Annotated in this window: 69 protein-coding genes, 5 tRNA genes and 1 pseudogene (1 of these 75 only partly in view); 20 read left to right on the forward strand and 55 right to left on the reverse strand. The window is 68.9% G+C overall.

What is annotated here, in order from left to right:
• From clpX to AU194_RS26280, 5 genes are all read right to left on the reverse strand, one after another.
• Positions 1 to 1,225: the 5' portion of an ATP-dependent Clp protease ATP-binding subunit ClpX gene (clpX, locus tag AU194_RS26260; protein WP_059092207.1), read on the reverse strand. 56 nt of this gene lie to the left of the window's left edge; only the first 1,225 of its 1,281 coding nucleotides appear in the window; its start codon is at positions 1,223 to 1,225; its stop codon lies beyond the left edge, outside the window.
• A 277-nt stretch (positions 1,226 to 1,502) separates the two neighbouring features.
• On the reverse strand, positions 1,503 to 2,150 hold the full coding sequence (locus tag AU194_RS26265) for an ATP-dependent Clp protease proteolytic subunit (protein ID WP_059092208.1): 648 nt from the start codon (positions 2,148 to 2,150) through the stop codon (positions 1,503 to 1,505).
• Positions 2,150 to 2,791, reverse strand: a complete 642-nt coding sequence (locus tag AU194_RS26270; protein ID WP_082698855.1) for an ATP-dependent Clp protease proteolytic subunit — start codon at positions 2,789 to 2,791, stop codon at positions 2,150 to 2,152. The genes AU194_RS26265 and AU194_RS26270 overlap by 1 nt, the downstream gene beginning before the upstream one ends.
• A gap of 54 nt (positions 2,792 to 2,845) precedes the next feature.
• A complete protein-coding gene (gene tig, locus AU194_RS26275; protein ID WP_059092210.1) occupies positions 2,846 to 4,249 on the reverse strand; it encodes a trigger factor in 1,404 nt (467 codons plus the stop codon).
• Positions 4,250 to 4,296: 47 nt separating this feature from the next.
• A tRNA-Pro gene (locus AU194_RS26280) sits at positions 4,297 to 4,370 on the reverse strand.
• A 137-nt stretch (positions 4,371 to 4,507) separates the two neighbouring features.
• On the opposite strand from AU194_RS26280, the gene AU194_RS26285 reads away from it, so the two are divergent.
• Positions 4,508 to 4,581: transfer RNA gene (locus tag AU194_RS26285), tRNA-Gly, on the forward strand.
• Positions 4,582 to 4,654: 73 nt separating this feature from the next.
• Here AU194_RS26285 and AU194_RS26290 read toward each other — a convergent pair.
• Positions 4,655 to 6,022: a hypothetical protein gene (locus AU194_RS26290; RefSeq protein ID WP_059092211.1), complete on the reverse strand. Its 1,368-nt coding sequence runs from the start codon at positions 6,020 to 6,022 to the stop codon at positions 4,655 to 4,657.
• Between the two features lie 442 nt (positions 6,023 to 6,464).
• Between AU194_RS26290 and AU194_RS26295 the strand changes: the two genes are divergently transcribed.
• Entirely contained in the window at positions 6,465 to 8,804 is a 2,340-nt protein-coding gene (locus AU194_RS26295) for a glycosyl hydrolase family 28-related protein (RefSeq protein WP_304438560.1), read from the forward strand.
• Here the strand turns inward: AU194_RS26295 and AU194_RS26300 are convergent.
• The 4 genes from AU194_RS26300 to AU194_RS26315 all read right to left on the reverse strand — a co-directional run bounded on the left by AU194_RS26300 (position 8,794) and on the right by AU194_RS26315 (position 13,296).
• A complete protein-coding gene (locus AU194_RS26300) occupies positions 8,794 to 10,185 on the reverse strand; it encodes an NAD(P)/FAD-dependent oxidoreductase (RefSeq protein WP_059092213.1) in 1,392 nt (463 codons plus the stop codon). The genes AU194_RS26295 and AU194_RS26300 overlap by 11 nt on opposite strands.
• A gap of 4 nt (positions 10,186 to 10,189) precedes the next feature.
• Entirely contained in the window at positions 10,190 to 10,855 is a 666-nt protein-coding gene (locus tag AU194_RS26305; RefSeq protein ID WP_059092214.1) for an undecaprenyl diphosphate synthase family protein, read from the reverse strand.
• Positions 10,856 to 10,922: 67 nt separating this feature from the next.
• Complete coding sequence (locus tag AU194_RS26310; RefSeq protein WP_059092215.1) at positions 10,923 to 12,431, reverse strand: sugar transferase; 1,509 nt, start codon at positions 12,429 to 12,431, stop codon at positions 10,923 to 10,925.
• Between the two features lie 157 nt (positions 12,432 to 12,588).
• Entirely contained in the window at positions 12,589 to 13,296 is a 708-nt protein-coding gene (locus tag AU194_RS26315; protein ID WP_231743584.1) for a GAF domain-containing protein, read from the reverse strand.
• 76 nt (positions 13,297 to 13,372) lie between these two features.
• Here AU194_RS26315 and AU194_RS26320 point away from each other — a divergent pair, with 76 nt between their 5' ends.
• Positions 13,373 to 14,524 carry a glycosyltransferase family 1 protein gene (locus AU194_RS26320; RefSeq protein ID WP_059092216.1) on the forward strand — a complete coding sequence of 384 codons (1,152 nt, stop codon included), beginning with the start codon at positions 13,373 to 13,375 and terminating at the stop codon, positions 14,522 to 14,524.
• Positions 14,521 to 16,101: a glycosyl hydrolase family 28-related protein gene (locus AU194_RS26325; protein ID WP_059092217.1), complete on the forward strand. Its 1,581-nt coding sequence runs from the start codon at positions 14,521 to 14,523 to the stop codon at positions 16,099 to 16,101. The genes AU194_RS26320 and AU194_RS26325 overlap by 4 nt, the downstream gene beginning before the upstream one ends.
• Here the strand turns inward: AU194_RS26325 and AU194_RS26330 are convergent.
• The 4 genes from AU194_RS26330 to AU194_RS32760 are packed head-to-tail and all read right to left on the reverse strand — an operon-like array spanning position 16,055 to position 20,259.
• On the reverse strand, positions 16,055 to 17,347 hold the full coding sequence (locus AU194_RS26330) for an O-antigen polymerase (RefSeq protein ID WP_059092218.1): 1,293 nt from the start codon (positions 17,345 to 17,347) through the stop codon (positions 16,055 to 16,057). The two genes, AU194_RS26325 and AU194_RS26330, sit on opposite strands and share 47 nt — an antisense overlap.
• A gap of 2 nt (positions 17,348 to 17,349) precedes the next feature.
• Complete coding sequence (locus AU194_RS26335; RefSeq protein ID WP_059092219.1) at positions 17,350 to 18,507, reverse strand: hypothetical protein; 1,158 nt, start codon at positions 18,505 to 18,507, stop codon at positions 17,350 to 17,352.
• On the reverse strand, positions 18,497 to 19,615 hold the full coding sequence (locus tag AU194_RS26340; protein ID WP_059092220.1) for a glycosyltransferase: 1,119 nt from the start codon (positions 19,613 to 19,615) through the stop codon (positions 18,497 to 18,499). Before AU194_RS26340 ends, AU194_RS26335 begins: the two co-directional genes overlap by 11 nt.
• Entirely contained in the window at positions 19,612 to 20,259 is a 648-nt protein-coding gene (locus tag AU194_RS32760) for a hypothetical protein (protein WP_231743585.1), read from the reverse strand. Before AU194_RS32760 ends, AU194_RS26340 begins: the two co-directional genes overlap by 4 nt.
• A gap of 57 nt (positions 20,260 to 20,316) precedes the next feature.
• On the opposite strand from AU194_RS32760, the gene AU194_RS32765 reads away from it, so the two are divergent.
• Both AU194_RS32765 and AU194_RS26350 read left to right on the forward strand, forming a co-directional pair.
• On the forward strand, positions 20,317 to 20,745 hold the full coding sequence (locus tag AU194_RS32765; protein WP_231743586.1) for a hypothetical protein: 429 nt from the start codon (positions 20,317 to 20,319) through the stop codon (positions 20,743 to 20,745).
• A gap of 272 nt (positions 20,746 to 21,017) precedes the next feature.
• On the forward strand, positions 21,018 to 22,967 hold the full coding sequence (locus tag AU194_RS26350) for a cellulose biosynthesis cyclic di-GMP-binding regulatory protein BcsB (protein ID WP_059092222.1): 1,950 nt from the start codon (positions 21,018 to 21,020) through the stop codon (positions 22,965 to 22,967).
• A 12-nt stretch (positions 22,968 to 22,979) separates the two neighbouring features.
• Here AU194_RS26350 and AU194_RS26355 read toward each other — a convergent pair whose 3' ends face one another.
• On the reverse strand, positions 22,980 to 24,449 hold the full coding sequence (locus AU194_RS26355) for an HNH endonuclease signature motif containing protein (protein WP_059092223.1): 1,470 nt from the start codon (positions 24,447 to 24,449) through the stop codon (positions 22,980 to 22,982).
• 35 nt (positions 24,450 to 24,484) lie between these two features.
• Entirely contained in the window at positions 24,485 to 26,641 is a 2,157-nt protein-coding gene (locus AU194_RS26360; protein ID WP_059092224.1) for a molybdopterin-dependent oxidoreductase, read from the reverse strand.
• Between the two features lie 104 nt (positions 26,642 to 26,745).
• Here AU194_RS26360 and AU194_RS26365 point away from each other — a divergent pair, with 104 nt between their 5' ends.
• Positions 26,746 to 27,525, forward strand: a complete 780-nt coding sequence (locus AU194_RS26365; protein ID WP_059092225.1) for a hypothetical protein — start codon at positions 26,746 to 26,748, stop codon at positions 27,523 to 27,525.
• Between the two features lie 7 nt (positions 27,526 to 27,532).
• Here the strand turns inward: AU194_RS26365 and AU194_RS26370 are convergent, their stop codons facing one another.
• The 7 genes from AU194_RS26370 to AU194_RS26400 form a co-directional block, all read right to left on the reverse strand.
• Positions 27,533 to 29,212 carry a sodium:proton antiporter gene (locus tag AU194_RS26370; RefSeq protein ID WP_059092226.1) on the reverse strand — a complete coding sequence of 560 codons (1,680 nt, stop codon included), beginning with the start codon at positions 29,210 to 29,212 and terminating at the stop codon, positions 27,533 to 27,535.
• A gap of 42 nt (positions 29,213 to 29,254) precedes the next feature.
• Entirely contained in the window at positions 29,255 to 30,061 is an 807-nt protein-coding gene (locus AU194_RS26375; protein ID WP_059092227.1) for an Fpg/Nei family DNA glycosylase, read from the reverse strand.
• A gap of 3 nt (positions 30,062 to 30,064) precedes the next feature.
• A complete protein-coding gene (locus tag AU194_RS26380; protein ID WP_059092273.1) occupies positions 30,065 to 30,538 on the reverse strand; it encodes a ribose-5-phosphate isomerase in 474 nt (157 codons plus the stop codon).
• 18 nt (positions 30,539 to 30,556) lie between these two features.
• Positions 30,557 to 31,510 (reverse strand): isopenicillin N synthase family oxygenase, encoded by a 954-nt coding sequence (locus AU194_RS26385; protein WP_059092228.1) that lies wholly within the window; start codon positions 31,508 to 31,510, stop codon positions 30,557 to 30,559.
• Positions 31,507 to 31,950, reverse strand: a complete 444-nt coding sequence (locus tag AU194_RS26390; protein WP_059092229.1) for a nucleoside deaminase — start codon at positions 31,948 to 31,950, stop codon at positions 31,507 to 31,509. Before AU194_RS26390 ends, AU194_RS26385 begins: the two co-directional genes overlap by 4 nt.
• A gap of 65 nt (positions 31,951 to 32,015) precedes the next feature.
• Positions 32,016 to 33,839, reverse strand: a complete 1,824-nt coding sequence (locus AU194_RS26395) for a long-chain fatty acid--CoA ligase (protein ID WP_059092230.1) — start codon at positions 33,837 to 33,839, stop codon at positions 32,016 to 32,018.
• Between the two features lie 89 nt (positions 33,840 to 33,928).
• Positions 33,929 to 34,537, reverse strand: a complete 609-nt coding sequence (locus AU194_RS26400; protein WP_059092231.1) for a DsbA family protein — start codon at positions 34,535 to 34,537, stop codon at positions 33,929 to 33,931.
• A gap of 162 nt (positions 34,538 to 34,699) precedes the next feature.
• Between AU194_RS26400 and AU194_RS26405 the strand changes: the two genes are divergently transcribed.
• Together AU194_RS26405 and pepN are read left to right on the forward strand one after the other, a co-directional pair.
• The gene (locus AU194_RS26405) at positions 34,700 to 35,080 is read left to right on the forward strand and encodes a DUF732 domain-containing protein (protein WP_059092232.1); all 381 of its coding nucleotides are present in this window, start codon (positions 34,700 to 34,702) and stop codon (positions 35,078 to 35,080) included.
• 9 nt (positions 35,081 to 35,089) lie between these two features.
• On the forward strand, positions 35,090 to 37,675 hold the full coding sequence (pepN, locus tag AU194_RS26410) for an aminopeptidase N (protein ID WP_059092233.1): 2,586 nt from the start codon (positions 35,090 to 35,092) through the stop codon (positions 37,673 to 37,675).
• 52 nt (positions 37,676 to 37,727) lie between these two features.
• Here pepN and AU194_RS26415 read toward each other — a convergent pair whose 3' ends face one another.
• The 4 genes from AU194_RS26415 to AU194_RS26430 form a co-directional block, all read right to left on the reverse strand.
• Positions 37,728 to 38,105, reverse strand: coding sequence for an HNH endonuclease (locus tag AU194_RS26415; protein ID WP_059092234.1), 378 nt, complete (start codon positions 38,103 to 38,105; stop codon positions 37,728 to 37,730).
• A 69-nt stretch (positions 38,106 to 38,174) separates the two neighbouring features.
• Entirely contained in the window at positions 38,175 to 38,657 is a 483-nt protein-coding gene (locus AU194_RS26420; protein WP_059092235.1) for a DUF5130 domain-containing protein, read from the reverse strand.
• Positions 38,644 to 38,913, reverse strand: coding sequence for a hypothetical protein (locus AU194_RS26425; RefSeq protein WP_059092274.1), 270 nt, complete (start codon positions 38,911 to 38,913; stop codon positions 38,644 to 38,646). Before AU194_RS26425 ends, AU194_RS26420 begins: the two co-directional genes overlap by 14 nt.
• 39 nt (positions 38,914 to 38,952) lie before the next feature.
• Entirely contained in the window at positions 38,953 to 39,606 is a 654-nt protein-coding gene (locus AU194_RS26430) for an HNH endonuclease (RefSeq protein WP_059092236.1), read from the reverse strand.
• A 142-nt stretch (positions 39,607 to 39,748) separates the two neighbouring features.
• Here AU194_RS26430 and AU194_RS26435 point away from each other — a divergent pair, with 142 nt between their 5' ends.
• The gene (locus AU194_RS26435) at positions 39,749 to 40,144 is read left to right on the forward strand and encodes a globin (protein ID WP_059092237.1); all 396 of its coding nucleotides are present in this window, start codon (positions 39,749 to 39,751) and stop codon (positions 40,142 to 40,144) included.
• Positions 40,145 to 40,169: 25 nt separating this feature from the next.
• On the forward strand, positions 40,170 to 41,738 hold the full coding sequence (locus AU194_RS26440; protein WP_059092238.1) for a glycoside hydrolase family 13 protein: 1,569 nt from the start codon (positions 40,170 to 40,172) through the stop codon (positions 41,736 to 41,738).
• On the opposite strand, the gene AU194_RS26445 is transcribed toward AU194_RS26440, so the two are convergent.
• The 9 genes from AU194_RS26445 to AU194_RS26485 all read right to left on the reverse strand — a co-directional run bounded on the left by AU194_RS26445 (position 41,735) and on the right by AU194_RS26485 (position 57,584).
• Positions 41,735 to 42,394 (reverse strand): hypothetical protein, encoded by a 660-nt coding sequence (locus AU194_RS26445; protein WP_059092239.1) that lies wholly within the window; start codon positions 42,392 to 42,394, stop codon positions 41,735 to 41,737. The two genes, AU194_RS26440 and AU194_RS26445, sit on opposite strands and share 4 nt — an antisense overlap.
• Entirely contained in the window at positions 42,391 to 42,804 is a 414-nt protein-coding gene (locus AU194_RS26450; protein ID WP_059092240.1) for a thioesterase family protein, read from the reverse strand. Before AU194_RS26450 ends, AU194_RS26445 begins: the two co-directional genes overlap by 4 nt.
• Positions 42,801 to 47,648: an NAD-glutamate dehydrogenase gene (locus AU194_RS26455; RefSeq protein ID WP_059092275.1), complete on the reverse strand. Its 4,848-nt coding sequence runs from the start codon at positions 47,646 to 47,648 to the stop codon at positions 42,801 to 42,803. Before AU194_RS26455 ends, AU194_RS26450 begins: the two co-directional genes overlap by 4 nt.
• A 60-nt stretch (positions 47,649 to 47,708) precedes the next feature.
• The gene (gene ettA, locus AU194_RS26460) at positions 47,709 to 49,382 is read right to left on the reverse strand and encodes an energy-dependent translational throttle protein EttA (protein WP_059092241.1); all 1,674 of its coding nucleotides are present in this window, start codon (positions 49,380 to 49,382) and stop codon (positions 47,709 to 47,711) included.
• 76 nt (positions 49,383 to 49,458) lie between these two features.
• On the reverse strand, positions 49,459 to 49,941 hold the full coding sequence (locus AU194_RS26465; protein WP_059092242.1) for a single-stranded DNA-binding protein: 483 nt from the start codon (positions 49,939 to 49,941) through the stop codon (positions 49,459 to 49,461).
• Positions 49,942 to 50,085: 144 nt separating this feature from the next.
• On the reverse strand, positions 50,086 to 52,083 hold the full coding sequence (locus AU194_RS26470; RefSeq protein WP_059092243.1) for a cytochrome c oxidase assembly protein: 1,998 nt from the start codon (positions 52,081 to 52,083) through the stop codon (positions 50,086 to 50,088).
• Between the two features lie 43 nt (positions 52,084 to 52,126).
• Positions 52,127 to 54,472 carry a glycerol-3-phosphate 1-O-acyltransferase gene (locus AU194_RS26475; protein ID WP_059092244.1) on the reverse strand — a complete coding sequence of 782 codons (2,346 nt, stop codon included), beginning with the start codon at positions 54,470 to 54,472 and terminating at the stop codon, positions 52,127 to 52,129.
• Positions 54,469 to 56,106 (reverse strand): HAD-IB family hydrolase/lysophospholipid acyltransferase family protein, encoded by a 1,638-nt coding sequence (locus AU194_RS26480; protein WP_059092245.1) that lies wholly within the window; start codon positions 56,104 to 56,106, stop codon positions 54,469 to 54,471. Before AU194_RS26480 ends, AU194_RS26475 begins: the two co-directional genes overlap by 4 nt.
• Entirely contained in the window at positions 56,103 to 57,584 is a 1,482-nt protein-coding gene (locus AU194_RS26485; RefSeq protein WP_059092246.1) for a wax ester/triacylglycerol synthase family O-acyltransferase, read from the reverse strand. Before AU194_RS26485 ends, AU194_RS26480 begins: the two co-directional genes overlap by 4 nt.
• A 127-nt stretch (positions 57,585 to 57,711) precedes the next feature.
• On the opposite strand from AU194_RS26485, the gene AU194_RS26490 reads away from it, so the two are divergent.
• A tRNA-Arg gene (locus tag AU194_RS26490) sits at positions 57,712 to 57,787 on the forward strand.
• Between the two features lie 3 nt (positions 57,788 to 57,790).
• Here AU194_RS26490 and AU194_RS26495 read toward each other — a convergent pair.
• The gene (locus AU194_RS26495) at positions 57,791 to 59,242 is read right to left on the reverse strand and encodes a PE-PPE domain-containing protein (protein ID WP_059092247.1); all 1,452 of its coding nucleotides are present in this window, start codon (positions 59,240 to 59,242) and stop codon (positions 57,791 to 57,793) included.
• Positions 59,243 to 59,358: 116 nt separating this feature from the next.
• Complete coding sequence (locus AU194_RS26500) at positions 59,359 to 60,240, reverse strand: universal stress protein (RefSeq protein ID WP_059092248.1); 882 nt, start codon at positions 60,238 to 60,240, stop codon at positions 59,359 to 59,361.
• A 157-nt stretch (positions 60,241 to 60,397) separates the two neighbouring features.
• Between AU194_RS26500 and AU194_RS26505 the strand changes: the two genes are divergently transcribed.
• Together AU194_RS26505 and AU194_RS26510 are read left to right on the forward strand one after the other, a co-directional pair.
• Complete coding sequence (locus AU194_RS26505; RefSeq protein ID WP_059092249.1) at positions 60,398 to 60,826, forward strand: pyridoxamine 5'-phosphate oxidase family protein; 429 nt, start codon at positions 60,398 to 60,400, stop codon at positions 60,824 to 60,826.
• A 55-nt stretch (positions 60,827 to 60,881) separates the two neighbouring features.
• On the forward strand, positions 60,882 to 61,634 hold the full coding sequence (locus AU194_RS26510) for an enoyl-CoA hydratase (RefSeq protein ID WP_059092250.1): 753 nt from the start codon (positions 60,882 to 60,884) through the stop codon (positions 61,632 to 61,634).
• Position 61,635: 1 nt separating this feature from the next.
• On the opposite strand, the gene AU194_RS26515 is transcribed toward AU194_RS26510, so the two are convergent.
• From AU194_RS26515 to AU194_RS26550, 8 genes are all read right to left on the reverse strand, one after another.
• A complete protein-coding gene (locus AU194_RS26515) occupies positions 61,636 to 62,787 on the reverse strand; it encodes a dihydrolipoamide acetyltransferase family protein (protein ID WP_059092251.1) in 1,152 nt (383 codons plus the stop codon).
• A complete protein-coding gene (locus AU194_RS26520) occupies positions 62,784 to 63,836 on the reverse strand; it encodes an alpha-ketoacid dehydrogenase subunit beta (RefSeq protein ID WP_059092252.1) in 1,053 nt (350 codons plus the stop codon). The genes AU194_RS26515 and AU194_RS26520 overlap by 4 nt, the downstream gene beginning before the upstream one ends.
• A gap of 1 nt (position 63,837) precedes the next feature.
• Positions 63,838 to 64,932 (reverse strand): pyruvate dehydrogenase (acetyl-transferring) E1 component subunit alpha, encoded by a 1,095-nt coding sequence (gene pdhA, locus AU194_RS26525; RefSeq protein WP_197417747.1) that lies wholly within the window; start codon positions 64,930 to 64,932, stop codon positions 63,838 to 63,840.
• 74 nt (positions 64,933 to 65,006) lie between these two features.
• Positions 65,007 to 65,822, reverse strand: coding sequence for a CoA ester lyase (locus tag AU194_RS26530; protein ID WP_197417748.1), 816 nt, complete (start codon positions 65,820 to 65,822; stop codon positions 65,007 to 65,009).
• A complete protein-coding gene (locus AU194_RS26535; protein ID WP_157576550.1) occupies positions 65,822 to 66,310 on the reverse strand; it encodes a MaoC family dehydratase in 489 nt (162 codons plus the stop codon). The genes AU194_RS26530 and AU194_RS26535 overlap by 1 nt, the downstream gene beginning before the upstream one ends.
• 8 nt (positions 66,311 to 66,318) lie before the next feature.
• On the reverse strand, positions 66,319 to 67,479 hold the full coding sequence (locus AU194_RS26540; RefSeq protein WP_059092255.1) for an acyl-CoA dehydrogenase family protein: 1,161 nt from the start codon (positions 67,477 to 67,479) through the stop codon (positions 66,319 to 66,321).
• Positions 67,476 to 69,464 carry an acetyl/propionyl/methylcrotonyl-CoA carboxylase subunit alpha gene (locus tag AU194_RS26545; RefSeq protein WP_059092256.1) on the reverse strand — a complete coding sequence of 663 codons (1,989 nt, stop codon included), beginning with the start codon at positions 69,462 to 69,464 and terminating at the stop codon, positions 67,476 to 67,478. The genes AU194_RS26540 and AU194_RS26545 overlap by 4 nt, the downstream gene beginning before the upstream one ends.
• Positions 69,465 to 69,466: 2 nt before the next feature.
• Positions 69,467 to 71,017: a carboxyl transferase domain-containing protein gene (locus AU194_RS26550; protein WP_059092257.1), complete on the reverse strand. Its 1,551-nt coding sequence runs from the start codon at positions 71,015 to 71,017 to the stop codon at positions 69,467 to 69,469.
• A gap of 96 nt (positions 71,018 to 71,113) precedes the next feature.
• On the opposite strand from AU194_RS26550, the gene AU194_RS26555 reads away from it, so the two are divergent.
• Entirely contained in the window at positions 71,114 to 71,737 is a 624-nt protein-coding gene (locus AU194_RS26555) for a TetR/AcrR family transcriptional regulator (RefSeq protein WP_082698857.1), read from the forward strand.
• Here the strand turns inward: AU194_RS26555 and AU194_RS32310 are convergent.
• The 3 genes from AU194_RS32310 to AU194_RS26565 all read right to left on the reverse strand — a co-directional run bounded on the left by AU194_RS32310 (position 71,734) and on the right by AU194_RS26565 (position 74,114).
• Complete coding sequence (locus AU194_RS32310) at positions 71,734 to 71,889, reverse strand: DUF6131 family protein (protein WP_011768318.1); 156 nt, start codon at positions 71,887 to 71,889, stop codon at positions 71,734 to 71,736. The two genes, AU194_RS26555 and AU194_RS32310, sit on opposite strands and share 4 nt — an antisense overlap.
• A 38-nt stretch (positions 71,890 to 71,927) precedes the next feature.
• Positions 71,928 to 72,137, reverse strand: a complete 210-nt coding sequence (locus AU194_RS26560) for a hypothetical protein (protein WP_059092258.1) — start codon at positions 72,135 to 72,137, stop codon at positions 71,928 to 71,930.
• A 99-nt stretch (positions 72,138 to 72,236) separates the two neighbouring features.
• Complete coding sequence (locus tag AU194_RS26565; protein WP_059092259.1) at positions 72,237 to 74,114, reverse strand: S9 family peptidase; 1,878 nt, start codon at positions 74,112 to 74,114, stop codon at positions 72,237 to 72,239.
• A 135-nt stretch (positions 74,115 to 74,249) separates the two neighbouring features.
• Here AU194_RS26565 and AU194_RS26570 point away from each other — a divergent pair, with 135 nt between their 5' ends.
• Positions 74,250 to 75,026 carry an MmpS family transport accessory protein gene (locus AU194_RS26570; protein ID WP_059092278.1) on the forward strand — a complete coding sequence of 259 codons (777 nt, stop codon included), beginning with the start codon at positions 74,250 to 74,252 and terminating at the stop codon, positions 75,024 to 75,026.
• Here the strand turns inward: AU194_RS26570 and AU194_RS26575 are convergent.
• Entirely contained in the window at positions 74,994 to 76,328 is a 1,335-nt protein-coding gene (locus AU194_RS26575; protein ID WP_231743587.1) for an MFS transporter, read from the reverse strand. The genes AU194_RS26570 and AU194_RS26575 overlap by 33 nt on opposite strands.
• 25 nt (positions 76,329 to 76,353) lie before the next feature.
• On the opposite strand from AU194_RS26575, the gene cmrA reads away from it, so the two are divergent.
• Positions 76,354 to 77,160, forward strand: a complete 807-nt coding sequence (gene cmrA, locus AU194_RS26580) for a mycolate reductase (protein ID WP_059092261.1) — start codon at positions 76,354 to 76,356, stop codon at positions 77,158 to 77,160.
• Between the two features lie 78 nt (positions 77,161 to 77,238).
• Here cmrA and AU194_RS26585 read toward each other — a convergent pair whose 3' ends face one another.
• Entirely contained in the window at positions 77,239 to 78,801 is a 1,563-nt protein-coding gene (locus AU194_RS26585; protein WP_059092262.1) for a helicase HerA-like domain-containing protein, read from the reverse strand.
• A 70-nt stretch (positions 78,802 to 78,871) separates the two neighbouring features.
• On the opposite strand from AU194_RS26585, the gene orn reads away from it, so the two are divergent.
• Both orn and AU194_RS26595 read left to right on the forward strand, forming a co-directional pair.
• Positions 78,872 to 79,501, forward strand: a complete 630-nt coding sequence (gene orn, locus AU194_RS26590) for an oligoribonuclease (protein ID WP_059092263.1) — start codon at positions 78,872 to 78,874, stop codon at positions 79,499 to 79,501.
• Between the two features lie 57 nt (positions 79,502 to 79,558).
• Positions 79,559 to 79,631 (forward strand) — tRNA-His (locus tag AU194_RS26595).
• Positions 79,632 to 79,673: 42 nt separating this feature from the next.
• Here the strand turns inward: AU194_RS26595 and AU194_RS26600 are convergent.
• The 3 genes from AU194_RS26600 to AU194_RS26610 all read right to left on the reverse strand — a co-directional run bounded on the left by AU194_RS26600 (position 79,674) and on the right by AU194_RS26610 (position 85,377).
• Complete coding sequence (locus tag AU194_RS26600; protein WP_059092264.1) at positions 79,674 to 80,900, reverse strand: glycosyltransferase; 1,227 nt, start codon at positions 80,898 to 80,900, stop codon at positions 79,674 to 79,676.
• 6 nt (positions 80,901 to 80,906) lie between these two features.
• Positions 80,907 to 84,065: an adenylate/guanylate cyclase domain-containing protein gene (locus tag AU194_RS26605; protein ID WP_059092265.1), complete on the reverse strand. Its 3,159-nt coding sequence runs from the start codon at positions 84,063 to 84,065 to the stop codon at positions 80,907 to 80,909.
• Positions 84,066 to 84,156: 91 nt separating this feature from the next.
• Positions 84,157 to 85,377: an Ig-like domain-containing protein gene (locus tag AU194_RS26610; RefSeq protein ID WP_059092266.1), complete on the reverse strand. Its 1,221-nt coding sequence runs from the start codon at positions 85,375 to 85,377 to the stop codon at positions 84,157 to 84,159.
• A gap of 162 nt (positions 85,378 to 85,539) precedes the next feature.
• On the opposite strand from AU194_RS26610, the gene AU194_RS26615 reads away from it, so the two are divergent.
• Positions 85,540 to 85,615 (forward strand) — tRNA-Lys (locus AU194_RS26615).
• A gap of 57 nt (positions 85,616 to 85,672) precedes the next feature.
• Here AU194_RS26615 and AU194_RS32315 read toward each other — a convergent pair.
• Positions 85,673 to 87,475: pseudogene (locus AU194_RS32315) on the reverse strand (hypothetical protein); the annotation flags it as partial.

The raw sequence follows: 87,475 nt of genomic DNA on the forward strand, positions 1-87,475 counted from the left end.
GGAGCACGTTGTCGTCGACGGTCTCCTTGGTGACGACCACCTTCGCGACGTCGTCGCGGCTCGGGATGTCGTACATCACCGGCAGCAGCACCTCCTCCATGATGGCGCGCAAACCGCGGGCGCCGGTGCCGCGGTGGATGGCCTGATCGGCTATCGCCTCGAGCGCGTCGTCGGCGAACTCCAGCTCCACCCCGTCCATCTCGAACAGCCGGGTGTACTGCTTGACCAGCGCGTTCTTGGGCTCCGACAGGATCTTGACCAGCGATTCCTTGTCGAGGTTGGTCACCGACGCCACGACGGGCAGGCGGCCGATGAACTCGGGGATCAGACCGAACTTGATCAGATCCTCCGGCATCACCTCGGCGAAGTGGTCCTGGGTGTCGATCTCGGCCTTGCTGCGCACCTCGGCGCCGAAGCCCAGGCCGCGCTTGCCGACGCGGTCGGAGACGATCTTCTCGAGACCGGCGAACGCACCCGCGACGATGAACAACACGTTGGTGGTGTCGATCTGGATGAACTCCTGGTGCGGATGCTTGCGGCCGCCCTGCGGAGGGACCGACGCCTGCGTGCCCTCGAGGATCTTCAGCAGCGCCTGCTGCACACCCTCGCCGGAGACGTCGCGGGTGATCGACGGGTTCTCGCTCTTACGGGCGATCTTGTCGACCTCGTCGATGTAGATGATGCCGGTCTCGGCGCGCTTGACGTCGTAGTCGGCAGCCTGGATCAACTTGAGCAGGATGTTCTCGACGTCCTCGCCGACGTAACCGGCCTCGGTGAGCGCGGTGGCGTCCGCGATCGCGAACGGCACGTTGAGCATCTTGGCCAGCGTCTGCGCCAGGTAGGTCTTACCGCAGCCGGTGGGGCCGAGCATCAGGATGTTCGACTTCGTCAGCTCGACGGGCTCCGAGCGCGAGTCGCGGCTCTTCTCCCCCGCCTGGATGCGCTTGTAGTGGTTGTAGACCGCGACGGCCAGGGTGCGCTTGGCGGTGTCCTGTCCGATGACGTAGCTCTCGAGGAACTCGCGGATCTCCGCGGGCTTGGGGAGCTCGTCGAGTTTCACCTCGTCGGCGTCGGCCAACTCCTCTTCGATGATCTCGTTGCAGAGATCGATGCACTCGTCACAGATGTACACGCCGGGGCCGGCGATGAGCTTCTTGACCTGCTTCTGACTCTTCCCGCAGAACGAGCACTTCAGCAGGTCACCGCCGTCTCCAATGCGCGCCATGGTGGTGAGGTCCTACTTTCCTGTTCGACGTCGGTGGGGTCGGGTTCGTTCCCGACGCTACCCGTTAACTCCCGCGCGGTGCGACCGTTAGAGACGAATCGCGCTGGTGGTATTCAGCTGTCGCGTCAACATAACGCCTTCCGCGTCCGTCTGCCGCGTGCCACGCGCCGCCGGGGTGTTGCGTGTCGCGTCCGTGACCGGCGCTGATGGCTCGCGTATGACTGAGGCCCACAATACCGCGCACGGCGTTGTGGGCCTCTGGCCGAAAACTCAGACGTCAGGACGACTGCGCCGAGAGCTTCCGGTACTCCAGCACGGTATCGATGATCCCGTAATCCTTGGCCTCGTCGGCGGTCAGGATCTTGTCGCGATCGGTGTCCTTGCGGATGGTCTCCGGATCTTTGCCGGTGTGCCGCGCGAGCGTGCTCTCCATCAGCGAACGCATCCGCTCGATCTCCTTGGCCTGGATCTCCAGATCGGAGAACTGACCCTGGATCACGCCGGACAGCGCGGGCTGGTGGATGAGGATGCGGGCGTTGGGCAGCGCGAGGCGCTTACCCGGGGTGCCCGCGGCCAGCAGCACCGCGGCGGCCGAGGCGGCCTGCCCGAGGCACACCGTCTGGATGTCGGCACGCACGTACTGCATGGTGTCGTAGATCGCCATCAGGCTGGTGAACGAGCCGCCCGGCGAGTTGATGTACATGGTGATGTCGCGGTCGGGATCGAGCGACTCGAGCACCAGCAGCTGGGCCATGATGTCGTTCGCCGACGCGTCGTCGACCTGCACGCCGAGGAAGATGATGCGTTCCTCGAAGAGCTTGTTGTACGGGTTGGACTCCTTGACGCCGAAGCTCGAGTGTTCGATGAACGACGGCAGGATGTAGCGCGCCTGCGGCTGGAGGCGGGGATCGGTCGGGTTGTTCATTAGGGGGCCACTCCGTCGTTGATGCTGGCGCTGGTGATGATGTGGTCGACGAATCCGTACTCGAGCGCTTCGGCCGCGGTGAACCAGCGGTCGCGGTCGGAGTCGGCCTCGATGCGCTCGATGGTCTGCCCGGTGAACTCGGCGTTCAGGCGGAACATCTCCTTCTTGATCGAGGCGAACTGCTCGGCCTGGATCGCGATGTCGGCCGCACCGCCGGTGATCCCGCCGAGCGGCTGGTGCATCAGGATGCGTGCGTGGGGCAGGGCGTAGCGCTTGCCCTTGGTGCCCGCGGCGAGCAGGAACTCACCCATGGACGCCGCCATCCCCATCGCGTACGTGGCGACGTCGCAGGGCGCCAGCACCATCGTGTCGTAGATCGCCATGCCGGCGCTGATCGAGCCGCCGGGCGAGTTGATGTAGAGGTGGATGTCCTTGGTGGGGTCCTCGGCCGACAGCAGCAAGATCTGGGCGCACAGGCGGTTGGCGATGTCGTCGTCCACCTGCGAACCGAGGAAGATGATGCGCTCGGCGAGCAAGCGCTCGTAGACCGAGTCCTGGAGCGTGAGGCCCGCCGCCCCGCCACGCATAACAGTCACGACTGGATACCTGCTTTCTTGTACGTCTTGGGTCGCTACCGACACTAACCAACCTGGGTGAGCGTGCACTCCCTAGAAGGCGCGCGTTCGCTCACAGCGTCACTCGTCGGCGGCCTGAGCCTCGCCGTCCTCAGCGGCCTCGTCGGCGCTCTCGGCGTCACCGGCCTCGGCCTCGGCACCGCCCGCGGGTCCGAAGAACTCGGTGGTGTCGATGTCGTTGCCCTCGGTGTCCTTGACGGTGGCCCCGTGCACGACGGCGGCGATGGTCAGGCCGCGGCGCACGTCGGCGAACATGGCGGGCAGCTGGTTCTGCTGCTGCAGGATCTGCAGCAGCTGCTGCGGCTCGAGGCCGTACTGGCGCGACATCAGGACCAGGCGCTCGGTCAGGTCGTTCTGGCCCACCTGGACCTCGAGCTTGTCGGCGAGCGCATCCATCAGCAGCTGGGTCTTGACGGCCTTCTCGGCCTCGCTGCGGGTGGTGGCGTCGAACTCCTCGCGGCTGCTGCCCTGTTCGGCGAGCTGCTCGGCGAAGCGATCCTCGTCGTGGTCGAGGCCGTGGATCGCGTTGTGCACGGTGTCGTCGATCTGCGCCTGCACGATCTTCTCGGGCAGCGGGACCTCGACCTGCTCGAGCAGCAGCTCCAGCGCCTTGTCGCGGATCTGCTCGGCCTGCTGGACGCGCTTCACCCGCCGGACCTGCTCGACGAGGCTCTCCTTGAGCTCGTCGATGGTGTCGAACTCGCTGGCGAGTTGGGCGAACTCGTCGTCGGGCTCGGGCAGTTCCCGTTCCTTGATGGACTTCACCGTGACCGTGACGACGGCTTCCTTACCGGCGTGCTCGCCGGCGGCCAGCGTGGTGGTGAACTCCTTGCTCTCCCCCTCCGACAGGCCGACGATCGCGTCGTCGAGACCCTCGATCAGCTGACCGGAGCCGACCTCGTGGGACAGTCCCTCGGTCTTGGCCTCGGGGACGTCCTGACCGTCGACGGTGGCCGACAGGTCGATGGAGACGAAGTCGCCGTCCTGGGCGGGCCGCTCGACACCGGTCAGCGTGCCGAAGCGGGCGCGCAGGTTCTGCAGTTCGGTGTCGACCTCGTCGTCGGCGACCTCGATCGGGTCGACGGTGATGGTCAGAGCGGACAGGTCGGGCAGCTCGATCTCGGGGCGGACGTCGACCTCGGCGGTGAACACCAGGTCTTCGCCGTACTCCTTCTTGGTGATCTCGATCTCGGGCTGGCCGAGCGGCTGCACGGCCTGCGTCGTGATGGCCTCGGTGTAGCGGCCGGGGACGGCGTCGCCGACGACCTGGTCGAGCATCGCCTCGCGGCCGACGCGCGCCTCGAGCAGCTTGCGTGGAGCCTTACCGGGACGGAAGCCGGGCAGGCGGATCTGCTTGGCGAGCTCCTTGAACGCGCGGTCGAAGTCTGGCTCGAGTTCCGTGAAGGGCACCTCCACGTTGATGCGCACCCGGGTGGGGCTCAACTTCTCGACGGTGCTCTTCACTGCGGTCTCTCCTCATGTCTGGGTACTGCTGTCAACGATGTGGGTTGTCGGGGTGACAGGATTTGAACCTGCGGCCTTCCGCTCCCAAAGCGGATGCGCTACCAAGCTGCGCTACACCCCGCGCCGTCGTGGTCCGCACCACGCGCGGACGCGCGGGCTGACCACGCGAGATACTACGGCGTGCGCGCCGGGCACCCGCGCGCGAGGCGGCCAATTGGATTGATCCGGTGGCCGCCGGTACGATCTGCTGCGCAGCATGCGGGCGTAGCTCAATGGTAGAGCCTCAGTCTTCCAAACTGATTACGCGGGTTCGATTCCCGTCGCCCGCTCCACTCGGCCGGCAGGCCGGACAGCAGACGACCCCCTCCCAAGCTTCGAGAGGGGGTCGACTCGGTTCAGGCGGGTCTACTCGTCGGACCCGTCCGAACCCTTGTCGCTGTTCGAGGCGTTGTCGCCGGAGCCGTTGTCCGCGGGGTTGCCGCCGGTGGTGCCGCCGTTGTCGGAACCGGCGTTGTCGCCGTCAGTGCCCTCGTTCTCCCCCGCGCCCTCGTCGCCGCCCGCGACGTCGTCCTCACCGGTGACGTCGACGCTCTCCTCGGGCTCGCTGTCGTCGCCCTTGTCGGTGTCGCCGCCGAGGTCGACGTCATCGGCTCCGTCGACGGGCTCGGAGTCGGTCGGGTCGTCGACCTCGGTTTCCTCCTCGTCGGCGGGGTCGGTCACCGGCGCGACGCTCTTCTCCGGCTCCGGGGCGGACTTCTGGAAGGACACGTCCTCCACCGGCGGCTCGTCGGTCACCTCGTCGGTGGAGATGGAGATGAGGTTGGCGTCGGCATCGGGCAGGTCGCTCACCTGCGCATCGGCCGACGCGCGGGCAAGTCCCATACCTGACCAGATGGAATTCGCGAGCTGCTCCCGCCATGTGAGGAACATGCCGATGGGTCCGGGCAGCGTCAGACCGGGAACCGGACCTGTGGACGGCCCCGCTTCTCCGGACAGCAACCCACCGGCGAAGATGCCGAAGGGCAGCGGCCCACCGCCCAACACCGCCCCGAAGTCAGGGCCGTATCCGCCATTGAGGATGCCGTCGAGAATCGTGGCTGGAGCGTTGATGATCTCGCGCAGCGGATCGCCGCCGTCGAAGGAGTCGACGATCGCCTGAACCGAGGCCACGGCGGCGGCGGCACCGTTGATGACCGGCCCGACCACCGAGAGCAACTGGAGGCCGAGCACGAGAGGGTCGGTCGCGAAAGTGATGGCCTTGACGGCGTTCGCCAGCGTCGAGGTGATGGCTACGTGGACGGGTTGCGCGAAGAACAGCAGCGGTGCCACCGGCGCGATCGCGGCACCCACCAAAAGGTTCACTGCGGTGTAGAAGTCGCCTTCGCCGAGGGCTTCGAAGGCCGCACGGATCTGGTTGGGCACCGTCTCGGTCAGCGCCGTGCCGACCGCCTCGACGGTGTCGCGGGCCGCCTCCGCAATGCTTTCCAGGTTTGCGGTCTGGTTCTCGATGATCACCTGTATGGGTGTCGAGTCCCGTTCGTACTGAGCGAAGAAGTACTCGACGAGCGCCTCGAAATTCTCCGCCGCCCGCCCGAACACGACGTCGTAGGTCGGGTTCGACATGGCGGTGAGACCGACCGGGCCGGAGAACACCGCGGGAATCCGCGTGTCGCCGAGCGTCGAGTCGACGGGCTGGATCGGTGCGAGCGCCAAAGCCCCCGCCCCGACTACGGCCACGCCGGCGGTCAGATACGACCGAACTGTTTGCTGCATGTGCACCCCTCGTGTACGAAGTGATCTTGAACATCCGCACCGTAACCTTAGAAAAAGCTGAGTCGCAGCGAATTCGCAAAATTAGGACACGTTTCAGATTCAGCCGTGTCCACTGTCTTTCAGGCTACTAAGCAGTAGTTATTCGGATCGTTCCGCGCTAGATGCAATCGTTCTTGACGATGGTGTAAATTTCGCGCTACGCTGTTCCGCTTGCGCATGCAACGACTCGCGATATCCGGGTCACAGGAAATCGGGTAGTTGGGCCGGCTCGGCTTGCATTAGCCAATGGCGCAATAGCGACGTAGTTCAAGCTGCGCAGGCCGTTTGCTCTTTCAAATACCCACTTCCGCATATACCCTGTTCCAGCCCCGCTTTTTAACGCGGGCGTAAGTCGGGGGAGTTAGCAGTGGTCACTCGGTCATGCCGCGTCGGCGGTGCAGCGTTGGCAGTCGGCATCGGGCTGCTGCTCTCCCCGGGCATCGCGGGCGCCGAACCCGCCGAGCCGGCAGGCGCGGACAATTCCGCGCAAACAGCGACCGACACCCGAGAGAACGAGCCCACCGACACCGCGGGCGAGGCGGAAGGCGACGAGGCGTCCTCGGACGGACAGAAAGCCGACGAGCCCGAGGACGAGGACGAGGACGAGTCGCACGATGAACCCGCGGATGACTCCGATGAGGACCTGGTCGACGCAGACGAGCCAGCAACAGCAGACGAGCCGGTAGCAGCAGAGGAACCCGCGCCAGCGGAGGAACCGGCGTCAGCACCGGAGCCAGCGGTCGAAGCCGAGCCCGCGGGCGAGGAGCCTGCGGCAGTGGCCGAACCGGTCGCCGAAGAACCCGAGCCCGCCCCCGCCCCGGCCGACTCCCCCGCGACGTGGGCCGTGCTCGCGTGGGCCCGCCGCCAGTTCGTCGGCACGACGCCACCCGCAACGGCGGCGACCGCCCGCCATACGACGTCGTCGTCGACACCGGCGCCGGCCACGACCGTCGACGTCAGGGACTACGGCGCCGTCGGCGACGGCATCACCGACGACTCCGCCGCCATCAAGGCCGCCGAGGCCGCGCTGACCTCCGGCCAGCGCCTCTACTTCCCCGAAGGCACCTACCGGTTCGCCCAGCAGAACCCGAGCGGCGGCGCCGCGGTGTCACTCAAGGGACTGTCCGACGTCACCGTCGAGTTCGCCCCCGGCGCCCGACTGCTGATGGACAACCTCGACGTCACCGGCCACGGCACCAGTCACGGCATCCGTGTCGAGGGTGCCGCCTCCAACGTCACGATCCGCAACGCGACGATCGAGTGGAGGACGCGCCCGTCGACCCGCAGCTTCGGCGACGGGATCTCGATCCTCGGCTGGGCGTCGGACACCGCTCCCCCGCCCGGATGGACCGGTTCGACCGGAACCGTCTCGCACGTGTCGCTCGTCGGCGTCACGGTCATCAACGCACCCCAGACCGGGGCGGTGTTCATGGGCGCGTCCGACGTCACGGTCACCGACTTCACCGCGATCGGCACCCTGGCCGACGGATTGCACTTCAACGCGAACCGCCGCGTGACCGTGGACGGACTCCTCGCACAGAACACCGGCGACGACGGTCTGGCGTTCGTCACCTACTACCACCCCACCCAGCTGTGGACGTACGGCCCGACCGACGGGCCGTTCAACCAGTCGGGCGTCGGTGAGTGGAACAACGGCGGCTCGGTCGCCTCGCACATCACCGTGACGGGTGGCTCCGCCAGCGGCGTGCGCGTGCAGGGCGGCTACGACATCACCATCACCGACGTCACCGTGACCGGTAAGGAATTCGGCGTCCAGGTCAACTCGGCGATCGCCACCGGACCCGGCGACTGGACCAGCCTCGCATCCCGGGACATCGACATCTCTCATGTCACCGTCGATGACGTCCAGACTGGAATCGTGTTGGCGACCAACAATATTGATGGCACCCAGGCATCGATGTGGTGGGATTTCACAGGCCTGACCATCAGCGATGTCACCATCCGCAACGCCCGCAACTGGTCGATCGCGGTCGAGACACCCGCCACGGCCACCAGCAGGTTCGCCGGTCTGACCCTGCGCGACATCCACGCCGAGGTCGACAACTTCGCAGGCCCGCTCGGTGGCGGCAATGGAGGCATTCTGCTTGCATCGCTGCGGGATTCGGTGATCGACGACGTGCGACTCGTGTCGGTACACGCGAGCGATATCAACGTGCTCGGCGCCGCGCAGATCCGCAACCAGTACCGCGTCGCGGACCTGCCGTCGTCGAACCTGACCATCGACGACCTGGTTCTCGAGGGTCCCGGCCGCATCCTGATCCAGGACATCGCGGGACTGGACATCGGTACCGTCGCCTCGTACGGCGCCCAGGGCAGCGCCGTCGAACTCTTCCGGGTGGCCGACGCCACGTTCGACACCATCACCGCGACACTGCCCGGCCGCGGCACCGGTGCCGGCTGGGGCGTACGGCTGCTGCAAGTCCACGACCTCGACGTGACCGACATCGTCGTCACGACCGACGACCACATCGGATCTTCCTGGTGGGCAGTCGAACTCGGCGGCGGCAACCCGACCGAGGACATCGCAGGCGAGGGAGTGCGCATCGCCAACGTCACCTACGTCAGCGACCGCGACGCCACCGGTTCGGACATCGTGGTCCAGGGCGGCCCGTACGGCCCGGTCGACTGGTACATCAACGCCACCTGGCTGCACCAGGGCGAGGCATCGCCGCAGTGGCGGTCCGACATGTGGGGCGACACCATCCCGCCCCTCACAGTCTGAGCAGACCGGACTCCTGGTAGCGGAGCTCGGTGTTCACCGACCACGGGTCGACGTCCTCGCCGTAGTACCGCGCGACGCTGCCCATCGCGCTGAGCATCGCGTGGTCCTGGTTGTCGTAGTGGTGCATCCCGTTGCGTCCCATCGGTCGCAGCGACGGATGCTCCCGCGCCAGGTATTCGCGGATGGTTGCGACGTTCTTCTCCCGGTGCGCGTCGTAGACTGGATAGGCGAATTCGGAACGTACGGACAGCAGCTGCTCGGCGGCCGACGGGTCGACGCCGAGCGCGCGCAGATCGGCAGCGACGACCCTCGCCAGGGTGTCGCCGTCGGCCCGCCACAGATCATCGGCGGCGTTGGTGAAGTACTCGAGCCCCCAGTGGGTGGTCTCCCGTCCGTCCGGCGACAGCGCGGCGGACCACCTCGCGTAGTTCTGGATTCGCCCCACCCGCAGTTCCCGGCCCGGAGTGTAGAGCCAGTTGAACGGAAAATCGTGCCGTTTCGGCACGGCCACCCCGACCGTGATCAGCGCCCGGTGCTTGAGCGCCGCGGCGGCATCCCGGATGTGTTGTGGCGGTGCGGGTTCCAAGACTTGAATGAGCGAGCGCAGCGGCATGCTGGTGAAGACTGCGTCACCGGTGGCCGTCTCGCCGCGGCGAAGTCGCACCGTCCACCCGTCGCGATCGTGGCTCACCCCGGTCACCGGCGCGTTCAGCGTCACCTCGGTGCCGGCTCCCGCGAGGGTCGCCGCGGCGGCCTCCCAGAGTTGGCCGGGTCCCATACGCGGGTACTGGAAGACATCGCGACTGGTGAATTTGGCGACCCCGCGCCACCGGAGGGGGCGGATGCGTTGATTGGCCCACTCGCTGGTCAGGTCGGCGGGATCGGCGAGCCAGGTCTTGCGGACGTAACCGTCGAAGAACAGCCGGTACCAGTGGCGGCCGAATTCGCTGACGCCCCAGTCCTCGAAGCTCTCCGAACCGGGGTTGTGGCGCCTGCTCCGCGTCAACCTGGCCACGGCGAGCTCTCCGAGACCCCGGATGCCGCTGCCTATGCCCAACTGCGTCAGCAGATCCCGGCCCACCAACGGATAACGCACGTGGTGCCCGTGCACCAACATGGCGGACCGGCGCGGGACGGCGACCCACTCCTCGGCAGGAAGCAGAGACCGCCAGAGTTCCAGCACCTCTTGGCTTTTGGTGAAGAATCGGTGACCACCGGGGTCTACGCGCCACCCGTCCCGGCACGGCGTGCGGGCCAACCCGCCGACGTGGTCGGATGCCTCGAAGACGCGCGGCGTGGCCCCACGTTGCACGAGTTCCAGCGCGGCGGTGAGCCCGGCGGGTCCGGCGCCGATGACGAGCGGAGTCCTGTTGTCGCTCATGACTTCAGCGCCCGCGGCGCTGCGGGAAGCGCCGGTAGTCCGCGACGATGTCGTCGATGTGGTGCCGTTGCAGATCGTTGAGCGGGGTGGACAGGAACACCAACTGGGCGTACTGGCACTGCTGCGGCAGGAACCCGCTCAGCAACGGCTCCGGCGTGGTCCGGATGACCAGATCGACGTCGCCGATCTCGAAGGCGGTGGCGATGTCAGCGGCGTCGCGCTGTGCCCGCCGATGGGCTGCCCGCAGTTCGTCGGCTGCGTCGTAGGCGGCGAGGACGTTGATGCGGAAGTCGCCACCGTTGAGCGAAGCCTCGACGTCGCGGACCGCGGCACGGTATTCGTCGGGCAGCAGGTCGAGATCGCCGTGGACGCGGACGCCGCAGGCCGCCGGATCGAAGTTTGCGGGCACCAGTGTCCGCAGGAAGTGGATCGACGCCGAGAAGACCGCATTCAATTCATCGTCACGACGCGCCAGATTGGCTCGGCTCAAGTTGTACACCGACACCGTCGACACACCATATTCGCGCAGTGCGACGAGTATTTCAATGACCTTTTCCGCACCGCGACGATATGCCTCGACGAGTGTGGTTCCGTTGAGATCCGCCCACCGCCGCAATCCGTCGGGAATCAACCCGACGTGCGTCGGCCCCCCCGGCGACGATAACTGCACTTATCCAGTGTAACGGAAAGGCATCGCGGAATTTGCTCGGTTACGAGAATTGGCCAGTCGAGCGGATTTACTCCTCGGTCGGGCGCAGCACCGCGAGCACGGTCAAGATCATGATCTTGAAGTCCAGCAGGAGGGTCCAGTTCTCGATGTAGTAGTTGTCGAATTCCGCACGGTCGGCGATCGAGGTCTGCCCCCGCAGACCGTGCACCTGCGCCCACCCGGTGATACCGGCCTTGACCCGGTGCCGATCGCCGTAGCGCCGCACGTGCATCTCGAAGAGTTCGACGAATTCCGGGCGCTCGGGCCGCGGACCCACGAGCGTCATATCGCCCTTGAGCACGTTGAGCAACTGAGGTAGTTCGTCCAGCGACGTCTTGCGCATGATCTTGCCGATCTTGGTGCGCCTGTCGTCACCCTCGACACCGCCTGGCGCCGCTCCATCCTTCAACTCGAATGCCGCGTCGGCCGGCGCGGCGGGCCGCATACTGCGGAACTTCAGGCAGTCGAACACCTTGCCGTCGCGCCCGACCCTCGGCTGTCTGAAGAAGATCGGCCCCGGCGAACTGAGTTTGACCAACAGGGCGAGCGTCAAGAACACCGGCGAGATGATCAGCAGTCCGAGTCCCGCCAGGAAGCGGCCCAGCGCGTGTTTGACCGCGAACTGCCAGCCCTTCGGATCGGTGGGGTCGAGCACCATCAGCGGTACGCCACCCAGGTGCTCGATGCGGGTGTGGGAATTGACGACATCCATCATCCGGGGGACCACCCGTACGCGGACGCCGAGGCTCTGCGCCGTTTGCGCACAGCGCGACAATTGTTCGCCGGAGACCGCGGACGGCGCGACGATGAGATCCTCTGCGCCGGTGAGGCGGATGGCCACCTCGATGTTGTCGACGGTGCCGAAGTAGGGCACCTCCAGCAGGTCAGCGTCGTTGGGGCGCACCTCGTCGAGGACGCCGACCGGACGCAGACCGTAGTCGGGCACCTGCGCCATCCGCGTGACGAGCTGGTTGGTGATCGGGCCGCCGCCGACGATCAACGCCGATGTGCCGAACCGGTACTTGCGCCGCAGATACCGCTGCGCGATCGATCTCATCAGCCGGACGGCAGGCACGATGACCGCCGCGCACAGCCACACCCGGATCATCACGTCGCTGGGGCGCACGTGCGGCACCACCTGCGCCCCGGTCTGCATCGCGGGCACCACCACGGTGATGATCGTGAGGGTCGCGAGCGCGGACACCGCCACCGCGGTCTCCACCGGTTCGATCTCGTCGAGGAAGCTCCTGTTGAGCTTGCGCTTGTACATCGACCTGGACCAGAGCACGACCAGCAGGATCGGGACGAACAGCCACGAGATCGCCAGGATGTGGCGGCTGTCCTCCTGATCGACCCACAGGTGGGCCAGCAGTACCGACCAAGCCGCCGCCCAGACGTCGAGCGCCACGGTGATCGTGATGTAGCCGGACTCGGCGCGCAGGCGGTCGACCCACCGCGGCGCGAGGCTGACGTCCCGACGAACCGTGGGTGACGCGACGCGTTGCCGCGCAGCCGTGACCTGGCTACTGGACGTCACCCTGCATCGCCCCCATGTCTCGTCGCATGCGTCGTTCCCCCGGACGACTTTGAAGACTCAACCATAATCGGTTTGCGGGGGCGTCGGGAGCCAATCCGTGAGGAACCTGAGAACACTTTGCCGACCAAAAGGAAAAGAACGTGGTGGACGCCCGGTTTCAGGGTCGGTGACCGCCGGAACCGAAGATCCGCTCGCTGGCGAGTTGGGCGAGATCGCTGAGAATCTGCATGTGCCCGGTACCCCAAAGGCGAGGTTTGTCGTCGAAGACGCACAGCGTCCCGATCGCGTGGTCGTCCCTGTCGATCAACGGGATGCCCAGATATGCGACGACGGTGCCGTCCCGCACGGCGGGATGGTTCCGGAAGACGGGATCGGTTCGGGCGTCCTCGAGCAGTAACGCGGCACCGTTTGCCACCGGGTATTGGCACACCGACCGCTCGAGGGGGGTCTGGCGTTCGTCGCCGTCCATCCCGACTGAACTCTTGAAGAATTGCCGGTCGACGTCGACGAGGGTCAGCGCGGCCGCGGGTGCGTCCAACGCCGCGGCGGCCGCCCGGGTGATGCGGTCGTAGGCTTCTTCAGGGTCACTGTCGAGCAGCCCGGTGGCATAGAGCGCCCGCAGCCGTGCCGGGTCCGTGATCTCGGCTTCGACAGTGGGCATCTCCGTATCGGCAAACACCCGGCACTCGTTGAGGTGGGCCATCAGCTCCTCCACCGACGCCAGTTGGGTGCGACGCAGATCGGCGACCATCTGCGACCCCACTGCACGGGCCACATAGGAGACGACGTCTTCACCCGCGTCGCGCGCACACTCCTCGAGCAGGCGGTTGAGCCAGTCGTCGAACCCTGTCAGAGAGCCGGTCATTCGACAAACGGTATCCGACGCATTCGGTGCGGCGCAGAAAAGTAGCCTGGTTGCATATGCGACGTCAGGAGGATGCGTGAAAGACGCGCGGGAAAAAGCCGATCGCCGAATCGATCTGCTCTTCGACGCCCGGCACATCCGCCAGAGCGGCATCGGAACCTACATCCGCACGCAGCTCCCCCATCTGCAGGAGGCGACCGCGCGCGAGGGACTGACGCTGGGTGTGCTCGCCGATCCCGACTCCGCACCCGCGCTCGGCCCGGACACCGAGGTGATCCACGCAGAGCCGGCGCAGGCCGCCATGTACACCCTCGCCGAACAGTCGGTGTGGCGGCATGCGTTCGACACGGCCCGGCCGCGTGCGGTGTGGCTGCCGCACTACCCCTACCCGTTGGCACGCCTCCTCCCCCGCCACCGCGGGATCTCGCTGTACGCCACCGTCCACGACACCATCCACCTGCTGCCCGAACAGATCAGCGGTCAGAGCCGCGCCCGCCGCTTCTATGCCCGCGCGATGCTCGGCGCGGACGCCCGGCTCTGCCACCGCATCTTCACGGTGTCCGAGGCGACGGCGGCCACACTACGGGACATCGAACCGAAGGCGCCGATCACCGTGACGCCGATACCGATCGACGAGGTGTGGTTGCAGCCGGCCGATCCGGACCTGTCCCCGGTCGACGGCCGCTACCTGCTGTACGTCGGAAACACCAAGGTGTACAAGAACCTTCCGCTGGTGCTCGAGGTCTTCGCCGGCCTCGCGAACACCATCCCGCACAAGCTGGTGATCGCGGGCGGCGGCGCCTCGCTGCGCACACTCGACGACCGCGTGCGCCGGCTCGCCGAGGACAACCCCGACCGGGTGCTGGTCACCGGACAGCTCGACTTCGCCGCACTGCGGGCGCTGGTCGCCAACGCGGAACTGTTGATCATGCCGTCGCTGCACGAGGGTGCCGGACTGCCGCCGCTGGAGGCCATGGCCTCACGCACCGCCGTCGTGGCGTCATCGATCCCGTCGATCCGCGAAACCTGCGGCGACGGCGCCGATTTCTTCGACCCGCACCGGCCCGACCAACTGGCGGCGCTGCTGCGCAAGTACTGCGCGGACGACGGCGCCCGTGCCGCGCTGGCCGAACGCGGCCACACCCATGTCCTGGCCCGTCAGCAGCAGATCCGCGCCACCGCCGCGGCCGACGAGATATGCGCCGAACTCGTCGGCAGCCGGACGTGACGCTGTCACGGCGCGCACTGATCGTCGGCGGTTGCGCCGCAACCGCACTCACCGTCCTGGCCGGGTGTGTCGAACGTCCGCGCACCGTCGTCGACGTCCGCGACTTCGGGGCCGCGGGCGACGGCATCGCCGACGACTCGGCCGCCATCCAGAACGCCGCGGCCGCCCTGCGTCCCGGCGGCACCCTGCGGTTCCCGACCGGCACCTACCGATTCGCCCAGCGGTGGCCACGCAACGGTGCGGCCGTCGTGATCGCCGGACTGGCCGACATCACCGTCGAATTCGGTTCCGGCGCCGAACTTCTCATGGACAATCTGCATCCGGTCAAGCGCACCGGCAGTAGCCACGGCCTGCTCATCCGGGGACCCGCCTCGCAGATCCGCCTGCAGGGCGTCAACATCCGCTGGGCCGACGGTGCGGAGCGTTCGCTCGGTGACGGCATCCGGGTCGAGGGCTATCCCGATTTCGACGGCGATCCGCCGCGGAACTGGGCCGGCGACCGCACCCCGGTCACGAAGGTGTCGCTGATCGACTGCACGGTCAGGTCGAGCCCACAGACCGGCGTGGTGATGTCAGGGGTGTCCGACATCCGCGTCGCGGGGCTGCGGGTGGCCGACAGCGGTGCCGACGGGCTGCACTTCAATGCGTGTCGAGCCGGGTCGGTCGACGGATTCAGCGCGGTGAACACCGGGGACGACGGGCTCGCGCTGGTGACCTACTTCGCGCCGGAACCCACGTTCGATCGCACCGCGCGCACGTTCTCCTACCCCGACCTCACCGACTGGTCCAACGCGGACTTCGACGTCACCGGTGTCAACGTGTTCGGGTGCCGGGCCAACGGCGTCCGACTCGCCGGTGCGAACCGGGTCAACGTGACCGGTCTCGACGTCGTCGGCGTCGAAGCCGGTTCGGCGTTCCTCGTCGACTCCGCCCAACCGGGTGCCGACGTCGGCTGGAACTACGTCGCCAGCCGCGGGATCCGCCTCGACGACGCGACCGCGACCGACTGCGATATGGGGATACATCTGCTGGCCCGCCCCGCCGCACCGGGCGACCCGCGGTTCACCGATTTCGACGTCCACGTCGGCGACGCCAAGATCGACGACTGTACGACGTGGGCGGTGCGCGCCGAATCGCTCACCGACACAAGGGTCCGCGGCCTGCGGATCGACAACTGCAGCGTCACCGCCGATTCGACGACGGGTGGCAACGGCGGAGTGGGCGTCGGCGACGCCGATGCGATCACGTTCGGCACCGTCGCAATCCGGCACGCCGAACCGGTCACCGTGTTCACCGCCGACGACGCGAGCGGACTCACCGTCGACCGCCTCGGCATTGCGATCACCCGCAGGGATCGGCCGCAGACCGCGAAAGCCGTTGTCGACGCCGAGAACTGCGACGGTGTGATCGACGAGGTGAGCATCGGTTGGGCCGCGGCGGACGCGGCGTGGACACCGGTGCGGTTGTCCGCGCCGGATGTCTGCGCGGGCGGCGCCGGTGAGGCGCCGTTGGCCATCCGGAATCTGACGGTCACTCCACCGGTCGAGCGTCCTTCGGAGGTCGTGTGCGTGCGGTGACCAGCGCGCTGCCCGCGGTGAGCAAAAACAGGAATATGACGATCCCGTAAACCAGGATCTGCACCCGCCACACCTCGAGGAAGCAGTACGCCACCACGCCCGCCGACGCGGCGATGACCGGACTGAAACTGAAGATTCGCGCGAACGCGTAGCCGGCGAATCCGTACGCCACGATCGTGTACAGCCATCCCCATGTGCCGTGTTCGGAATAGATGTCCGCGAACACCGAATTGGTGAAGAAGTTGCCCGCGAACGACACCGAGTACCCGTACACCGACGACTGTTTCCAACTGTCGTCCTTGGCCACCTTGTTGAATTGCAGGAAGGTCGGTTTCACCGCGTCGAGCGATGCCCCAGCACTGCCGGAGTTCTGCCACGCACCGGTGGCCACCGCATCCGATACGCCGATCGAGACCTGCGCGGGCACGGCGAGATAGGCCCCCGACTGGTACAGGTTCATCGCCACCGGATTCGACACCCCAGCCTCGCGGTAGTAGTTCGCGTTGCGGAAGTAGTTCAGCATCGTCAGGACGGCGAAACCGCACAACACGATCACCGCGAGTGTGACCCAGGTGCGCACCGACGACCCTCCTGCGGCCGGTCGTGCCCGGCCGCGCACCCACACCGCGAGATAGACCACGCACGACATCAGTAGCGCCAACCGCGAGGCGATCATCGCGTTGGACACCAGCAGCAGCACCCCCGCGACCATGTAGGGCCACCGGATGACCTTCTTCCGCCACAGGTACACCCCGATGGGCGCGGCCAGGATCGTGGCGTACCGCAGCGTCTGCGGTCCCGCGAACCCCGACAGGGCGTTGCTGAAGTCGTTGGCGGTCTGCTGGCTCAGCGATGCGACGATCGCCGACGGACCACCCACCTTGAGGAACGAGTATCCGACCCCGACCGCACCCGCGGCCAGGATCAGGTAGAAGTACCGGCGTTCGAACCAGGCGCTCTCGGTCGGCGCGCCGTCCGCGGCCGGGCGCGATCGTTCTGTCCCCCACCAGAATCCGACCATGGACACCAACACGATCGCGGCGTACCACAGCACCAGCAGCGCGATACCGCGTCCACTGGTCTGCGCGGGGATCGCGAATCCGGTCAACGCCTCGGCCGATGCCTGCGGCGGTCCGAGCCGCTGGCGGATGAACAGTGCCGTCCATGCCAGGAACGACATCGTCACCGGCGCCAGGATCAGGACGGCGGGACTGAACCACCCGGGCGGGCGGGCGGAGGTGCGCACGCTCAACCGTCCCTTTGCCGCGATCCGAACGACGCCGCGTACTCCGGCGCGCCCCTGACCGCCGCGTAGTGGTAGACGAGCGCGGTGATCAGTTCGGCGACGACGAAGGCGAGGAAGATCGCGGCGGTGTTCTTCCACACCAGCAGCATGCCGACACTGACGATCAGGTAGACGACGGTGCTGGCGCCGCGGATCCAGAACACGAGCACCGTGCGGCCCGCCTTGCGTAGTGCGGCGAACGGCACGGTGGACACCAGCATGAACGCTTTCCACAGGCAGGCCAACAGCATCGCGGCGACGCCGACCCCCTGCCACGCCGGACCGAAGACCAGGCTGCCGAGCCCACCGAACGCGGCGACCAGCACCGCGGCCATCCCGATGACGAACACCGCGACGAAGGCCTTGAGCTCACCCCGATGTCCGTGTGCGAGCAGCCGATAGCGGCCGTAGGCCAGGATCGGTTCGAGCGCACCGGCGACGGTCGAGATGACCCGAAAGGTGACCGAGGCCGCCGGTCCGACGAGGACCAGCAGCAGCGAGGTGATCGCCGGCTGTACGGCCCCGACCACCGCGGTCTCCGCGGTGACCCAGCCGGACCGGCGGACATCGGGCGGAAACCCCAGACGGGGCAGGGCTTTCCGTGGACGGTAGCGCACCGCGACAGCGACCATCGCGCCGATCGCCAAGACCCGGACGCAATGGGGGTTATGCTGGGCGGCGAGCCACAGCGCTATCAGGCTGGCGACGATCAACGCGCCCGCGGCGAAGCCCTCCTCCTTCCACTCGCCGGTGACCACCCCGATCGACCGGGTCATCAGCAGCCCCGTCATCACGCCGGTGGCGCTGGCCAGCAGGACCGGGGACGAGGCGACCGCGGGACCGAACACGAGCAGTCCGCACGCGGCGACGCTGAACAGCACCACCCAGGTCGGCAGGCCCAGCTCACCGTCGGCGTCGGGGGTCGCAAGCCGGCCCTCCACGATGAACGCGTTGAACAACTGCGCGATGTAGACGCCGACGGCGAGCGCCAGCGCGAGGAACCCCTGGGTCTCGATCGGCGCGATGCGCGCGTAGATGGCGATGAAGATCGCCGGGAAGACGTTGAGCGCCAGCCCGGCGCCCACCTGCACCCCGGTCTGCAGGTGCCTGCTACCGGGCACGACCCTGCGCCGTCGTCTGCGCCACCACGTCGGCGATCCTGGCCCGGAACGCCTCGGGCGAGAACTCCTCGGCGCGCCTGCGGATGGCGGCCGGATCGTAGCGGCCGGGGTCGAAGGTGGTGAAGGTCTCGGCGAAGTTGTGCACGATCTCGACGTCGTCGCGTCCGGTGACGAACGTGCCGGTCTCCCCCTCGACGACGCTGTCGAGTGCGCCGCCGACACCGAGTGCGATCACCGGCGTACCGCATGCCATCGCCTCGACGGGAGTGATGCCGAAGTCCTCCTCCCCCGGCATCACCATCGCCTTGGCGCGGCGGTACAGATCGCGGAACTCGTCGTTGGAGACGCGGCCGGTGAACGTGACGTCACCGCCCTCGGCGAGCTTGCGGCACTTGGCGGCGTCGCGGCCGTCCCCGGCGACCACCAGTTTGACCCCGGCTTGCACCGCCGCGCGGATCGCGACGTCGGGCCGTTTGTAGGCCACCAGGCGGCCGGCCAGCAGGTAGTAGTCGTCCCGGGTGGCGGCGGCGTCCGGCCGGTAGAAGTCGATGTTGACCGGCGGATGGACCACCTGGGCGTCCCGGCGCCAGTGGTCCTTGACCCGCTGGGCGACCGTGGTGCTGTTGGCGACGATCGCGGTGATCTTCGGTGCGGCCGCACGTTCGGTGGCGATCGCCAACCCGGACAACGCATTCAGCGCGAGCCGGCCGGGCAGTGACGACGCCTCCTCGCGGCGCATCTCCTTGTCCCACGCCCAGCGCGCAGGCGAGTGCACGTAGACCACGGTGGGGATGTCGCCGGCGGCGTGGACGGCCGCGGCGGCGAAGGCGTGGTGGCTGATGAGCACCGCATCGACCGCACCGAAGTCGCGGCGCTTCATCCAGCTCGGGACGAGCGGGAGCAGCGGTGCGTAGGTGCGGTGGCGTGCGGCGCGGTACGCCGACGACAGCGGACCGGTGCGGACCCGCTCGGTGAACGCCGCCTCGACCCGCGAGTCGACGATCGGGATGTGCACCGCGGCATCCGGCCATTGCCGGGCGAATTCGGTGACGACATGTTCGGATCCGGCGATCTCGGTCAACCGTTCATGGACGATCGCGACCGTCACTGTGTCCCCCGTTTCTTCCTGAGCGCGCGGCTGAGCCTGCGGTAGGTGAAGGCCGCGACGACCGGCGCCCCACCCGCTGCGGTCGCCGATCGCATCGCCACCGCCTGCGGGGCGGTGTCCCCGTCGATGCGGGCCACGACCACGACACCCGCGGCCCCCTCGACCATCTCGCGGTCCAGCGTCGAGTCGCCGACGACGCCGCCGCGCACGACCCGCGCGGAATCACCCGCGCCGAGTTCGAGGAGCGCCGCCACCTCGTCGGCCCCGGACGCCGTGGATGCGCCGACGACGAGCAGGACGCCGTCACGCGCCGACGGGCACTGCGCATACAGGGTGCGCGCCAGCCGGGTCCGCTCGTCGCCGTCGGATGCTGTGGCGTCGAGATCCACCGGCGGGATGAGGACGCCGTCGACGGTGTCGGTCAGTGTCGCCGTCATCGCGGCGCGTCCGGACCGGCGCCGGCGCACCATCAGCAGTCCGGCCGCACCCGCACCGCCGACGAGCCCGCCGAGGAACACCCCGATGAGCGATTGCCCGGAGCCGTCGTGGTTCGGTGTCGGCGGCTGCACGATCAGCAACGTGGCGGCCTCCGTCGACTGCAGCTCGACGGCCGCCCGGATACGCGCGAGTTCTTGCATCCTCATGGGGTCTGCGGATCCGCCCTGTTCCCACCTCGACAGTGCGGCGAGGATGGTGCGCAGTTGCTCGTCGACCCGCTGTTCCAGTTCATGCCCGTACAGGTCCAGCGCCACCTGCACGGTCCGGATCGCATCCTCGCGAGATTTGCTGGAATTGCTGATCGTGACGATTGCCGACTCACTGGCCTGGGCGACATTCAGCTCGGCCGGCTCGTCCATCGCCATTTTTCGGGCCACCGCCTGCGCGAAACCTTCGCCGGAGAGATAGGCGATTTCACCGCCGACGAAATTGCTCGTATTGCCTTGATTGTCGGGCGTGACCTGACTGGCGCCTGCCGCGATCGCCATCAGGTCGGCCGGATTCTGCAGACGCACAAAGGCTGTCGCAGTCGTATCGCTGCCCATCGCGCCGAACCCCAGCCCGCCGATGAGCGCACCGAGGCATGCGCCGATGAGCGCGGCGGCGATCAATTTCGTTCGCACAAGGCGTGATTCCAGCGAAGAAATCATCGCGATTGCGGGTGCTGGAACGCCCGACTCATTGACTGACAACTCCGCGGCACTCCATCCTGACCTCGATGCGACCAACATCGTAATGGCCGCATTCGGTTCGCCGGGCCAGACACGGGTGTCGGTGCAGCACAGTTAACACGGTGGTGGTGGAATGGCCCAGCGGCGCGTCAGCTTCTTGCAAGTATGGTTTGCCGGTAACGTCCGGCGCTCAGGGGTGACTGGGTAGCCCAGAGACTCGAGATGGAGCAACGGTGTCTGTTGGGTTCCTGCACCGGGCCGTCGGCCTGTTGTCGGCCGTGCTGATGGTGGCGGCGCTCGCCGCACCCGCCACGACGCACGCCGCACCGCTGAACGCGGATCCGGCGGCCGGCCCTGAGGTGACCCTGCCGTGGCGCACGCTGGGCCTGCCCAGCGACATCAACATCGTCGGCGCCAACACCAACCAGGACTTCACCGTGCCGGTACCGACCGGCTTCCAACCCGTCCGGCTGCGCGGGCAGATCCACGCACCGGTCGACTTCGGTGCGGGCTTCGTGGAGATCAGCGACGGCACCGGCCGGTCCCTGGCGACGGTGAACCTGCCCGCCGTGGCGCCGGACCAGGCCGTTGTGCCGTTCGACGTCGACATCGCGGCGGGTGCGGTGCGGGCGGCGAAGCTGGGCCTGTCGTTCACCGTGCGGGAGGCCGCGCTGCCCGTCGGCGAACGGTGCGGGCTCGGCGAACGGGTGACGCTCAGTGACCTCGCGACGGTGTTCGTCGGCGGCGAACCGGCCCCCACCACCGTCGGCACGTTCTTCCCAGCGGTGCTGCAGCGGTTGACGATCTACGCGCCGATCGACGCCGACGACGGCGAGGAGCAGGCGGTGCTCACCCTCGCGTCGGCGGTGGCGCGGATGTACCGGCCGCAGTCGCCCGCCGTCACGGTGGTCAAACAGCCGCGCGGCACGCGGCCTCCCGCCGCACCGCAGTTCACGCGTGCGGTGGTGGTCGAGAACGGCGATGCCGGCCTGAGCGTGGTCAATCCCGACTCCCCCGACGTCTTCCTGCGGCTGTCCGGTCGGGGCGATCAGCTGGCCGCGCAGGCGTCGCTGGTGGCCAATGAGGTGCAGTCACTGGTGCAGGTGCCCGATGCCCGGGTCGACAAGGCGGGTTCGGCGGGCACGCCCGAGACCGACGAGTTCAGCTTCGACGATCTGGGGATCAGCGGTGAGAGTTCGGTGCTGCGGACGGCCACGCTGACCGTGGGGGCGGACCGTGCGGAGTTGGGCGCCGGGCGCGTCGACGGCGTGCGGGTGCATCTGCTGGCCAACCACACGCCGGTGCAATCGATGGATTCGGCGTCGGTGATGGTCAGCGTGAACGGGCAGGCCGTGCACACCGTCGCGCTGGGCGACAGTGGACGCCTCGACGAGGAGTTCGAGGTGCCCGCCGAATTCCTGGGCCAGCGCATCAATCTCGAGTTCGACCTGACGTTCAGCCCGCGTCAGCTGTGCTCACCGACGATCGCGCCGGTCACTTTCCAGCTGGATCCGCGCTCGACGCTCACGGTGCGCCGAGGTGGCCAACCGCTCGGCGGATTCGCCGCGCTGCCTTCGGAATTCGGGCCCGAGTTCCTGGTGGCCCTCGACGGCAGCAATCCGAACCAGCTGCACTACGCCGCTCGCGTGGTCGCCGATATCGCACGGTTGACCGATACGCCGCTCGCGCCGCGGGTGGTGGACGTGCAGGCCGCCGCCGACGCCGGGATCGGCGCGCTGATCGTGGCGAACGCCGCGACGGTGGAACAGACCTCGATTCGGCCGCCGATCGGTGGAGAGAGCGCCGAGGTGGCGGTCGATCTGCGCGACGAGCTGCGGGCGGACATCAACCGGGGGCTCGGCTCGATTCAGGCGTTCGCCGACGAACCGCGTGACCGCACGGTGGTTCTCGTGACCACCAGCGGGGCGTGGACGCTCGTGGAACCGTTGTTCGGCTATATCGATCAGCTGCCGGACGGCTGGTCGAGTCTGACCGGTGATGTGCTCGCGGCAGGCGCGGCCGGGACGGTCACCAACCTGTCGATCGGACCCGAGGACACCCCGCAACCGCCGGTCGAGGAGAGCACGGATTGGCGGGTGTGGGCAGCGGTAGCGGCCGGGTGCATCGTTCTCGCCGCGCTCATCGTCGGCGCGGTGTTGTGGCGCAGGCGCCGGAGCAGTTGAGAGCTACGGGTCTCACGGTGGCACATTGCGCGGCGCGATGTTGGCCTGATTGCGCGCGCGCTCGGCCTTGATTCGCGCGTTGCGTTCGGCGTCGCGCGTGCGCCGTCGTTTCGGCGTTTTGAGTGTGCGCTGCGGGGAGGTCGGTGTTGTCGCCACCGTGGGCAACTCCGCGGTGCTGGTGTCCCAACCCGGCAGCAGCCACGCGCTCCCCGGTTTGGTGCGGTACTGCCGCCCGGTCGGGGCGGTCCACACGACGGTGCCGTCGGGCAGTTGAAGATCCGACCAGCCGCCGCGACCACTCCAGAATGTCTTGAGCAAATGATGTTCGCGGCACAGGCATTTCAGGTTCGACGGGTGCGTCGGACCGTCGGGATGCGCGACGGTGTGGTCGACGTCGGCGTACACCGCGGCCCGCGTGCAACCCGGGAAACGGCACATCTGATCGCGCACCCGCACGAACCGGTCCAGCGCCGTCGACGGCCGGTACCGCGGCTCGGCCTCCTGCGGTGGGGCGACAGTGGTGACTTTGGCGCCCATACGGAGCAATTCGGCCAACAGCGACGTCGGGACGATGCCACCGCCGATCATCAGCGCGACGGGGGACTTCTCCGGAGCAGGCTTACTCGTCTCCTCTTCGGTGGCGTCGATCGGTTCGCCCGCGGCAGGCGGTTCGCCCTTCGCCTGTTCGAGGGCGGCGGCGTTGGCCACGATATGGACGACCACACCGTCGGCGCGGGCGTCGCGAACAGCTTTCGGGCAGTCGGGCTTTCCGCACTGGCACGCCAAGGTCTCCGCGCCGGCACCCAGCGCACCCATCGCGTCCGCGCGCCGCTGCCCGGCGGTGCGCGGGTCGTCCTCGCACACACCGGCGACCATCTGGTCGAGACGACGCTTCAACACTGCCGCGTCGCTCGCGAGCAATCGTCCCCAGATCGACCCCAGTGCGCTGGGATCGTCCGGGCAACCGATCGAGATGTCCCGTTGCCGGGCCGCGACCCGGCTCTTGATGACCGCAGCCGGGTCGTGCCGGTCGACCACGATGTCCACGGCCTGTTCCAGACCTTCACCGGACAACCCACCCCAATGCGTCGCGGCCGCAGCGATATCCGCGTCGATCCGCGCGAGCACATCACTTCCGACGACCAACCGGGTGCGCCAGGTGATCGTCGAGACGACCCGCGAGCTGAGCTTTCCTTCGGCGTAGAGCGCGCCCACCTTCGGCAACCGGTCGCGCAAGGCCAACCCGATGCACATCTCTTTCGACGCCGCGCGCGGACCGATCCCCATGGCGGCCGACACCTCCGCCGATGCGGCCGCCCATGGGTCGCACACCCAACGGCTGCTCTCCTCCTCGGCGGCGTCGAGACGGCGCCTGGTCAGCTCGGCGATCGCGGCAAGACGTTCCGCACCCGCGACGGCCTCCGCGCGCGTACGCTCCTCGACCAGCGCCACCAGGGCGGCATCATCGAGTGTCTCGCACATGCGTTCGATTATGCCACCCGGGTATGACAACCCCCTTAGCTCGCGACGGCGTCGGTCGCCACCTTCTGCACCTCCACGAGGTTGTCGCCGTACACCCCGGCGTTGCCCAAACCGCAGTGCCGGTCGGCGGTGATCGCGTTGACCGTCGTGTTCGATCCCCCGCCCTGCCAGTGTCCGACGTTGGCCATCACCAGCCCCGGCATCAGGTCCGGCTCACAGCAGGCGGGCCCGACGAACGATCCGCGGTCGTTGAACACCCGCACCAGCTCACCATCGGTGATACCGCGCGCGGCCGCGTCGTCGGGATGGATGAACACCCGCTGACCGCCCTGCACCCGCATCTTGTCCGGCGCATTGCCGTACTGACTGTTGAGGAACGCGTGCGGTTTCGGCGAGATGATGCTCAGCGGATAATGCTGCGCCAGTTCCGGATTCGATTGAGGCGACTCGAACGGCGGCACATAGTCCGGAACCGGGTCCACGTACCCACCCGGCTGCATCCCCTCGTACATCGACCGCCACACCGGGACCACGAAGTTGCCGCCTTCGGCGAGGCTGGACTTGAACTCGCACTTACCCGACGGTGTCGGGAAGTTGCCCTCGGCGTGCGGCGCCCGGGTGTCCGGGGTGCCGACGCTCAGCCGCATCCACCCGACCTCTTCGAGCTTCTCGTACGTGATCCCCTGCAGCGCAGGCGCATCCCAGTCGTGGAAGTCGATGAGCATCTCGCGGTCGGTGCGGTTCCAGTACGCCATGGATTCCTCGTCGAACTCCATCGTCGCAGCCAACCGACGGAACAGTTCCACGTTGGGCACGCATTCCCCGGGCGGCTCGATCGCGGGCTGATTGAGCGAGATGTACAGGTGGCCCCAGGTCACCATGATGTCGAGCTGTTCGGCCTGCATGGTGGCGGGCAGCACCAGATCGGCGTACTTGGCGGTGTCGGTGATGAAGTGCTCGCTGACGACGGTGAACAGGTCGTCGCGCATCAGTCCCCGCATCGTCTTCTCCTGCGCGGGGCCCTGCGACACGGGGTTGGAGTTGTACACGAACAGTGATTTGATCGGCGGGTCGAGAGCGAGTTCTCCGGTCAGCGCCATGCCGAGGTCCAGCTCGTTGACCACCCGGGTGCCCTCCGGGATCCACTGCGGCATGCAGATCTTGTCGAAGTTCGTCGGGAACTCCCAGATCGGCATCTCCATCGTGCCACCCCCGACGTGGCGCCACGCCCCGACAAGTGCGGGCAGACACGTGATCGCCCGGATCGCTTGTCCCCCACCGCGACTTCGTTCCAGCGCCACCCCCTGACGGATGGCCGACGGCTGGCTGGTCGCGTATTCACGAGCCAGTGTGCGGACGTCGTCGGCGGGGATGCCGGTGATCTCCTCGACCCGTTCCGGCGGATAGTTCGCCGCCCGCGCCGCGAGTTCGGAGTAACCCACGGTGTAGCGCTCGACGTAATCGGTGTCGACCAGGCCCTGGGCGATGATTTCGTGGATCATGCCCATCGCCAGCGCACCGTCGGTGCCCGGGCGGATCCGGATGTGCCAATCCGCCTGGCGCGCAGTGCGGTTGCGCACCGGATCGATCACGACGATCTTGGCGCCGTTGTTCTTGCGCGCCTCCAGCAGGAACGGCCAGCCGTGGAGGTTCGTACTGGTCATGTTCATGCCCCACACGATGATGTACTTCGAATGCGCCATCGACTCGACGTCGAGACCACCCGATCCGCCCACCGTCATGTGCCACGCGGTCGACGAACCCGATTCGCAGTACGTCTTCTCCGCCACCGTCGACCCGAGCCGGTTGAAGAACGCATCCCCGGAGGTCAACCCGTTGAGCACACCCTGGTGGCCGAGGTAGGCATGCGGCATGATCGCCTGGCTGCCGTACTCGTCGATGATCGCCGTCCAGCGGGCCTTGATCTCGGCCAGCGCCTCGTCCCAGGTGATCCGCTCGAACGCACCCGAACCCTTGGGTCCCACCCGGCGCATCGGGTAGAGCAGGCGGTCGGGCTGGTAGTGGTGCTCCTGGAAGTTCTTGACCTTCACGCACAGGCCGCCGCGCGTCATCGGATGGGCCGGATCTCCGGTCACGTCAACGAGTTTGCCGTCCTCGACGTGGTAGAGCATCGCGCACGTGTCCGGGCAGTCGTGCGGGCAGGCGCCTCGGACGATGGTGAGTTCCTTCACGGTCTCCTCCTGGGCTGCAGTGGGGTGCTACCAGTAGGGACGAGGTTTGTGGCCCGGCAATTGCACGCACATTAAGGTGCTGTGACTGTCGGTACGCTGAGAACATGAACGGCGTCTTGCTCCTCCTGATCATCGTGGTCGTCGCCGCGCTCGCCCTGGCGGTCATCAGCTCGTCGAAGGCCTCCGGAAGGCGTGACGCGGAGACCCTGGCCGACGCCAAGGCCGACGCCCGGCGGGTGATCGAACGGCTGGGCGGGCAGGTACTCAACCTCTCCGGCACCGACGACGCCTCCAAGCAGGCGCTGGCCGACGCCTCGGAGCGCTACACCGCCGCCTCGTCGCAGATCGACCAGGCGACCACGGCGAAGCAGGCGCTGCTGGCGAAGGAGAGCGCGGTCGAGGGGCTGTACTACGTGCGCGCGGCCCGCGTCGCGATGGGCATGGATCCGGGTCCCGAACTCGAGGCCCTGGCCGGTCAGCGGTCCGCGGGCGCGGTCACCGAGGACCGGCGGGTGCAGTTCGAGGGCCGGGAGATCGAGGCGTCGCCCGCCCCGTCGCAACGCACCCCGAACTACTACCCCGGCGGACGCGTCGCGGGCCGTCCGGTGCCCGCCGGCTGGTACTCCGAACCGTGGTGGAAGCCCGCGCTGGTGGCCGGCGCCTGGGGTCTGGGGTCGGTGCTGCTGTTCGACGCCCTGTTCTCCGGGATGCACGGCACCGGCTACGAACAGGGTTTCGCGCAGGGCTACGACCAGGGCTTCGATCAGGGTCAGGACGGCGGGTTCGACGACGGCGGTGGCGGCTGGGACGGCGGCGGCGACGGCGGCGGGTGGGGTGACTTCGGCGGCGGGGACTTCGGCGGCGGGGACTTCGGCGGGTTCTGACCCCGCCTCAGATCCGGCTCTCCAGCCGCGCCGAGATCCCGGCCTCCTGCAGGTCGAGCCGTTCGAGCATGGCGCGCACCGCCTCGTCCTCGATCCTGCCGGCGTCGCGTTCGGCGATCAGCGCGGTGCGCTGTGCACACAGCACGTCGCGGTACAGCTTCGAGAACACCTCCGCGCGCGGGGTGTGCGAATCCGGGTCGGGCATCTCGTCGGCGTCCTGACTCTGCCGCGCGATGGTCTGCTGGATGTTGGCCAGCGTGGTCTCGTCGAGCCCCGGCGGTGGGCTCTCGGCGAACCGGCTCAACACGTCGCCCGCCGCGACGTGCACGATCTGTTCGGCCTTACGGGTCTCGGCCTCGTCCTCCCGCCGATCCGACTCGAAAGACGGTTGCAGCCAACGGATCAGCATCGGCAGCGTCCACCCCTGCAGCAGCAGTGTCCCGACGCTGACGACGAATGCGATCGCCTGGATCGTGGCCCGTTCGGGGAACGCCTCGCCGTCGACGGTCATCAGCGGGATGCCCGAGGCCGCGGCGAGTGTCACCACACCGCGCATACCGGTCCACGACACGACGACGTTCTCCTGCCACGTCAACATCCGTCGGTCGATGACTCCGGACAGCCGGCCCTTGGGGGCCCGTCTGCGCGAGCCGAGCCCACCGCGAGCGCCCTCCGGCACCGGCACGCTGAGTTTGGACTCGACCTTGCGGGACAGCACCCCACGGCCGAACATCACGAAGACGCACACCGGCCGGATCAGCAGGACGACCAGCAGCACCACCCCGGACGCGATGGCCACCTCGGCCAGGGACTCGTGCGCCTCGTTCAGGTCTTCGATGATGAACCGCAGCTGCAGCCCGATGTAGGCGAACACGAACGCCTCGAGCATGACGTCGACGGAGTTCCACACGTACCGTTCCTGCAGTCGGGTCTGATAGCCCGCGTCCAATGAACCGTGGCCGACGACGAACCCGGCCACCACCACCGCCAGCACCCCGGAGGCGTGCAGGTGTTCGGCGGAGATGAACGCGGCGAACGGCACCACCAGACCTTGGATCGTCTCCAGGCCGGGGTTGGCCAGCCTGCGGCGGATCCACAGCGTGATGAAGCCGAGCGCAGCCCCGACGAGCGGGCCCAGCAGCGCGCTGTAGCCGAACAGCAGCACCGGGTTCTCGATGAACGCGCCGCTGCCGGCCACCTGCGCCACCGCGATCGAGAACAGCGACAGTGCGGCGGCGTCGTTGACCAGGCTCTCGCCGGTGAGGATCGCCATGACCTTCTTCGGCAGACCGAGCCTGCGACCCACCGCGACGGCGGTCACCGCGTCGGGCGGCGCGACCACCGCGCCGAGGATCAGCGCGGTGCCGAACGTCAGCGACGGCACCAGCCACGACGCCAACCCGGCCACCGCGAACGTGGTGATCACGACCAACCCGACACCGAGGCCGAGGATCGGTTTGATGTTGCGCAGGAACGTCGGGAAGGAGAAGCTCAACGCCGCGGAGTACAGCAGCGGTGGCAGCACCACCGACAGCAGGATCTCCGATTCCAGCTCGACACCGTTGAAGTCCGGGGTGAACGACACCACGAAACCGACGACGACCAGGACCAGGGCGGGTTCGAGGCCGCGGCGGTGGGCGATGGCGGTGACGACGATGGCGCCGACGACGACGAGGATCAATTCCACCGGGAGATTGTCCCTGGTGCCGGCAACCTCTGCCGCGTTACCTCAGCTCTGACAGGTCGGGCACCAGAACAGGTTGCGGCCCTCGAGCACGGTCGTGCTGATGGGCGTACCACAGATTCGGCACGGTTCCAGCGCCCGCCGGTAGACGTAGGTGCGGGGTCTGCCGGTGCGGTAGGACGGTGCGCCGTGGTCGTCCTCCGGCCGGACGGTGACGATCTTCCCGCGTCGCACACCGACTTTCATCAGCTCGACGAGGTCGGTCCACATCGCGTCGAACTCACCGGGTTCGACGTTGGTGCCGAGCCGGAACGGATCCATCCGGTGGCGGTACAGCAGTTCGCTGCGGTACACGTTGCCGACCCCGGCGATCACGGTCTGATCCATCAGCAGCGCCCCGACCGGACGGCGCGACCGGTTGAGGCGTTTCCACGCAGGCGCCGGATCGGCGTCGCGCCGCAGCGGGTCGGGCCCGAGCCGGGCCAGGATGTCCGACACCTGCGACTCGTCGACCACCTCGCAGGCGGTCGGCCCCCGCAGGTCGGTGCCGAACTCCGCGCCGATCATGCGCATGCGGACCTGCCCCACTGGATCGGGCGGCGGCTGGTCGGGGTCGAGCGCGAAGTCGTCGAAGCGGCCGTACAACCCGAGGTGGACGTGGATGATGCGGCCGCCGCGGTAGTGGTGGAACAGGTGCTTACCCCACGCGCTGGCACCGGTGAACGTGCGCCCGTCGACCATCGCGGCACCCTCGGCGAAGCGGCCCTGCGGGCTGCTCACCCGCACCCGCTGCCCCTTGAACCGCTTCTGGTGCAGCCGGGCGAGCCGGTGCAGCGTATGGCCTTCGGGCATCCGTCAGCTGCCGGGAACCGCAGGCGCCTCGTGGGTCCGCTCGTACTCGGAGAGGATGTCGATACGCCGTTGGTGGCGTTCGGCTTCCGACCACGGCGTGGCCAGGAACGCGTCGACGATCGCGATCGCGTCCTCCTGGGAGTGCATGCGTCCGCCGATGCCGATCAGCTGGGCGTTGTTGTGCTCGCGGGCCAACTTGGCGGTCTCGACGCTCCACGCCAGTGCGCAGCGCGCGCCCGGCACCTTGTTCGCGGCGATCTGCTCACCGTTACCCGAGCCGCCCAGCACGATGCCGAGGCTTCCGGGGTCGGCGACGGTCTTCTCCGCCGCGGCGATGCAGAACGCCGGGTAGTCGTCGTCGGCGTCGTAGCCGAACGCACCGCAGTCCACCGGTTCGTGGCCGGTGCTGCGGAGATGGTCGATGATGACCTGCTTCAACTCGTAGCCCGCGTGATCGGCTCCCAGGTAGACGCGCATGGCGGTCATTGTGACAGGTCAGCCGACGGTGATTGCGTCGAGGCGCTCCTTGATGAAGTCCGATGAGGTGACCGGCTCCAGCCCGGCCACCTTGCCGATCGGCGGTCCGAGCGGGGTGACGACGGCGTCGTGGTCGGCCTCGTAGAAGTAGATGAGCGAGACGAGGTCCTCTTCGGGGGCGTCGGGTTGGGGCGGCAGCACCCGGTGCCTGCCCGACGGCCAGCGCCGCCCGCTCCAGTACTCGAGCAGATCGCCGATGTTGACGGTCAGCGCATCCGGGCGGTAGGGCGCGTCGGCCCAGCCGTCGGCGTCGGAGAACACCTGCAGCCCACCGGCTCCTGGCTCCCGGTCGAGGATCGTCACGGTGCCGAAGTCGGTGTGCGGACCGATGCGGAACTGCCCCGGCTCCGGTTCACCGACGACGCTGACCGGGGGGTAGTGGTTGATGTTCATGGTCCACGTCGGCCGGTTCGCGAGCCGCTCGAACGGGTTGTCCGGCAACCGAAGTGCATGGGAGAACAGGGCGAGCAGATCGTCGGCGACGCGGCGCATCTGCGCGGTGTAGGCGGTGACCAGCCCGTGCAGCGCGGGCACCTCGTCGGGCCACACGTTGGGCGCGAACCAGATCCGGTCGACCCCCGGATCACCGGTCGCGGTGTCGGCGCCCAGGCTGAAGCTCTCCTTGAGGTCCGGCGGGGTCTCGGTGCCCTCGGCGTAGGCGTTGGCCTCGGCGCCGGGCCCGATCCAGCCGTGCCCGCCGACCGGCACCGAATACCGCGCTTTGACCGGGTGCGGCAGCGCGAAGAAGGTGCGGGCCGCGGCGCGGACGTCGGCGGCCAGTCGCGGGTCCACCCCGTGGCCGGTGACGAGGATGAACCCGGCGCGCTGCAGCCCCTCGTCGCCCGCGGCGGCGACGGCGTCGGCCTCGGCTCCCCCGGCGTACCAGCGGGACAGGTCGATGGTGGCGATCATTCGGCCACCCCCTCAGCGACCCCGATGTCCTCGTTCCACAGTTCCGGGTGCTCGGCGATGAACTCCTCCATCATCTGCACGCAGCGTTCGTCGTCGACGACGGTGACGTCCACACCGTGCTCGGCGAGCCACTCGTGCCCACCGGTGAAGGTCCGGCTCTCCCCCACGATGACCGCGCCGATGTTAAACTGGCGGGCCAGCCCGCTGCAGTACCAGCACGGCGACAGCGTCGTGACCATGACCGTGGACCGGTAGTCGCGCTGACGGCCCGCGTTGCGGAACGCGTCGGTCTCGGCGTGCACCGACGGGTCGTCGTCCTGCACGCGTCGGTTGTGGCCGCGGCCCAGCAGCACGCCGTCGCGGGTGAACAACGCGGCGCCGATCGGAATACCGCCCTCGGACAATCCTTTTCGGGCCTCGGCATAGGCGACGTCGAGCATGTCCGCGACGTTGGTGAAGCGAGCTGAGTTAGGCACCGCCACAAGGTAACACCGGCGGGCCGGATCTACTTCTTGTAGAACGCGTCGAGCAGATCCTTCTGCTTCTCCTCGACCACCGACCGCTTGACCTTCAGCGACGGGGTCAGCTCGTTGTTCTCGATCGACAGGTCGTGGTCGAGGATCGCCCACTTCTTGATGGTCTCCCAGCGATTGAGCTCGGAGTTCAGCCGGTCGATGTACTCGCCGATCAGCTTGTGCACCTCGTCGGAGGCGACCAGCTCCTCGTACGACTTGCCGCCCAGACCGTTCTCCTTGGCCCAACCGGTGATGGCATCGGGGTCGAGCGTCACCAGCGCCACGCAGAAGTTGCGGGACTCCCCGAACACCAGCATGTGCCCGGCGTACGGGCACAGCGCCATGAACCTGCCTTCGATCGCCGGGGGCGCAACGTACTTGCCGCCGGAGGTCTTGAACAGTTCCTTGAGGCGTCCGGTGATGGTGAGGAAACCGTCGTCGTCGAGTTGGCCGCGGTCGCCGGTGCGCAGCCAGCCGTCCTCGGTGAGCGTCTCGGCGGTCTTGTCGGGCAGGTTGTGGTAGCCGTCCATGACGCAGTCGCCCTTGATCTGGACCTCGCCGTCGTCGCCGATGCGGACCTCGCTGCCGTCGAACACCTGCCCCACCGTGCCGAGCCGGTAGTTGTCGAGCCGGTTGATGAACGCGCCCGCCGCGGTCTCGGTGAGGCCGTAACCCTCGAGGATCAGCAGGCCCGCGGCGTGGAACCACTCGGCGATGTCGCGGTTGAGCGGTGCCGACCCGGAGATCATGAACCGGATGCGGCCGCCGAACACGTCGCGCACCTTGCTGAAGACCAGGCGGTCGAAAACACTGTGCGCCAACGCAAGTGGCGGCGGCACGGACTTGCCCTCCCGGCGCCGCCTGCTCACCTCGCGGCCCACCGCGAACGCCGCATTGAACAGTTTCTCCTTGACCCCGTGCTGCTGGGTGACGACCTTGGCGTGGGCCTTCTCGAAAATGCGCGGCGCCGCCCCCATGAAAGTCGGTTTCACCGTCCCCATGTTCTCGACGATCTTGTCGACCCGGCCGTCGATGGCGCTGGCGAAACCGCACGCGAGCTGCGCGGAGATCAGCACCTTGCCGAACGCGTGGGCCAGCGGCAGCCACAGCAGCTGCAGATCGTTCTCGTCGAGAATGCCGAAACCGGCGATGGTCTCACCCTCGTACACCCACGCGCGGTGGGCGAGTCTGACGCCCTTGGGTTTTCCGGTGGTGCCCGACGTGTAGATGAGGGTGGCGAGCTGATCGGAGGTGATCGCCGCCGAGCGGTCGCGCACCGCCGACGGCTGCTCCTCGAGGTGCTTGCGGCCGAGCTCGACTATCTCGGCGAGGCCGCTCACCCAGTCGCCATCGCCTTCGCCGTCGAACACGATGACCTTCTCCAGCTGGGGTAGGTCCTCGCGGTTGTCGCGCAGCTTCTGCAGCTGCGTCTCGTCCTCGGCGAAGACGAACCGGGAGTCCGAATCGCCGAGGATGTAGGCGGTGTCGGCGGCGTTCGTCGTCGGGTACACGGTCGTGGTGGCCCCACCGGCGCACATGATCGCCAGGTCGGCGAGGATCCATTCGTAGCGGGTGCTCGACGCGATGCCCACGCGCTGTTCGGGTTCGACACCGAGCGCCAGCAATCCGGCGGCCAGCGCCTCGACCTGGTCGGCGGCCTGCTGCCACGTCAGCGAAGTCCATTTGCCGTCGTCGAGTTTGCGAAACGCTTCGCGCTGTGCGGATTTCTCGACGCGGTCGAAGAACATCGTGGCGACGTTCGCTGCGGCGGTGCCGGGTCGCTGCTGGTGGTCGATGGGCCTGTCGATGGACATCGTTGTCTCCGGGACTCGAGCGGGTGCGACGCCGCCCCTGACGGGGCGGTCATCGATGTTTGCACACTCATACCCGGATCGGGCTCGGTTCAGTCGAACGACGGCCTCTCGGTCCGCGTGCGCTTGAGCTCCCAGAAGTGCGGATACGACGCGAAGGTCACCGACGCGTCCCACAGCTTGCCCGCTTCCTCGCCGCGCGGGATCTTCGACAGCACCGGCCCGAAGAACGCGACGCCGTTGACGTGGATGGTCGGGGTGCCGACGTCCTCGCCGACCGGGTCCATCCCCTCGTGGTGGCTCTTGCGCAGCGCGTCGTCGTATTGGTCGGACGTCGCCGCCTCGGCCAGTTCGGCCGGTAGGCCCACCTCGGCGAGGGATTCTCTGATCACCACGTCGAAGTCCTCGACACCCTGATTGTGGATGCGGGTGCCCATCGCGGTGTACAGCGGCGCCAGCACCTCCGGCCCTTTGGCCTGTTCGGCGGCGATCGCGACGCGGACCGGACCCCAGGCGCGCTTCATCGCCTCCTGGTACTCCTCGGGCAGGTCGCGGCCCTCGTTGAGCACCGCGAGGCTCATCACGTGGAACTGCACGTCGATGTCGCGCACCTTCTCGACCTCGAGGATCCAGCGGGAGGTGATCCAGCACCACGGGCACAGCGGGTCGAACCAGAAGTCGGCTCGGGACTTGTCGGTCATCAGCGATCCTTTCGGTGACGGGGCGCACTTCCGTGCTGCACAACTTCCGTTCCCGGTCGAGTGTTCCCCGAACGCGCGGTTCAATCTTGACCGAACCGTGTTGTTCCTGTGACTCGAGTAAACCAGTGTGGCAGTGGACGAACAGGAGTCCCGATGTCACCCATGTCCACAGCAGTACGAACCCGGCTGATGATCGCCGCATCCGCCACCGCCGTCGCCGGCACCCTGATGACGGCCCCACACGCCGCGGCCGACACCCGCGACGACGCCTTCCTCTCGGCGCTGCAGCGGGCGGGGGTGCGCTACGACAACCCGATCGACACCGTCGCCCTCGGTAAGCGGGTGTGCCCGATGCTCGTGGAACCGGGTAAGGATTTCGCCAAGGTCGTCGCGACCGTCCGCAACGACGGCGTACCGCCCGACCTGGCGGCGTTCTTCGCCGGGATCGCGATCCAGATGTACTGCCCGCAGATGGTCTCGTCGGTGGGTAACGGCACCTTCCTGAACTGGTTGCAGACGACGAGGTTCCCCGGCGCCCGATAAGTTGGTGGGGTGGCACTCCCCAACCTGACTCGCGAAGCGGCCGTCGAGCGCGCGGCGCTCATCACCGTCGACAACTACCGCATCGACCTGGACCTCACCGGCGGTTCCGGCGCACCCGGTGAGACGACGTTCCGGTCGACGACCACCGTCACGTTCGACGCCACACCCGGCGCCGACACCTACATCGACATCGCCGCCGAGCGGATTCGGACGGCGACGCTCAACGGCCGCGACATCGACGTGTCGGGCTACGACGAGTCGACCGGTATCCCTCTGGTGGGCCTGACCGAGCGCAACGAACTCGTCGTCGACGCCGACTGCCGGTACAGCAACACCGGCGAGGGTCTGCACCGCTTCGTCGACCCCGTCGACGACGAGGTGTACCTCTACTCGCAGTTCGAGACCGCCGACGCCAAACGGATGTTCGCCTGCTTCGACCAGCCCGACCTCAAGGCGACGTTCGACGTGACGGTCACCGCGCCCGCGCACTGGCAGGTGGTGTCCAACGGTGCGCTCGAGGGCAGCCGCGACGACGGCGGCGCCAAGACGCACAAGTTCGTGCAGACCCCGCGGATGAGCACCTACCTCGTCGCGCTGATCGCCGGACCCTACGCCCGCTGGGACGACCTCTACCGCGACGAGCACGGCGAGATCCCGCTCGGCCTGTTCTGCCGGAAGTCGTTGGCCGAGTTCATGGATGCCGAGCGGCTGTTCACCGAGACGAAGCAGGGCTTCGGCTTCTACCACGCCAACTTCGGGGTGCCGTACGCGTTCGGCAAGTACGACCAGCTGTTCGTCCCGGAGTTCAACGCGGGTGCGATGGAGAACGCCGGTGCGGTGACGTTCCTGGAGGACTACGTCTTCCGCAGCAAGGTCACCCGCGCCTCCTACGAACGCCGCGCCGAGACCGTGCTGCACGAGATGGCGCACATGTGGTTCGGCGATCTCGTCACCATGGCTTGGTGGGATGACCTGTGGCTCAACGAGTCCTTCGCGACGTTCGCCTCGGTGCTGTGCCAGGCCACCGCGACCGAGTACACCCAGGCGTGGACCACCTTCGCCAACGTCGAGAAGTCGTGGGCCTACCGGCAGGACCAGTTGCCGTCGACGCACCCGGTCGCCGCCGATATCCCCGATCTGCACGCGGTCGAGGTCAACTTCGACGGGATCACCTACGCCAAGGGCGCCAGCGTGCTCAAGCAGCTCGTCGCCTATGTGGGTGAGGAGTCGTTCCTGGCCGGGCTGCGGGACTATTTCCGCGACCACGCCTTCGGCAACGCGACGTTCGGCGATCTGCTCGGGGCGCTGGAGAAGTCCTCGGGCCGCGACCTGTCCGGCTGGGGCAGGCAGTGGCTCAAGACCACCGGACTCAACACGCTGCGCGCCGATTTCGACGTCGACGCCGACGGCAGGTTCACCCGCTTCGCGGTCGCGCAGAGCGGGGCGGCGCCCGGTGCGGGCGAGACCCGGGTGCATCGGCTGGCGGTCGGCGTGTACGACGACGACCCCACCACCGGCAAACTGGTCCGTGTGCACCGCGAGGAACTCGACGTCGAGGGCGACAGCACCGAAGTGCCTGCGCTGCACGGAGTTCCGCGCGGGAAGCTGGTGCTGGTCAACGACGACGACCTGACGTACTGCGCTTCGCGCCTGGATCCGGACTCACTGCAGACGGTGCTGACGCGGATCGCCGACATCGCCGAACCGCTGCCGCGCACGCTGGCCTGGTCGGCGGCGTGGGAGATGACCCGGGAGGCCGAGCTCAAGGCCCGCGACTTCGTCGCGCTGGTGATGAGCGGCGTGCACGCCGAGTCCGAAGTCGGTGTGGCACAACGCTTGCTGCTGCAGGCGCAGACCGCGCTGAACTCCTACGCCGATCCGCAGTGGGCGCGGGAGAACGGCTGGCCGGCGTTCGCCGACCGGCTGCTCGACCTGGCCCGCGAATCGGCACCCGGCTCGGACCACCAGTTGGCGTTCGTCAACGCGCTGTGCAACTCGGTGTTGTCGCGCAACCACGTCGCGGTGCTGTCGACGCTGCTGGACAACGAGCCCGCAGAGGTGAACCTGCCGGGGCTGGTGCTCGACACCGATCTGCGGTGGCGCATCGTCACGGCGCTGGCCGCCAGCGGCGACATCGACGCCGACGGGTCCGAGACGCCGTTCATCGACGCCGAGGCCCAGCGGGACCCGACGGCGGCAGGCCGGCGTCACGCCGCGGCGGCCTCGGCGGCGCGGCCGCAGGCGACGGTGAAGGAGACGGCGTGGCAGCAGGTCGTCGAGGACGACACGCTCGCCAACATCACGACACGGGCGATCGTCGGCGGCATCGTGCAGCCGGGGCAGGGTGCGCTGCTGGCGCCGTATACCGAGAAGTACTTCGCCGCGATCTCCGGGGTGTGGGAGCGCCGGTCCAGCGAGGTCGCGCAGACCGTGGTCGTCGGGCTGTACCCGTCGTGGGACATCAGCGACGACGGCCTGGCCGCCGCGGACCGTTTCCTGGCCGGTGACGTGCCGCCCGCCCTGCGTCGCCTGGTGCTCGAAGGCCGCGCCGGGGTCGAGCGGTCCCTGCGCGCCCGGCGGTTCGACGCGAGCTGACACTCCACCTTCCGCGAGCCGGGGCACCCCCCTGCGCACGCTCGCGTACTGGTCAGGTTTCGTGCTCCTGCAGCAGCGCTGCCCGGATCTCGACGTAACGCCCCAGGAAGCGGCGTTCGTCGAGGCGTTTGCGGCGCATCCAGCCGGTGACCTCGTCGTTGCACTTGCTGGTGTTGCACGATGCGCACGCGGGCACCACGTTCTCGAGCGTGTACCGTCCGCCGCGCGAGATCGCCATGACGCAGTCACGCTGCATGGGTCCGTCGTTGGCGCCGCAATAGGCGCAGCCGTCCCACGCGGCCTTGATCGCCGCCCACTGCGCCGCGGTCAGATCGTTGTCCGCGCGCGCCACACGCAGTCGGCGCCTGCGCGCCGCGCGGGCTCTACGGGTTCGGTTGACGGCCACCGCATGAGAATGCCGCGCGAGCATGCGCGAACTGCTGCACAGCACCCGGCGTGTCGTCTGCAGACACGCACGCTCGCGAAAAGGTCGCGGAGACTAGCGGGGTGAGACGCCCGCCGAGAGCACCCGGACGCCGCTGATGATCCCGTCGAGGAGGTTGCCCTCCTTGATCGACGCGGCCGCCGCCGAAACCCCCAACGGTGCGGCGGTCTCGATGCCGCGGCCCTTGACGTCGACGCCGTAGACGACCTCGATCGCGTGCTGGTCCGGCGAAACCGCCAGCAGCACCGCGTTGTTCGGGGTAGGCACCTGCGAGAGGATCTCCCGCGCCGTGGCCGCGGTGTCCGCGCCGAGATCGCCGATGTAGACCGCGAACCGGGCCTTGGCCGCCCGCGATCCGTACTTCAGCGCATCGTCGAGGACGACGAGATCCTTGGTCGCGAACGGGTAGTCCACCGACAGCCTGCCGGGCTCGGTGACCCCGGACACACGTCCGCTCGAGGTCAGCGCCCAGCCGTGCGGCAGTTCACGTTCGACCGCTGCGCGGTGACCGGTGACCTGAACTTCACCACTTGCCACTTGCGCCGCCTCCAATCGTCACGGGGTTCGAATGATGCTCACCGACGTTGCCGCCGTGTGCGGCGGTGTCGGCCTGGACGCTGTGGCCGGTCGCGTGCGCCTGATGCGACGGCTCCTCGGCAGCCCAGAGGATCGGCGCGTGGCGCCACGGTTCGGAGACTTTGTAGCTCGCGGGGTGCGGACCCTTGCCACGCAGCGTCAGGAGGGCCAGGACCGCGGCGACTCCCAACGGCACGAGCACGAGGACGAGTATCACGGAGGTGGTCACGGTTTCAAACCGTATCCCACGGGCCTCTCAGGCCGCGCCCTCACCCAGGTATCGCACCCACGCCGGGTCGAGTTCCTTGACCGTCGACAGCAGCCGCCAGTGCTGTCCCTTCGGCGGCAGCGGAGCCGCCCGCAGCGTCCACCCGAGTTCGGTGAGCAGATGGTCGGCCTTGCGGTGGTTACACGGCGCACACGCGGCGACGCAGTTCTCCCACGAATGGTCGCCGCCGCGGCTGCGCGGCACCACGTGGTCGACGGTGTCGGCCTTGGCGCCGCAGTACGCGCAGCGGAACCGGTCGCGGTGCATCAGCGCCGCCCGGGTCATCGGGACGCGGGCCCGGTACGGGACCCGGACGAAGGTGCGCAACCGGATGACAGTCGGCACGCAGATGCTGCGGGTCGCCGAATGGATGACCGGGCCGGCCGGATCCTCGTGCACGACGTCGGCCTTACCGCACATCAGCATGACCACCGCGCGTCGCAGCGGCAGCGCGGTCAGGGGTTCGTAGGTCGAGTTCAGCAGCAGGACGCGGCGACGACCCCACAGCGAGGCCTCGTGGGAGGGTGCCGGCGGCTCGACACCGTGCAGGACGCGGGCGCTCGCCGCGGGGCCCGAGGGGCCTGCCGCGGCCGCACGCTTTTGGCCAGCCGGTCTCGACAGGCTTCTCTTGCGTTGCGCCATACGTCCTCCGAGGAGACAGTCCACCATGGATCGGCGGTGACCGCACGGCAATTCGGTACGAGTCCGCAGGTCAGTCCGGTGAACATCCGGTGACACCACCGCGGATGCCGGGCCTGGCGCACCGGCAGGCCACAATGGAACCGTGACGCAACCAGCGCGGTCGTTCTACGACGAAGTCGGTGGCCACGAGACCTTCCGTGCGATCACGGCGCGGTTCTACGAGCTGGTTCGCGAGGACGAGATCCTGCGCCCGCTCTACCCGGAGGACGAACTCGAGGCGGCCGAGGTGCGGCTGCGCATGTTCCTCGAGCAGTACTGGGGCGGTCCGCGCACGTACTCCGACCAGCGGGGACACCCGCGGCTGCGGATGCGTCACGCACCGTTCCGGATCGGCTACATCGAACGCGACGCCTGGCTGCGGTGTATGCACACCGCGGTCGCCGACATCGACTCCGCGACGCTCGACGACGAGCACCGCAGGGAGTTGCTGGCGTATCTGGAGATGGCCGCCCAGTCGATGGTCAACTCGCCGTTCTGAGCGTCGGCGGCAACAATGGGATGCGATGACTGACCCCGGCCCCTGGTGGGCGAACGCGGTGTTCTACCAGGTCTATCCCAGGTCCTTCCGGGACAGCGACGGCGACGGCGTCGGTGACCTCGACGGCGTCACCGCAGGACTCGACCACATCGCCGAACTCGGCGTCGACGCGCTGTGGCTCAACCCCGTCACCGTCTCCCCCATGGCCGACCACGGCTACGACGTCGCCGACCCCCGCGACGTCGACCCGATGTTCGGCGGTATTGAAGCCCTCGACCGGCTGATCGCCGCCGCCCACCGGCGCGGCATCCGCGTGACGATGGACCTGGTACCCAACCACACCAGTTCGGCGCACCCGTGGTTCGCCGAGGCGCTCGCCGCGGAGCCGGGCAGCCCCCAGCGGGCGCGCTACCACTTCCGCGACGGCACCGGCCCCGACGGCGGCGCTCCGCCCAACAACTGGGTGTCCGTCTTCGGCGGTCCGGCGTGGACCCGCATCACCGAACCCGACGGCAGGCCCGGGCAGTGGTACCTGCACCTGTTCGATCCGAAGCAACCCGATCTGAACTGGGAGAACCCCGAGGTCTTCGCCGATCTGGAGAAGACGTTGCGGTTCTGGCTGGACCGCGGGGTCGACGGGTTCCGCATCGATGTGGCGCACGGGATGTCGAAACCGCCCGACCTGCCCGACATGGCGATCGCCGAGAACCGGATGCTCGCCGACATGGGCGACGACCCGCGGTTCGACCACGAGGGCGTGCACGACATCCACCGCAGCATCCGCGCGGTGCTCGACGACTACCCCGGATCGGTGGCCGTCGGCGAGGTGTGGGTGTACGACAACGTCGCGTTCGCCGCCTACCTGCGTCCCGACGAGCTGCACCTCGGGTTCAACTTCCGGTTGGTCCGTGCGGAGTTCGACGCGGTGCAGATCCGTGACGCGATCGAGAACTCGCTGGCCGCGGTCGCGCTCGAGAGCGCCACCCCGACGTGGACGCTGTCCAACCACGACGTCGAACGCGAGGTGACCCGCTACGGCGGCGGTCCGCTGGGACTGGCGCGGGCCCGCGGCATGGCCCTGGTGATGCTGGCGCTGCCCGGCGTGGTGTTCGTCTACAACGGCGAGGAGCTGGGCCTGCCCAACGTCGACCTGCCCGACGAGGTGCTGCAGGACCCGGTGTGGGAACGCTCCGGGCGCATCGAACGCGGCCGCGACGGCTGCCGGGTCCCGCTGCCGTGGCGCGGTGACACCCCACCGTTCGGGTTCTCGACGAGCGCCGACACCTGGCTGCCGATCCCCGCGGACTGGGCGCCGCTGACCGTCGAACGCCAGCGCGCCGACCCCGATTCGACGTTGCACTTCTTCCGGCGGGTGCTGCGGCTGCGCCGGGACCTGCCGGCCGTCGGGGCGGGTCCGCTCGAGGACCTGTCCGCCGACGACGGGGTGCTGACGTTCCGCAGCGGCGGTGCGGTGACGTGTGTGCTCAACGCGAGCGATCGGCCCGTCGAACTACCCGCCGGTGAGGTGTTGATCAGCAGCGCCGAACTGAGTGACGGACGGCTGCCCGCCGACGCGGCCGCCTGGCTCGCTTAGCGCAACACCACGGCCGGGTCGCCGAGCCGCCGCAGCACCGAACCGAACCGGGCGTCGACGCGCAGCCAGGTGGGCGATACGCGGATCCGCACGATCTCGTCGGCGGCCAGCGCCGCGCTGTCCTGCGGCAGGAAACCCATCGCGGTCAACGCGAACACGCAACGCATCGGCACCCCGACGCTGTCACCGCCGCCACTGACTGCGATCACCTCCTGATCCAGCAGCGAGGTCGGCGGACCATGCGCGCCGCTGTGCTGCCGCGCCAGCGCGCCACCGCGGGCGGCCAGATCGAGCATCACCCGGGCAGGAACATCGTCGAGATGGACGAACCCGGTGTCCGGCGGGACCGCACCCCGCCATGACGAATCCATCGGGTAGCCGGTGTCGACGAACCCGGATGCGTCCGCGCGCCCCAGCCCCGCCGCGAGCGCGTCGGCACCCGCACACAGATCCCTCGGACGCACCCGCCCGTCCACCACCCGGCAGGCGAGGACGTCCAGACCCGTTGCCGCATAGGCGACGACGTGACCGCCGTCGCGCTCTTTCAGCCGCACCACCGCGGCGTCGTCGAGGCGCAGAACGCGTTCGGCGAACGTGGCGAGGTCGGCGCGGTGGCCGGCATCGGTCATCCAGAGGCCGCGCTCGGGACCGCTCATCGCAGATAGCGTTTGAGGTATGCGCTCTGCTCAGCGGTGAGCCGTTCGAGGCGCTGCTCTTCGATGTGCACGGCCGCCAGCTGCGTCTCGGCGATCACCGCCGGTTTGGAGTCCGCGGGCGCACCCACCGAGCGCACCTCGTAGCCGACCGTGAAGTCCACCGCCCGAACGCGTTTGGACCACATGGTCACCTGCAGCGGCGAATCGATCAGGCGCAACTGGCCCTTGTAGGTGATGTGGACGTCGGCGATCAAGAGACCGATCTCGGTGATACGGCTCTCGAACGGCTCCCGCAGGAACGGGATCCGCGCCTCCTCGAGGATGGTGACCATCGTGGCGTGGTTGATGTGCTGGTACATGTCGATGTCGGACCACCGAACGTGCACCGGCGCCACAAAACCTACTGTCACCCGGAAGACCCCGTTCCACTCGATCGTGTCATGCTTCGGATCTGACGGGCCGCCACCGACAGCGTGGCCAGGTCGCGTTCACCGTCCTCGTAGATCTCGGTCAGCGTGCGCCGTGCGCGCGCTGACCGCGACCCGTTGGTCATCTCCCACTCCGCGATCTTCTCCTCGCCGCTCTCGTCGGGTTCCCCGACGGCGAGCACGTCGAAGCACAGCGACCGCAGCGAGCTGTAGATGTCGTCGCGAATCGCCAACCGCGCCAACGAATGCCAGCGGTCCCCGCGGGGCAGCTGCGACACCGCGGTGAGCAGGCTGTCGGTGTTGAGGTGGTCCATCAGCGCGAAGTACGTGTCGGCGACCTCCGCGGGATCGCGGTCGTCGATGTCGGCGATGTCGATGATGTCGAGGAGGCTGAACTGGTACAGCCCGGTCGCCACGGTGTACGCCAACTCTTCCGATGCGCCGTGTGAGCAGAATTCGCCGGCCTCCTTGGCCACGATCGCCTGGTCGTCGCCGCGCAGCCACTCCGACATCCGCGGGGTCAGCGCGGCCACCTTGTCGGCGAACCGGTTGATCTCCGCGCCGACGGCCAGCGGCTGCGGCCGGTGGTTGAGCAGCCAGCGCGCCGCGCGGTCGACGAGCCGACGCAGGTCGAGGGTCATCCGGTCGCTCACCGCGACGGGCAGATCGGTCGCCCGGATCTGCCGCCACACGTCACCCACCCGGAAGATCGCGTTGACCGCGACGAAGCTGCGGACCGCGTCGATGGGCCCCACCCCGGCGTCCTCGGTGATCCGGTAGGCGTAGGTGATGCCGCTGGTGTCGACGACGTCGTTGACGAGCATCGTGGTGACGATCTCGCGGCGCAGCTGATGCGAGCGGGTGTCGGCGGCGAACCGGTCGCGTAGCGTCGACGGGAAGTACCGCGGCAGCCGGGATGCGAACACCTCCTGATCGGGCAGTTCGCTGTCGAGCAGGTCGGCCTTCAGCGCGAGTTTGACGTGCGCCATCAGCGTCGCCAATTCCGGTGAGGTGAGCGCCAATCCGGCATCGAGGCGGCGGCGGATCTCCTTGCGGCTGGGCAGCGCCTCGAGTTCGCGGTTGAGCCCGCGCTGTTCGACGAAGTGGTCGATCATGCGGGCGTGCACGGGCAGCAGGCTGGCCGCGTTGGCGCGGCTGGTGCCCATCAGGTCGTTCTGGTCGCGGTTGTCCGAGAGCACCAGTTCGCCGACCTCGTCGGTCATCGACAACAGCAGGTCGGTGCGCTCCTCGGTACTGACTTTGCCCGCCGTGACCAGCGAATCGATGAGGATCTTGATGTTCACCTCGTGGTCGGAGCAATCCACCCCGGCGGAGTTGTCCAGCGCGTCGGTGTTGATCCGGCCGCCGGCCAGGTCGAACTCGATGCGTCCGCGGGAGGTGACGCCGAGGTTGCCGCCCTCCCCGATCACCTTGGCGCGCACCTGATTCGCGTTGACCCGCACGGGGTCGTTGGCGCGGTCGCCGACCTCGGCGTCGGATTCGGTCTCGGCCTTGACGTAGGTGCCGATACCGCCGTTCCACAGCAGGTCGACCGGTGCCTCGAGGATCGCCTTGATCAGGACGGGCGGCGTCACCTCCTCGACGCTGTCGTCGAGGCCGAGCGCGTCGCGCATCTGCGGGGTGACCGCGATCGACTTGTGCTCACGGCTGAAAACGCCGCCGCCCTCGCTGATGAGGTCGCGGTCGTAGTCCTCCCAGCTGGACCGGGGCAGGTCGAACAGGCGCTTGCGCTCCTCCCAGGACCGCGCGGCGTCCGGGTCGGGGTCGATGAAGATGTGCCGGTGGTCGAAGGCGGCCACCAGGCGGATGTGCTCGGACAGCAACATCCCGTTGCCGAAGACGTCACCGCTCATGTCGCCGATTCCGACGACGGTGAAGTCCTCGGCCTGGGTGTCGACGCCCATCTCGCGGAAGTGGCGTTTGACCGACTCCCACGCGCCCTTGGCGGTGATGCCCATCGCCTTGTGGTCGTAGCCGACCGAACCGCCCGAGGCGAATGCGTCGCCCAGCCAGAAGCCGTAGGACTTGGCGACCTCGTTGGCGATGTCGGAGAACGTCGCGGTGCCCTTGTCGGCGGCGACCACGAGGTAGGCGTCGTCGCCGTCGCGGCGGACCACGTCCGGTGGCGGCACCACCTCACCGCTGGCCTTGTCGACGTTGTCGGTGACGTCGAGCAGACCGCTGATGAACAGCTTGTAGCAGGCCACCCCTTCGGCGCGCTGCGCGTCGCGGTCGGCGGCCGCGTCCCCCGTCGGCACGGGGGGCTGCTTGACGACGAAGCCGCCCTTGGCGCCGACCGGCACGATCACGGCGTTCTTGACCGCCTGCGCCTTGACCAGACCCAGGATCTCGGTGCGGAAGTCCTCCCGGCGGTCCGACCACCGCAGACCGCCGCGGGCCACGAAGCCGAACCGCAGGTGCACACCCTCGACACGGGGCGAGTACACGAAGATCTCGAACTTCGGTCGCGGCAGCGGCAATTCGTCGACCATCCCGGGGTCGAGTTTGATCGCCAGCACGTCGCGGGCCCGCGCCGACTCCGCCCGCCGCACGAAGTGGTTGGTGCGCAACGTGGCCTGGATCATCGACGCGAAGGCGCGCAGCACGCGGTCGGTGTCCAGGCTCGTCAGCTCGTCGATGTCGGCGGCGACGGCCGCGGCGGCGGCCTGGGCGTCGCGTTCCTTGGCGCCCTCGGTGGGGTCGAACAGCGCCTCGAACAGGTCGACCAGCGACCGCGCGGTGTGCGGGTTGTCGTTGACCACCGATTCGATGTGGGACTGGCTGTAGGGGAACCCCGCCTGCCGGAGGTATTTCGCGTACGCGCGCAGCACCATCACCTGTTGCCAGGTCAGCCCGGCGCGCAGCACCAGTTCGTTGAACCGGTCGACCTCCATGCGGCCGTGCCAGATCGCGGTGACCGCGTCGGCGAATCTGGCCGCGGCCTCGTCGCGTTCGGCGTCGCCGCCGGGTGCGGGCATGGTGCGGTGCGGCTGGATCTTGAACTGGTAGATCCACACGTCGAGCCCGTCGGCGCGGGTCACCGTGAACGGCCGCTCCTCGAGCACCACCACACCCATCGACTGCAGCATCGGCAGCAGCCGGCTCAGCGACGCGGACCGGCCGCCCAGGTACCAGGTCAGCTGGCCGACCCGGTCGTCACCGCCCGCGGCGTAGACGAGTTTGACCGAATCGTCTTCCAGCGCCTCGATGATCGCGATGTCACCGATCGCGTCGACCGGTGTGATCGTCTGCTTGTAGTCCTCGGGGAACGCGCCCGCGTAGTGTTCGGCCACCTCCTGGGACAGACCGCCCGACGGCACCGCGTCGAGCAGCCGGTCCCCCCACGTGCGGGCGGCCTCGGTGAGCTGACGCTGGATGCGTTCCTCGTGCTCGGCGGAGACGTCGACGTCGCCGGGGCGCGTGCCCTTCGGCAGTCGGACAGTGAAATGCACGACCGCCCATGGTGATTCGCTAACGCGGGCGGAGTAGTCGATGTCCTCGCCGCCGAGCTCGCGGACCAGGATGTCCTGCATCGCGAGCCGGACCGCGGTGGTGTAGCGATCACGCGGCAGGTACACCAGGCACGCGACGAAGTGCGCGAGGTTGTCGGCGCGCAGGAACAGCAGGGTGCGCCGCCGCGACCCGAGGTCGATGACCGCCATCGCCATGTCGAGCAGTTCGTCGGCCTGCAGCGCGAACAGTTCGGGGCGCGGGATGGTCTGGATGATGTCGAGCAGCAACTGCGCTGGGTGGCTGGGATCGCGCCGCGCGATGGCCAACGCCTCGTTGACCCGGCGCTCGATCAGCGGGATGTGCAGCACGTTGGCGTTCATCGCGGCGACGGTGAACAGCCCGACGAAGCGGTGTTCGACGGCGTCGTAGCCCTCCCCGCCGGCACCCTCCTCGCGGATGACCACGATGTAGGGGTTGGCGCCGTAGCGCACGTAGCTGGGGATCGTGGCCTGTGCCAGTGTCAAGAGCTCACCCGGCTGGGTCAGCGGCGCGAGCACGTCCTTGCGCAACCGCAGCACCCCGAGCCGGCTGTCGTCGTCGACGGTCGACTCGGTCGTGCTGACCGGGCACCGCTGGCAGCCGATCAGCACGAAGTGCCCCTCGGCGAGCCAGCGCGCCAGGGCGGCGACGTCCTTGCGTTCCGGTGCGTCGAAGTGGCCGCCCGCATCGGCCTCGATGTCGTCGGCCAACGACTGCAGTGCGGCCACCATCGCGCTGCTGTCCAGGCCGACCTGGCGGGCGTCGGCGATGATGCGGGGGAGCATCCGCTCGGCGGTCTGCACGGCCGACCGGTCGGCGGCCTCGGACAACTCGATGTGGATCCACGCCTCGTCGACGCCCGCGCCGTCGGATTCCGCGGCCGGGCGGGCCTCGAGCAGCTCACCGTCGGGTCCGCGGCGGACCCGCAGCACCGGGTTCATGATCGCCCGGTAGCCGACCCCGAGCCGGTGCAGCAGCACCGTCACCGAATCGATCAGCGTCGGCGCGTGGTCGGTGACCACCTGCAGTGCGGGGCCGACGGGTTCGTCGGAACCGTCGAGGCCGTACACGGCGACCAACGTCTCGCCGGCCTGCCGGCGCTGGGCGAGCCGGTGATGAGCGCGGACCAGGTCTGAGGACTCCAACATGCCGGTCGGATCCGCCGGACCCGTCGTCGCGTCTCCCGCGCCCGACTCGCCCTGCTGCGGCCCGCGATACGTCTCGACATAAGCCCCGGCCAGCTTCTTCATGGCCAGTTCGTCGAGCGTGTCCGTCGATGGGTTGCGCATGCCGTCGGCGCCGGTTCCCGTCATGCGGATCACTCCTGACTCACACCCGCGCACCGGCCGTCGTTGGACGGTGCACGAGCGAGACTAGTCGCGAGTCAACCGGCGGTGGGTGACCCGGTGCGGACGGGCGGCGTCGGCGCCGAGCCGTTGCACCTTGTTCTCCTCGTAGGCCCCGAAGTTGCCCTCGAACCAGAACCACTTGGCCTCGTTGTCGGAGTCGCCCTCCCACGCCAGGATGTGGGTACAGGTGCGGTCCAGGAACCACCGGTCGTGGGAGATCACCACCGCACAGCCCGGGAAGCTCTCGAGTGCGTTCTCGAGCGAACTCAGCGTCTCCACATCGAGGTCGTTGGTGGGCTCGTCGAGCAGGATCAGGTTGCCGCCCTCTTTGAGGGTGAGCGCGAGGTTGAGCCGGTTGCGCTCACCACCGGAGAGCACCCCGGCCGGTTTCTGCTGATCCGGGCCCTTGAACCCGAACGCCGAAACGTATGCGCGCGAAGGGATTTCGTTCTGCCCGACCTCGATGTAGTCGAGCCCGTCCGAAACCACCTCCCACACGTTCTTCTTCGGGTCGATACCGGCGCGGTTCTGGTCGACGTAGCTGAGCTTGACCGTGTCGCCGACCTTGACGGTGCCGCTGTCGGGCTGTTCGAGCCCGACGATCGTCTTGAACAGCGTCGTCTTACCGACACCGTTGGGGCCGATCACGCCGACGATGCCGTTACGGGGCAGCGTGAAGGACAGGTCCTTGATCAGGGTGCGACCTTCGAAACCCTTGTCGAGGTGCTCGACCTCGACCACGACGTTGCCCAGCCGCGGCGGGGTCGGGATCTGGATCTCCTCGAAGTCGAGCTTGCGTGACTTCTCGGCCTCGGCGGCCATCTCCTCGTAGCGTCCGAGACGCGCCTTGTTCTTGGCCTGACGGGCCTTGGCTCCGGACCGCACCCAGGCGAGTTCCTCCTGCAGGCGCTTGTGCAGTTTGGCGTCCTTGCGCCCCTGCACCGCGATGCGCTCGGCCTTCTTCTCCAGATAGGTGGAGTAGTTGCCCTCGTAGGGGTAGGCGCGGCCGCGGTCGAGTTCGAGGATCCACTCGGCGACGTTGTCGAGGAAGTACCGATCGTGGGTGACGGCGAGGATCGCACCCTTGTAGGCGGCGAGATGCTGTTCGAGCCACAGCACGCTCTCGGCGTCGAGGTGGTTGGTGGGCTCGTCGAGCAGCAGCAGATCGGGCTTGCTCAGCAGCAGCTTGCACAGTGCGACGCGGCGGCGTTCGCCACCGGAGAGATGGGTGACGGGCTCGTCGGGCGGCGGGCAGCGCAGTGCGTCCATCGCCTGCTCGAGCTGGCTGTCGATGTCCCACGCGTCGGCGGCGTCGAGCTCTTCCTGCAGGGCGCCCATCTCTTCCATCAGCTCGTCGGAGTAGTCGGTCGCCATGAGCTCGGCGACCTCGTTGTACCGGTTGAGCTTGGCCTTGATCGCGACGCCGTCCTCGACGTTCTCGCGGACGGTCTTGGTCTCGTCGAGGTGCGGTTCCTGCATGAGGATGCCGACGCTGGCCCCGGGCGCCAGGTAGGCGTCGCCGTTGTTCGGGGTGTCCAGGCCGGCCATGATCCGCAAGACGCTCGACTTACCGGCCCCGTTCGGGCCGACGACGCCGATCTTCGCGCCAGGAAGGAAGTTCAGGTTGACGTCGTCAAGGATGACCTTGTCGCCGTGCGCCTTGCGGACCTTGCGCATCGTGTAGATGAATTCGGCCATGCCGTGGTGTTGCCTTTCCTAAAGCGTGGTCAACGTCTGTTGCCGCGGGCCCCATCCTAGGCGTGGCCGGATGCGGCTAAGCGCTCAGTGGCAGCGCCTCGGGGTCCGCGGTGTCCCCCAGCTCATCGGAGGGGACGTCGGTGTCGGCGTCCGCATCCGTCTCTGCGGCCTCCGGCGCGTCGGCGGCGCCGGGGGCCCCGGTCTGGCGCAGCGTCTCGATCCGCGCCACGCACCGGTTCAGATCCGGGCCGACCGCGGTCGCGCGCACCTCCACCGAGGAGCGCCGCACGCCTTCACGGTCGTCGTATTCGCTGGTGTACACCTGTCCAACAACGATGACGGCGTCACCCTTCCCGAGCGAGGCGCCGACCCCGGTGACCAGTTTGCCCCAGCAGCTGACGCTGACGAACAGCGAGTTGCCCGGCTCCCAGCCCCCGTCGGGGGTGCGGCGCCGCGAATTGCTCGCCATCCGGAACCGGATCACCTCCTGATCGCCGACACGCTGCCGGAACGGGTTGGTGACGATGTTGCCGACGACGGTGATGGGGGTCTCGAACATGGTGTGCCTCGTTTCCTGTCAGATCCGCACCGGCGGGAATCTCGCCGGCACCCCCATTGACCTCGCGGCCACTGACAGCGGGCACCGCCCGGCGGCGCACACCGGGTGGGTTGTGGAGAAAGTCGGCGCTGTGGATGACGCCGGTCAGGAGCCGTCGCGCCGGGACAGTTCGGCCAGCATCGCGTTGTAGGCGGCCAGGTCGGCGTCGTGGTCGCGTTCGGCGGCGCGGTCGAGACGTTTGGCGTCGCGGTCGTCGCTGCGGCGCCACTGGATGAGCAGCGCGAGCAGCACCAGCACCAGCGGGATCTCCCCCGCCGCCCACGCGATGCTGCCGCCGAGTTTCTGGTCGGCGAGCAGATCGGTGTGCCAGTCCAGGTGCAGCGACCGGTAGAAGCCCTCGGCCAGCACCGAGTTCATGCCCATCAGCACCACGCCGAAGAACGCGTGCAGCGGCAGCGAGGCGAACACGATCGCGAGCTTGCCGAGCTGCGGGATGCGCCGCGGGGTCGGGTCGACACCGATCACCACCCAGTAGAAGAGGTAGCCGCTGAGCAGGAAGTGGACGTTCATGGCCACGTGCGCGGCGTGGTTGTCCGCCGCCGCCTCGAAGATGCCGCCGAAGTACAACCCGTAGAAGCCGGCGACGAACAGCGCGAGCGCGATGACCGGGTGGGTGAGGAACCGCGACACCCGCGAGTGCAGGGCCGCCAGCAGCCACTCGCGCGGGCCCGGCGGCCGGCCTTTACCGGCGGGCGGCAGCGCGCGCAGCGCCATCGTCACCGGCGCGCCGAGCACCAGCAGGATCGGCACCAGCATCGACAGCAGCATGTGCGCGACCATGTGCACGCTGAACATCGCGGGCATGTACCGGCCGAGCCCCGAGGACGTGGTGATCAGCAGTGTCGCGCAACCCAGCAGCCATGCGGCCGTGCGACCGACCGGCCAGGCGTCGCCGCGGCGGCGCAACCGCCACAGACCCGCGAGGTACACCAGCGCCAGCACGATGGCCGCGGTGCCGAGGATCAGGTCGAACCGCCAGTCGAACAGGATGCGGGACACCGTCGGCGGACCGGCCAGGTCGTAGCCGATCTCGACCTCCACCGGGCTGGGTTGGCTGGCCGGCGGCGGTGGTGGGGTGCGCCCGAGGCCGACCGCGATCCCGAACGTCACGCCGAACAGCAGCGCCTCGAGCAGCGCCAGCCGCACCAGCGGTCCGCGCGCACCCGGGTCGGCCTGCAGGCCCGCCACCCCCTTGCGGCGCTGCAGGTAGCCCAGCACGCCGAGCAGCGTCAGCGCCACCGCCTTGGCCGCCACCAGCGCGCCGTATTCGGTGCGGAACAGGTCGGCGGGCGACATCCGCACCAGCGCGTTGATCACCCCGCTGAGCGCCATCGCGACGAAACACCACAGCGCGACCGCCGAGAACCGGCGGGCTGCGACGTCGCCGTGCGCGCCGCCGCGCAGCGCATGCACCAGCAGCATGAGCAGGCCGCCCGCCCACAGCGCCCCCGCGACGAGGTGGATGAGCAGGCTGTTGGTGGCCAGATCGTGCGCACCGCCCGACGAGGAGTGCCCGGTCAGCCCGAGCGGCATCAGGGTGAGCAGCGAGCCGGCGAACAGCACCGGCGTCCACGCCCAGCGCAGCACCGGCAGCGCGGCGAGCGTGACGACCGCGGCCAGCAGCGCCGTCCACCGCCACGCCCCCGCGACGTCGACCAGGCCGGCGACCGACCAGATCTCCATCGGGTTGAGGTGATCGCGCAGCGGTTGGCCGGAGACGTCGGAGACGGTCAGCGGGACGAGCAGGACCGCACACACCGTCCACACCGCCGACGCCGCCGTCCCCAGCCGCAGCGCGCGGTAGCCGGAGACATCGAGCACGCCGTTGGGTTGCGGCGGCACGAGGAACGCGGCGAACAGGAAGGCGCCGACGGCGGTCACCGCGGCGATCTCGCCCGCCGCGCGCACGAACGGCAGCCCGTAGGTGGTGACGGGGCCGGGGTTCGGCAGCCCGGTGGCGGTCAGCGCGTCGGCGAGCGACAGCGCTCCGATGGCGGCGGCGGTCAGGCCGGCCAGCGCGGCGACGCCCACCAGTACGGGCCATACCGCACTGGTGCGTGCCTTCGCCTCGACCGTGCTCATGTTCCCAGGGTATGGCGTGTTCGCCGTCACCCCGGTGGCCGGTTCACCCGGCCGTCGTACGCCTGCGCGCCGCCTCGCGTTCCAGGAACTGTTCCCGGGCGAACCGATCGACCTGGCCCATGTCGGCGAGGATGTCGCCGAGTTCCTCGCAGAACGCCCGGCGCCGTGCCTCGAGGTCGGGACCGGGTTCGAGCAGCTGCTGGTCGGCGGCCACCTGCCGGGCCGTCGCGAACAGCAGCGCCGACACCGACTCGTTGCTGCGCACCCGGTCCTGCGCCACGTATTGGCGGCCCAGACCCATCGCGCGCTGGATGAGGTCCTTCTCCTCGATGTCGGCGGGCGCATCGCGCAGGGCACTGGCCAGGATCTCGTACGCCTCGAAGAACGGCCGCAGCATCGCCCCTGCCATCAGCGGCCGCTTCGCGCGCAGCAGCGTCAGGATCTGCTCACCGCCCGCAGCGACATGGGACTCCCAGTCCGCGTGCCACGACATCTCCTCGGCGATGTGGTCGCGGAACGCCGCCGAGTCGGCGAAGTAGAAGTCGAACTTCAGCAGGTCGCGCAGCCGCGCCGCCTGCGTCCAGAACGCCTCGAGCGGATCGCCGTCCGTGCGGGCGGCGTGGGCCAGCGCCAGCTCCACGATCGACGTCTCGAGATACGCGTGGATGAGGGTGTTGCGGTAGAACGCGGCCTCGTGTTCGTCTTCGGCGGCGATGTACCAGACGGGTTGGCGCCCGCTGTCGACCTTCGTGACGGGGTGACCGTTGGACAGCGCGTCGACCGCGGCCTGCACCCCCTCGGGGGTGCGCAGCCGAAGCGCACTGTTGGTCAGCGGGATGTCCTTGCGCATCAGATAGTCCAGCCCGTCCTGCAGGGTGTGGTGCAGTTGGGCCAGGGTGAGCGCGACGCCGCGGGTGGTGAGCAGCAGCCCGGACACCAGCGCGGTCGCGTTGATCGGGGTCGCCTGCAGGATGCGCCAGGCCACCTCGAACGCCATCTTCTGCATCGCCAGGCGTTTGGCGTCCTCGTCGGTGGTCATGGGACCGCCCGGCTCGCCCAGGTACTGGCGCATGGACACCGCTTCGGGGAAGCGCACGTAGATCTTGCCGTAGCTACGCTCCCCCTGGGCCTTGATGTAGTTGTACAGCCAGCTGACGCCCTCGGGGGTCTTCTCGCCGCCACGGGCGTAGTCGGCGTACTCCGAGATCTCGTGCAGCTGGTCGAAACTGATCGACACCGGCTGCAGCAGGATGTCGTCACTGCGGCCTGCGAGGTACGCGTCGGCGACGTAGGCGAGCAGACCGAGCTTGGGCGGCAACATCTTTCCGGTACGAGACCGGGTGCCCTCGATCGACCAGCTGAGGTTGAACCGCTTCTCGACGACGTAGCCGACGTACTCCTTGAGCACGTACTTGTAGACCGGGTCGCCTGCGACGTTGCGGCGGATGAAGATCACACCCGAACGCCGCAGCAGCGGTCCCATGAACCCGAACGACAGGTTGATACCCGCGAACATGTGCACCGGGGGCAGCCGGTTCTCCTGCATCGCGACGGGGACGACGCCGCCGTCGAGATAGGAGCGGTGGGAGAACAGCAGCACCGCGGGGTGGTTCTCCAGATCGCGGCGGAGCCGGGCGATCTCGGTCTGGTCGTAGTCGATGTTGGGGTCGAAACCGCGTTTGACGATGAGCCGGCTGAGGTTCGGGATCAGGTCGACCGACACCCGGCTCCATCCGGTGGCCAACTCGTCGAGCATCGCGCCGGCCTGGTCGACCGTCGCGCCGGGGATCTTCTCCAGACCCGCGCGGAACCTGCTGGAGGACAGGATCTCCGGCTTCACGAGCCGAGGTGACTTGTACTCCGGTCCGAGCAGCCGGTACTCGACGCGTTCGATGGACAGCACGGCGCGGCGGTGGACGAAATGGGCGAAGTCGCGCGGATTCTCGGCGACGGTGTTCTCGTTCCACTGCTGGCGCAGTTCGGAGACCTTGGCCGGTTCACCGGCGATCACCCGCGCCCTGGTCGGGTCGCGTTTGAGGATGCGCCGCTGCAGCACCTCGGGTGGGCGGTAGGTGTCGCGGCCGGAGATGAGCGCGACGACCTTGGACCGGGTCGGCAGGCCCGCGGGCACCCAGAACACGCGCACGGGCACCACCGTGCGGTCCTCGTCAGCTTCGAGTTCCTCGACCAGTTGGGCCAGCACGCTCGCCGACGGCTCACCGTCGACGGGCAGTTGCAGCACCGCGACGTTGACGTCGGGGTTGTCGCGGCGCTGGGAGGCCAGCCACTCGTCGAGCAACTCCACCTCGGCGGGCGAGGACGCCGCGGCGAGCACCAACGCGTCGTCGGTGGTGGTGAAGCTGGCGTAGTAGTCGTCGGGCAGCTTCACTGTCGGCCTTTCCCCCCGTCTTGTGTTTGCGGCAGTACTTTTTCAGCACGCTTCTTGGCGGGTGCCTTTTTGGCAGGCTTCTTCTTCGCCGGCTTCTCGGCGACCTTGCGCGGCTCCGCCGTCTCACCGGGCGAGCGCTTGTACAGGGCGGGTACCGGCAACCTGCCCTGCGGCCACGCCTTGAGCGTGTCGAGGTAGATCTGCCGGACTTCGGCGATGCGGTGCGGCAGATCCTCCAGTGTCCAGTCGTCGGTGCTGATGGGCGGGTACACCGCGACGTCGACGGTGCCCGGGTTGAACGTGCTCGAGTCGCGGGCGGCGACGACCTCGGCGTTGCGGATGACGATGGGCACGATCGGGATCCCGGCCGACATAGCGATGCGGAACGGACCCTTCTTGAACTCCCCCACCTCGGTGGTGTCGAGACGGGTGCCCTCGGGGGCGATGAGGATCGAGATCCCCTTGCTGGTGAGCTCTTCGACCTTGCGCAGGCTCTCGACGGCGGCCTTGGAGTCGTCCCGGTCGACGAACGCGGCGTCGAGCACCTTGCCGATGGTGCCGATCAGCGGATCGTTCTCGAGTTCCTTCTTGGCGACCGTGGTGAAGTCGGTCTCGACCAGCCTGCCCGCGATGAGCGGGTCGGCCTGGTTGCGGTGGTTGAAGATGAACACCGCGGGCCGCTCGGCGGTCAGGTTCTCCCGGCCGAGCACGTTGAGGTTGATGCCCGCGGTGGCCAGCAGCAGCCGGCTCCACGTCGAGGTGAAGAAGTTGACCCCGGTGCGCCGGTTCTGGGTGAGCAGGCCGAGACCGACCGCACTGGCGGCGACCGGCACCACCGACCCGATGGCGGCCACAGTCCGCAACTGCGACAACGGATTACTGCCGCTGCGGCTGGTGAACCGCAGCACCGGCCAACCGCGTTTGGCGGCGACGGCGGCGAGCTTGCCCGCAGGGTTGGTGGGTCGCGGATTGCCGACGAGGTACATCAGCGCGACGTCCTCGTCCCCGTCGGCGTAGAAGTAGCTCTTGGAAAGGTCGACGTTGTTGCGCGTCGCGAACGCCTGCACCGCATGGGCCTTACCCGGACCCCACAGGATCGGACGGACCACTTCGCCGGTGAGGCAGCCGTCCTCGTCGGTCTCGAATTTGTTGCTCAGCACGTTGTCGATGCCGAGGAACCGTGCGACCGGTTCGACCTGCACCGTCAGCGCCGACGAGCTCAGCACGACGGTGTGGCCGCGGGCCTGGTGCGCACGCACCAGTTCACGCATCTCGGGGTAGATGCGGTCGCGCACGTGTTGGAGGAACAGGCGTTCGGAGAGTTCGTCGATGTCGCTGAGCGAGCTGCCGCGCAGCATGCGCGCACCCTTGCCGATGAGGTCCTCGAACTCCGAGCGGCCGAGCTGGTGGTTGAGCCCGGCCTGCACCATGCCGATGAATTCACCGACGCTCATCTGCCTGCGGCGCAACCGGTCTCGGGTCATGATGACGCCGGTGAAGCCGGCCACCAGGGTGCCGTCGAGATCGAAGAACGCGCCCACCTGCGGCCCCGACGGTGCGGCGAGGATCTCCGCGACCGAACCCGGCAGCCGCATGGCGCGTCGCTCGGTGTACTGACCGTCGTCGGGACTCATTGTGGCGCACTCCCATTCGGTGAGGAGGTATCGGCTTCGCGGCTGAAGGTCGCCGGACTGGACCGGCCGGGGCCACCGACGGCGAGGACCTCGTCGAACCCGGCGAGGAGGCATTCGGCGAACAAATCGGGGTCGGTGATCGACGCGCGGTCGTAGCGGGCGGTGACGGTGCAGTAACCGGACCGCGACACCAGGACCACCATCATCGCGACCCCGGGCAGCGGCCCGATTCCGTACTGGCGCAAGATCTTCGCGCCCGCGATGTAGGTGTCGCCCGCGTAGACGGGCACGTTGCTGGCCTGGACGTCGGAATTGACCACCGAGCCGGCCATCACCTCGAGCACCGAATCGGGCAGCAGGCTCGCGACGGGGGCGATGGCGCCGATCATGTCGAGCGCGCGCTCCTCGCGTTTGCGCGTCATCTGCGCGCGCACCTTCGCGATGCGCTCGCGGGGGTCCTCGACGCCGATCGGCGCGGCCAGGTTGACGCCGACGAACCGGTTGCCGCCCGCGGGATCGGCGTCGGAGCGCAGGCTGACCGGGACGGCCATCGGCAGCGTCGCGACGGGTAGCCCGAAGGCTTCGTGGTAGCGCCGCAGCGCCCCGCACAGACCGGCCAGGTAGGCGTCGTTGATGGAGCCGCCCACGGCCTTGGCGGCCTTGTGCAGATCGCCGAGCGACATGTAGATCGCTTCGCTGCGGGTCGACAGGCTGCGCCGACGCAGCAGCGGCGACGGTTCGGCGACCGACCCGACCACACGGGCGCCGGAGCGGGCGTAGTCGACGACGCCGCCGACCGAGGAGACCGGATCGCGCACGACCTTCGCGGCCGCGCTGGCGGCGTTGCCCAGCGCGCCGCGGACACCGCCGAGGATCGAGAACGGCAGCCGGTTGAGGCCTTGGCGCATCAGGTCGTTCGGCGAGAGGTCCTGCGGAATCGGCAGCGGTGGAACGTCGCTCGGCGGCGGATCGCGTTCGAGGTCGTAGACGCTCGCGAACATCTCGACCCCGCCGACACCGTCGGTGACGGCGTGGCTGAAGTGCAGCATGGTCGCGGCGCGTCCGCCCTCGAGCCCCTCGACCAGCGTCGCGGTCCACAGTGGACGGGAGATGTCCAACGGTGACTGCAGGGCGATCTCGGCGAGGTCGATCAACTGGCGCATGCTGCCGGGCTCGGGGATACGGACCCGGCGGACGTGGAAGTCGAGGTTGAAGTCGGGGTCGACGACCCAGCGCGGCGCGGCGGTCGGCAGCGTCGGCGTCACGACCTTCTGCCGCAGCCGCAGCACCTTGCGGGAGGCGTGTTCGAAACGGGTCCGTAACCGGTCCCAATCCGGGGTGGTGTCGAGGATCTCGATCGTCAGGATGCCCGAACGGGTGCGCGGGTTGGCCTCACCGCGGTGCAGGATCTGGTCGAACGGGCTCAGTTCCTCCGGCAACCCCGCGGCATCCAATTCGGGCACGTCGCTTGTTGCCACCCCTGTGTCCTCCCGTCGACGGTGATCGCTGCCACCACGCTAGTCTCCGGCGACGGAGCCGGGGTGGCCTTTGCATCCTGTCGGGCCGGGGTGCCCGGGGTGCCGGGGATATACACTCACCGACGCTGCCTCCGTAGCTCAGCGGATAGAGCAGCCGCCTTCTAAGCGGTTGGTCGCAGGTTCGATCCCTGCCGGGGGCGCCAGTGTCACGCCGACGCGGCCGGTGCGGGGTCGTCGGCATCGGTGTCGCCGGTATCGGTGTCTTCCTTCTCGGTGTCTTCGGTATCGGCGTCTTCCTTCTGGGTGTCGCTGTCGTCCGCCGGCTCCTCGCCGTCGTCCTCCTCGCCGCCCTCGAGATCCGGGTCGTCAGCGGGCGTCGTCTCGAGCACGTCGTCGCCGTCCGGATCCCCGGCATCGGTGGTCGGCGTCGGCGTGACGGACTTCCTCGACTGCCGTGCGACCGACGCGACGTCCTCGTCGTCGGCCTGGTCGTCTTCTGCGGTGACCGACTGCGCCTCGTCGTCGTCGTCGCCGTCGGTGTCCACGTCGCCCGGCGGTGTGACCGCGGGACCGCCGACGCCGTACATCCCCGCCGGCTTGGTGTTGAGCGGACGACCGAACCCACCGGCCTGCAGCCCGTCGTCGACGCCGACCGCGACCGCCGTCAGCAGGTTGACCAGATCGTCGACCGGGTTGGACAGCCGGATGAGGCCCGCCGGGGACGGGCTGCCGAAGTTCGATCCGCGGTCGTATCCCTGTTCGACGATGACCCGCAGCGGCGCGTCGAGTGCCAGCAGCAGCGGCCGGGGGATCCCGATCTGCTCGAGCGGCCGCAGCAGCGGCAGCAGATCGGTGCCCATCGTGTAGTAGACGGTGTCGCGGTAGACGTGGGTGTCGGTCTCCGCCTCGTCGGCGAGCGCCTCTTCGGGGTCGATGTCGAGCTCGTAGGTGCCGTGCAGGTAGGCGATACCCAGCAGCGCGTTGATGGTCGCCAGCAGGTTGAGCGGATACTTCGGGAAGTCGGCCCAGCCGTCGTACTGCCGGACGAGGTCGTAGGTGGTGAGCGCGTCACCCGGCTGCCAGCCCTCGCTGGTCGTGGGCGTCGGCCCCGACAGCGGGATGTCGAGGATCGGGATCGTGAAGCCCTGGAACCGGGCCAGGATGCCGCCGTTCGGTCGGCCCGGGTTCGACAGCAGGACGTAGACGATGTCACCGTCGGTGGTGCGCGCCTTGTACTGGCCGGCCACGACGGCGCCCTGGGAGTAGCCGTAGACCAGGACCGGATCGGTCTCACCCGCGGCGCGCTCCGACGCGACGCGCGTGCTCAGCCGGCCCACGCCCTGCTCCACCGACTGCCCGTACGTGAGGTCGTCGAACCCGCCGTGGGAGATCGGGCGGAAGCCGCCGTTGTACTCGATCTGGTCGACGTCGACCTCGAGCGTCACCGTGTCGTCCGGATTGTCGGCGTTGTACGTGCGGTCGAGGACGCCGTTGGCGAACTGGACGAACGGCTCGTCGAAATCCGTATAGCCACCGATCTTCGTTCCGCGCAGATACAGTCCCTGCGCCAGCAGCTCGGTGGGTGTGGGCAAAGTCGGCAGCGGACCGATCGACCCGATCGCCAGACCCAACGCCGCGGCCGGAACCGCGACGGCCATACCCAACGATCTCCGTCTCGTGCGCATCGAACTCTCCCCCTCGCAGCAGTGTGCACCATGACAATAGAGGGACAGCGAAGAGGAAACCGTTTTCCTACGGAATTACCCAGCTAACCTCAGCGGCCCCGTGCCACGATCACGGGCGAACGCGCCGCCTGCACCACCGCGGTGCTGACCGAGCCGAGCAGCATGCCCGCGAACCCGCCGCGGCCGTGGCTGCCGACCACGAGCAGCTGCGCCGTCTCGGCGCGGTTGAGCAGATGCTCGACCGGACGGTCGAACACCGCCTCGCGGTGCACCGTCACGTCGGGATAGCGCTCGCACCACCCGGCGAGGCTGACCGCCAACGTCTCCTCCGCCGCGGCCTGCACCGCCGCCCAGTCGACGTACGGGTGCAGAGATTCGTTGCGGTCACTCCAGCTGTGCAGGGCGACCAGGTCGACGCCCCGCATCGAGGCCTCCTCGAAGGCGATCTCCACCGCCCGCTGCGACGCGCGTGAACCGTCCACGCCGACGACGACGGGTGCGGTGGCGTCACGCACCTCGGTGTCGACGCCGACGACGGCCACGGGGCAGCGGGCATGGTGCAGCACTCCGGTACTCACCGACCCGAGCAGCAGGCGCTTGACCGCGCCGAGTCCGCGGCTCCCGACGACGACCATGTCGGCCTCTTTGGCCGCGTCGACGAGGCCGGGCACCGGTGCGGCGTGCACCAGTTGGGTGGTGACGTCGGCCGCGCCGGCCTCCTTCGCGATCGCGACCTCCTCGGCGATGGCGGCGCGCGCGTCGCGCTCACGGGACTCGAAGTACTCGGCGGGCAGCGGCGCCGCCGGGACGGCCATCGCCCATGCGGCGGTGACGTCGGTGGCCAGCACGTGCACGAGCACGAGCGGCACCCGCCGCATCACCGCCTCGCGCGCCGACCAGCGAACCGCGGCATGGGAACTGGCGGACCCGTCGACGCCGACGACGATGCCGGGTTGCGGTGCTGTGGACATCTCGATTCCCCTTCCGCGGGCTGTCTGTCCTCAGTGTCGGCCCGGTCGCCCGCGTGCCGTAGGGCCTTTGGTCCCTTCCGCGGCGGGTCTACCTGTCCGACACTGGTCGTAGCGGCTCATGTCGGGCTGTCGTCCACTCGCGCAGGGGGTTTGACCGATGACCAAGGGACAACAACTCGACGTCCTCAATCGCAGACAGTGTTTGGACCTGCTCGAGGGCGTCCGGGTGGGCCGGCTGGTGTTCACCGAGGACGGGGCGCCCGCCGTACATCCGGTGAACTTCCGGATGAAGCGCGACGACGTCGTCATCCGGGTGGCCGGCGGCGCCAAACTCGACGCCGCGACGCAGAACGCCGTCGTCGCGTTCGAGGCCGACGAACTCGACGCGGATCTGCGTACGGGCTGGAGCGTGACGATCGTGGGAACGGCGCGCCCCATCACCGACATCGACGAGCTGACCGAGGTGTCCGGGACCTTCCTCGAACCGTGGGTGGACGGCCGACGCGACCACTTCATCCGCATCGAACCCCGGAAGATGACCGGGCGCCGCTTCCGGGAGCGCGGCGCTCCGCACTACACACCGTGACCGCACAGCGGACGGCCACCACGGTGCCCGCGACGAGTCTGGCTAGGGTGACCCCGTGGCTGATTCCGTACTGATGCAGGTCGCCGACCACGTCGCCCTGATCACCGTCAATGACCCCGACCGGCGCAACGCGGTCACCTTCGAGATGTCCGCTGCACTGCGGGCGGCGGTCGACGCGGCGGAGGCGGACCCCGACGTCCACGCCGTGATCGTCACCGGCGCGGGGAAGGCGTTCTGCGCGGGCGCGGATCTCAGCGCGCTGGGTCAGGCGACTCAGGACGGTCTACGCAAGATCTACGACGGATTCCTCGCGGTGGCGGACTGCACGCTCCCCACGATCGCAGCCGTCAACGGGGCGGCCGTGGGCGCCGGACTCAACCTGGCGCTCGCCGCCGATGTCCGCATCGCCGGCCCGAATGCGTTGTTCGACCCCAGATTTCAGAAGCTCGGCATCCATCCGGGTGGCGGCGCGACGTGGATGCTGCAGCGCGGGGTCGGACCGCAGGTGGCACGGGCGGCGCTGCTGTTCGGCAAGCGTTTCGACGCCGAGACCGCGGTCCGGTACGGGTTGGCCCTCGAGGTCGCCGACGACCCTGTCGCCGCGGCCCGCGAGCTGGCGGCCGGACCCGCCGCCGCGCCCCGGGACGTGGTGCTGGCGACGAAGGCCTCGATGCGCGCGACCGCCAACCCCGGCACCGTCGACGCCGATGCGCACCGCACCGCCGTCGACATCGAACTGGGTCCGCAGGCCGCATCGATCGAGTCTCCGGAGTTCGCCGACCGCCTGGCCGCCGCCAAACGGAAGTAGCTCACAGGTCGAGCAGCGCGAGCTCGGGGTTCTCGACGAGCGCACGCAGTGTGCCCAGGAACGCCGCGACGGTCGCGCCGTCGGCGATCCGGTGGTCGAACGCGCACGTCAGCGTCATCGTGGGGCGGGCGACCACCTCGCCGTCGACGACGACCGCACGCGGTTTGAGCGACCCCATCCCGAGGATCGCGGCCTCCGGATAGTTGATCACCGGGACACCTTCGTCGACGCCGAGTGCGCCGAAGTTCGACACGGTGAACGTCGAGCCGGACAGCTCCGCCGGCCGGATCCGTCCCGACCGCGCCTCCTCCACCAGCCGCGCCACCGTCTCCGCGAGGTCACGGGTGGTCCTCGACTGTGCGTCGGTGATCACCGGCACCAGCAGCCCCCGCGGTGCGGCCACCCCGAAGCCGAGGTGGATCGCGTTGTGCTGGTGGATCTGTGGGCCGTCGGCGGTCTCGATCCACGTCGCGTTCAACGTGGGGTGACGGGTCAGCGCCATCGTCAGCAACCGCAGCGTCAACACGAACGGCGTGACCGCCGGTTCCGTGTCGTGCGGGCGGTCCCGCAGGCGCAGCAGTGCGGTGCCGTCGACGCTCACACTGGCGTGTGCATCGGGAATCTCGCGGCGTGACAACGCTATCCGGCGCGCCATCTCCGCCTGGACGCCACGCACGGGCACGGTCTCGGCGGCCGTGCCCGCCGCCTGCCGCACATCCTCGCGGGTGACGATCCCGTCCGGACCGGACGGCGCCACGGCGGCCAGATCCACGTTCATCTCGGCGGCGAGTTTCCGCACCGGCGGTTTGGCCCGCGGGCGGCCCGAGGGCCGCCTGCTGACATCCATCGACTCGTCCGCACCGTAGCCGACCAGGACCGACTTTCGTTGCGGTGCATCGGAAGCCGAATAGGCAGACGTCGCTATCCGCACCAGCAGTGATCCCACGTCGAGCGTCTGACCCGCTTCTCCCCCGCGCTCGACCACGCGTCCGGTGTACGGGCTCGGGATCTCCACCTCGGCCTTGTTGGTCTCGACGGTGCACAGCGTCTGATTCAGTTCCACCTCGTCGCCGACCTCGACGGCCCAGGAGGTGATCGTCGCGTCCTGCAGACCCTCGCCGAGGTCGGGCACCAGAAAGTCCTGCACGCTCATGGCATCTCCAGCGTCCGCTGCACGCAGTCGAGCAGTCGGTCCACCCCCGGTAGCCACAGCTTCTCCAGGCGGGCCGGTGGATACGGGGTGTCGAATCCGGTTGCGCGCAACACCGGGGCCTCCAGGTCGTAGAACAACTCCTCGGAGATCCGCGCGGCGAGTTCGGCACCGAACCCCAGGGTTCGTGGGCCCTCGTGCATCACCACGGCGCGCCCGGTCTTGGCCACCGACGCGGCGACGGTGTCGAAGTCTAGCGGGTTCAGCGAACGCAGATCGACCACCTCGACCGACCAGTCCGATTGCCCTGCAGCGTGTTCGGCCGCGGCCAACGCGGTCGCGACCAGCGGGCCGTAGGTCACCACGGTGACGTCGGTGCCCGTCCGCCGCACCGCGGCACGGCCGATCGGCAGCCCCGGCGTGGCGGTGTCCACGGGTTCGCGGGCCCAGTACCGCCGCTTGGGTTCGAGGTACATCACGGGGTCGCGGCTGTCGATCGCGTACCGCAGCAGCCAGTACGCGTCGGCGGGACTCGACGGTGTCACGACCTTGAGCCCCGCGGTGTGCAGCCAGTAGGTCTCCGTCGACTCCGAATGGTGTTCGACCGCACCGATTCCCCCGAACGACGGGATGCGGACGGTGACCGGCATGTCCACGTCGCCGCGGGTGCGCATCCGGTACTTCGCGAGGTGGCTGACCATCTGGTCGAACGCCGGTGCGGCGAAGCCGTCGAACTGGATCTCCGGGACCGGGACGAAACCGCGCAGCGCCATCCCGATCGCGATGCCGATGATCGCCGACTCGGCCAGCGGCGTGTCGAAACACCGCTGCGCGCCGAATGTCTCGGACAGCCCGTCGGTGACGCGGAAGACCCCGCCCAGCGTCGCGACGTCCTCGCCGAACACCAGCACACGGTCGTCGGCGGCCATCGCATCGTGCAGGGCGCGGTTGATGGCAGCCACCATCGTCAGCTCGGTGACCGGCGCGATGTCGGTGAGGAAGGGGCGGCCGTCGCCGTCGGATCCGGCGGGCCGTTCGATGAGCTGGGTCATGTCAGGCCTCCTTCGCCAGTTCGGCGAGCAACCGGTCGCGTTGCCGCGCCAGATCGGGGGTGATCTCGGCGTAGACGGTGTCGAAGACCTCCGCGACGTCGAAGTCGGGGGCGCCGACCACCGCGTCGCGCAGTTCAGCGCGCAACCGTTTCGACCGGGCGGCCACCCGGTCCTCGAGCCGTTCGCTCCACACCCCGGCGCTCTGCAGATAGGTGCGGTACCGCGGGATCGGATCGAGCGCCTCCCATTGCTGCACCTCGGCGGGGTCGCGGTAGCGGGTGGGGTCGTCGGAAGTGGTGTGCGGGCCGAGCCGGTAGGTCACGGCCTCGATCAGCGTGGGCCCGCCACCGCCGCGGGCCCTGGCCGCGGCGTCGGACATGACCTCGAAGCAGGCCAGCACGTCGTTACCGTCGACGCGGACGCCGGGCATCCCGTATCCGGCCGCGCGGTGTGCGATCGACGGCCCCGCCACCTGGCGTTCGACCGGCACCGAGATCGCCCACTGGTTGTTCTGGACGAAGAACACGCACGGCACCCGGTAGACGGCGGCGAGGTTCATCGCCTCGTGTACGTCGCCCTCGCTGGTGGCGCCGTCACCGAGGAAGACCACGGTGACCGAGTCCTCGCCGAGGCGCTGGGCGGCCATGGCGGCGCCGACCGCGTGCAGGCCCTGCGTGCCGATCGGGATCGAGATCGGCGCGCAGCACTTCGCGGTGAAGCCGAGCCCGCCGTGCCACTTGCCCCGCCACACGGCGGCCATCTGCGCCGGCGAGATGCCGCGCAGCAGGAACGCACCGATCTCGCGGTACTGCGGGAACAGCCAGTCGGTCTTGCGGAGGCAGGCGGCGGCGCCGACCTGGGCGGCTTCCTGGCCGCGGCACGAGGCGTAGAGCGCGAGTTCACCCTGTCGCTGCAGGTGGACGAACTCGGTGTCGAGGTCGCGGGTGACGACCATCGTCTCGTACAGCCAGGAGAGAGTCTCGGGTGGAGGCAGGTCGCGTTCGTGTGCGCGTGGTATGCCGTCGGCACCCACCAGCTGCACCGGATCGAGATCGACGCCGACCATACCGCCTCCTTCAGGTCGCATCGACGGCATGTTTCGCCGTCCGACGACTTCAGGTGCTCAGCGTTGTGGCGGTCAGAGCAGGATCCCTGGTGTAGGGCTGCCGGTTAGCTGCCGGGGTGTGGCGCCAACGCGACGATGCGCTCTGCTCGCCTCAGCACTGGGGCATCCACCATTATGCCCTCGAACTGGAAGACGCCGCGTTGATCGCGCGCCGTGTCCAGCACCCGCCGGGCCCAGTCGGCCAGCTCGTCGGTCGGGCGGTAGCCGTCGCGGATGACCGCGACCTGGGTGGGGTGGATCGCGACCTTCGCGTCGAACCCGACCGCGACCGCGTCGTCGACCTCGGCGCGCAGACCGTCGAGATCCTTGATGTCGAGGTACACCGAGTCCAGCGCCATCCGGCCGTAGGCCTTGGCCGCCAGCAGCGACTGCGACCGCACGTGGACCGCGAAATCGCGGTAGGAGTTGTCGGCGCGTCGGCTGGCCGTGCCGCCGAGCACCGCCAGCAGGTCCTCGGCGCCCCACATCACCGCGACGGTGTTGTTTACGCGGCTGGCGTCGACGACGCTCAGCGCGCCGAGCGGCGTCTCGATGAGCGCCACGACGTCCAGCGGTGCCAGTGAGCGCACCTGCTCGGCGCTCTCGGTCTTGGCGAGCATGACGGTGGTGTAGTCGGTCTGCTTCAGCGCCGCGAGGTCCTCGGCGTGGTCGGGGGTGGTGACGGGGTTGACCCGCACCACGGTGCGCGACGGATCGAGCGGGGTGTCGATCAACGCCTTGCGGGCGGCCTCGCGGTCCTTGGCCGCGACGCCGTCCTCGAGATCGAGGATCACCACATCGGCTGCGGCGGCCGCTTTTTCGAACCGCTCCGGCCGATCCGCCGGGCAGAACAGCCAGCCGGGTCCGTTGGTGCCGAGCATCAGTTCTCCTCTGCGGGCCGTTTGCGCACCATGGTCTTGCGCGACGCGGTGGCCACGATGTCGCCGTGCTGGTTGCGGCCGACGTGGGCGAACGTCACGATGCCCTCCCCCGGCCGGCTCTTGGACTCGCGCTTCTCGAACACCTCGGTCTCGGCGTACAGGGTGTCCCCGTGGAACAGCGGCTTGGGGAACGCCACCTCGCCGAACCCGAGGTTGCCGACGATCGTGCCCTGCGTCAGTTGCGCGACCGAGAGCCCCACCAGCGTCGAGAGCGTGAACATCGAGTTGACCAGCCGCTGATTGAACGGCGGCAGCGCATCCGAGAACGCGGCGTCGAGGTGCAGCGCCTGGGTGTTCATGGTCAGCGTGGTGAACAGGACGTTGTCGGCCTCGGTGATCGTGCGGCCCGGCCGGTGCTGGTAGAGCACCCCGGTCTCGAACTCCTCGAACCACAATCCGCGCTGGACGACTATCCTTTTTGGCGTCATCTCGCCCATTACAGGCCCGCCTGCCGCGCGATCAGCATCAGCTGCACTTCGGTTGTGCCCTCACCGATTTCGAGAATCTTGCTGTCCCGGTAATGCCGCGCGACGGTGAACTCGTTCATGAAGCCGTAGCCGCCGAAGATCTGCGTGGCGTCGCGCGCGTTGTCCATCGCGGCCTCGCTGGCCACGAGCTTGGCGATCGCGGCCTCCTTCTTGAACGGCTTACCGGCGAGCATGAGCGCCGCCGCGTCGTAGTAGGCCGTGCGCGCGGTGTGGGCGCGGGCCTCCATGCGGGCGATCTTGAACGCGATGGCCTGGTTGCTGCCGATGGTGCGGCCGAACGCCTCACGCTCCTTGGCGTACTGGATGCTCTCGTCCACGCAGCCCTGCGCGGCGCCGACCGACAGCGCGGCGATCGCGATGCGGCCCTCGTCCAGGATGCGCAGGAAGTTGGCGTAGCCGCGGCCGCGTTCGCCGAGCAGGTTCTCCTGCGGCACCCGGACGTCGTCGAAGCTCAGCGGATGGGTGTCCGAGGCGTTCCAGCCGACCTTGTTGTAGGCCGGTTCGGCGGTGAAGCCCTCGGTGGGCACGGGGACGAGGATCGACGAGATCTCCTTGCGCCCATCGGCTTCACCCGTGACGGCGGTGACGGTCACCAGCTTGGTGATGTCGGTGCCGGAGTTGGTGATGAACTGCTTGCTGCCATTAATGATCCAGCTCGACCCATCCGTCCGAGCGGTGGTCTTGGTCGCCCCGGCATCGCTGCCGCCGCCCGGTTCGGTCAAGCCGAACGCGGCGAGCGCCTGCCCACTGGTCAACTGCGGCAACCACTCCTGCTTCTGGGCCTCGTTGCCGAAGCGGTACACCGGCATCGCACCGAGCGAGACCCCCGCCTCGAGCGTGATGGCCACGCTCTGGTCGACCTTGCCGAGTTCCTCCAGCGCCAGGCACAGCGCGAAGTAGTCGCCGCCCATGCCGCCGTACTCCTCGGGGAAGGGCAGGCCGAACAGACCCATGTCGGCCATGCCGCGCACGGCCTCGTACGGGAACGAATGCTCCTCGTCGTGTTTGGCGGCCACCGGCGCGACGACGCTGCGGGCGAAGTCGCGGACGGTCTTGGCGAGTTGTTCGTAGTGGTCCGGCAGTGTGCCGGAGCTCAGGAAGTCGGTCACTGTTCATCTCCTTTGTGGGTAGCGACGATCCGTGCCAGCGGCTGGCCGACCTTGACCTGGTCTCCGAGTGCGACGAGCAGTTCGACCACCCCGTCGACGGGGGCGGTCAGTGCGTGCTCCATCTTCATCGCCTCGACCGTTACCACGACCGTGCCTTCTGTCGCTGTCCCGCCATCTTCTATGCCGACGGCCACGACCGAACCGGGCATCGGGCTGGTGAGTTCCGCGTCGCCGCTGTGGGCGTCGTCCTGGCGTACCGGGGCCTCGCGGACCTCGGCGATCGCCACCGTCCGCCCCCCACCGGCGAGCCACATCTGGTGTCCCTCGGCGGCGTGCAGGTACTCCGTGCGCACCCCGTCGAGGGTGACGACGAGCCGGTCGCCGTCCAAAGTCGCTGTGAGTGAATGGTCTTCACCGTCCTCGATGCGGGCGACGGCGGCGTCCGGGGTGCCGGTGAGGTGGACGTGCTCGGTGCGCTCACCGGATTTCAGGCGATGCGTGGTGGGTGCGTGCGCGCCGACGCGCCAGCCCGACGGCACCGCCCACAGGTCGGCGCCGGGGGCGGGCCACGCGCGCAGCCACAACCAGGCCGCCGCGGCGATCAGCTCCTCGTCGCGCACCGCCGTGGGCTCGTAGTCCGGTGCGCGCCGGTCGAGCAGCCCGGTGTCGAGCCGGCCCGCGACGACGTCGGCGTCGGTGAGCAGAAACCGCAGGAAATCGATGTTCGTGTCGACGCCGAGCACCGCGGTCTGCGCCAGCGCGCGGTCCAGCGTGCGCAGGGCGGCCGTACGGTCGGGCCCGTGGGCGATCACCTTGGACAGCATCGGGTCGTAGTCGCTGCCGACCACCGCGCCCGCGCTCAGCCCGGAGTCGACGCGCACCCCGTTGCCGGTCGCCTCGGCCAGTGCGTGCACGGTGCCACCGGTGGGCAGGAAGCCGCGGCCGGGGTCCTCGGCGTACACCCGGGCCTCGACGGCGTGGCCGGTCAGGGTGATGTCGTCCTGGGTGAACGGCAGTGCCTCCCCCGCGGCGACGCGGACCTGCTGTTCGACGAGGTCGATCCCGGTCACCAGCTCGGTGACCGGATGTTCCACCTGCAGTCGGGTGTTCATCTCCATGAAGAAGAACTCGTCGGGCCGGTCGGCGGACACGATGAACTCGACTGTTCCGGCGCCCGCATAGTCGACGCTACGCGCGGTGTCGCAGGCCGCGGCGCCGATGCGGGCGCGGGTGGCCTCGTCGAGCAGCGGGGACGGCGCCTCTTCGATGACCTTCTGGTGGCGGCGCTGCAGGCTGCACTCGCGCTCCCCGAAGTGGACGACGTTGCCGTGGCCGTCGGCGAGGACCTGGACCTCGATGTGTCGTGGGTTGAGCACGAATCGTTCGAGGAACAGGGTGTCGTCGCCGAAGGCCGCGGCGGCCTCGCGGCGTGCCGAGACGAGGGCGGCGGGGAGCTCGGCGGGGTCGTGCACCACCCGCATGCCCTTGCCGCCGCCGCCGGCCGACGGTTTCACCAGCACCGGGAACCCGACGTCGCCTGCTCCGGCGATCAGGTCCTCGTCGGTCAGCCCCGGACGTGAGACACCGGGCACGACCGGCACCCCGAACGCCGACACCGCGGCCTTCGCCGCGATCTTGTCGCCCATGGTCTCGATCGCCTTGACGGGCGGACCGATGAACACGATGCCCGCGGTCTGCAGGGCGGCGGCGAATTCGGCGTTCTCCGAGAGGAATCCGTAGCCGGGGTGCACGGCCTGGGCGCCGGTGCGGCCGACCTCGGCGACCACCGCGTCGATGTCGAGATAGCTCTGCCGCGCGGCGGCGGGACCGATGCGGACGGCGACGTCGGCCTCGGCGACGTGGCGGGCGCCGGCGTCGGCGTCGCTGAACACCGCCACCGAGCGGATCCCCATGGCGCGCAGTGTCCGGATCACCCGGACGGCGATCTCCCCGCGGTTGGCCACCAGAACAGTACTGAGGTTCATCATCACATCCGGAAGACGCCGTAGGAGACAGGATCCAGGGGAGCCTGCCCGACAATGGAAAGTGCAAGTCCGACAACGGTCCGGGTGTCGGCGGGGTCGATGACGCCGTCGTCCCACAGCCGCGCCGTCGAATAGTAGGGGTTGCCCTGGCGTTCGTACTGCTCGCGGATCGGCGCCTTGAACTCCTGTTCCTGCTCCTGGGTCATCTCCCCACGCACCGTGGCCAGCACCGAGGCGGCCTGTTCCCCGCCCATCACCGAGATCCGCGCGTTGGGCCACATCCACAGGAACCGCGGCGAGTACGCGCGCCCGCACATCGAGTAGTTGCCCGCACCGTAGGAGCCGCCGATGACCACGGTCAGCTTGGGCACCCGCGCACATGCGACCGCGGTGACCATCTTGGCGCCGTGTTTGGCGATACCCGAGGCCTCGTAGTCACGACCCACCATGAACCCGGAGATGTTCTGCAGGAACAGCAGTGGCACCACCCGCTTGTCGCACAGCTCGATGAAGTGCGCACCCTTCTGCGCCGACTCCCCGAACAGCACACCGTTGTTGGCGACGATGCCGACCGGATGACCGTGGATGCGTGCGAACCCGGTGACCAGGGTGGTCCCGTATTCGGCCTTGAATTCGGAGAATTCGCCGCCGTCGACGATGCGGGTGATCACCTCGTGGACGTCGTAGGGCACCTTCGAGTCGACGGGGACCGCGTCGTAGAGCTCGGACTGGTCGGCCGCCGCGTCGACCGCGGGTGCGACGTCCCACGGTGGCGGCTGCGGCTTGCCGAGCGTGGCGACGATGCGACGCACGATCCGCAGCGCGTCGCGGTCGTCGTGCGCGAGGTGGTCGGTGACACCGGAGGTCTTGGAGTGCAGATCCCCTCCGCCGAGGTCCTCGGCGCTGACCACCTCACCGGTGGCCGCCTTCACCAGCGGAGGCCCACCGAGGAAGATCGTGCCCTGGTTGCGGACGATGACCGCTTCGTCACTCATGGCGGGCACGTAAGCCCCACCGGCAGTACAGGATCCGAGCACCGCGGCGATCTGGGCGATGCCCTGTGCGCTCAGGGTGGCCTGGTTGTAGAAGATCCGGCCGAAGTGGTCGCGGTCGGGGAACACCTCGTCCTGGCGCGGCAGGAACGCGCCGCCGGAGTCGACGAGATAGACACACGGCAACCGGTTCTGCCCGGCGATCTCCTGGGCGCGCAGATGCTTCTTGACCGTCACCGGGTAGTAGGTGCCGCCTTTGACCGTTGCGTCGTTGGCCACGATCATGGCTTCACGTCCGGAGATCCGCCCGATCCCGGCGATCATCCCGGCACCGGGGCATTCGTCGTCGTACATGCCGTCGGCGGCCAACGGGGCGATCTCGAGGAAGGGACTGCCCGCGTCCAGGAGGCCGTCGACGCGATCGCGCGGCAGCAGTTTGCCGCGGCTGACGTGGCGTTCGCGGGCCTTGGCCGACCCACCCAGCGCGGCGGCGGCGAGTTTGGTGCGCAACTGGTCGACCAGCGCTGTGTGCTCGTCACGATGTGATGCCCGCGGTGCCATCGGTGAACCCGTTCATTTGAGTTAATGACGACTAACTCGTGGTATGTTAATCACGATTAACACCCGCTGTAAACCACCCCACCGCGAAGGCCGTCCATGGCGCTGACGTCAGTCACGAACACCCGTCGCAGACAGGCGAAGTCGGACCGCCGCAGCCAGCTGATCGCGGCCGCCGAACGCCTGGTCGCCGAGAAGGGGTACCTCGCGGTGAGGCTGGAGGACATCGGCGCGGCCGTCGGCGTGAGCGGGCCCGCGATCTACCGGCACTTCCCCAACAAGGAGGCGCTGCTGGTCGAGCTGCTCGTCGGGATCAGCACCCGGCTGCTCGCCGGGGCGCGCGAGGTGCTGGCCCAGTACCCCGACCCGGCCGCCGCCCTCGACGGACTCATCGACTTCCACCTGGACTTCGCGCTCGGCGAGTCGGACCTCATCCGGATCCAGGACCGCGACCTCGGGCACCTCCCCGACCCGGCCCGGCGTCAGGTGCGCAAGGCGCAGCGGCAGTACGTGGAGATCTGGGTGGGGGTGCTGCGCACGGTCAACGGTGCGCTGGACGAGGGACAGGCGCGCATGATGGCCCACGCCGCATTCGGTCTGCTCAACTCGACGCCGCACAGCGTGCGGCCCACTGCCAACAAAGCGGCCGAGGCCAGCTCCCGCACTGTCCTTCGAGCGATGACAGTAGCGGCGCTGGCCTCGGCCGGTCGGCTACAGAGCTAGTACCAGACTTTTCGTCCTCCGACGGCGCGGCCGGTCGCTCCGAGAATCCAGAAGACCGCACCGATCACGATCAGCACCGCACCGATGGTCGTCAGGATGTTCATGCCCAGCACGAATCCCAGCACCACCAAGATGATTCCGAGAATAATCACTGCCTACTCCTTCTCCTCTTACCTGTTGGCGCCAGTGATCACTGGCTGGGTTGCGGGATCTGGACCTCGCTGCAGTCCACCTTCGGGTTGACGCCCGCATAGTTCAGCGGACCCGCGACAACGGTCAACGCGACCCGAGCTGTCGTGGCGCAGTTGGCTTCTCCGCCCTTGAAATAGTCGCGCTGAAAGGCAGCCACCACGCCGATCAGCAACCAGACGAGAACGATTACGCCGAGTATGCCTCTCATGCACCGCCTCCATCCTCTTCGCGCCGTTGTGACGCGCAGCACCGTTTACCCCCAGGACAATTAGCCCAAACCTGCGGTACGGAGACGGGGCGGCAGCGGTCAGTGCACGGGGGCGGCGGAGAAGGCGTTCAGCAGCCACGAGCGCATCGCGTTGACGAGCGCAGCGCGGTTCTCCCGCTTGACGATCTCGTGACCGTCGTCGTCGAACACCAACAGTTCGACCGTGCGGTCCAACGCCCGCAGCGCGTCGTACATCTGCTGCGACTCACTCGGCGGCACGTTGGTGTCGTTGCCGCCGTGCACCAGCAGCAGCGGCGCCGTCAGCGCGGGAGCGCGAAGCAGCGGGGAGAGCCGCTCGAGGAGATCGCGGTCCCCGACCGGGTGGCCGTACTTGGGGTATGCCGCCGTGGCGATCCACGGTTCGGTGTTGCGGTACCAGGTGTTGAGGTCGCTCATCCCGCAGATGCTGATGCCCGCGGCGAACAGTTCCGGGTGGAATGTCAACGCCGCCTGCGTGAGATAGCCGCCGTAGGACCAGCCGGTGACGGCGATCCGGTCGGCGGGAACCGCCTCGTGGTCGATCAGATACCGCACACAGTCGGCGACGTCGTCGATCGCGGCGAACCGCAGCTCCTTGTCGTCGGCGTGCATGAACGATCGGCCGAATCCGCCGGAGCCGCGCACATTCGGCGTGAACACGGTGATCCCCGCGGCCAGCAGCGCCGGGTAGTACTCGTTGTAACCGGGACGGGACTGCCCCTCCGGCCCGCCGTGCAGGAAGATCATCGCCCCGACCGGTTCGACCGGCGCGGGCGGCCGGTACAGCCACCCCGTCAATTCCAGGCCGTCACGCGCGACGACCACCTCCAGCGTCGGATCGGCCGTCAGCGGACCCTCACTCGGTTCACGGTCGACGCGCTGCCACTCCCGCGACCGCGGGTCGACCAGTTCGACGGTCGGCGGCAGCGACGGGCTCTCCACCGTCATCGCGACCATGGATCCGCCGGCGCTGATGGTCAGCTCGGTCGCGACGAGGCCGGGCAGCGGGATCGGGTCCGACAGCGTGTTGTCGGCGTATTCGAGGATCTGTAACTCACTGCAGCCGTTGACATTCCACAGCAAGGCAACGGTCGAGAGGTCGTCACTGACGACGAACTCGTCGAGGTCGAAACCGGGTTTCTCGGCGACGACGTGGTAGGAGACGCCCTCGGCGGTGGAGGTCACCTCGATGAGGCGGGCGTGCGTACCGCCGTTGTCGCTGCGGATCAGCGCGCGGACGTAACCCTCGGTGCTGTTGACCCCGTACTCCTTGGCCGGGTGGTAGAGCGTGAACGTCTCCCCCATCGGCCCCGACCGCAGCCGTCGCGGGCTGTGGTCGTCGAGGATGTACCCCATGTCGGTGGTCGAGCCCGGATCGTAGGGCAGCAGCGCGGTTTCGGTCAGCCCCCGCAACATGATGAGGTCGCGGTAGCCGCGCGGCCCCACCCGAACCAGCGCCGCGCCGGCCCACGCGTCGACCAGGCGGCCTGCCGTACGGCGGTCGAGCACGGTGGTCGTACCGTCGGCCGGGTCGATCAGGCACGAACTGCCGACGCCGTCTTCACCCGTGAGGATCGCCGCGACCTGCGTGCCGTCCCAGCCGATCAGTTCCGCGCTGCCGTCCGCCTGTTCGGTGGGCCAGGAGTCGATGCGGCGGGCGTCCCGGTCGTCGGGATCGGTTGTCACCACCCAGATCTGGAAGCGGTCGCTACCCTCGGGCGCGACCTGGCACGCGAGCCAGTGACCGTCGGCCGAGTGCATGACGCGGGTGACCGGACCCTCGACCGGCAGGTCGACGTCACGTGAGGAGCTCGCCCGCCATCCCTGGAGGAACCGCTGCACTGCCCGGGGGAAGCCGCCGTCGTCGACGAGGTGGGCGAACGCCGTCGCGTCGGGCGACAGTGACGCACCGTAGTTCGCCCGCACCTGGCGTATCACGCGTCGCTTCTCCTCGTCCTGATCTTCGGCACCGGTCGGCCCCTCATGACGGTATCCGCGTCCGCAACAACCGGCACGGCCGACACCACGACGAAGCGACGGACCGCGCAGGTACCCTGCGACCATGAGGTGGGTATGACCGAGTCACCACGTCGTGACGGCCCCGAGCCGACCCAGCCGCTGGGCAACAGCTACCAGGGTCCGCCGGATCCCGCGTATGCCAATCAGGCCCCGTACGGTCCGCCGTACCAGCCGCCCGCCGCACCGAATCCCACCGAACGCCTGTCGCCGTACTACCAGTATGGCCAGTACGGGTACGACCCCTATGCCACGGGTCAGTACGGTCCCGGCTATCCGCCCGGGGCGCCCCAGCAACCACCCCCGGAGGGCCCCAAGTCGCCGATGTGGCTGTGGCTGCTCGCGGGCGCCGTCGTCCTGCTGGTCGTGGCGCTGGTGATCGCGTTGGTCATCACGAACAGTTCGCGCCAGCAGACGGTCGTCGCGCCCGCGCCTTCGATGCCCGAACCCACCGCGACGACGTCGGAGCGTCCCACCACCACCTCGCGCGCGCCGCGACCGGTGAACCCGCTGCCGACCTCGGAGCCGCTCCCTACGACGCCGCCGCCGACGACGGGCCCGTCGCAGGCCACCGACACCGTCACCTACGACGTGGTCGGCGAAGGCCGAGTCATCAACATCACCTACACCGACACCGGCGGCGTGCCGCAGACCGAGTTCAACGTCGCGCTGCCGTGGAGCAAGCAGGTGGAGTTGCCGGCCCCGGCGCGCAGCTCGGCGCGGATCAGCATCATCAACGTCGGCCGCGACGTGACCTGCTCGGTGACGATCAACGGCACGCAGGTGGAGCAGAACACCGGGTCAGGGCTGACGTTCTGCGTCGGCATGCGGTAGCGGCGCCTTCTCCGGCACCTTCACCGCGAGCATCGCCGCCAACCCGACGGCGAGCACCACGACCAGCCCGCCCATGCCGGCACGGTCGGCGCCGAACAGGTCGATGAACGTGAAGAACAGCCACGGCGCGACGAACGCGACCGCCCGGCCCGTGGTGGTGTAGAGGCCGAACGCGACCCCTTCCTTACCGGCGATCGACATCCGCAGCATGAGCGTGCGCGCCGAGGACTGCGTCGGGCCGATGAACAGACACAGCGCCAGCCCGCACACCCAGAACGCGACCGGACCCGACAGGCACAGCAGGGTCAGCCCGACCGCGATCAGCGCGGTCAGTGACACCACGATCACCGGTTTGGAGCCGACCCGGTCGTCGAGCAGTCCGCCGACGACCGCGCCGATCGCGGCGATCACACATGCACTCACCCCGAACAGCAGTACGTCGGCCGACGAGATGCCGTAGACGCTCACGCCGAGCACGGCCCCGAACGCGAACACCCCGGCCAGCCCGTCTCGAAAGATCGCACTGGCCAGCAGGTAGTAGACGACGTTGCGGTCGCGGTGCCATTCGCTGACGACGTCGGCCCACAGTTTGCGGTAGGCCGCGATCAGCCCGGCCGGAGGCTGCTCATCGTCCGGACCGGGGACGTGCGGCGGGACCGTCAGCAGCAGCGGCAGCGCGAACAGCAGGAACCACCCGGCCGCCAGGAGCATCGCGGCCCGGACGTTCTGACCGTCGGCGACGGGCAGACCGAGCAGTCCCCGGGTGTCGCCGTCGCCGGACACGAAGCCGATGTACACCAGCAACAGCAGCACGACGGTGCCGAGATAGCCCGAGGCCCAACCCAATCCGGAGACCCGGCCCGACCTCTGCGGGCCCGCCAATTGCCGCAGCATCGCGTTGTAGGGCACGCTCGCCAGGTCGCCGCAGGCCGCGGTGCACGCCAGGAGCGCCAGCCCCGCCCACAGGTAGCGGTGGTCGTCACGAATGAGGCTCATCGAGGCGGTGAACATCACCGCCGCCCCGCTGAGCACCGTCAGCACCGCGCGGCGTCGCCCCGGCGCCTGCACCCACACCCCGGTGACCGGCGCCAGCACCGCCACCACCAGACCCGCGACGGTCATCGCGCGGCCCAACCAACTCGTCGCCGAGGTGTCGCCCGGCAGATCGGATCCGACCGCGCCGGTCAGGTACACCGCGAACACGAACGTGGCGACGATCGCGTTCATCCCGGTGTTGCCGCAGTCCCACAGCGCCCACGCGGCGATACGCAATCGGCTGGCGGTCGGCGCAGGTCGGGTCACGCTGGCCCACGATATAGTCCCGCGCATGCCAGTACCCGCACCCCGACCCGACGCCCGCGCGGTCGTGACCGGCGCGTCCCAGAACATCGGCGAAGCGCTGGCCACCGAGTTGGCCGCGCGCGGACACCACCTGATCGTCACCGCCCGCCGCGAGGACGTGCTGACCACGCTGGCGCAGCGACTGACCGACCGCTACGGCGTGACCGTCGAGGTGCGGCCGGTCGACCTGGCCGACCCGACCGCGCGGACCGCGTTCTGCGACGAGCTGGCCACCCGCGAGATCTCGATCCTGTGCGCCAATGCCGGTACCGCCACGTTCGGGCCCGTCGCCCGGCTCGATCCGGCCGGTGAGAAGGCGCAGGTGCAGCTCAACGTGCTCGGGGTGCACGATCTCGTACTCGCGGTGCTGCCGGGCATGGTGTCGCGCCGTGCGGGCGGCATCCTGATCTCGGGGTCGGCGGCAGGCAACTCCCCCATCCCGAACAACGCGACCTACGCGGCGACCAAGGCGTTCGCGAACACGTTCAGCGAATCGCTGCGCGGTGAGCTCAAGGGCGACGGTGTGCACGTGACGGTGCTGGCGCCGGGTCCGGTGCGCGAGACGCTGCCCGACGAACACGAGCAGTCGCTGGTGGAGAAGCTGATCCCGGACTTCCTGTGGATCTCGACCGAGTACACCGCGAAGCTGTCGCTGGACGGGCTGGAGCAGAACAAGATGCGGGTGGTGCCGGGCGTGACGTCGAAGGCGATGTCGGTCGCCAGCGGGTACGCCCCGCGCGCGATCGTCACGCCGATCGTCGGCGCGGTCTACAAGAAACTCGGCGGCGAGTAGCCAGCTCTTGCGCCGAAACCGCATTCCCTGTCGTCAAGCGCGCGTCCTCGCGACCGGGAATGCGGTTTCGCGAGCGGGCTAGCGGCGGCGGCGTCTGCGGCGGCCGGTGCCGAAGATGCTGCGGGTGATCTCACGGCCGATGACCGTGCCCGCCGACCGCATCGCGCTCTTGAACGCGGGGCTGTCGATGACCTTCTCGAACATCTTAGGCTCCGGCGCGGGGGCGGGCATCGGCGGGATGTCGTAGGGCGGCGGGACCGGCGGCAGCTCCTCGGCCGGCGGTTCCAGCCGGGCGGCCAACCGCTCGTAGGCCGATTCGCGGTCGATGGTCTGGCCGTATTCGACCTGCAGCGGGCTGGTGGCCGCGGCGGCGGCGATGGCCTCGGTGCCGATGGTGTCCATCAGCGACCGCGGGGCGCGCATGCGGGTCCAGGCAACCGGCGTCGGGATGCCCTTCTCCGACAGCACCGTGACGATCGCCTCGCCGATACCCAACGTGGACAACGCCGACTGCAGGTCGTAGACGTCGGTCTTCGGATACGTGCGCACGGTCTTGCGCAGCGCCTTCTCGTCGTCTGGGGTGAAGGCGCGCAGCGCGTGCTGGATGCGCGCGCCCAGCTGCGAGAGCACTCCGGCGGGGACGTCGGTGGGCAACTGCGTGCAGAAGAACACCCCGACGCCCTTGGAGCGGATCAGCTTGACGGTCTGTTCGACCTGCTCGAGGAACGCCTTGGACGCGTCGGCGAAGAGCAGGTGTGCCTCGTCGAAGAAGAAGACCAGCTTGGGTTTGTCGAGGTCGCCGACCTCGGGCAGCGTGGTGAAGAGGTCGGCGAGCACCCACATCAGGAACGTGGAGAACAGCACCGGACGGGTGGCCGAACCGCCCAGCTCGAGCAGTGTGACGATCCCGCGGCCGTCGGCGTGGCACCGCAGCAGGTCGTCGGTCTCGAATTCGGGTTCGCCGAAGAAGGTGTCGGCGCCTTCGGCCTCGAGGTTGATCAGCGCGCGCAGGATGACGCCCGCGGTGGAGCTGGAGACCGCGCCCAGCGCCTTGAGTTCGGGTTTGCCCTCGTCGCTGGTGAGGAAGTGGATGACGGAGCGCAGATCCTTGAGGTCGAGCAGCGGCAACCCCTTCTGATCGGCCCAGTGGAAGATCAGACCGAGCGTCGACTCCTGAGTCTGGTTGAGCCCCAACACCTTCGACAGCAGGATGGGCCCGAAGCTGGACACCGTGGCGCGCACCGGCACGCCGACGCCGCCGGTGCCGAGGGAGAGGAACTCGACGGGGTAGGCCGTCGGGGCCCAATCGTCGCCGGTGTCGGCGGCGCGTTCGGCGATCTTGCCGCCGGCCTCGCCGGGACGGGCCAGGCCGGACAGATCGCCCTTCACATCGGCCATGAGCACCGGCACACCGGCGGCGGAGAGTTGTTCGGCGAGCACCTGCAGCGACTTCGTCTTCCCGGTGCCGGTGGCGCCGGCGACCAGCCCGTGTCGGTTCACCGTCGCCAGCGGGATCCTGACCCGGGCGGCCGGGTCGGCGACCCCGTCGACGACGACCGTGCCCAGTTCCAGCGCCTGCCCTGCGGTGTCGTATCCGGCCGCGATTCCCCGGGCGCGGCCGTCCGTCGAGTCACTGGTCATGGCCGGCAACCCTACTTGGGACACGGGTATCGGCGCGGGCATCCGGCCGGGGCGCATACCCTGGACCGCTGTGCGTGACGAATTGGTGTGGATCGACTGCGAGATGACCGGGCTCGATCTGAACAAGGATCTGTTGATCGAGATCGCGGTACTGGTCACCGACGCCGACCTGAACATCCTCGGCGACGGCCTCGACGTGGTGATCCATGCCCCGGACGCGGCCCTGGACTCCATGGTGCCGGTGGTGACGGAGATGCACACCCGGTCGGGCCTGATCGAGGAGGTGCGGTCCTCGACGGTCGACCTCGCGACGGCCGAGGAGATGGTGCTCGACTACATCCGCAAGCACGTCAAGCAGGCCAAGACCGCTCCGCTGGCCGGCAACTCGATCGCCACTGACCGCGGATTCATCGCGCGCGACATGGCCAAACTCGACGACTACCTGCACTACCGGATGATCGACGTCAGCTCGATCAAGGAGTTGTGCCGCCGCTGGTATCCCCGCATCTACTTCGGACAGCCGGAAAAGGGGCTGGCCCACCGCGCGCTGGCCGACATCCACGAGTCGATCCGGGAGCTGAAGTACTACCGGCAGACCGCGTTCGTCGCGCCGCCGGGGCCGTCGACCAGCGATATCGCTTCGATCGCCGCCGAGCTCGGGCCGCCCGACAAGGCCGCCAACGGCACCGATTCGGTCTGAGGGCATCCGACCGGTTAAGATCGACGGGCTGCACGGCCGGAAGGTCACGTAGCGATGGTGGCTGTAGTTCAGTTGGTAGAGCACCAGGTTGTGATCCTGGCTGTCGCGGGTTCGAGTCCCGTCAGCCACCCCGACTAGGTCGGAGGGCGTTTTCGCCCTCCGACCTTTCGCGTTATCGGAGCACCTCGCGTTCGAACAGGTCCGCCCCGTGCGTGACGCCGCCGGTCGCCGCGAAACCGGCCGCCACGCGTCGGGCACCGTCGGCCATCGTCATCGCCTCGCGCACCTTGTTCCGCAGCCGTTCCGGGGACAGCCGGTTGGCCGGCAGCCGGGTCCCGCACCGGGCGACCTCCACCCGCCGCGCCACCTCGAACTGATCGCGTCCGAACGGGACCGCGCACACCGGGACACCGTGCAGCAGCGCCTTCTGCGTCGCGCCCATCCCGCCGTGGGTCACCGCGCATACCGCCCGGTCGAGGATCACCTCATGCGGGACCCGCGCCCGCACGGTCGCGTGGGGTGCGTCGCTGAATTCCTCGCGCCGCCCCGCCGGGACGGTGGCCACCACGTGCACCGGCTCGCCGGCCGACGCGATGATCGCGGTCCGGACCAGGACGCCGTCATCCTGACGCTCCGACGACGTCGTGACGAGCACGATCGGCCGGTCGATGGCGGCCAGCCAGTCGGGCACGGTATGCGGACCGGGGTCGAGCGCGCACGGCCCGATCATGTGGACGTTCGGCCCCCAGTCGGTCTGCGGATACTGGAACGGCTTACCCGTGGCCACCAGCGTCAGAGGCGCGCGGCGCAGATAAGCGTCGACGGAGGAGACCGGAGCCAGCCCGACATTGGTCCGGACCGCGTTCACCCGCGGCAGCATCACCTTCTCGAGGGATCGGGTCACCATCAACCGGACGGCGCCGTCGCGCGCCCGCCCCGCGACTCCCCTTATCGGCCGAAGCCCCAACCCGAACGGCGGCACACCCGGTGAGTCCAGCGGCGGGGTGTAGGGCGAGAAGCACGCCCACGGCACCGCACCGGCCTCGGCGGCCGAGCGGGCACCCCAGCAGTTGACGTCGATCAGCAGTGCGTCAGGGTGCACCGACGCCGCCACGCCGGCGAGGTCGGCGACCTCGAGATCGGCCCGTCGTGCCAGCGCAGCCACCCCGTCTTTGAGGGCGCGCCGCGGATCCGTCGTGCGCCAGTCGTCGAGGGTGATCGCCTCGATGCGCCGGTCGATCGCGTCGGTCTCGAAACCCAGGCCCCGCCCCATGTCCACGCACTCGGAGAACGTGCGCAAACGGATCCGGTGGCCGCGGCGCGACAACTCCGACAGCAGGGCGCTCATCGGGAGCATGTGGCCCAGGGCGGGTGAGGTGTAGGCCAGGATCGTCGCCACGTGCCGTCACCCGGCCACGTGCTCGAAACGCCCTCGAGCGTCCAGCTTTCCGCACAGATCCCGATACCGTTCAGACGACCGCGCGTGCTCTCGCCGGTCTCCCTCGGCGTCGGCCAGCAGCGCCCGGGACTTCAGCCACCACAGATCCAGAGCGGGTATCCCCGGGCGGCAGTCCTGCCAATGGTCGACGATCCGGTGGACCTCGCGGAGGTCGTCGGCGGTCCCGCGGGTGAGCAACACCTCCACCAGGGCCTCCCCCGCACACACCCCGTACACCCGGGCGCCACTGCCCATGTGCACGTCATAGGAATGCCGCAGATCGTCGACCGCCTCGTCACACCGCCCGTTGCGGGCGGCGTGCACCGCGAGGTCGGCATCGATGGTCGCCAGTCCCATCTCGAACATCCGGTGCTTGCGCATCCCGGCCCTGGCGGCCTTCAGCAGCCGAATTCCTTTGTGCTGCAGCCTGTCTCCCATCCGCATGAGCACCGCACCGCAGGTCCACTGCGCAGCGATGGTTCCGCTCACGTCGCCGAAGGACTCGGCACGGCGCAACGCCTCGCACACGTCGTCGACCATCTCCTCGGCGCGGCACAGGCCGAGCGCCACCACGATTCCGGAGAAGTGCAGGATCATCGCGTAGGTGACGGGATGGACGTCGCGGGCCTGGTCGATTCCCTGGCGCAGATTGCGCCACCCTTGTGCCGGGTCGCCGCGCACCATCTCGATGACACCACGCAGCGCCCGAGCGGGCGCCCGCTCCATCGTCGGCGCCCCTTCGGACAGCGCCAGCAGCGTGTCGACGTTCCGCACCGCCGCGTCGATCTCGCAGTTGCAGAACCGAGCGAAGGCCAACGCGTTCAGCACGATACCCGAGGCCGCTGCGTCCGAACCGATCTCGTCGAGGACGTCCTCGACCTCGGAAGCGAGTTTCGCCGCCGCGGACACCTGGTTGTTGTGGAGGATCAGCGACCAGATCCGCCCTGCGGTCCCGATCGCGAACGACTTCATGTCCCCCGCCGCCAGACTCATGTCGCGGAATTCGACGTACTGCTCCTCGATGTCGGCGCGGTCACCGACGTAGAGCAGGGTCGACATCAGCATGGTGCGCGGCGGGATTCGCAGCGCCATGGCGGCCTCGCCGGTGTCCCCCAACCGGTCGGCCAGACGGCGCGCGGCCTCCCACTCCGCACGCGCGGCAGACAGGTCCCGCGGCCGAAGCCACTGAGCGGCGCGCATGTGCCAGCGGTGTGCGGCAGCGTACTCACCGGCGGCCTCGAGGTGGGTGGCGATCAGCGTGGCGTTCTCGTCGACGCTCCCGGCGTCGCGCGCCTCGATCGCAGCGGCGAGCCGCCGGTGGGCCTCGGTGCGCGTCGTGGTGAGCTGCGAATCGTAGGCCACCGCACGCACCAGCGGGTGATGGAAGCAGTACCGTTGCCGCGGAACGAATTCCGTCTGATCGATCAGCTCTGCGGCCACCAACTCGGCGAGCTGGGACGGCACCATGTCGGGGCGCAGTGCGCGCAGGGTCTCGGTGTCGAAGCGATTCCCGACGACCGCCGCGGCGTTGAGAATCGCCTTCGCCTCGGCCGGCAGCCGGTCGATGCGGGCGGCCAGTACGGCCTGCACCGTGGCCGGGACGGCGATCTCGTCGAGCGTCCCGTTTAGGCGGTAGGCGCCGCGACTTCCGGAGAGCACCCCGCGGCCGACCAGGTCGCGCACGATCTCCTCGATGAAGTACGGGTAACCCGCGGCGGCACGGGCGATCCGCGCGGCCAGCCCCGTCGACGACGGATCGTCCCCCAGCACGTGGCGCACCAGCGCCAATGCCGTCGAGTCGGTGAGCGGATGCAGCGTGATCCGGTGCGTCGCATCCCGGTGCAGTGCGCCGCGGAACTCCGGCCGGTAGGTGGTCACGAGCATCGAGGTCGTCGAGCCGAGCGTGGCGGCGAAATCGGCGAGCACCTCGTCGCTGGGCTCGTCGATCCAGTGGGCGTCCTCGAGCACGATCACCACCCGGTTCGGGCGCGCGCGCAGCACCTGCGCCATGATCTCGACCAGGCGGCGGCGCCTGCCGTTGATGCTGTCTTCGAGCGGTGGGGCGTCGGGGTCGGCGATTCCCATGGCGTCGAACACGATCTGGGCGTCGGTGGCGCTGAGCGCCAACGGATCGCAGGCCGCGGCGGTGACCGCACGGGCCTCGGCGTCGTCAAGGCCGCCCACCTCGAACACCGCACGCAGCACGCGCGCCAGGGCGCGGAACGCGACCGTGGCGGTCGGCGCCTCGCAGCGGGCGACGACCACGTCGGCACCGGCGCGGGCGGCCACCGCACCGAACTCCCCGATCAACCGGCTCTTGCCGACGCCGGGGGCGCCGATGACTCCGGCCAGGCATCCGCGCCCGCGGTCGAACCACCGCTGCAGCCGGGCCAGTTCGGCGTCGCGGCCGAGCATCAGCCCCTCGTTGCGGCCCAGCACCGTCCGGTCGGATTCCACGGCGAGCAGTTGCCGCGCCGGCACCGGTGCATCGGCGCCCTTGACCGCGACGTGCCGGATCGGGCCCAGCCGCGCGGCGTCGTCGACCAGGTGTGCGGTGGACAGCGAGCAGAGCACCCCGTCCGGCGGGGCGGCGGCCTCCATCCGCTGGGCCATCCCGACCGGATGGCCGACCGCGGTGTACCGGCCCGGTCCCGACCCGATCTGCCCGACGATCACCTCGCCGGAGTTCAGACCGATACGCAGGTGCAGGGCCACGCCGTCGCAGTGGAGCAGTTCGGCCGCCAGGCCCGCGGCGACGGTCTGGATCTCCAGCGCGGCGATGCACGCCCGCAGCGCGTGGTCCTCCAGGGCCATCGGCGCTCCGAACAGCGCCATCAGCCCGTCCCCGGTGAACTTGTCCACGGTGCCCTGGTAGCGCTGCACCACCGCGCCCGCGCGGTTGAACAGTTCGTGCATCACGTGCTGCAGCCGCTCGGGGTCCAGGGTCGCCGCGAGCCGCATCGAGTCGACGACGTCGGCGAACAAGACCGTGACCTGCTTGTGCTCGGCGGCGGAGGGACGCGGCGCTACCGGGGAACCACAGTTGTCGCAGAAGCGAGCCTGGGCGCGCAGGTCGTTTCCGCACGACCCGCAGCGACCTATGGTGTGCGTGGCCTCGCTGAGCATCCTCGCTTATCTCCGGTGCCGACAATTACCTCTCATCGTCGCGCACTCCAGAGGGTCGGCGGCCCAGAACGGAGAAGTCGGGCCTCGGGCGTCAGACGCCGGCGTTACCGGTCTTCCACTGCTCCCACGGGATGTTCCAGTCGCCGAGGCCGTCCGTGCCCGGTAGCACCGAGCCGACGGTGTTGACCACCTCGACGATGTCGCCGCGCTTGGTATTGTCGTAGAACCACTTCGCGTTGGACGGGCTCACGTTGAGACAGCCGTGGCTGACGTTGCTCTCGCCCTGCGATCCCACCGACCACGGCGCGGAGTGGACGTAGATGCCGCTGTAGGACATCTGGGTGGCCCAGTCCACCTCGGTGCGGTAACCGTTGGGCGAGTTCACCGGAACGCCGTATGTCGACGAGTCCATCACCAGATGGGAATAGCGGTCGCCGATGATGTACGTGCCGTTGTTGGTGGGCGTGCTGTTCTTGCCCATCGAGATCGGCATGGTCTTGACGACGGTGCCGTTGCGCCGGACGGTCAGCGTCTTGGTGGTGTCGTCGGCGGTCGCGACGACCTGGTCGCCGATGGTGAACGAGGTCTTGACGTCGTCCTGGCCGAACAGACCGTCGCCGAGGTCGACGCCGTAGGTGTTCACCTCGACCTCGACCTTGGTGCCGGGCTCCCAGTACTCGGCCGGCCGCCAGCGGACCTCCCGGTTGCTCAGCCAGTAGAAGGCACCCTCGACGGGCGGATCGGTCTTGACCGTGATGGCCTGCTGCGCCGCCAACCGGTTGGTGATGTTCTCGTCGAACCGGATCGCGACCGGCTGGCCCACCCCGACGACCTCACCCTCGTTGGGCAGGACGTAGGGCATCGTGAGGTTCTCGGGCGAATGGGTCTCGAACGTCATCTGCCTGCTGGTGACCCCGCCGAGGCCCATCGACTTGGCGGTCAGCGTGTAGCTCTTGTTGTAACCGAGGGGTTCGGTGGTGGCCCAGGTCAGCCCGTCTTGGCTCAGCTTGCCCGCGACCGGGTCCCCGTCCTCGTTGACCATCGTCACCGAGCCGAGCACACCGCCCTCGGCCGCGACCGTGACCGGGCTGTCGACCGCGACACCCACCGCGCCGTCGGACACCGAGGATGTGAGCTTCGGCACGAGCAGGTCACCGAACGGGGTGCCCTTGTCGGTGATGACCTGCTGGGCCTCCGGCTCCGACTCACTCGAGCAGGACGTGAGCCCCAGCACCACCGCGGGAACGAGCAGCATGCCCGCCCACCAGGCTCGTTGCCGACGCGGACGGGTCGCTGAACGGACCTGCCACATTGTCTTCCCCACCTCACACCCAAGCTTTGCAGTCAACGGATACGTCGAGGCAGAGTCTACCGGCAGCGCCGACATGCAGCCTGTTGTCACCGAACCGCCCGGACCCGCCTCTGACGTCGCGATTTCCCGCCAGGGCCGAAGTCCTGTTATCGTCTCTCCCGCGCGCCGTTAGCTCAGTTGGTAGAGCAGCTGACTCTTAATCAGCGGGTCCGGGGTTCGAAACCCTGACGGCGCACCACCACGAAAGCCCCGCTCACGCGGGGCTTTCGTCGTATGCGAGGCATCTACGGGATGGCTAGGCGGCGTCCGCCCCCGGCTCGCCGTTGTCACCGGGGGGCCCGGCGGGCGTGCCGGAGCCGCCGGCGCCCGCGACGCCGGCGCTGCCGCCGCTGCCCGGCTGACCAACAATCCCGGGATCGCCGTTTCCGCCGCCATGCAGGAAGACCTCGTTGCCGGTACCGCCCAGTCCGGCGGCGCCGCGGTTGCCGCCGCTAGCGCCGTTCCCGCCGTTTCCGCCGGCGCCGCCCGCGTCGGCGCCGGAGTCACCACCGTCGCCGCCCCGTCCACCGTTGCCGGCCGTGCCACCGTTGCCGCCGTTGCCGCCCTGGCCGCCGGTGCCCGGGGACGTCCCGAGCAGACCGCCCCAGCCACCTGTGCCGCCGTTCCCGCCGGTGCCGCCGCCGCCGCCGGCGTTCGCATCGCCGCCGGCGCCGCCTGCGCCGGCCGGTCCGAGAGCGGAATCGCCGCCAGCGCCACCACTGCCGCCGCTGCCACCTGGGCCGCCGTTGGCACCCCGGCCGCCCGAGCCTGCAAAATAGTTGCCGAGGAGAGGGCCACCGTGACCGCCGTCGCCGCCTCTGCCGCCGATCCCGGCGGTACCGCCCACGCCGCCGTCGCCACCGCTCCCGATTCCGAGCGCAGCGCCGCCGGCACCCCCTACTCCGCCAGAGAAGGCAAAACCGCCGCCACCACCGTTTCCGCCGTGGCCGGCGAGTTCTTCACTGGATCCGCCGTTTCCGCCTCTGCCGCCGTCACCGCCGTTGGCACCCGCCCCACCGGCGCCTCCGGCTCCGCCGTTGCCACTACCCAGCGCTGCGCCGCCCTTGCCGCCGGCACGGGCGAAGCCGGAGTTGCCGCCCACACCACCGGAGCCGCCATTCCCACCGCGCGTCCACTCTTCGCCCGTGTCGCCGCCACCGCCGTTACCGTTGCCACCCGCGCCACCGGCGCCGGCCGCGCCGGCATTGCCACCGACGCCGCCGTTGCCCGATCCGTGAGCCGCGCCGCCGGCGCCACCGGTGCCGCTGACACCACCGTTGCCGCCGGCGCCGCCGCGGCCGCCGTCACCGGCGCGGGGATCCTGGCCGATGGGAGTGCCATCGATGAACGGCTGGTCGCCGTTCTGGCCGCCGTGGCCGCCGACTCCACCGATCGCCCCGGCGCCGCCATTTCCGCCGGCGCCGCCCGCCCCACCGTTGCCGGAGCCCAGAGCGGCACCACCGGCGCCACCGAGGCCGCCATAGCCGCCGGAGCCACCGGCGCCGGCGTTGCCGCCTTTCTGACCGGACTCGAGGAAGCCGCCCGACTTGCCGTTGCCGCCGTTACCGCCGGCACCGCCGTTGCCGCCGTTGCCGCCGGCACCACCGTTGCCGCCGTTGCCCGACGTCGATCCACCGAGGCCGCCTGCCCCGCCGTTACCGCCATCCATACCCGCCGAGCCGAAAGTGCCTGCACCACCGCCGCCGTGGGCGGCGTGAACACCGGCCGAGCCGGCCGCGCCGTCGCCACCGTTGCCGCCGTTACCGCCGTTGCCGACCGCCCCGCCGTTGCCGCCGTTGCCACCGTTGCCGACCAGCTCGCCGTCGGCGCCGTTGCCGCCGTTGCCGCCGTTCCCACCGCTCGTGACCGCGGCACCGTCGACCCCCGTGGCGCCGGGTTTGCCGCTGTCGGCGTAGCCGCCGGCGCCCGCCGCGCCGCCCGAGCCGCCTGCGCCGCGGGTGCCCGGGTTTCCGCCGTTGCCGCCGTCGGCGCCGTCACCGAAGAGCCCGTTGCCGCCGTTGCCGCCGTTTCCAGGGGACCCGGCGTTCCCGCCACGCCC

Origin of the sequence: Mycobacterium sp. GA-2829, from assembly GCF_001499965.1 — a bacterium.
In the GTDB taxonomy this organism is placed as follows: Bacteria; Actinomycetota; Actinomycetes; order Mycobacteriales; family Mycobacteriaceae; genus Mycobacterium.

Coding starts and splice junctions, on each gene's coding strand:
- AU194_RS26355 (WP_059092223.1), bottom strand. CDS start 24,449: ATGTGCGAGACACTCGATGATGCCGCCCTGGTGGCGCTGGTCGAGGAG.
- cmrA (WP_059092261.1), top strand. CDS start 76,354: ATGCCAGTACCCGCACCCCGACCCGACGCCCGCGCGGTCGTGACCGGC.
- AU194_RS26315 (WP_231743584.1), bottom strand. CDS start 13,296: ATGACCGGCTCTCTGACAGGGTTCGACGACTGGCTCAACCGCCTGCTC.
- AU194_RS26395 (WP_059092230.1), bottom strand. CDS start 33,839: ATGTCCATCGACAGGCCCATCGACCACCAGCAGCGACCCGGCACCGCC.
- AU194_RS26400 (WP_059092231.1), bottom strand. CDS start 34,537: ATGACCGACAAGTCCCGAGCCGACTTCTGGTTCGACCCGCTGTGCCCG.
- AU194_RS26265 (WP_059092208.1), bottom strand. CDS start 2,150: ATGAACAACCCGACCGATCCCCGCCTCCAGCCGCAGGCGCGCTACATC.
- AU194_RS26545 (WP_059092256.1), bottom strand. CDS start 69,464: ATGAACCTCAGTACTGTTCTGGTGGCCAACCGCGGGGAGATCGCCGTC.
- AU194_RS26415 (WP_059092234.1), bottom strand. CDS start 38,105: ATGCTCGCGCGGCATTCTCATGCGGTGGCCGTCAACCGAACCCGTAGA.
- AU194_RS26570 (WP_059092278.1), top strand. CDS start 74,250: ATGACCGAGTCACCACGTCGTGACGGCCCCGAGCCGACCCAGCCGCTG.
- AU194_RS26550 (WP_059092257.1), bottom strand. CDS start 71,017: ATGGCACCGCGGGCATCACATCGTGACGAGCACACAGCGCTGGTCGAC.
- AU194_RS26365 (WP_059092225.1), top strand. CDS start 26,746: ATGAACGGCGTCTTGCTCCTCCTGATCATCGTGGTCGTCGCCGCGCTC.
- AU194_RS26530 (WP_197417748.1), bottom strand. CDS start 65,822: ATGCTCGGCACCAACGGACCCGGCTGGCTGTTCTGCCCGGCGGATCGG.
- AU194_RS26505 (WP_059092249.1), top strand. CDS start 60,398: ATGACCAAGGGACAACAACTCGACGTCCTCAATCGCAGACAGTGTTTG.
- AU194_RS26605 (WP_059092265.1), bottom strand. CDS start 84,065: ATGCTCAGCGAGGCCACGCACACCATAGGTCGCTGCGGGTCGTGCGGA.
- AU194_RS26480 (WP_059092245.1), bottom strand. CDS start 56,106: ATGAGTCCCGACGACGGTCAGTACACCGAGCGACGCGCCATGCGGCTG.
- AU194_RS26535 (WP_157576550.1), bottom strand. CDS start 66,310: ATGACGCCAAAAAGGATAGTCGTCCAGCGCGGATTGTGGTTCGAGGAG.
- AU194_RS26515 (WP_059092251.1), bottom strand. CDS start 62,787: ATGAGCGTGCAGGACTTTCTGGTGCCCGACCTCGGCGAGGGTCTGCAG.
- AU194_RS26390 (WP_059092229.1), bottom strand. CDS start 31,950: ATGCTCGACGTCGCCTATGCCGAGGCCCGAAAAGGATTGTCCGAGGGC.
- pdhA (WP_197417747.1), bottom strand. CDS start 64,932: ATGCCGTCGATGCGACCTGAAGGAGGCGGTATGGTCGGCGTCGATCTC.
- AU194_RS26290 (WP_059092211.1), bottom strand. CDS start 6,022: ATGCAGCAAACAGTTCGGTCGTATCTGACCGCCGGCGTGGCCGTAGTC.
- AU194_RS26470 (WP_059092243.1), bottom strand. CDS start 52,083: ATGAGCACGGTCGAGGCGAAGGCACGCACCAGTGCGGTATGGCCCGTA.
- AU194_RS26385 (WP_059092228.1), bottom strand. CDS start 31,510: ATGATCGCCACCATCGACCTGTCCCGCTGGTACGCCGGGGGAGCCGAG.
- AU194_RS26430 (WP_059092236.1), bottom strand. CDS start 39,606: ATGGCGCAACGCAAGAGAAGCCTGTCGAGACCGGCTGGCCAAAAGCGT.
- AU194_RS26520 (WP_059092252.1), bottom strand. CDS start 63,836: ATGACCCAGCTCATCGAACGGCCCGCCGGATCCGACGGCGACGGCCGC.
- AU194_RS26585 (WP_059092262.1), bottom strand. CDS start 78,801: ATGACCAGTGACTCGACGGACGGCCGCGCCCGGGGAATCGCGGCCGGA.
- AU194_RS26610 (WP_059092266.1), bottom strand. CDS start 85,377: ATGTGGCAGGTCCGTTCAGCGACCCGTCCGCGTCGGCAACGAGCCTGG.
- AU194_RS26465 (WP_059092242.1), bottom strand. CDS start 49,941: ATGTTCGAGACCCCCATCACCGTCGTCGGCAACATCGTCACCAACCCG.
- AU194_RS26455 (WP_059092275.1), bottom strand. CDS start 47,648: ATGACGGGAACCGGCGCCGACGGCATGCGCAACCCATCGACGGACACG.
- AU194_RS26380 (WP_059092273.1), bottom strand. CDS start 30,538: ATGCGCGTCTACCTGGGAGCCGATCACGCGGGCTACGAGTTGAAGCAG.
- AU194_RS26300 (WP_059092213.1), bottom strand. CDS start 10,185: ATGAGCGACAACAGGACTCCGCTCGTCATCGGCGCCGGACCCGCCGGG.
- ettA (WP_059092241.1), bottom strand. CDS start 49,382: ATGGCCGAATTCATCTACACGATGCGCAAGGTCCGCAAGGCGCACGGC.
- AU194_RS26495 (WP_059092247.1), bottom strand. CDS start 59,242: ATGGCCGTCGCGGTTCCGGCCGCGGCGTTGGGTCTGGCGATCGGGTCG.
- AU194_RS26555 (WP_082698857.1), top strand. CDS start 71,114: ATGGCGCTGACGTCAGTCACGAACACCCGTCGCAGACAGGCGAAGTCG.
- AU194_RS26445 (WP_059092239.1), bottom strand. CDS start 42,394: ATGAGCGGTCCCGAGCGCGGCCTCTGGATGACCGATGCCGGCCACCGC.
- AU194_RS26500 (WP_059092248.1), bottom strand. CDS start 60,240: ATGTCCACAGCACCGCAACCCGGCATCGTCGTCGGCGTCGACGGGTCC.
- AU194_RS26405 (WP_059092232.1), top strand. CDS start 34,700: ATGTCCACAGCAGTACGAACCCGGCTGATGATCGCCGCATCCGCCACC.
- AU194_RS26375 (WP_059092227.1), bottom strand. CDS start 30,061: ATGCCCGAAGGCCATACGCTGCACCGGCTCGCCCGGCTGCACCAGAAG.
- AU194_RS26440 (WP_059092238.1), top strand. CDS start 40,170: ATGACTGACCCCGGCCCCTGGTGGGCGAACGCGGTGTTCTACCAGGTC.
- AU194_RS32760 (WP_231743585.1), bottom strand. CDS start 20,259: ATGAGGATGCAAGAACTCGCGCGTATCCGGGCGGCCGTCGAGCTGCAG.
- AU194_RS26560 (WP_059092258.1), bottom strand. CDS start 72,137: ATGAGAGGCATACTCGGCGTAATCGTTCTCGTCTGGTTGCTGATCGGC.